The 96636-nt window shown below is 59.5% G+C and carries 98 protein-coding genes, 1 tRNA gene and 1 pseudogene; 66 read left to right on the top strand and 34 right to left on the bottom strand.

Going from position 1 to position 96636, the window contains the following annotated elements; genetic code table 11:
* Positions 1–992 (top strand): hypothetical protein (locus HGP14_RS26460; RefSeq protein ID WP_205927348.1); only part of this gene is annotated, 992 nt, incomplete at its 5' end.
* A 9-nt stretch (positions 993–1001) separates the two neighbouring features.
* Entirely contained in the window at positions 1002–1361 is a 360-nt protein-coding gene (locus HGP14_RS26455; protein WP_205927347.1) for a hypothetical protein, read from the top strand.
* Here the strand turns inward: HGP14_RS26455 and HGP14_RS26450 are convergent.
* Positions 1319–2416, bottom strand: a complete 1098-nt coding sequence (locus HGP14_RS26450) for an acyltransferase (RefSeq protein ID WP_168832843.1) — start codon at positions 2414–2416, stop codon at positions 1319–1321. The genes HGP14_RS26455 and HGP14_RS26450 overlap by 43 nt on opposite strands.
* 732 nt (positions 2417–3148) lie before the next feature.
* Here HGP14_RS26450 and HGP14_RS26445 point away from each other — a divergent pair.
* The 5 genes from HGP14_RS26445 to HGP14_RS26425 are packed head-to-tail and all read left to right on the top strand — an operon-like array spanning position 3149 to position 4935.
* Complete coding sequence (locus HGP14_RS26445) at positions 3149–3673, top strand: N-acetylmuramoyl-L-alanine amidase (protein ID WP_168832842.1); 525 nt, start codon at positions 3149–3151, stop codon at positions 3671–3673.
* The gene (locus HGP14_RS26440) at positions 3673–3963 is read left to right on the top strand and encodes a hypothetical protein (RefSeq protein ID WP_168832841.1); all 291 of its coding nucleotides are present in this window, start codon (positions 3673–3675) and stop codon (positions 3961–3963) included. Before HGP14_RS26445 ends, HGP14_RS26440 begins: the two co-directional genes overlap by 1 nt.
* A complete protein-coding gene (locus tag HGP14_RS26435; protein ID WP_168832709.1) occupies positions 3963–4313 on the top strand; it encodes a hypothetical protein in 351 nt (116 codons plus the stop codon). Before HGP14_RS26440 ends, HGP14_RS26435 begins: the two co-directional genes overlap by 1 nt.
* Positions 4295–4588 (top strand): hypothetical protein, encoded by a 294-nt coding sequence (locus HGP14_RS26430; protein WP_168832840.1) that lies wholly within the window; start codon positions 4295–4297, stop codon positions 4586–4588. Before HGP14_RS26435 ends, HGP14_RS26430 begins: the two co-directional genes overlap by 19 nt.
* Entirely contained in the window at positions 4585–4935 is a 351-nt protein-coding gene (locus HGP14_RS26425; RefSeq protein ID WP_168832839.1) for a DUF1515 family protein, read from the top strand. Before HGP14_RS26430 ends, HGP14_RS26425 begins: the two co-directional genes overlap by 4 nt.
* Before the next feature lie 838 nt (positions 4936–5773).
* Here HGP14_RS26425 and HGP14_RS26420 read toward each other — a convergent pair.
* Positions 5774–5911, bottom strand: coding sequence for a hypothetical protein (locus tag HGP14_RS26420; RefSeq protein WP_168832838.1), 138 nt, complete (start codon positions 5909–5911; stop codon positions 5774–5776).
* A gap of 178 nt (positions 5912–6089) precedes the next feature.
* On the opposite strand from HGP14_RS26420, the gene HGP14_RS36305 reads away from it, so the two are divergent.
* On the top strand, positions 6090–7784 hold the full coding sequence (locus HGP14_RS36305) for a flagellin (RefSeq protein WP_168832837.1): 1695 nt from the start codon (positions 6090–6092) through the stop codon (positions 7782–7784).
* A 429-nt stretch (positions 7785–8213) separates the two neighbouring features.
* On the opposite strand, the pseudogene HGP14_RS26410 reads toward HGP14_RS36305, so the two are convergent.
* The 4 genes and pseudogenes from HGP14_RS26410 to HGP14_RS26395 all read right to left on the bottom strand — a co-directional run.
* Positions 8214–8402, bottom strand: a pseudogene (locus HGP14_RS26410) (thermonuclease family protein); the annotation flags it as partial.
* A 178-nt stretch (positions 8403–8580) separates the two neighbouring features.
* On the bottom strand, positions 8581–8784 hold the full coding sequence (locus HGP14_RS26405; RefSeq protein ID WP_168832836.1) for a hypothetical protein: 204 nt from the start codon (positions 8782–8784) through the stop codon (positions 8581–8583).
* Between the two features lie 247 nt (positions 8785–9031).
* A complete protein-coding gene (locus HGP14_RS26400; RefSeq protein WP_168832708.1) occupies positions 9032–9313 on the bottom strand; it encodes a hypothetical protein in 282 nt (93 codons plus the stop codon).
* 874 nt (positions 9314–10187) lie between these two features.
* Complete coding sequence (locus tag HGP14_RS26395) at positions 10188–10421, bottom strand: hypothetical protein (RefSeq protein WP_168832835.1); 234 nt, start codon at positions 10419–10421, stop codon at positions 10188–10190.
* A 57-nt stretch (positions 10422–10478) separates the two neighbouring features.
* Here HGP14_RS26395 and ligD point away from each other — a divergent pair, with 57 nt between their 5' ends.
* Positions 10479–11528: a non-homologous end-joining DNA ligase gene (gene ligD / locus HGP14_RS26390; RefSeq protein ID WP_168832834.1), complete on the top strand. Its 1050-nt coding sequence runs from the start codon at positions 10479–10481 to the stop codon at positions 11526–11528.
* 366 nt (positions 11529–11894) lie between these two features.
* Entirely contained in the window at positions 11895–12947 is a 1053-nt protein-coding gene (locus HGP14_RS26385) for a sensor domain-containing diguanylate cyclase (RefSeq protein WP_168832833.1), read from the top strand.
* 109 nt (positions 12948–13056) lie between these two features.
* Here the strand turns inward: HGP14_RS26385 and HGP14_RS36740 are convergent, their stop codons facing one another.
* The 6 genes from HGP14_RS36740 to HGP14_RS26355 all read right to left on the bottom strand — a co-directional run bounded on the left by HGP14_RS36740 (position 13057) and on the right by HGP14_RS26355 (position 18230).
* Positions 13057–13182, bottom strand: coding sequence for a hypothetical protein (locus tag HGP14_RS36740; protein WP_409527104.1), 126 nt, complete (start codon positions 13180–13182; stop codon positions 13057–13059).
* Between the two features lie 245 nt (positions 13183–13427).
* A complete protein-coding gene (locus HGP14_RS26375) occupies positions 13428–13712 on the bottom strand; it encodes a hypothetical protein (protein WP_168832831.1) in 285 nt (94 codons plus the stop codon).
* A gap of 252 nt (positions 13713–13964) precedes the next feature.
* Positions 13965–14732, bottom strand: a complete 768-nt coding sequence (locus HGP14_RS26370; RefSeq protein ID WP_168832830.1) for an amino acid ABC transporter ATP-binding protein — start codon at positions 14730–14732, stop codon at positions 13965–13967.
* A gap of 17 nt (positions 14733–14749) precedes the next feature.
* Entirely contained in the window at positions 14750–15904 is a 1155-nt protein-coding gene (locus HGP14_RS26365) for an amino acid ABC transporter permease (protein ID WP_168832829.1), read from the bottom strand.
* A gap of 1 nt (position 15905) precedes the next feature.
* Complete coding sequence (locus tag HGP14_RS26360; RefSeq protein ID WP_168832828.1) at positions 15906–17108, bottom strand: amino acid ABC transporter permease; 1203 nt, start codon at positions 17106–17108, stop codon at positions 15906–15908.
* 96 nt (positions 17109–17204) lie between these two features.
* On the bottom strand, positions 17205–18230 hold the full coding sequence (locus HGP14_RS26355; protein WP_168832827.1) for an amino acid ABC transporter substrate-binding protein: 1026 nt from the start codon (positions 18228–18230) through the stop codon (positions 17205–17207).
* 372 nt (positions 18231–18602) lie between these two features.
* Here HGP14_RS26355 and HGP14_RS26350 point away from each other — a divergent pair, with 372 nt between their 5' ends.
* Entirely contained in the window at positions 18603–19793 is a 1191-nt protein-coding gene (locus tag HGP14_RS26350) for a cystathionine beta-lyase (protein ID WP_168832826.1), read from the top strand.
* Here HGP14_RS26350 and HGP14_RS26345 read toward each other — a convergent pair whose 3' ends face one another.
* Both HGP14_RS26345 and HGP14_RS26340 read right to left on the bottom strand, forming a co-directional pair.
* Entirely contained in the window at positions 19794–20942 is a 1149-nt protein-coding gene (locus tag HGP14_RS26345) for an FAD-dependent monooxygenase (protein WP_168832825.1), read from the bottom strand.
* A gap of 26 nt (positions 20943–20968) precedes the next feature.
* Positions 20969–21214: a zinc-finger domain-containing protein gene (locus HGP14_RS26340; RefSeq protein ID WP_168832824.1), complete on the bottom strand. Its 246-nt coding sequence runs from the start codon at positions 21212–21214 to the stop codon at positions 20969–20971.
* Between the two features lie 158 nt (positions 21215–21372).
* Here HGP14_RS26340 and HGP14_RS26335 point away from each other — a divergent pair, with 158 nt between their 5' ends.
* The 7 genes from HGP14_RS26335 to clpA all read left to right on the top strand — a co-directional run bounded on the left by HGP14_RS26335 (position 21373) and on the right by clpA (position 27783).
* Positions 21373–22158, top strand: a complete 786-nt coding sequence (locus HGP14_RS26335; RefSeq protein ID WP_168832823.1) for an alpha/beta fold hydrolase — start codon at positions 21373–21375, stop codon at positions 22156–22158.
* A 126-nt stretch (positions 22159–22284) separates the two neighbouring features.
* Positions 22285–23118, top strand: coding sequence for a serine O-acetyltransferase (gene cysE, locus HGP14_RS26330; protein ID WP_168832822.1), 834 nt, complete (start codon positions 22285–22287; stop codon positions 23116–23118).
* Positions 23119–23235: 117 nt separating this feature from the next.
* The gene (locus HGP14_RS26325; protein WP_168832821.1) at positions 23236–23439 is read left to right on the top strand and encodes a DUF3126 family protein; all 204 of its coding nucleotides are present in this window, start codon (positions 23236–23238) and stop codon (positions 23437–23439) included.
* Positions 23440–23613: 174 nt separating this feature from the next.
* On the top strand, positions 23614–24045 hold the full coding sequence (locus tag HGP14_RS26320; protein ID WP_168832820.1) for a DUF3597 domain-containing protein: 432 nt from the start codon (positions 23614–23616) through the stop codon (positions 24043–24045).
* 239 nt (positions 24046–24284) lie between these two features.
* On the top strand, positions 24285–24656 hold the full coding sequence (locus HGP14_RS26315; protein ID WP_168832819.1) for a phasin family protein: 372 nt from the start codon (positions 24285–24287) through the stop codon (positions 24654–24656).
* 261 nt (positions 24657–24917) lie between these two features.
* Complete coding sequence (clpS, locus tag HGP14_RS26310; RefSeq protein ID WP_168832853.1) at positions 24918–25271, top strand: ATP-dependent Clp protease adapter ClpS; 354 nt, start codon at positions 24918–24920, stop codon at positions 25269–25271.
* Positions 25272–25281: 10 nt separating this feature from the next.
* The gene (gene clpA, locus HGP14_RS26305; protein WP_168832818.1) at positions 25282–27783 is read left to right on the top strand and encodes an ATP-dependent Clp protease ATP-binding subunit ClpA; all 2502 of its coding nucleotides are present in this window, start codon (positions 25282–25284) and stop codon (positions 27781–27783) included.
* A gap of 114 nt (positions 27784–27897) precedes the next feature.
* Here the strand turns inward: clpA and HGP14_RS26300 are convergent, their stop codons facing one another.
* The 4 genes from HGP14_RS26300 to HGP14_RS26285 all read right to left on the bottom strand — a co-directional run bounded on the left by HGP14_RS26300 (position 27898) and on the right by HGP14_RS26285 (position 30839).
* On the bottom strand, positions 27898–28329 hold the full coding sequence (locus HGP14_RS26300) for an HIT family protein (RefSeq protein WP_168832817.1): 432 nt from the start codon (positions 28327–28329) through the stop codon (positions 27898–27900).
* A 53-nt stretch (positions 28330–28382) separates the two neighbouring features.
* A complete protein-coding gene (locus HGP14_RS26295; RefSeq protein ID WP_168832816.1) occupies positions 28383–29573 on the bottom strand; it encodes a GNAT family N-acetyltransferase in 1191 nt (396 codons plus the stop codon).
* A gap of 78 nt (positions 29574–29651) precedes the next feature.
* The gene (locus HGP14_RS26290) at positions 29652–30371 is read right to left on the bottom strand and encodes a glycerophosphodiester phosphodiesterase (RefSeq protein ID WP_168832815.1); all 720 of its coding nucleotides are present in this window, start codon (positions 30369–30371) and stop codon (positions 29652–29654) included.
* Positions 30372–30839, bottom strand: a complete 468-nt coding sequence (locus HGP14_RS26285; protein WP_168832814.1) for a RidA family protein — start codon at positions 30837–30839, stop codon at positions 30372–30374.
* 139 nt (positions 30840–30978) lie between these two features.
* On the opposite strand from HGP14_RS26285, the gene HGP14_RS26280 reads away from it, so the two are divergent.
* From HGP14_RS26280 to lpxB, 16 genes are all read left to right on the top strand, one after another.
* Positions 30979–31818 carry a cell envelope integrity EipB family protein gene (locus HGP14_RS26280; RefSeq protein ID WP_168832813.1) on the top strand — a complete coding sequence of 280 codons (840 nt, stop codon included), beginning with the start codon at positions 30979–30981 and terminating at the stop codon, positions 31816–31818.
* Between the two features lie 117 nt (positions 31819–31935).
* Complete coding sequence (locus HGP14_RS26275; RefSeq protein ID WP_205927346.1) at positions 31936–32643, top strand: pentapeptide repeat-containing protein; 708 nt, start codon at positions 31936–31938, stop codon at positions 32641–32643.
* Positions 32644–32694: 51 nt separating this feature from the next.
* Positions 32695–33339, top strand: a complete 645-nt coding sequence (locus HGP14_RS26270) for a metallophosphoesterase family protein (protein ID WP_168832812.1) — start codon at positions 32695–32697, stop codon at positions 33337–33339.
* Between the two features lie 239 nt (positions 33340–33578).
* Positions 33579–34343 carry a 30S ribosomal protein S2 gene (gene rpsB, locus HGP14_RS26265; RefSeq protein WP_168832811.1) on the top strand — a complete coding sequence of 255 codons (765 nt, stop codon included), beginning with the start codon at positions 33579–33581 and terminating at the stop codon, positions 34341–34343.
* Between the two features lie 240 nt (positions 34344–34583).
* Positions 34584–35510, top strand: coding sequence for a translation elongation factor Ts (gene tsf / locus HGP14_RS26260; RefSeq protein ID WP_168832810.1), 927 nt, complete (start codon positions 34584–34586; stop codon positions 35508–35510).
* Positions 35511–35605: 95 nt separating this feature from the next.
* A complete protein-coding gene (gene pyrH, locus HGP14_RS26255; protein ID WP_168832809.1) occupies positions 35606–36328 on the top strand; it encodes a UMP kinase in 723 nt (240 codons plus the stop codon).
* 52 nt (positions 36329–36380) lie between these two features.
* Positions 36381–36935, top strand: a complete 555-nt coding sequence (gene frr, locus HGP14_RS26250) for a ribosome recycling factor (protein WP_168832808.1) — start codon at positions 36381–36383, stop codon at positions 36933–36935.
* 35 nt (positions 36936–36970) lie between these two features.
* Entirely contained in the window at positions 36971–37714 is a 744-nt protein-coding gene (locus HGP14_RS26245) for an isoprenyl transferase (protein ID WP_168832807.1), read from the top strand.
* Positions 37714–38550, top strand: coding sequence for a phosphatidate cytidylyltransferase (locus HGP14_RS26240; RefSeq protein WP_168832806.1), 837 nt, complete (start codon positions 37714–37716; stop codon positions 38548–38550). The genes HGP14_RS26245 and HGP14_RS26240 overlap by 1 nt, the downstream gene beginning before the upstream one ends.
* Positions 38551–38579: 29 nt before the next feature.
* Positions 38580–39713 carry an RIP metalloprotease RseP gene (rseP, locus tag HGP14_RS26235; RefSeq protein ID WP_168832805.1) on the top strand — a complete coding sequence of 378 codons (1134 nt, stop codon included), beginning with the start codon at positions 38580–38582 and terminating at the stop codon, positions 39711–39713.
* Between the two features lie 194 nt (positions 39714–39907).
* The gene (gene bamA, locus HGP14_RS26230; protein ID WP_168832851.1) at positions 39908–42250 is read left to right on the top strand and encodes an outer membrane protein assembly factor BamA; all 2343 of its coding nucleotides are present in this window, start codon (positions 39908–39910) and stop codon (positions 42248–42250) included.
* Between the two features lie 37 nt (positions 42251–42287).
* Complete coding sequence (gene lpxD, locus HGP14_RS26225) at positions 42288–43352, top strand: UDP-3-O-(3-hydroxymyristoyl)glucosamine N-acyltransferase (RefSeq protein WP_168832804.1); 1065 nt, start codon at positions 42288–42290, stop codon at positions 43350–43352.
* Positions 43345–43812 (top strand): 3-hydroxyacyl-ACP dehydratase FabZ, encoded by a 468-nt coding sequence (fabZ, locus tag HGP14_RS26220; protein WP_168832803.1) that lies wholly within the window; start codon positions 43345–43347, stop codon positions 43810–43812. Before lpxD ends, fabZ begins: the two co-directional genes overlap by 8 nt.
* Complete coding sequence (gene lpxA, locus HGP14_RS26215) at positions 43809–44627, top strand: acyl-ACP--UDP-N-acetylglucosamine O-acyltransferase (protein WP_168832802.1); 819 nt, start codon at positions 43809–43811, stop codon at positions 44625–44627. The genes fabZ and lpxA overlap by 4 nt, the downstream gene beginning before the upstream one ends.
* Positions 44628–44629: 2 nt before the next feature.
* Positions 44630–45511: an LpxI family protein gene (locus HGP14_RS26210; protein WP_168832801.1), complete on the top strand. Its 882-nt coding sequence runs from the start codon at positions 44630–44632 to the stop codon at positions 45509–45511.
* Positions 45496–46668, top strand: a complete 1173-nt coding sequence (gene lpxB, locus HGP14_RS26205; RefSeq protein WP_168832800.1) for a lipid-A-disaccharide synthase — start codon at positions 45496–45498, stop codon at positions 46666–46668. The genes HGP14_RS26210 and lpxB overlap by 16 nt, the downstream gene beginning before the upstream one ends.
* 26 nt (positions 46669–46694) lie before the next feature.
* Here lpxB and gltA read toward each other — a convergent pair whose 3' ends face one another.
* A complete protein-coding gene (gltA, locus tag HGP14_RS26200; RefSeq protein WP_168832799.1) occupies positions 46695–47984 on the bottom strand; it encodes a citrate synthase in 1290 nt (429 codons plus the stop codon).
* Between the two features lie 295 nt (positions 47985–48279).
* Between gltA and HGP14_RS26195 the strand changes: the two genes are divergently transcribed.
* Positions 48280–50712 carry a ComEC/Rec2 family competence protein gene (locus HGP14_RS26195; RefSeq protein ID WP_168832798.1) on the top strand — a complete coding sequence of 811 codons (2433 nt, stop codon included), beginning with the start codon at positions 48280–48282 and terminating at the stop codon, positions 50710–50712.
* Here the strand turns inward: HGP14_RS26195 and lexA are convergent.
* Entirely contained in the window at positions 50693–51409 is a 717-nt protein-coding gene (gene lexA, locus HGP14_RS26190) for a transcriptional repressor LexA (protein WP_168832797.1), read from the bottom strand. The genes HGP14_RS26195 and lexA overlap by 20 nt on opposite strands.
* 190 nt (positions 51410–51599) lie before the next feature.
* Between lexA and HGP14_RS26185 the strand changes: the two genes are divergently transcribed.
* The 14 genes from HGP14_RS26185 (at position 51600) to HGP14_RS26120 (ending at position 64183) form a co-directional block, all read left to right on the top strand.
* The gene (locus HGP14_RS26185) at positions 51600–52493 is read left to right on the top strand and encodes a VOC family protein (protein WP_205927351.1); all 894 of its coding nucleotides are present in this window, start codon (positions 51600–51602) and stop codon (positions 52491–52493) included.
* A complete protein-coding gene (kdsA, locus tag HGP14_RS26180; RefSeq protein ID WP_168832796.1) occupies positions 52490–53332 on the top strand; it encodes a 3-deoxy-8-phosphooctulonate synthase in 843 nt (280 codons plus the stop codon). Before HGP14_RS26185 ends, kdsA begins: the two co-directional genes overlap by 4 nt.
* A gap of 139 nt (positions 53333–53471) precedes the next feature.
* Positions 53472–54746: a phosphopyruvate hydratase gene (gene eno / locus HGP14_RS26175; protein ID WP_168832795.1), complete on the top strand. Its 1275-nt coding sequence runs from the start codon at positions 53472–53474 to the stop codon at positions 54744–54746.
* Positions 54747–54887: 141 nt separating this feature from the next.
* The gene (locus HGP14_RS26170) at positions 54888–55208 is read left to right on the top strand and encodes a septum formation initiator family protein (RefSeq protein ID WP_168832794.1); all 321 of its coding nucleotides are present in this window, start codon (positions 54888–54890) and stop codon (positions 55206–55208) included.
* A gap of 146 nt (positions 55209–55354) precedes the next feature.
* Entirely contained in the window at positions 55355–56401 is a 1047-nt protein-coding gene (gene pdhA, locus HGP14_RS26165) for a pyruvate dehydrogenase (acetyl-transferring) E1 component subunit alpha (protein ID WP_168832793.1), read from the top strand.
* Between the two features lie 15 nt (positions 56402–56416).
* Positions 56417–57796 (top strand): pyruvate dehydrogenase complex E1 component subunit beta, encoded by a 1380-nt coding sequence (locus tag HGP14_RS26160; protein ID WP_168832792.1) that lies wholly within the window; start codon positions 56417–56419, stop codon positions 57794–57796.
* A gap of 15 nt (positions 57797–57811) precedes the next feature.
* Complete coding sequence (locus tag HGP14_RS26155) at positions 57812–59158, top strand: pyruvate dehydrogenase complex dihydrolipoamide acetyltransferase (RefSeq protein ID WP_168832791.1); 1347 nt, start codon at positions 57812–57814, stop codon at positions 59156–59158.
* Positions 59159–59177: 19 nt separating this feature from the next.
* The gene (locus HGP14_RS26150; protein WP_168832790.1) at positions 59178–59819 is read left to right on the top strand and encodes an SGNH/GDSL hydrolase family protein; all 642 of its coding nucleotides are present in this window, start codon (positions 59178–59180) and stop codon (positions 59817–59819) included.
* A gap of 145 nt (positions 59820–59964) precedes the next feature.
* Positions 59965–61431: a dihydrolipoyl dehydrogenase gene (gene lpdA / locus HGP14_RS26145; RefSeq protein WP_168832789.1), complete on the top strand. Its 1467-nt coding sequence runs from the start codon at positions 59965–59967 to the stop codon at positions 61429–61431.
* 53 nt (positions 61432–61484) lie between these two features.
* Entirely contained in the window at positions 61485–61739 is a 255-nt protein-coding gene (locus HGP14_RS26140; protein ID WP_168832788.1) for a GlsB/YeaQ/YmgE family stress response membrane protein, read from the top strand.
* 12 nt (positions 61740–61751) lie between these two features.
* A complete protein-coding gene (locus HGP14_RS26135; protein WP_168832787.1) occupies positions 61752–62000 on the top strand; it encodes a GlsB/YeaQ/YmgE family stress response membrane protein in 249 nt (82 codons plus the stop codon).
* An 87-nt stretch (positions 62001–62087) separates the two neighbouring features.
* A complete protein-coding gene (gene lipA / locus HGP14_RS26130) occupies positions 62088–63059 on the top strand; it encodes a lipoyl synthase (RefSeq protein WP_168832786.1) in 972 nt (323 codons plus the stop codon).
* A gap of 95 nt (positions 63060–63154) precedes the next feature.
* Complete coding sequence (locus HGP14_RS26125) at positions 63155–63727, top strand: AAA family ATPase (RefSeq protein WP_168832785.1); 573 nt, start codon at positions 63155–63157, stop codon at positions 63725–63727.
* 9 nt (positions 63728–63736) lie between these two features.
* On the top strand, positions 63737–64183 hold the full coding sequence (locus tag HGP14_RS26120; protein WP_168832784.1) for a type II toxin-antitoxin system RatA family toxin: 447 nt from the start codon (positions 63737–63739) through the stop codon (positions 64181–64183).
* Positions 64184–64197: 14 nt separating this feature from the next.
* On the opposite strand, the gene HGP14_RS35715 is transcribed toward HGP14_RS26120, so the two are convergent.
* From HGP14_RS35715 to HGP14_RS26105, 3 genes are all read right to left on the bottom strand, one after another.
* Positions 64198–64500, bottom strand: a complete 303-nt coding sequence (locus tag HGP14_RS35715; protein WP_168832783.1) for a hypothetical protein — start codon at positions 64498–64500, stop codon at positions 64198–64200.
* 67 nt (positions 64501–64567) lie between these two features.
* On the bottom strand, positions 64568–65074 hold the full coding sequence (locus tag HGP14_RS26110; RefSeq protein WP_168832782.1) for a CinA family protein: 507 nt from the start codon (positions 65072–65074) through the stop codon (positions 64568–64570).
* Positions 65071–66291, bottom strand: a complete 1221-nt coding sequence (locus tag HGP14_RS26105; RefSeq protein ID WP_168832781.1) for a bifunctional 2-C-methyl-D-erythritol 4-phosphate cytidylyltransferase/2-C-methyl-D-erythritol 2,4-cyclodiphosphate synthase — start codon at positions 66289–66291, stop codon at positions 65071–65073. Before HGP14_RS26105 ends, HGP14_RS26110 begins: the two co-directional genes overlap by 4 nt.
* A gap of 143 nt (positions 66292–66434) precedes the next feature.
* Here HGP14_RS26105 and dusB point away from each other — a divergent pair, with 143 nt between their 5' ends.
* From dusB to hflX, 8 genes are all read left to right on the top strand, one after another.
* Positions 66435–67457 carry a tRNA dihydrouridine synthase DusB gene (gene dusB / locus HGP14_RS26100; RefSeq protein ID WP_312862184.1) on the top strand — a complete coding sequence of 341 codons (1023 nt, stop codon included), beginning with the start codon at positions 66435–66437 and terminating at the stop codon, positions 67455–67457.
* Positions 67457–68596 (top strand): nitrogen regulation protein NR(II), encoded by a 1140-nt coding sequence (locus HGP14_RS26095; protein WP_246704584.1) that lies wholly within the window; start codon positions 67457–67459, stop codon positions 68594–68596. The genes dusB and HGP14_RS26095 overlap by 1 nt, the downstream gene beginning before the upstream one ends.
* Positions 68593–70044 carry a nitrogen regulation protein NR(I) gene (ntrC, locus tag HGP14_RS26090; RefSeq protein ID WP_168832779.1) on the top strand — a complete coding sequence of 484 codons (1452 nt, stop codon included), beginning with the start codon at positions 68593–68595 and terminating at the stop codon, positions 70042–70044. The genes HGP14_RS26095 and ntrC overlap by 4 nt, the downstream gene beginning before the upstream one ends.
* Before the next feature lie 218 nt (positions 70045–70262).
* Entirely contained in the window at positions 70263–72533 is a 2271-nt protein-coding gene (locus tag HGP14_RS26085; RefSeq protein WP_168832778.1) for a sensor histidine kinase NtrY-like, read from the top strand.
* Positions 72523–73887, top strand: coding sequence for a sigma-54 dependent transcriptional regulator (locus HGP14_RS26080; RefSeq protein ID WP_168832777.1), 1365 nt, complete (start codon positions 72523–72525; stop codon positions 73885–73887). Before HGP14_RS26085 ends, HGP14_RS26080 begins: the two co-directional genes overlap by 11 nt.
* 63 nt (positions 73888–73950) lie before the next feature.
* The gene (locus HGP14_RS26075; protein WP_168832776.1) at positions 73951–74814 is read left to right on the top strand and encodes a D-amino-acid transaminase; all 864 of its coding nucleotides are present in this window, start codon (positions 73951–73953) and stop codon (positions 74812–74814) included.
* A gap of 110 nt (positions 74815–74924) precedes the next feature.
* Positions 74925–75167, top strand: coding sequence for an RNA chaperone Hfq (gene hfq / locus HGP14_RS26070; protein ID WP_003539403.1), 243 nt, complete (start codon positions 74925–74927; stop codon positions 75165–75167).
* A 77-nt stretch (positions 75168–75244) separates the two neighbouring features.
* On the top strand, positions 75245–76573 hold the full coding sequence (gene hflX, locus HGP14_RS26065; RefSeq protein WP_168832775.1) for a GTPase HflX: 1329 nt from the start codon (positions 75245–75247) through the stop codon (positions 76571–76573).
* Positions 76574–76579: 6 nt separating this feature from the next.
* Here hflX and HGP14_RS26060 read toward each other — a convergent pair whose 3' ends face one another.
* From HGP14_RS26060 to HGP14_RS26050, 3 genes are all read right to left on the bottom strand, one after another.
* A complete protein-coding gene (locus HGP14_RS26060) occupies positions 76580–77269 on the bottom strand; it encodes an isoprenylcysteine carboxylmethyltransferase family protein (protein WP_168832774.1) in 690 nt (229 codons plus the stop codon).
* A gap of 88 nt (positions 77270–77357) precedes the next feature.
* Positions 77358–78191 carry a nucleoside triphosphate pyrophosphohydrolase gene (mazG, locus tag HGP14_RS26055; protein ID WP_168832773.1) on the bottom strand — a complete coding sequence of 278 codons (834 nt, stop codon included), beginning with the start codon at positions 78189–78191 and terminating at the stop codon, positions 77358–77360.
* Between the two features lie 6 nt (positions 78192–78197).
* Positions 78198–78785, bottom strand: coding sequence for a deaminase (locus HGP14_RS26050; RefSeq protein WP_168832772.1), 588 nt, complete (start codon positions 78783–78785; stop codon positions 78198–78200).
* A 248-nt stretch (positions 78786–79033) separates the two neighbouring features.
* Here HGP14_RS26050 and cysG point away from each other — a divergent pair, with 248 nt between their 5' ends.
* From cysG to HGP14_RS26025, 5 genes are read left to right on the top strand one after another with little or no spacing between them, the layout of a single operon-like run.
* The gene (gene cysG, locus HGP14_RS26045; RefSeq protein WP_168832771.1) at positions 79034–80470 is read left to right on the top strand and encodes a siroheme synthase CysG; all 1437 of its coding nucleotides are present in this window, start codon (positions 79034–79036) and stop codon (positions 80468–80470) included.
* 2 nt (positions 80471–80472) lie between these two features.
* Positions 80473–80787, top strand: a complete 315-nt coding sequence (locus HGP14_RS26040) for a DUF2849 domain-containing protein (RefSeq protein WP_168832770.1) — start codon at positions 80473–80475, stop codon at positions 80785–80787.
* Between the two features lie 8 nt (positions 80788–80795).
* The gene (locus HGP14_RS26035) at positions 80796–82466 is read left to right on the top strand and encodes a nitrite/sulfite reductase (protein ID WP_168832769.1); all 1671 of its coding nucleotides are present in this window, start codon (positions 80796–80798) and stop codon (positions 82464–82466) included.
* Positions 82467–82476: 10 nt separating this feature from the next.
* The gene (locus HGP14_RS26030) at positions 82477–82989 is read left to right on the top strand and encodes a DUF934 domain-containing protein (RefSeq protein WP_168832768.1); all 513 of its coding nucleotides are present in this window, start codon (positions 82477–82479) and stop codon (positions 82987–82989) included.
* 37 nt (positions 82990–83026) lie between these two features.
* On the top strand, positions 83027–84238 hold the full coding sequence (locus HGP14_RS26025) for a UbiH/UbiF family hydroxylase (RefSeq protein WP_168832767.1): 1212 nt from the start codon (positions 83027–83029) through the stop codon (positions 84236–84238).
* Here HGP14_RS26025 and HGP14_RS26020 read toward each other — a convergent pair.
* Together HGP14_RS26020 and HGP14_RS26015 are read right to left on the bottom strand one after the other, a co-directional pair.
* The gene (locus tag HGP14_RS26020) at positions 84218–85168 is read right to left on the bottom strand and encodes an AEC family transporter (RefSeq protein WP_168832766.1); all 951 of its coding nucleotides are present in this window, start codon (positions 85166–85168) and stop codon (positions 84218–84220) included. The two genes, HGP14_RS26025 and HGP14_RS26020, sit on opposite strands and share 21 nt — an antisense overlap.
* 45 nt (positions 85169–85213) lie before the next feature.
* Entirely contained in the window at positions 85214–85963 is a 750-nt protein-coding gene (locus HGP14_RS26015) for a cytochrome c biogenesis CcdA family protein (RefSeq protein ID WP_168832765.1), read from the bottom strand.
* A 195-nt stretch (positions 85964–86158) separates the two neighbouring features.
* On the opposite strand from HGP14_RS26015, the gene HGP14_RS26010 reads away from it, so the two are divergent.
* Both HGP14_RS26010 and HGP14_RS26005 read left to right on the top strand, forming a co-directional pair.
* Positions 86159–86234: transfer RNA gene (locus tag HGP14_RS26010), tRNA-Lys, on the top strand.
* A 286-nt stretch (positions 86235–86520) separates the two neighbouring features.
* Positions 86521–88488 carry an acyltransferase family protein gene (locus tag HGP14_RS26005; RefSeq protein ID WP_168832764.1) on the top strand — a complete coding sequence of 656 codons (1968 nt, stop codon included), beginning with the start codon at positions 86521–86523 and terminating at the stop codon, positions 88486–88488.
* A gap of 710 nt (positions 88489–89198) precedes the next feature.
* Here the strand turns inward: HGP14_RS26005 and HGP14_RS25995 are convergent.
* On the bottom strand, positions 89199–89693 hold the full coding sequence (locus HGP14_RS25995; RefSeq protein WP_168832762.1) for a hypothetical protein: 495 nt from the start codon (positions 89691–89693) through the stop codon (positions 89199–89201).
* Between the two features lie 372 nt (positions 89694–90065).
* Between HGP14_RS25995 and HGP14_RS25990 the strand changes: the two genes are divergently transcribed.
* Positions 90066–90830: a membrane-anchored protein gene (locus HGP14_RS25990; protein ID WP_205927343.1), complete on the top strand. Its 765-nt coding sequence runs from the start codon at positions 90066–90068 to the stop codon at positions 90828–90830.
* Here HGP14_RS25990 and HGP14_RS25985 read toward each other — a convergent pair.
* From HGP14_RS25985 to HGP14_RS25970, 4 genes are read right to left on the bottom strand one after another with little or no spacing between them, the layout of a single operon-like run.
* Positions 90796–91770: a mitochondrial fission ELM1 family protein gene (locus tag HGP14_RS25985; protein WP_168832761.1), complete on the bottom strand. Its 975-nt coding sequence runs from the start codon at positions 91768–91770 to the stop codon at positions 90796–90798. The two genes, HGP14_RS25990 and HGP14_RS25985, sit on opposite strands and share 35 nt — an antisense overlap.
* Positions 91771–91795: 25 nt before the next feature.
* Positions 91796–92488, bottom strand: coding sequence for a glycosyltransferase (locus HGP14_RS25980; RefSeq protein ID WP_168832760.1), 693 nt, complete (start codon positions 92486–92488; stop codon positions 91796–91798).
* A gap of 51 nt (positions 92489–92539) precedes the next feature.
* Positions 92540–93391 (bottom strand): 3-deoxy-manno-octulosonate cytidylyltransferase, encoded by an 852-nt coding sequence (locus HGP14_RS25975; protein ID WP_168832759.1) that lies wholly within the window; start codon positions 93389–93391, stop codon positions 92540–92542.
* Positions 93392–93401: 10 nt separating this feature from the next.
* Positions 93402–94325 carry a glycosyltransferase family 8 protein gene (locus tag HGP14_RS25970; RefSeq protein ID WP_168832758.1) on the bottom strand — a complete coding sequence of 308 codons (924 nt, stop codon included), beginning with the start codon at positions 94323–94325 and terminating at the stop codon, positions 93402–93404.
* A gap of 198 nt (positions 94326–94523) precedes the next feature.
* Here HGP14_RS25970 and HGP14_RS25965 point away from each other — a divergent pair, with 198 nt between their 5' ends.
* Complete coding sequence (locus tag HGP14_RS25965; RefSeq protein ID WP_168832757.1) at positions 94524–95603, top strand: polysaccharide pyruvyl transferase family protein; 1080 nt, start codon at positions 94524–94526, stop codon at positions 95601–95603.
* A 13-nt stretch (positions 95604–95616) separates the two neighbouring features.
* Here the strand turns inward: HGP14_RS25965 and HGP14_RS25960 are convergent, their stop codons facing one another.
* The gene (locus HGP14_RS25960) at positions 95617–96621 is read right to left on the bottom strand and encodes a YihY/virulence factor BrkB family protein (RefSeq protein WP_168832756.1); all 1005 of its coding nucleotides are present in this window, start codon (positions 96619–96621) and stop codon (positions 95617–95619) included.
* Between the last annotated feature and the right edge of the window lie 15 nt (positions 96622–96636).

Genomic DNA, 96636 nt, shown 5'->3' with positions numbered 1-96636 from the left:
CAACATGGAGCGTCCCGCTTTCGGGACCGGTCACGCCGAACGACATGGCGGACAGAATGGACAAGAGCCTTGATGCGCTCCTGAGTGCGAACTCGGGAGCGTCGCGGCCATCCTATGCCGTGGCAGGGACAGAATGGGTATCGACGGCAACCGCAGGTTTCCTGAAATACTACGTGTATGATGGCACTGCCGATCGCCTAACAAAGACGATCAACATCTCTACAGGTGCGGTTGTCTATGGCGATGGCACTGTAGATGACGTATTCGGCAAGAGAGCGCGTAGAGGACACCTCTACGGCCTGACGCTGTCGAACAACGCGACCGACGCTACCAACGATATCGACATTGCGGTTGGTGAGGCCGCGAGCGACGACACCGAGCCATTCTTGCTGAAGCTGGCCTCAGCCCTGACGAAGCGCCTTGATGCGGCGTGGGCTGTCGGGACCAATCAGGGTGGCCGCATGTCAGCAGCAGCCATCACGGACACCACATATCACGTCTGGCTGATCCAACGATCGGATACCGGTGTTGTCGATGTCGGCTTCGACGTTTCTGCCACATCCCCCACGATGCCGGCGAACTACGACAGGAAAGCGTACATCGGCCCTATACTCCGCTCTGGAGGAACCATTCTTGGCTTTAATCAGACAGGAAGACGAGTGCTGCTGGATTTGCCACTATCCATAAGGAATTCGACGGCTGCATTCGCTGCCAACAACCTGACTATCATATCAGGTGCAAGAGTCCGGCCAATTGTTAGGTCTGAATTAAATGTTAGCGCATCGTCTAGCGCCTCGCTGCAGTTAGGAGATGGTGGTTCCGGCGTCGTGCGAACGGTTCAGCAGTCAATCAATTCCGATATCAACGTAAACGTCATTGATGGAACGTTCACTACAAACGCATCTGGTCAATTGTACTACGGCGTAGCAATCACGTCAGGAACTATCGCCGGGCACATCTTTTCTTTGCTTGGATGGCACAACGATATTTAGGAGCGCAGAATGACTGTTTTTGTTGAACGAAACGGCGGTGTTGTAATCGGCGTTTACGCCTACAATTGCCCCGGCATAGCAGAAGAAGAACTTGCGGATGACCACCCGGAAATCTTGGCTTTCTTAAACCAGCCTCCGCCACCGGTCGAAAGCGTTTCCGCCCGTCAGTTCAAGCTTCAGCTACTCGCTGCAGGGCTGCTTGGTCAGGTCGATGCTTGGATAGCTGCGCAGCCAGCAGCAGTCCAAATTGCCTACGAATACTCTGGTTCCTTCGTCCGTTCTGAGCCAATGATGCAACAGGGCTTTGTTGCCATGGGCTTTTCGGCTCAGCAGATAGACGACTTCTTCATGGCCGCTTCCAAGTTGTAACCGAGCCGTTCGCTTGCTCTCTCGCTACGGGCACCCGCAACGCGTCGGCGCAGTTCCTCGATAGGCCTGTCTATTATGGTATAAATCGCAATCGCCAGCGCGAACGTCAGCACCAGCGCGACGCCTGTCTTGTCGAGTGGCCCGACGTTATAGAAGCGGGCTACCAGCGACAGCATAAAAAGATGCCCAAGGTAAATCGGGTAACTCAGGTGACCGAGAAAGTTATCGACCGCACTCTTTTTCGTGAGGTTAAAAATCAACGGCGTGCAGGCAGCGACTAGGATGTAGAACATCCAGCACTGCCATTGGTCGAGATCTTTAAATCCCCAGAACGGTTCATAGGTGACAAGGCCGAACAACAGGGTAGCTGCAGCAATGCCGATCGGTTTGGCGTCAATGCGTCCGAGAAGCCGGTAGGCTAGCACGCCCATCAAGAAAAACACGAAGTCGGATGGGAAGAGGAAATAGCGCCACGGCAGTAGCGGAACACCTGACCAATAGAGGCCCATTCGAAAGGCGAAAGCGGCGAGTGTGAGGCCAGCGATCCGCATGGTTGATAATCTGACGATGAAGGGCGCGAGAAGGTAAAAATAGATTTCGACGGATAGGGACCAGATTGGGCTTAGGATGAATTGCCAGTCTGCCTTGTTGAACAGGGGCACAAGCTCGCCGCCGAGGAAGAAAACGTTGCTGAACAGCGCTATCGGAGTCATCCATTCGCGCCCCGGGACGGTGTCGAGCGTCAGGAATGAAGCCGTCCCGCTGGAGAGGAAATACAGCGCGTAGGCCGCCAGAATTGCGAAATTGGCAGGGTAGATCCGCAGCGCCCGATTGAGATAGAAGCGCTTGGGCGCCCCCGCATATTTCGCCTCGATCACCATTGCCATGTAGAAGCCGGAGGCGATGAAAAACGCAAAAACCGCGTGTCCGGACCCAACCATGATGTGCAACTTCTCCCGCGTAAACATCGAGCCGGGGGCCGCGAGGCCGGGGAAATTCACACGGGCGTGCGCGAGAAATACGGCAACGGCTAGAAGTAAACGAAACGCACCCACTGCATCCCCCGTTGTGGCGTAAATAATCCTTTGTAGGTATCAGTTAGCCATAGATGACGCAACTCGACCGTTAGCGGGTGAGCAACCTGAAAGAGCGCGTCTCCCCCGCCCACTGAACCGCTCAAACTTCTACGCGGCGCTTCGCGTTGGCGGTGCGGAGACCCGGCATAGGGTCTGGGGCCCTGCCTGTCTCCTTTTGCCGCAGGGAGGTGTGTTCACCTTGCGTTAATCGGGGGCCCGGCCCATCGTCCCCCGCGATAATAAGCGAAGGAAATAAAAATGAATGTGATGAAAGCAGTTTGCACCGGGATCGTCGCGATTTGTCTCGGCGCCACTTCTTTGACGTCTGTCTCTGCCGCTCCGTTGCCGTCTATTCGTCCTGCAATTGTTGAAAATATGGGTGTGGTTCAGGTCCGCGACGACCATCACGGGCGGCCACATCACGGCTACGGTAGGCACGATTGGCATGACCGCTACGCTCACGGTGACCGCGGTCGCCGCGGCTACTACCACGGATATCGCGGGTATCACGAACACCGCCATGGGTATCGACGCCACAGCGATGGGCTTTGGTACCCAGTAGCAGCTTTCGCGCTCGGCGCCGTTATCGGTGGGGCGATTAACTCCCGCTAGGTTGGTTATCTCACGAGCAGCATGTCTGCTGCCTCGCTTCTATAAGGCTCCCTCGCGGGGGCCTTTTTTGTTTCTGCCTTAACCTCAAGGAACATCGTTATGACGTACCGACTTCCGCTGGAATGGCTCCAGCCGGTGAAGATGAGCCGTGTCATTCTTCATTGGTCTGCCGGCGCCCATAAGTGCTCCGAACTCGACAAGGAACATTATCACATCATCGTCGAAGGCGATGGGAACGTAGTCCGCGGCGATCACACGATTGCCGACAACGTGAGTACCGCCGACGACGACTATGCAGCTCATACCCTGCGCGCGAATACCGGCTCCATCGGCGTTTCCATGGCTTGCATGGCCGGGGCGGTCGAAAGCCCGTTCAACGCCGGCAAGTTCCCCATGACCGAAACGCAATGGAGCCGGGCGATGGAAGTCATCGCGCATCTGGCGGCCTTCTATCACATCGCTGTCACCGACAAGACAATCCTTTCCCATGCCGAAGTACAGACGAACCTCGGCATCCAGCAGCGCGGCAAGTGGGACGTGGCGCGCCTACCGTTCGACCCCAAGACCGTCGGCGCCAGGGCATGCGGTGAGAAGATGCGGGAGCGCGTCAAGGAGCTGCTGTGATGAAGTTCTTCATGGACCACAAGGCCTCGCCGGATTGGGCAGTTCGCCGGCGGATCATCATCCTGTCGCTGATCTGGATTGCGGCTCTCGTGACGTACCTAGCTGTCCGGGGGCGGCCGATCGCTCTTTCCGATACGGCAATGACGAACCTGCTGTGGATCTACGGCGGCATTGTCGGCAGCTATGTCTTTGGCGCTGTCTGGGACGGCAAGAACAAGCAGAGGGCCGATATCGTCCAGCAGGCGATCGAGCAAGGCACCGTTGACGCCAGTGTGAAGGTAGAACCCTGATGTTCGGCATCTTCGACTATCTCAAGCTGGGCGCCGGGATCGCCGCTGGCCTTCTCCTCCATCACGTCTATGCCGTTGCCATCGGCTATCCGTCCGCAGCTCGCGAAGCGCGCGCCGGTATGGTCACGACATTCGAGCGCGATGCCTTGGCCGCTCAGTTGGCCGAGGAACGCCGCTTGCGCCTCCTGGCTGATCAGGCCAGCACAGAGGCTTTGAAGCGAGCAGACGCCACGCTGAGGGCGAAAGCGATGGCAGACGCCGAAGTAGAGCGCCTGAAGGCGGAGGCGGCCAAGAATGGCAAACTCTCCCGGCCCAATGAGGAGGATATGCTTTGGCTCGATCAGCACTGATCTTTATCGCCGTTCTTCTATCCAGCTGCCAGAGCGTCGACGAGCGCGTTTCTGCCGCCGCCGCTGTCCAAGGGCAGGCGAGGGCGTCGGCCCCATTCCCTGACCTTCCGCCGGCGTGTGTCGCCAAGATGGGCCGCGTCCGTCCCGGGGATGAGCCGTGGGTCATCACCTTTAAGCGCTGGGAGATCGTCGCCGACAACCGCGATCGTCAAGCCGACGACTGCGCGGCGTGGGGCCGCGACATGAAAACGAGATATGCGGGGGTACGGCATTGACGCAGACAGAATTTGATCCTCGCCTGCACCAGCAGATGGGCGAGGTGCTTGCCGAGGTTCGCAATTTGCGCGATGCCTTCCGCCAGTCGGAGATCAAATCCGACAATAGCCGGGCGTCCATGCACCAGCGCATGGATCTGCTCGTCGATCGCGTCGGCAAGGTAGAGGGCAACGTCGCGGCCGTCCAGGAGGATATATCCGAAATGCGGCCGGTGACCGACGACGTGAAGCGCTGGAAGCTGATGGGCCTTGGCGCGATCGGCGTCATCGGCATTGGCGGGATGGCGATGGGCGTCACATTTGCGGACGCTATTCGGCGGATTGGCGCGATCGTCATCGGGAGATAGTACGACCAGGGCTCGCCCAAACGTGTCAGAAATGGCGAGCCCTGTCGCGTACCACATCGCCGGGTCGGGGCGCCGACCAGATGTCGTGGCGCGGTGCTGTGCTTGGCGGCTACAGCGCTTAAAAATAAAGCTCCGGGGAGGCCTGCTCGTCAATAATCAATTAGGGCTAGGATCGAAGGGCCCGCTCCTACGGAAAAGCGAGCCCTTGCCGCGCCTCCTGCATCCACTAGCCATTCAACGCGGAATTGACCACACGGCACAGTCTGATCCAGAGGACCGCGCGGCCTTCCGCGGGCAAGGAAGGGTCAAAGCAGTGAGCTCGCCACGCGATCCCAAATACCAAACGATCAGTCTGGGGCAAGCGTTCCCGTCCGGTAGCGTACAGTCAAAAAGAGCCCACCGAAGCGGGGCGGGTAAGGGACATGCAGGCGGCGCGGCGATGAGACCATCATCACAGGCTGAGGTAAGGAAGCCTACCGCGCGGTCTACCTCATCCACGATCAGCGTTAGTGATCGTTCCCGTTCGATACCGTACGGAGAAAACGAGACCGTGCGAACTGTGGAGATTGCTTGCGGGGGTGTAAGGCATCCATAATCTCCATAGCGGTCGTCTCATCAAGGTGCTGGAGCGCCATGGCTTCAGCAATAACAGCGATCCTGCCAGTCCTCACGTCGACGATCGACCACGTCCCGTCTTCGTCGCGCCTTGCATGATATTGCGTGTACATTGGCAAGGTCCCCATCGCTCATCGTTCCTCCGAAAGGACGCAGTGTCTAGCATCAAATTAGAAACAACTAAAGTGCAGGCAGGTTCCGGTCTAGTACCGTACAGTGACGGTTATCCGAAGAAGCCGAACAGCCTCGCCAAGCTGCCGACGACGCCGGCGATCGCTCCGAGCATAGCGAGCGCCATCACTGGCCATATCCACCAGTCAGGCCCGCGCCGCTCACCCGAGAAATTGTCGTCATCGCTCATCAGTTTTTCCAAGCCCATTCACGCCTACCGCGGACTCAGAGACATTGGCCCGTTGCGATATTTAACGGTCGAGTTGGTTTCACTTTGTTAACCATTGCTGACCAAATTGCATCCACAGCGTGCATGAAGCGCGATTTTCCCACAAATGCATAAACACTAGTTTCATTTCGGATCATTGATGTCTTCCATCAATACAAACTACGCTGCCATTGCTGCTCTTCAGACACTGAGATCCGTCAACTCCGATTTGGAAAACACGCAACAGCACATTTCGAGTGGCCTTCGAGTTCAGACGGCTTCCGACAATGCCGCGTATTGGTCGATTGCGACCACCATGCGATCCGACAACGGTGCGACTTCCGCTGTATACGACGCCCTCGGTCTTGGCGCTGCGACAATCGACACTGCCTATGAGGGCATGAGCCAAACAGTCGATGTTTTAAGCCAGTTTCGTGCCAAGCTCGTCGCAGCTACAGAACAGGGCCTAGACAGAAACAAAATCCAGACCGAACTGGACCAGCTGAAGGGCCAGATTGTCTCCATAGCATCTTCCGCAAGCTTCAATGGCGTGAATTTGCTCGATACCAACCTGAAAGACATTGAAGATACTTCCCTTAGCACAACCTACATCACGGCTGGATTCGTGCGTAATGAGAATGGATCTGTTTCCATTACGAAAATCCCTTTGGACAGCGCGTCCACATCGCTGCTTAACGTTTCAGGCGGCGGTATTCTTCAGACGAGCGACAAGAGCCCGGGAACGATAGGAGGGCTCAAAGACACCATGTACGACTTCCCTACTACTGGAGCCTCGGGGGGGGTGAATTTCTGGTTTTCCGGTCCTTTGACTTTTACTGATGACACGACGGCAATTACGTTCGACCTTACGCTCGATGCAGATGATCCAGCGACGACGCCAAATCCTAGGGCTGGAGTGACCAAGTCTTTCACCATTAATCGCAGCTTTATCGATAGCATCCTTCCGGGACTTAACGGAGTTATATCAAACGCGGGCCAGTGGTCATCGGTCCTCAGTAAACTTCTGAAAGACGATGCTTACTTGGGTGCCTACTCGGGTGAACCGAACCATCTCACTATTTCCAGCAAAGAGGTAGATGGAACCGGCTCGTCATTCGAGCTTAAGAAGCTAACTTCGACGTTGGCGGGGGCCGCAACAGGCGGCCTTGCGAATTCACTCGCGCCCTCCTATGGCTATAGAGCTTACACATACAGTGTTTACGATGGCCCCTTCGAAATGAAACGGGACGTCGAGGCGACAATCTCGATCAACGAAGCAGGCGTAGACAAGACCATCACCTTCAGCAAGTCGGATGTCATGGCCGCCCTCGGCTCCAGCGACGGTAAAGTGAAGAGCCAATCCGATTTCGTCGATCTGATGAATTACCTCTTCGACAGGGACGGGATCGGTATCACAGCCTCAAAGGAGTCGATCCTGGTCCGATACGACCTCGACCCGGACGTCCACCCCGAAGCCGGGTTGAAAAGCCGCATTGGGGTATTGGGTGCCGATGACAACGTCGGTTACGCGCCGACCTTCAACCTTCTCGACGTTGATATCACGGGCAACGCCGATATCGATGCTTATATCAGCGGCGTCGACAACATGCTGCAACAAACGATCACAGCGGCGACGACCCTTGGTGCCGTCAAGTCACGCATCGATATGCAATCCGACTTCACCAGCAAGCTAATGGATTCCATCAGTTCAGGTGTCGGCAAGCTCGTGGACGCGGACATGGAAGAAGAGTCCTCCAAGCTCAGCGCGCTGCAGACGCAGCAGCAGCTTGCGCTTCAGTCTCTTTCTATTGCCAACAGCGCGCCGCAGATCCTTCTCAGTCTCTTCCGACAGTAATAAGCTTAGGGGTCCCCCGCATAATACGGCGGTTTACGAAATCGAGAGTTAGAGCGCCGCGTCAATCACACCAGTCGTTTCTATGCCCCGGCCGCCACTCTCGAGCGGAGCCTTCCCGCAACAGCGTCTTGCCGATCTCTTCCGTGGGCATAGCCTATTTTATGGAGACCGCACGACGTTGAAAGTTCGTTGTCGGATTTTCCGATAGTGACGCCGCCACCGCGATCATGCCTTTCCGCGTGAGTGGCTTTTTAACCTCACGCATAACCATTCGTTGAGACCAGCAGTTTTAAACTGCCTCCATTTCAAAGATGGATTTCAGCATGCCTGACTGGTTTCGATACATCGTTTTCATCGGCTTTATCGCATTGGGTTTTGGGGGTGCTCTGGTCACTTACTGGCTTTCTTCCCGGCGGTGACATACGCTCACGCCAGCTTCCATTCCTTGACGCACTTCGCGTGCGATCCGATCTCCGGCGTATCGATGCCCGAGACGAATGGAACACCTTCTCCCAGCAATCGCATATTCTGCCCGCTCGGCAGGCATTTCACCGTATCGCCGTCCACGGCAATCATGGACGCGCATACCAGCAGTTCGGTTATCAATGCATCCCCCATGGAGCGAGCGACAAACTGCCGCTCCTGTAATTTCCAGCATCGCTACTATCTTTCGGCAATGTCCAAAAGTTCTGTCCACGTTGCCCTTTACGTTGTCAGTTTGGTCCTCGCTATGACCGCGCTGGTTCTCGCTTTGAGAATGGGACACACGCCGTCGTCGATCCCGATTTAGAGACGGTCACCTATTAGAGCGATGCGGAGGCAGCCCGCGATAATTCAACGGCTGATGCTTCCGGCAATACCAGAGCGTGATTGCCTTGCTCTCCTCGAAGCCGTAGCAGCCCCATTCCGTGCAGCGGATGCCGGCGGAGTCCTCATGGTCGCACAGATGGTTCTCGTGGATGTTGGCGCCAGCCGCCGATGTATGAGCATCGCTAAGCATTTCCTTACCTCCGCATCTTCATCACGAAAAATCCAGACTTCCCCGCCTCGCTACACTTCTTGCATCGCAGCTTGGGTTCAAGCCTGCGCAGGACGGCATCGCCTCCACATTTCAGTCTGAGCGTCCGGATATTGACTTCGGCATAGTGCTCACACTTGCAGATGGCGAACAAAATCTCCCAGCTCATGATATCGCCGAGCTTCTCCCCAGGCCCAATCCGCTCTGGCTTTCGTTCCCTTGCCATGGGCTACCACCGGTTTTCCCGTTTCATCGTCATAGCTCGCGGCGGCTTCGCTGCCGGCATGAACATCACCGCCACCCTCCGGCTGCCGCATACCGGGCAGCGCAGCCGCTCCGACAGCATCGACAGCGGGAAATCCCGGCCTCGCGTAGCAACCAGGGTGACGATATCCAGATCCTGATTCCAACTGCAGGCTCGAACGGTCTTTAGACCCTCATGCTTTCCCCATGCACATCGGGCCTTAAGGTCCCAACCGGCATCCATTGCTTCGCCGATCGTTTCGGCCATGCGTCCTCGTCTCCTCGTCACAGGTTTCCAGTGCCCTGATTTTCAGAAAGACGGCCGCTCGTCTGTTCTCTAATTGTTCGCATTTGTCGACGGAGTCAATCGGCAATAATGCTTTTTGAGGCAAGGATAAAGGATAGCGAAGGAGCTGAGTTGGAGCCCTTGGACCTTGGTCCACTACACGGTCACATCGAACAGCCTAAGTTTCGAATGACGAGGAAGCGTTTTGGTTACTGGGGTAGCGCTCCTCGTAGCCCCCTCCAGGGCAAAAGGAGGCCACGACTTGACTCACCGTCTGGGTCGTGGCCTCCTTGCCGTCATCCTATGATGCACATGCATGCGTCTGCGAAGGCACCTATGCGGCCGGTTCAGATCAGCGTCGGCTCAGGATCGGGATCGATCTCTTCGATGATATCGGGGCTGTCGTTCGGTGGGCTGGCTGCATCAGAGAACGAGCCCTTCGGCCCTGGCGGTGTTTAGGACCATCTGAATCGCGCTGTCGGGACCGTCATCACAAGCAAACCACGCGGGGTTGCACGATATATCTTCCCCATTGATGATTGATCGGAAAGCCCCGCAAGACAGCCCACGTTGGCAATCCACAGCGACTTCCAACTGACCAATCGGCGCTCCGGAACCCATATCATAGGCTCCCACTACAAAAAGGTGCATTTGCTCGATATCCGCGCCCCCCTTCAACGCAGCAATCAACCGGGGGTGCGCATCGGTGATCGTTGCTTCGCAAGGCGGGGTCCAATAAGTTCCTTGCCCGAATTCTTCTTCTTTCGGCTGCCGGGGCATAACCGTTCTCCATTCCCAAAACTGTTCAGATATCGGGATGCGGTATGTTCTGATTGTGTTCTCAAAGGAGGGAGAGTCAAGACATCTTCTTGAGAAGGTCGAGAAGGATGGCCGTCTCGTCGTTGGCGGCAAGCGCCAGCATGTAATTGTCCGCCAGCTCTCCAACTGCCGCGATTGCTTCACGCTCATTCCAACCAGCGGCCACCGCCGCGGTGATCAGATCGCGGAAAGCGAACTGCAAGGCATCTTGGCAGCGGATGTGCCTATCGGGATCGTCGTCGGTAACGAACGGCCTTGAGATATCGCTCATACACCGATGATGGCTGATTCCTACTGATTGGCAAGGAATTCCTGATAGAGTGCTGGCATGGACAAGCCGCCGAAATCTAAGCCGCTCCTCCGCAAAACCGATGCACCGGTTCGATCCCGGCCGCGCAAGCACCGCGATCCCGCACAGCCGAACCTTCCCCTCGACCCCATGCCGGATCGCATCGAGCCCTGCCTTGCGCTGCTGAAGCCCAAGGTGCCGACAGGTCCGGATTGGGTTTACGAGATCAAATGGGACGGATACCGCCTGGCTGTGCACATCGAGCCCAAAGGCGTGCGCATCCTCACACGTGGCGGCCATGACTGGACTCATCGCTTTCCGGCGATCGAGGATGCGGCAAAGCAGCTCGGCGTAGCTACGGCGATCCTCGACGGCGAGGCGGTCGTCTACGACGAGCAAGGCCGGTCTGACTTCGGACGGCTGCAGCAATCGCTTGGCGGCCGGGGTGGCAAACAGAATTCCTTCGATGCGATGTTTGTGGCTTTCGACATTCTCTACTTCGACGGGCACGATCTGACCGGTATGGACCTGATGGCGCGGCGGCATCTACTGGAGGGTTTGATCCCGGCCGGCGGGGAAGGCACCATCCTGCTATCGGAGGAGATCGACGCCGACGGCGACAAGCTCCTTGCGGTCGCAAGCGAAAATGGCCTCGAAGGCATCATCGCCAAGAACCGGCACAGCACCTACCGATCGGGACGCCTGGGCGACTGGGTAAAGGTCAAATGCACCCAGAGCGATAGCTTCGTCATTGTCGGCTATGAGAGGTCGTCGGTCGCGTTCGGAGGCATTGGGCGCCTACTCCTAGCAGCATTGAAAGGGAGCAAGCTCGTCTACGTGGGTGGGGTCGGGACCGGCTTCAATGAGCGTACCGCGATCGAGCTCCGGGAGCAGCTGGACAAGATCGCGATCCCGAGAGCGGTGGTCGACACCGGCCGGAAGAAACGGAATGCCGTTTACGTGCGGCCAAAGCTGATAGCCGAGATTGAATACCGCGCCTGGACGCACGACGAAAAGCTGCGGCATGCGTCATACAAGGGGTTCCGTGACAAGCAGGATGACGCGACGATTTACGTGATCGAAGGGTAAGACCTGCGATTTTCAATTCGTCAATTATATCAATGGGCCGGTGTTTGGTCCCACCTGTTTATAAGTAGTTGATTTTCCCCGACCCTCGCAGAACTGCAGGGGTCGCCAATCTTTCAAGAAATCCGGACGTGTCGTTCAGCGTCGAATCGGCTTTGCTTTCGCAGGTATTCGGATGTCCGCTCGTGAAACGGAGCTTATTATTGCTCGAGTCATTCGGGATTTCGAGCCGTAAGCCATTCGACGCAATGGCAATTCCCAGCCGGTGCAGCTCTTCTGTTGCAGAAGATGCTAATGATCTTAAGTGAAAACAGAATCTTAAAACCTTGTGCGCAACTATACGAACTGCCGTATAACGCTGGGTCAGGCATGAAGCCCTTCTCCATTATCTTCAGGCTCGCTGAGAGCCTGCCGCTGTTTGTCGCCAGGCGGAGTGACGCCGCCGTAAAAAGCCTCGAACTCGCTCTGGCCGAGAAGGAGCGGCAGTTGAAGGAGCAGGCGGCCGCCCTTGCACACAGCCGGAAGATCTTCGACCGGTCGTCTGAAGCTGCTAGGATCGGCGTCTGGGAATGCAGCCTGCCGGACAATGGCTTGGTGTGGACCGATATGGTTTACGATCTTTTCGACCTGGCGCCCGGCACTGAACTCGATCGTGCCGAGATTGTGAAATTCTACTCGACGGACTCTCTTGAGGAACTGACAAGGCTCCGGACCGAGGCGATCGAGCAGCGCAGCGGGTTCAGCATGGATGCCGAGATACTGACAGCCAAGGGCAGCAGGCGTTGGATCCGCATCACCGCGACTGTCGAGTGCGAGGACGATGTTCCTGTCCGCATTTTTGGCATGAAGCTGGACATCACCGCCGAAAAGATGATGTTCGACCAGATCCGCTATCTGGCAGAGTTCGATATGCTCACGGGATTGCCCAATCGCGCGCAGTTTCAGTCTGCCTTACAGCGCTTATCGCCGCCGCAGCCAAGCGACGCCCGCCCAGCCGCGCTTCTCCTCATCGATCTCGACGGCTTCAAGGGCGTCAACGACACTTTCGGTCACCAGGCCGGCGACGACTGCCTCAAGGAGGCAGCAGAGAGACTGTTGATGATATGCCAGGGAGCAGACCTTGTTGCGCGCATCGGCGGTGACGAATTCGCCGTCCTTGTCAGTGGCCAGCGCAGTGTCGATGCTGTCTCCGATCTTGCCGAAGCGATCGTCCAATGCCTTGGCTGGGCCGTCGAGAAGGACGGGATTCGGATGCATATCGGCGCGTCAGTGGGCGTTGCACTTCTTGACGCTTCAGCGCCCACGGACCTTTTCATCAAGGCCGACAGCGCTCTCTATAAAGCCAAGACGGCCGGCAAGAACAGATTTCAAGTCTATCGGCCTTCAGAAGAGGCGGGGAAGCAGGCGATGGACGCAGCCTGAGGCCGGTCGCTTGCGTCGTTGGCAAATAGGAGCTTTCCAACCACCCACACGAAAGCACAGCCAAACCGATACCGGCTTGGCTGTGCTGCTATGTGGGGAAGTGAACCCTTCAGTGACTGCCGGCTTTCTTGCTGGCAAGCAGCATCACGTAGTCATCGGCAGCGTCCGCCAGCGCAAGCGCCACCTCGGCCGGTTCCCAGCCGTGCTGCTGCAACTGCTTTACCATTTCAAACATGGCGGCTTCGACCTCCGTTCGGCAGTTGAGAGGTTGCTGTGATCCGCCGTTTGCATGCTGAGCGCCTTGAATTTCCATTACTGTCCACCCCGGTTTCAAGCCTCGTTTGCGGCCCTGAGCATTGCATAAGTTTTTGCTTAATCAAGCTAATGCTTAATCAACAGTTAACGCAGCTGGTTGCATGATGTCATTTGACAGGATGGAGGGGCCGGTTGAGCGATATTCTGCGCTTTCGAAGCCATCTCCTAACGGTGGTCGTTGTCTCTAAATATCGAACGGTAGACACGCCTTGAGATCATCAGGCTGCGGTCGGGCCGAATGATGTATGTCTCCTCGACAATGCGGCTTCCATCGTAAAATGTGTGCGGGAAAGCCGAGCCGACGGGGGATTTCGTCAGTTTCGTGCGAGGCTGGCCGTTATAGGTGATGCTGCCGGGGATGGGTTCCAGGCCTGGGCCGGAGATGACGCGTGCGGTGCACCCCGCAGTTATTGCGCTCGCAAGAAGAACTGCGGCAAGTGTGACTTTCATCGGAGGTGCTCCCTCATCGGCATCGCATCGTCTAGAATTAAGATTTCGCAGCGTTTTTTCTATGGGCCGGGCACATTGCGGTTTGCCAACCGGCCATGCGTAACGAAAAAGTGTTCGCTTCCGGGACAGGCCGGCCGGATTTGTGCCGGCTTCGGTGCTGGACTCTGCAAAATGTTGCGTGGCTTGGCTTCCGCCAAAGCAAGAAAAGCCGCCGGATCGCTCCAGCGGCTTTCTTGAAAACGTTGCTCTTTCCTAGTGCAGGATCTGGCTGAGGAAGAGCTTGGTGCGCTCGTGCTGCGGATTGTCGAAGAATTCGGCGGGTGAATTCTGCTCGACGATCTGGCCCTGGTCCATGAAGATGACGCGGTTTGCGACCTGGCGGGCAAAGCCCATTTCGTGGGTCACGCAGAGCATGGTCATGCCTTCTTCGGCAAGGCCCACCATCGTATCAAGAACTTCCTTGATCATTTCCGGATCGAGCGCCGAGGTCGGCTCGTCGAACAGCATGATCTTCGGGTTCATGCAAAGCGAGCGGGCAATCGCCACGCGCTGCTGCTGGCCGCCGGAGAGCTGGCCCGGATATTTATTCGCCTGCTCCGGGATCTTGACGCGCTTGAGGAAGTGCATGGCGATCTCTTCGGCCTGCTTCTTCGGCATCTTGCGCACCCAGATCGGCGCAAGCGTGCAATTCTCAAGGATCGTCAGGTGCGGGAACAGATTGAAGTGCTGGAACACCATCCCGACTTCGCGGCGGACCTCATCGATCTTCTTCAGATCGTTGGTGAGTTCCGTGCCATCGACGATGATGTGACCCTTCTGGTGCTCTTCCAGGCGATTGATGCAGCGGATCATCGTCGACTTGCCGGAGCCGGACGGCCCGGCGATGACGATGCGCTCGCCGCGCATGACTTTCAGGTTGATGTCGCGCAGCACGTGAAAATCGCCGTACCACTTGTTCATGTTGAGGATGTCGATGGCCACATCCGTAGCGGAAATGGTCATTTTCTTGGGTTCAGCCATAGTTATTCCCTTCATTCTTATCGTTTGTGGCCGGTGTCGAGGTAGCGTTCCATGAACACGGAATAGCGCGACATGCCGAAGCAGAAAATCCAGAACACGAAACCGGCGAAGATAAGGCCGGTCATCGGCGTTACGGAGCTTGCCCAGTTGGTGTCGGCAAAGTTCAGGCGGACGATGCCGAGCAGATCGAACATGCTGATGATCGAAACGAGCGATGTGTCCTTGAACATGCCGATGAACGTATTGACGATGCCCGGGATGACGAGCTTGATCGCCTGCGGCAGAACGATAAGCCGCATTTTCTGCCAGTAGCCGAAGCCGAGTGAATCCGCACCCTCGTACTGACCCTTCGGAATGGCCTGCAGCCCGCCGCGAATGACTTCGGCCATGTAGGCGGAGGCGAATATCGATACACCGATCACCGCGCGCAGCAGCTTGTCCACCGTCCAGCCTGCCGGCAGGAAGAGCGGCAGCATGACGCTTGCCATGAACAGAACGGTGATCAGCGGGATGCCGCGAATCACTTCGATGAAAATAATGCAGACCATTTTCACGACCGGCATGTTCGAACGCCGCCCGAGCGCCAGCAAGATGCCGACCGGCAGCGAGACCGCCATGCCGACGAAGGACACGACCAGCGTCACGAGCAGACCGCCCCAGAGCGGCGTCTCGACGACTTCCAGGCCAAAGCCGCCATAGAGCATGAAGAACGAAAAGATCGGCAGCACTGCAAAAAGCAGAATCGCGTTCAGGCCCTTGCGCGGCACCGACGGGATCAGCATCGGCACCAGCAGGAGGACGAAGAGGATGCCGACTATTGTCGGACGCCAGCGCTCGTCGAGAGGATAGCGGCCGAAAACGAACTGATCGAACTTCGCATTGACGAAGGCCCAGCAGGCGCCGCTCCAGCCATCGGGCTGGATGCCACCCTGAACCGCCGTTGCGCAGAACGTGCGGTCCGGACCGGTCCAGACGGCCTGGATGAAGAGCCAGTCGACCATGTGCGGGAGGGCCCAGGCGAGCGCCGCAATGGCGAGCACCGTCAGCACGGCGTCCTTCGGTGTAGCGAGGAGGTTGCGGCGCAGCCACGCGTACGCACCGCGTTCGCCGGGCGGTGGCGGTTCAGGCGCCAGTATGGCCGTTCTGACGAAGGATGTGTTGGAAACCGACATCTTATCTCTCCACCAGTGCCATCTTGGCGTTGAACCAGTTCATGAACAGCGACGTGAGAATGCTGAGGCCGAGATAGACGGCGATCCAGATCAGCACGATTTCGATGGCCTGCCCAGTCTGGTTCAGCGTGGTTCCGCCGACGGAGACAAGGTCCGCGAAGCCGATCGCAATCGCGAGCGACGAATTCTTCGTCAGGTTCAGATACTGGCTCGTCAGCGGCGGAATGATGATGCGGAAAGCCTGCGGCACGACGACCAGGCGGGTCACGGAGGACGGATGCAGCCCGAGCGCGCTGGCCGCCTCGGACTGGCCCTTCGCCACGCCGCGGATACCGGCGCGGACGATCTCGGCGATGAAGGCTGCCGTGTAGAAGGATAGCGCCAGGTAGAGCGACATGAATTCCGGGCCGACCACCGAACCGCCCGTGAGGTTGAATTTGCCGGCGACCGGAACATCGAAGGTGACCGGCACGCCGGTCACCAGGAAGGCGAGGACGGGCAGGCCGAGGATCAATGCGATCGATGCCAGGATGGTATGGAACGGCTGGCCCGTCGCTGCCTGGCGCTTATGCGCCCAACGCGTGGTGGCGATGGCGGCGATGACGCCAACGATCAAGGCGATCAGAACCACCCACATGCCCGGTTCGAAAATAGGCTTCGGGAAGGCGAGGCCGCGATTGTTCAGGAACATGCTGAACGGCAGATGGACGGATTCGCGCGGCTGCGGCAGCACGGCGAGAACGCCGGAATACCAGAAGAAGATGACGAGCAGCGGCGGAATATTGCGAAACACCTCAACATAGACCGTGCACAGCTTGGCGATGAGCCAGTTGTGCGACAGGCGCCCGATACCGACGATGAAGCCGATGATGGTGGCGGTGATGATGCCCGTTACGGCAACCAATATGGTGTTCAGGATGCCCACGACCAGTGCGCGGGCGTAAGTCGAATCGCTGGAGTACGAAATAAGCGACTGTCCGACCTCGAAGCCCGCACGTCCCCTGAGGAAGGCGAAGCCGGAGGCCGTATTGCTGCGTGCGAGATTCGCGATCGTGTTATCGACGATCCACCAGATCCCTCCGACGAGGACGAGAACGGTCAGAACCTGGAAAAAGATCCCCCTGATTCTGGGATCGTAGAGGGCCGACCGTAGAGTCGATCCGGTCTTAGGCAAAGGTGTCGAATGCAAGGCCTCTTGCGTCATGCCGAGCCATTTCCCCTATATGCCCTTTTCGGGCTTTTTTCTTGGATCAGGGAAAGGCGGTTACCCGCCTTTCCGGTTCTTGTATCGAGCCAGATGTCAGCGAACCGGCGGAGCGTACTGGATGCCGCCCTTGTTCCAGAGCGCGTTCAGGCCGCGCGCGATCTTGAGCGGGCTGCCCTGACCGATGTTGCGTTCGAAGACTTCGCTGTAGTTACCGATACCCTTGATGACGTTGTAGGCCCAGTCGTTGGTCAGGCCGAGGTCGGTGCCGATCTTGGTGTCGGCTTCGGTGCCCAGGAAGCGCTTGATATCCGGGTTCGGCGAGTTCTTCATCTCATCGACGTTCGCCTGGGTGATGCCGAATTCTTCAGCGTTGACCAGCGCGAAGGCCGTCCAGGAAACAATATCGAACCACTGGTCGTCACCCTGACGAACGGCGGGGCCGAGCGGCTCCTTGGAGATGATTTCCGGAAGGATCACGTGCTCGTCAGGATTCTTCAGTGTCAGGCGCACCGAGTAGAGCTGCGACTGGTCGGTCGTGTAGACGTCGCAGCGGCCGGCTTCGTATGCGGCGCCGACTTCTTCCAGCTTTTCGAAAACGACCGGATTGTACTGAAGGTTGTTGGCCTTGAAGTAGTCGGCGAGGTTGAGCTCGGTGGTCGTGCCCGCCTGAACACAGACGGCAGCGCCGGAAAGCTCGAGTGCCGATTTCACGTTGAGGCTCTTGCGAACCATGAAGCCCTGACCGTCGTAATAGGTGACCGGGCGGAAGTTGAAGCCGAGAGCGGTATCGCGGTTGATCGTCCAGGTCGTATTGCGCGAGAGGAGGTCAACTTCGCCGGACTGCAGGGCCGGGAAACGGTCTTTCGCGGAGAGAGGCGTGTACTTGACCTTGGTCGGGTCGCCGAAGACGGCTGAAGCGACGGCCTTGCAGAAATCAACATCGAAACCGGCCCAGTTGCCGGACGCATCAGGCTGCGCGAAGCCCGGAAGCCCCGAGTTGACGCCGCACTGGATGAAACCTTTTGCCTTCACGTCCCCAAGAGTAGTCGCCGAGGCAGCCGAGGCGCCAAGGGCGAAAACTGCTGCGCCGACGGCGGCGGACAGGAGCTTAATGTTCATTTTTTCCCAACCTTTTATCTGTTGTCTTATGTTTTTGTTGAAGAGACAGCCGAAGCAGGCCATGCGTCCCCCAATTCTCGACACCCTCCCGGCGCGAGTGTTTCTATCACAGTCGCAAATGTCACCCCGGTCAAGTGTCGCGGCATATAATTGGGGCAGAAATTAGCATTTTGACCGAATGCGCCGCCGCAATAGGCATCAGGGCAAGAAATGGGCAGGACTCTGCGGAAAAATATCTCGAAAATTCACTGATATATCTCGCACGTAAGGGCACACATAGTTCCTCGTATGGCTTCGTGCGGGGTTGACCGGCTTGCTGGGCGGGTCCAAAAGTTGGGCTTTGCACCCTCCGCCAGAAGGCTATTCGAGATTATGAAAGATAAAGACAGCTTGCTGCAGAATGCCGGAATCAATACCCGCCTCACGCATGTCGGTAACGATCCTTTGGACTACCACGGCTTCGTCAATCCTCCGGTCGTCCACGCCTCAACAGTACTGTTTCCGAACGCCAAGACGATGGAGAAACGGTCCCAGAAATACACCTACGGCACGCGTGGGACACCGACGACGGACGCGCTGTGCGAAGCGATCAATGAGCTTGAGGGAGCAGCAGGGACAATCCTGGTACCGTCGGGTCTTGCAGCTGTCACGGTGCCGTTGCTGGGATTCCTCGCCTCCGGCGATCATGCCCTGATCGTCGATTCGGTCTATCAGCCGACTCGGCATTTCTGCGACACGATGCTGACACGCCTCGGCGTCGAGGTGGAATATTACGATCCGGCGATCGGCGTCGGAATCGAGCAGTTGTTCAAACCAAACACGAAGCTGGTGCACCTGGAGGCGCCGGGTTCCAACACGTTCGAAATGCAGGACGTTCCGGCAATTGCGGCGATCGCTCACAAGCACGGCGCGATCGTTGCCCTGGACAACACCTGGGCGACGCCGGTCTACTTCCGGCCGCTCGACTTCGGCGTCGATATTTCCATGCACGCCGCGACCAAATATCCGTCCGGGCATTCCGACATTCTGATGGGCACGGTTTCGGCCAATGCCAAGCACTGGGAGCAGCTTAAGGAGGCGAACGGCGCGCTCGGCATTTGCGGTGCGCCTGATGACGCCTATCAGATCCTCCGCGGACTTCGCACGATGGGCATCCGCCTCGAGCGCCACTATGAAAGCGCACTTGATATCGCAAAGTGGCTTGCGGGCAGGGAAGACGTCGCCAAAGTGCTGCATCCGGCGCTGCCAAGCTTCCCATCGCACGAGCTGTGGAAGCGCGATTTCAAGGGCGCAAGCGGCATCTTCTCGTTCGTGCTTGCCGCAGACAGCCCAGAGAAATTCAAGCCGAAGGCACATGCCTTCCTCGATGCGCTGCAGATATTCGGCCTGGGATATTCCTGGGGCGGTTTCGAGAGCCTGGCGGTGCACGTCAACCTCAACGACCGCCGCATCTGCAAGGCACCGACGGAAGGGCCTGTCATCCGGCTGCAGATCGGACTGGAAGACGTGGCCGACATCAAGGCCGACATCGAACGCGGCCTTGCGGCGGCGAACGAGGTCTGATCAGCCGATCGGACGGTAGCCGTAGATCCAGTCGAGATCCGCCGCGAGACTTTGCGGCGGTTTCAGCGAAAGCACGAGATCACGGCCGAGGCGGATCGGTCCGCTTGCGTGGTAGGCAAAGCGGTTGAAGGCGCCGCGCTTGCGGACTTGAGCGATCCGCGGCGCCCTTTGCCGTTCGAACCGTGCCAGAGCTTCGGCGGGCTCATGCGCGGCAAGCAGGGCTGCCAGCTCGTAGGCGTCTTCCATCGCCATAGCTGCACCCTGCGCCGCAAACGGCATCATGGCGTGAGCGGCATCGCCGATGAGGACGGTATCTTTTCCGTTCTGCCAGCGGCCCGCTGTCGTCTCGTAAAGCGGCCAGAAGGTCATTTGAACGTCCCCGAGCAGGGACTTGATGTCGGGATGCCATCCCGAAAGCCGCGAGCGGAGCTGCTTCGACTGCTGGTCCGTCGGCTCGTTTCGCCAATCCTGCGGTGCGGCGTTGCCGGCCGTGATGGCGACGAGGTTGAAATTGGCCGTCTCCTTCAGCGGGTAGCACACAAGGTGGGCCGAGGAGCTAAGGAATGCCGAAACACTCGAACGATCGAGGAAAGCCGGCGCGGAACTGCCGGCGATCGTAAAGCGATAGGCGATGTGGCCGGAAAAGCGGGGCGAGGGGCTTGCCTCGATTGCCTGCCGCAGCTTCGACCACACGCCGTCGGCGCCGACGATAACCTCCGGCTTGCGGCCGGTCTGCGGGATTGCTCCGGGCTCGATTCCGCTCCCGAGACGAAGGGTGCAGAGGGGATTTGCCGTGACGGCTGCGATCAGCACTTTTTGCAGCGTCGCGCGGTGCAGGACGCCATAGGGCGCACCCCAGCGGCTGCGGGCGAAATCGCCTGCGGGAACGGAAGCCAGCGGGCGAAGCGTGTGCCCGGAGACAAGACGGATGGATTGCGGCTCGAGCCAGACTTTTTCGATATCCGCCAGCACGCCGAGCTCGCCAAGGATGCGCGCGGCGTTCGGCGAGATCTGCAGGCCGGCGCCCGCCTCGGCAAGTACATCGGCCTGCTCGAAAATATCGGAGCTGATGCCGCGTTTGGCGAGCGCCAGAGCGGCGGTAAGGCCCGCAATTCCGGCGCCGACGATGGCGGCATGTCTGACCGGCATACTTGGTCCGATCCGGATGAGCGGAATTAGGCTGCCTTGACGTGGAAGACGCAGCCGGGAGGGTTCGTCTGGGACGGCTTCAGCGCGCTATTGAAGCGGTAGAGCGTCGAGCAATAGGAGCAAACCTTCTCGTTGTCGTCGCCCATGTCGATGAAGATATGCGGATGGTCGAACGGAGCCGATGCACCGGTGCACATGAATTCCTTCACGCCGACTTCGATCACGCCGTGTCCGCCGTCGTTCTGGAAGTGGGGAATGCTGTGGCCGGCCATGTCTGTCTCCGAAGCTTTGAAATGTGCCCGGACCTTATAATCCCTTGCCGCAAATGTGTAGAGCCAAAAGCGTTGCACGGCGCATGGTTTTTTGGCGCGGCGAGGGTTCACGTCTGCCCTTCGATAAAATATGGTCCGGCCAAAAAAGGACGGCCCTTATGAATTTGAATACGCCTGTATTTTCCAGCTTTATCCGTGACGGCCTGAGACTCGCCTTCTTCGACGAAGGCGATCCGAGCGGCCCGCCGGTGCTGCTCATCCACGGTTTCGCGTCGAACGCCAACGTCAACTGGGTGCATCCCGGCTGGCTGAAGACACTGGGCGATGCGGGCTACCGGGTGATCGCAATCGACAATCGCGGCCATGGCGCGAGCGACAAACCTCACGATTTAGAAGCGTACCGGCCGTGGATCATGGCGGAAGATGCCGTGGGGCTGCTCGATCATCTCGGCATTCCGGAAGCCAATGTCATGGGCTATTCGATGGGGGCGCGGATATCCGTCTTCACGGCACTCGCCCATCCGGATCGCGTCCGCTCGCTCGTGCTTGGCGGCCTCGGCATCGGGATGACGGACGGCGTGGGCGACTGGGATCCGATTGCGGATGCGCTGCTCGCACCCTCGCTCGACGACGTCACGCATGCCCGCGGGCGCATGTTCCGCGCGTTTGCCGATCAGACGAAAAGCGACCGGGTGGCACTGGCATCCTGCATCCAGGGATCGCGCGACCTCGTGTCGCGTGCCGACATGGGCAAGATCGAGGCGCCGACCTTGATCGGCGTTGGAACCAAGGACGATATTGCCGGTGCTCCAGAGAAACTGGCAGCGCTTATGCCGCATGCCCGGGCGCTCGACATTCCGGGCCGCGATCATATGCTTGCGGTCGGTGATAAAGTGTTCAAGAAGGCCGTTCTGGAGTTCTACGAGGAGGTCGCCGGGCGGTGACAATCTGCCTCAAATGGTCGCGGTCACCGAAAAAACATCCTAAAAACGCATGGTTCCCGCACCCATTTATGTTAGAGGCGTTTTACCCTATATAATGTCATTCCGACGGAAACGAGGAGACCTGGAATGGTCGCGAAGACAGACGCTCGTCCTTTTGAAGCATCGAGCCCGCTGAAGGTCATGGATCCGATCTGGGACAGCCTGCGCGAGGAAGCGCGCGTGGCTGCGGAGAAGGATCCAGTGCTGGCGGCTTTCCTCTATTCGACGGTGATCAATCACCGTTCGCTGGAAGAATGCGTCATCCATCGCATCTGCGAACGCCTCGACCATCCCGACATGCAGGCCACTCTTCTGCGGCAAGTCTTCGATCGAATGCTCGAGGACTGGCCGGAATGGAGCGACATTCTGCGCGTCGATATCCAGGCCGTTTACGACCGCGATCCGGCATGCCTGCGCTTCATGGAAGCGGTGCTGTATTTCAAGGGATTCCATGCGCTGCAGACGCATCGCCTGGCGCACTGGCTGCTCAATCAGGGGCGCCGCGATCTCGCGCTCTATCTGCAGAGCCGGTCGTCCAGCGTCTTCCAGACGGACATCAATCCCGCAGCGCGTATCGGCAAAGGCATCTTCCTGGATCATGCGACCGGCCTCGTCGTCGGTGAAACGGCGGTGATCGGCGACAACGTCTCGATCCTGCATGGGGTCACGCTCGGCGGCACGGGCAAGGAAGGTGCGGACCGTCACCCGAAGATCGGCAGCGGCGTCCTCATCGGCGCAGGTGCGAAGATTCTCGGCAATATCCAGATCGGCTATTGCTCACGCGTAGCCGCCGGCTCGGTCGTGCTGCAGCCCGTTCCGCCAAAGACGACAGTTGCAGGCGTGCCGGCGAAGGTCGTCGGAGAAGCCGGGTGTTCGGAGCCGTCGCGGATCATGGATCAGGTGATAGGCGCCGATATCTGAACGCAGAAAAGCCTGCGGATCTGATGGGGAAGCAAGCGCGCAAGCGCCGCCGCAGCCTTTACAGCGTTGCTTTTCCTGTGCGAGAAGCGGCCAACCAAACCCGCTAGGAGATCAAGTGTGAAGCCTGAAGAACTCAAGAAGCTCGACGCCTATTTCAAACGCACGCTCAACCCGCAGATGGTCGTGAAGGCGCGTCCGCGCAAGGACGATTCCGCGGAAGTTTATCTCGGCGAAGAGTTCCTGGGTGTCGTCTATCTCGACGACGAAGATGGCGATCGCTCCTATAACTTCTCGATGGCGATCCTCGACGTCGATCTCTGATGATCAAACACAGCGAGCCGCATTCCTGCGGCTTGCCTGCCTGACGGAGCCATCCCATCCGTTGGCATGCTGTGCCAGCCGCAGCAACAATCTCACAGCCCAAGCTGGATGAGTTCGTCCTCCGCCCCATTTTAGCTTCTGCGAATGCGACCAGGCTAAATTGGAGGATAGGACATGGGTATTTTCGATAAGATCAAGAATGCGATTTTCGGCGAGGCGCAAGCTGCGCCGGTGAAGGAGGCAGGGGCAGCACCGAAAGCGCAGCCCGCGCCAACGCCGGCCTCACCCTCTGCTGCGCCATCCACAGCATCCTCAACAGCGTCGCCGGCTCCTGCGGCCTCGGCGGCCCCTATCGATATTGCTCCTATTCTCGACGCTGCGGTCAAGAAGAGCGGTCAGAAGCTGGATTGGCGCCGCTCGATCGTCGACTTGATGAAGGCAGTCGGCATGGATGCAAGCATGTCCGAACGCAAGGAGCTTGCGGCGGAGCTCGGATATTCAGGCGACACAAGCGATTCCGCCAAAATGAACATGTTTCTTCACAAGGCGCTGATGAAGAGGCTGTCCGAAAATGGCGGCAAGGTTCCGGCCGATCTGATGGATTGATGCGCCGATCGGCGCAAAGCGCGAGAATGAAGGCTTCGTGATTATATTTGGTGAAGCCTCAGGTTGTGGCTGACTGATATATATCTTTGAAATCAACTAGGCAGGTGCGCGTCTCGTTCCTCACAGCGCGCCGGCAACCACGGCTGCAATCTCCAGTGGTTGTGCAATGCACAAAAAATGCTTGACTATATATGCGGTGCAGCTAACGTTTCCCAGCCAGCAACACATGGAGGATGGGCATGTTCAACTTTGACGAAACCAGCCGCAAGAGCAAGGAAGCCATGGATACGGTTCTGAAGAGCTATTCCGACACCACCAAGGGCTTCCAGGCGATTGCCACCGAAGCGGCTGATTTTTCCAAGAAGTCTTTCCAGGACGCAGTCAATCACTTCGAGACGCTGTCGGGCGCCCGCAGCTTCGAAGCCGTCTTCGAACTCCAGACCGGCTACATCAAGTCGTCCTATGAGAATTTCATCGCCGAGGCGACGAAGATGGGCGAAATGTATGCCGATCTCGCCAAGGGCGCCTACAAGCCCTATGAAGCGCCGCTCGCCGCTCCGCCGGCCAGGGCGCCGAAAGCTGCAGCTCAGGTAGCGCCCGCAGCCGCATAAGATCGAGGGCGCGAATAACGCATCCCCTTGAAAAATGGAGACCGGCAACGCATCTGTTGCCGGTCTTTTTTGTTTCCTCAAACCTCGGAAGAAGCCACGCGGGACTTTTTTAGTCTTTGCGTCCGGTCCTGCGGAATTGTGATTGCAGTCGGAAACAAGGGGCTTAAAATCGATGCATTATGAACTAAGTTAGTGTTTCAGATATCCGGTGGGTAAAGCAGCCTCCCATGCACCATCGGACTGATCGAGGAATGAATGAACATGATCGTAAAGCCGATCCGGATGCAGAACGATAGCGAAAGGAACGGGGACAACGGAAATCGCGGAACCTCGGTCATCACACGTACCAAGCCGAAGACCAAGAAGCCCAATCTCTATCGCGTACTCATTCTGAACGATGACTACACTCCGATGGAATTCGTCATCCACATTCTGGAGCGTTTTTTTCAAAAGGATCGTGAAAGTGCCACCCGCATTATGCTCCATGTCCATAACCACGGCGTCGGCGAATGCGGAATATTTACATACGAGGTAGCGGAGACGAAGGTGAGTCAGGTGATGGATTTCGCCCGCCAGCACCAGCATCCGCTGCAATGCGTCATGGAAAAGAAGTGAGGATCTAAACGTGCCAACATTTTCGCCTAGTCTTGAGAAGGCGCTCCATCAGGCACTGACCTTTGCCAACGAGCGGCACCATGAATATGCGACGCTCGAACATCTGCTGCTCGCCTTGATCGACGATGCCGATGCGGCAGCTGTCATGGGTGCATGCAATGTCGACCTCGATGCATTACGCAAGACGCTGATCGAGTACGTCGACAACGAGCTTTCCAATCTGGTCACGGGATATGACGAGGATTCCAAGCCGACCTCCGGCTTCCAGCGCGTCATCCAGCGAGCGGTGATCCACGTGCAGTCGTCGGGACGCGAAGAGGTGACCGGGGCCAACGTCCTCGTCGCGATATTTGCCGAGCGCGAAAGCCATGCTGCCTATTTCCTGCAGGAGCAGGAAATGACCCGCTACGACGCCGTCAACTATATCTCTCACGGTATCGGGAAGCGTCCCGGCTCTTCGGAAGTCCGCAGCCCACGCGGGGCCGAAGACGGCGAGCCCGACAGCAAGCCGAGCGCATCGCGCGGCGGTGAAGAGGAAACTGGTGCCAAGAAGCAGCAGGACGCGCTGAAAGCCTATTGCGTCAATCTCAACGAGAAGGCCAAGAGCGGCAAGATCGATCCGTTGATCGGCCGCAACGCGGAAGTCAGCCGTACCATCCAGGTTCTTTGCCGCCGTTCCAAGAACAACCCGCTCTACGTGGGCGATCCTGGCGTCGGCAAGACCGCGATCGCCGAAGGCCTCGCCAAGCGCATCGTCGAAGGCAAGGTGCCGGAAGCGCTCGCTGACGCCACCATCTTCTCGCTCGACATGGGCACGCTGCTTGCCGGCACGCGTTACCGCGGCGATTTCGAAGAGCGTCTGAAGCAGGTCGTCAAGGAGCTGGAAGAATATCCGGGTGCCGTGCTGTTCATCGATGAAATCCATACGGTGATCGGCGCCGGCGCGACCTCGGGCGGCGCAATGGATGCGTCGAACTTGCTGAAGCCTGCGCTTTCCAACGGCGCGATCCGTTGCATCGGCTCGACCACCTACAAGGAATACCGCCAGTTCTTCGAGAAGGACCGCGCTCTCGTCCGCCGCTTCCAGAAGATCGACGTCAACGAGCCGTCGATCGACGATGCGATCGAAATCATGAAGGGCCTGAAACCTTATTTCGAAGAGTACCACCACCTGCGTTATTCGAACGACGCCATCAAGACTGCCGTCGAGCTTTCGGCCCGCTACATTTCGGACCGCAAGCTGCCGGACAAGGCGATCGACGTCATCGATGAAACGGGTGCTGCGCAAATGCTGCTGCCGCCGTCCAAGCGCCGCAAGCTGATCACCGAAAAGGAGATCGAGGCGACGGTTGCGACCATGGCTCGCATTCCGCCGAAGACCGTGTCGAAGGATGACGAAGCCGTCCTTGCCAATCTCGAGCAGGAACTGCGCTCGGTGGTCTATGGCCAGGACACGGCGATCGAAGCCCTTTCGACCTCGATCAAGCTGGCGCGGGCGGGTCTGCGCGAGCCGAACAAGCCGATCGGCGCTTACGTCTTTTCCGGCCCAACCGGCGTCGGCAAGACGGAAGTCGCCAAGCAGCTTGCCTCTTCGCTGGGTGTCGAGCTGTTGCGCTTCGACATGTCGGAATACATGGAGCGGCACACGGTTTCCCGTCTGCTCGGTGCACCTCCCGGCTACGTCGGCTTCGACCAGGGCGGCCTCCTGACCGATGGCGTCGACCAGCATCCGCATTGCGTGGTTCTGCTCGACGAAATCGAGAAGGCGCATCCGGATATCTACAATATCCTGCTGCAGGTCATGGACCATGGCGCTCTAACGGATCATAACGGCAAGAAGATCGACTTCCGCAACGTCATCCTGATCATGACGACCAATGCGGGCGCGTCGGAAATGGCCAAGGCTGCGATCGGCTTCGGTTCGTCCAAGCGCACCGGCGAGGATGAGGAAGCGCTGAACCGCCTCTTCACGCCCGAGTTCCGCAACCGTCTCGACGCGATTATCCCGTTCGCGGCGCTTCCGACGGCGGTGATCCACAAGGTCGTGCAGAAGTTCATCATGCAGCTCGAAGCGCAGCTGTCGGAACGCAATGTCACCTTCGATCTGCAGGAAGACGCGATCGACTGGCTGGCGGAAAAGGGTTACGACGACAAGATGGGCGCGCGCCCGCTCGCCCGCTTGATCCAAGAAGTCATCAAGAAGCCGCTGGCGAACGAAATCCTCTTCGGCAAGCTGAAGAAGGGTGGCGTCGTCAACGTCAAGGTCGGCCCGAAGGAAGACGGCAAGCCCGGCATCGTTCTGGAAGCCATTCCGGAAACCGCGCCGATCAAGCCGAAGCGGGAGGCCGAAACCGTTCATCCCGAAGCAGACGGCGATGATGACGGCGAGCTGAAGACGAAGGCAAAGGCGAAGAAGGCTCCGGCCAGGAAGGCAAGGGCGCAAGCCGAGGCCGAGGTCAGGAGCGCGACGAGGAAGGGCAGCACGGTGCCGAAGGTACCGCGCAAGAAGTAGTCGTCACCGGCAGGTGAATTGAAAAAAGGCTGCAGCGATGCGGCCTTTTTTATTGCTTCTCAAACTTTTGAAGGAATGAGGGAGGACGTGCAGCTGAGCGCTGCTGCGAGCCCTTCAGCTCCCCAGCTCGCCTTTGATCTTCTCGGCGTTCGCGGCAAGCACGTCGCCATCCTCCATCTTGCCGGAATGCGGCTTCAGCGGAATGCCGTCGTGGCGGGGGATGACGTGGAAGTGGAGATGAAACACGGTCTGGCCGGCCGCCGGCTCATTGAACTGGATGACAAGGACGCCATCCGCGTCGAAGGCGTCCTTCACGGCGTTTGCGATTTTCTGCACGACGGTGATGGCATGCGAAATCGTGGCCGGGTTGGCATCGAGAATGTTGCGTGATGCTGCTTTGGGAACGACGAGCACATGGCCCGGGGCCTGCGGCATGACATCCATGAAGGCGACCGTGTGCTCGTCCTCGTAGACGCGATGCGACGGGATCTCGCCACGAAGAATCTTGGCAAAGATATTGTTGTCATCGTAAGCGGCGCTGCTCATCTCGAAATCTCCTCGTTTTCCGGTGCTCGGGTAGCGCGGCAAAGGCGCGGACGTCAATCCTCCTGCTGCCGCTCGCCTTTGCGGAAGGGGCTGTGCTCGGAGAGGATCTCGTTCATGTGCTCTACGTCCTCGCGCTCGTGTTGGAGGTAATCGGCAATCGCACGCCGCAGGCCCGCATGGGCGACATAGTGCGCCGAATGCGTTGTCACCGGCAGGTAGCCACGCGCAAGCTTGTGCTCGCCCTGTGCGCCCGCCTCGACTCGCTTGAGGCCCCTGGCAAGTGCGAAATCGATCGCCTGATGATAGCAGACCTCGAAATGCAGGTAGGGGTGGTCTTCAATGCAGCCCCAATGGCGTCCGTAAAGCGTGTCGCCGCCAATGAAATTGATCGCGCCTGCGACATAGCGGCCATTATGCCTGGCCATGACGAGCAGGATGTCTTCCGGCATGCGCTCGCCGATCAGCGAATAGAATTCGCGGGTGAGATAGGGCCTTCCCCACTTGCGGCCGCCCGTATCCATGTAGAAGGCGAAGAACTGGTCCCAGATGCGTTCGGTAAGATCGCTGCCGGTCAACCAGTCTATGGTGATGCCGTTTTCGAGCGCGGTCCGGCGCTCCTTCCGCAGCGCCTTGCGCTTACGCGAAGCGAGGGTTTCGAGGAATTCCTCGTGGTTGGCATAGCCTTCGTTGATGAAATGGAATTGCTGGTCGGTCCGGTGCAGATAGCCGTCGCTCTCGAACACGGAAATCTCGTCTTCCGGCACGAAGGTGATATGGGCCGACGAGACGCCGAGCTGGCGGACGACCTCTTTCATACTCTCTGCGATGGCATTCTGGATCGGACGGCGCTCCAAACCCTCGGCAACGAGCAGCCGGGGGCCGGTCGCGGGTGTGAAGGGGATCGAGCATTGCAATTTCGGGTAATAGCTCCCGCCGGCCCGCTCGAAGGCATCCGCCCAGCCGTGGTCGAAGACGTATTCGCCCCGGCTGTGGTTTTTCAGGTAGCCGGGCAGGGCGCCGATCAGCTCACCCTTGTCCGTCTCCAACAGAAGATGATGGCCGAGCCAACCGGTTTGCGCCGTGGCCGAGCCTGACTCCTCGACTGACGAGAGGAAGGCGTGCGACAGGAAGGGATTGTAGGCGAGCGTCTTGCCTTCCTTGGATGTCCCGGAAAGCCTGGACCAGCTCTCCGGGGAAATCGCGGTGAAGGACCGTTCGACGCGGATCGATAATTCGTCTGTCATGGAACAAATGCGAGGCCGTTTGGGGGAGGATTTTGGCTCTCCTTCAGTCTGCGCATGACTTTGTCCAAAAAGCGAGCGTCAAACCGAAAGCCGGGGATCGAAACCTTCGAACGTCATCTGATCAGCGTGTTCGAAGGTATGCTGGCGCGCCTTTTCGTCGCGGACCGTCCAGGTAATGACGGGGATGCCCTTTGCACGCTGGGCCGTGATGAAGGTGTTCGGCAGGTCGGCGAAGAAATAGGAGATGAAATCGAGGCCGATCTCCATCGCCCGTTCATGGTTGGTGAATTCCTCCGGCTTGTTGCCGCCGGCGGTGAGCCCGAGCGGGTAGGGCGCGTTCAATGCCTTGAGATCGCGCAGCAGCCAATGGTCGAAGCTCATCAGCGCGACCTTGCCCTGGTAGCCTTCCAGCACTTCGAGGACGGCTTCGGCGAAGCCTTCGTCATCCGCCTCGCGGCCCTTGAGTTCGAGGACGAGTGGGACTTTGCCTTGTACAAGATCGAGCAGTTGCTTGAGCGTCGGGATCTTGTCGGCCGTGCCGCCGACCGACAGCAGCCCGAGCTCCCTCGAGGTGCGCTCGCGGATATCCCCCTTCATGTTGCAGAGGCGTTCGAGGTTCTCGTCGTGGAAGACGATCGGCACGCCATCCGAGGCATAATGGAGATCGCACTCGATCGCAAAACCGGCTTCGACGGCGCGGGCGAAGGCTGAAAGCGTGTTTTCCCAGATGAGCTTGTTGGTGTCGTGATAGCCGCGATGGGCGACCGGCAGTTCCTTGATCCAGGCAGCGGAGGTCATTTATGCAATTTCCATGATGGCGTCGATTTCGACTGCGGCGTTAAGGGGCAGGGCGGCCATGCCGACGGCCGCGCGGGCATGCTTTCCGGCATCGCCGAGAACGCCGGCGATCAGGTTCGAGGCGCCATTGATGACAAGATGCTGCTCGACGAAGTCCGGGGTGGAGGCGACAAAACCGTTCAGTTTGATGACGCGCTCGATGCGGCCGAGATCGCCGCCAAGTGCCGCCTTCGCCTGCGCGAGGATATTGATGGCGCACAGTTCGGCGCCACGCTGGCCCGCGGGAACGACGACATCCCTGCCGAGATGGCCGGTCACCGCGACCTTGCCGCCTTCGATCGGGAGCTGGCCGGAAATATAGAGGAGGTTGCCGCTGATCACATAAGGAACATAATTGGCAGCGGGGGCGGCGGCTTCCGGAAGGGTTATTCCCATTTCCTTCAGGCGAGCCTCGATTTGATTCGACATTTTCGTCTCCGCTTTTTGTTGTAGGTTCTTCAAAAAACTATGTATCGAGACTAGAATCTTTGCCTGTGACGTTTTCGAGCCTCGATTTGGCCGAAAGCGTTCTTATATCATCGCGGCCGAGTCCAACAGGAGATAATGGATGTTCCGACCGAGTCTTGCCGCTCTTCTTATCGCAGGCGTCTCATCGAGTGCCTGGGCTGGGGCACCTGCGTCCGGCGCGGCGATCGCCTCCGGTCTTGTCGCCCACCGGGCGATATATGACCTCGAGCTGAAGGATGCCACGGAACGCTCCGGTATCGCCGGCATGTTTGGCCGCATGGTTTACGAGTTCGACGGCAATTATTGCGAAGGTTTCACGACGAATTTTCGCTTCGTGACGCAGATCGACACCGGTGACAGCACGCGAGTCAGCGATCAGCAGACGAAGACCTTCGAGAACCTGAAGGACCGCAAGTTTACCTTCGAGACGAAGTCGTTCACCGACGACCAGCTCGACAAGGAAGTGAACGGCGAGGCAAACAACAAGGCCGATGGTGTGACCGTCGATCTGAAGCGCCCGCAGAGCAAGGAACTGCAGCTTGCTCAAAGCCGCTTTCCGACAGAGCACATGCTCGACGTGATCGAGAATGCCAAGGCCGGCAAGCGCTTCTTCGAGGCTCGTGTCTTCGACGGCTCCGACGATGGCGACAAGGCGCTGGCGACGACGACGGTCGTCGGCAAGCAGGTCACGCCGGTGGCCGGAGAAGAGACGGATGCGGGCAATGCCGGCGCTTTCGCCAATCAGGCCTTCTGGCCGGTGACGATCTCCTATTTCAACGAAAATACGAAATCAGATGCGCTGCCCGTCTATCGTATGTCCTTCAAGCTTTACGAGAACGGCATTACACGCGACCTTACCATGGACTACGGTGACTTCGTGCTGACCGGTAAGCTCGCGAAGCTGGAGATGCTCAACAAGAAAGCGGACACCTGCAAGTGAACCGCAACGGATGAGGCGCATACTCCGGGAGGCATGATGCCTCGCCTTTCCTTTTCGTGCGCATAATCAGAATTCAGTCACCATTGGTAGCCGGCGTTGCCGGCAAGGGGAACGGGTATGAAGAACTTGCCATCAACTGCACGTCCAGGTTTCTTGATGGCGCTTGTCGTCACCGCCGTTGTATCGGCCGGCAATGCTATGGCGGACGATTGCCGTGGCACGCCTAAGTCCGGCATCGACTGGAGTGAGTGCACCAAGAAGAACCTGATGCTGGAAGGCAGCGATCTTCAGAAAGCTACTCTCATCGGAACCGACCTGACGCAGACCAGCCTCAAAAATGTCAACCTCACGGCGGCCAACCTCGAGAAGGCAACGCTGGTGCGGGCTTGGCTTGAAGGCGTAAAAGCCGACAATGCCAGGTTCGACAAGATCGAGGCCTACCGCGCGGTGTTCCAGCATGCGTCGGCACAGCATGCGTCCTTTGTCAGCGCCGAGCTGCAGCGTGCGGATTTCACCGGCGCACAGCTTTCCGGTACCAATTTCGAAAAGGCCGAGCTCGGGCGCGCGAATTTTGAGCAGGCGGTTCTGACAGGCGCGACATTTTCACTCGCGAATCTGTCGCGTGCCGACCTCAGCGGCGCGACCCTGGGAGGTCCTGTCAATTTCGATCGCGCCTTCATGTTTCTGACGAGGATAGAAGGCCTCGATCTTTCCGCTGCAACAGGGCTTCAACAATCGCAGGTCGATCTGACCTGCGGGGATTCGTCGACCAAGCTTCCTGCCGGCCTCAAGCCCCCAGCCAACTGGCCCTGCCCATCTGACTGAGTGGGAACGCAAACGTTAGCAGTGAAGTTATGTCCCGCAGGAGGCGTCGACATGAATTTCACGTTTGCGGTGGGTGACATTCACGGCTGCCTGGAGCCACTGAGAGAGATGCTGGATCGCATCGGTGGCCGCGCGCACGGCGGTACGGTGGTCTTCCTCGGCGACTATGTCGACCGCGGTCCCGACAGCAAGGGCGTTGTCGATCTCCTAATGAGCGGACCAGGCAGCGGATCCTGGCGCTGGATATGCCTTATGGGGAACCATGAGGACATGATGCTGCGCGCCTATGGCAGTGATGAGGAATATATCTGGTGGCTCGAAAATGGCGGCTTCCAGACCGAGCTTTCCTATGGCGGCAGGGTAGCATTTGGGCATCTGGTTTGGGCTGGAAAGCTGCCTTTAATGCACGTCGATGATCATCGTATATTCGTGCATGCTGGCGTGGTTCCGGAACGCGCCCTCAATATGCAGAGGCCGGACGACCTGCTTTGGCTAAGGGTGCCCGATGATTATTCGACGGATTATTGGGGAAAGCATCTGTGCCATGGCCACACGCCCTCAGATCGGAATCCCATAACGGTCGCCAACCGGACGAACGTGGACAGCGGATGCGTGTTTGGCGGTACGCTTTCGTGCGCCGTGTTCGACGATTCGCTGGCCGGCGGCCCGATTGAGTTTATCCAAGTACCGGCTTAGCGGGGTGATCGTCGACGCAATTTGTGTGTCGCGGCGCGACGCAGCGCATTTAGAACAGCTCGGTGGCGGTTTTTTCGGCGGATGCCTTGCATTTCTGGCCGATCGAAGGTAAGGGCACCCGCATTCCACACGTAAGGCATGGGATTGTCCGGGAGAAATCCGGATTTTTCCGCCGGTGGCATCTTCGAAGAGGATGCTGTTCGCCTTGCGGAGGTTCAACCGGAAAAGGAGTCAAAGGCATGGCATTGCCTGATTTTTCTATGCGCCAGCTTCTGGAAGCTGGTGTTCACTTCGGCCACCAGACCCATCGCTGGAACCCGAAGATGAAGCCGTACATTTTCGGCGATCGTAACAACATCCACATCATCGACCTGGCCCAGACCGTTCCGATGCTGTCGCGCGCCCTGCAGGTCATCAGCGATACCGTCGCCCGTGGCGGCCGCGTTCTGTTCGTCGGCACCAAGCGCCAGGCTTCGGAAATCATCGCCGATGCCGCAAAGCGTTCCGCTCAGTACTACGTCAACTCGCGTTGGCTCGGCGGCATGATGACGAACTGGAAGACGATCTCCAACTCGATCCAGCGTCTGCGCAAGCTCGACGAAATCCTCGCTGGCGACGCCCAGGGCTTCACCAAGAAGGAACGTCTGAACCTCGAGCGCGAGCGCGAAAAGCTCGACAAGGCTCTCGGTGGTATCAAGGACATGGGCGGTACGCCGGACCTGATGTTCATCATCGACACCAACAAGGAAAAGATCGCGATCGACGAAGCCAAGCGCCTCGGCATTCCGGTCGTTGCGATCATCGACTCGAACTGCGATCCGGACCTGATCGACTATCCGATCCCGGGCAACGACGACGCTTCGCGCGCCATCGCTCTCTACTGCGACCTGGTTTCGCGCGCCGCCATCGACGGTATCGCCCGTCAGCAGAGCGCATCGGGCCGCGACCTCGGCGCTTCGGTTGAAGCTCCGATCGAGCCGGCGCTCGACGAGGCTCAAGCCTGATAACCAGGCGGACGGGCCCTGGCGGCCCGTCCAGCCTGACTGGATTGGGAAAGGCCGCGCGAGATCTGCGAAGCTCCGGCGGCCTTGACCTTTTTAGGCGGCAGGTTTGCCCAGGCCGCCTAACGAATTCTGTTATGACGCGTCTTCATCACGCTGTCATACATACAGGTACATTTCGTGCCTCAATCCGGTGGCGCATGGCACGTTGCGGACCACCGTATAACCGACAAGAGGAAGCTTATGACCGAGATTACGGCTGCACTGGTGAAGGAACTGCGCGAAAAGTCCGGCGCAGGCATGATGGACTGCAAGAAGGCGCTGACGGAAACCAACGGCGACATCGAAGCAGCGATCGACTGGCTGCGCGCCAAGGGCATTTCCAAGGCTGACAAGAAGTCCGGCCGTACGGCTGCTGAAGGCCTGATCGGCATCGCTGGCGCCGGTCACAAGGCAGTCGTCGTCGAGCTCAACTCCGAGACCGACTTCGTTGCCCGTAACGACGCCTTCCAGGATCTCGTGCGCGGCGTCGCCAACGTTGCTCTGGCGACCGACGGCACGGTTGAAGCCATTTCGGCTGCGACCTATCCGGCATCCGGCAAGCCGGTTGCTGATACCATCAAGGACGCGATTGCGACGATCGGCGAGAACATGACCCTGCGTCGTGCAGCCAAGCTGGAAGTCGAGCACGGCGTTGTTGCAACCTACATCCACAACGCTGCCGGCGACGGTATCGGCAAGCTCGGCGTTCTGGTTGCGCTGAAGTCGAATGGGGACAAGGCCGTTCTGACGTCCATCGGCCGCCAGGTCGCCATGCACATCGCTGCAACCAATCCGCTCGCCATCCGCGCTGAAGAAGTCGATGCCTCCGTTGCAGAGCGTGAACGCAACGTCTTCATCGAACAGGCCCGCGAATCCGGCAAGCCGGAAGCCATCATCGAAAAGATGGTAGAAGGCCGTATGCGCAAGTTCTTCGAGGAAGTTGCCCTTCTCTCCCAGGCTTTCGTGATCAACCCGGACCTGACGGTCGGGGCTGCGGTCAAGGAAGCTGAAAAGGAAGCCGGCGCGCCGATCGAGATCACCGGCATGGCCCGCCTGCTCCTCGGCGAAGGCGTCGAGAAGGAAGAAAGCGACTTCGCAGCCGAAGTCGCAGCAGCTGCCAAGGGCTGATAAAACCTTATAGAATGTGAAAACGGCAGGGCATCGCGTGACAACGCGGTGCCCTTCGTGTATCCGGCAGTCATGCCAATAAACAAGGAGCCAAGATGTCGTTAGAGCCTGTCTATAAACGCGTTCTACTCAAGGCTTCCGGCGAAGCGCTCATGGGAAGCCAGGGATTCGGCATCGACGTTGCGGTGGCTGACCGCATCGCTTCGGATATCGCCGAAGCCCGGAAGATGGGCGTTGAGGTCGGTGTCGTCGTCGGCGGCGGCAACATTTTCCGTGGGGTAGCGGTCGCCTCCAAGGGCGGGGACCGTGTGACAGGCGACCACATGGGCATGCTCGGCACGGTGATCAATGCGTTGGCACTCGCTACATCGCTGCGCAAACTGAATGTCGACACGGTTGTGCTTTCGGCGATTTCGATGCCGGAACTCTGCGAGAGCTTTTCGCAGCGGGCGACGCTCTATCATCTTTCGATGGGCCGGGTGGTGATCTTCGCCGGCGGCACCGGCAATCCGTTCTTCACGACGGATTCCGCAGCCGCTCTTCGCGCTGCCGAAATGGGCGCCGAGGCGATCTTCAAGGGCACGCAGGTCGATGGCATCTATTCTGCCGATCCGAAGAAGGATCCGACGGCTACCCGTTTCGACCACCTGACGCACAAGGAAGTGCTCGAAAGGGGCCTTGCCGTCATGGACATCGCCGCCGTCGCCCTTGCTCGCGAAAATTCCATTCCGATCATCGTCTTCTCGATTCACGAGAAGGGCGGTTTTGCTGAAATCTTGACGGGCGGTGGCCTCAAGACCATCGTATCGGATAACTGACTAGAAGACAGCGCTGCAACCGCGGCGCGTCGGACTGACGGGAGCATTGACTATGACTGAAGAAATCAAGGAACTGAAGCGCCGCATGGATGGCGCGGTTTCCGCATTCAAGCACGATATCGCTTCGTTGCGCACGGGCCGCGCCTCGGCCAACATTCTGGACCCGGTCACGGTCGAAGCCTATGGTTCGCGCTTGCCATTGAACCAGGTTGCTAATATTACCGTGCCCGAGCCGCGGATGCTTTCGGTATCCGTCTGGGACAAGTCGATGGTCGGCGCGACGGATCGCGCAATCCGCGAATCGAATCTCGGCCTCAACCCGATCGTCGACGGACAGAACTTGCGCATTCCGCTGCCGGAACTCAATGAAGAGCGCCGCAAGTCGCTGGTCAAGGTCGCCCATGACTATGCGGAAAAGAGCAAGGTCGCGATTCGCCATGTCCGCCGTGACGGCATGGAAGGCCTTAAGAAAGCCGAAAAGGACGGCGTCCTGAGCCAGGATGACAGCCGTGCGCAGTCCGAACGTGTACAGAAGATGACGGATGAGATGATTTCCGAGATCGACCGCTTGCTTGCGGACAAGGAAAAGGAAATCATGCAGGTGTAGGGCGTTCTCCTGCGCCCCTGGAGACCAGACGGATAATGTCGGAACCAGCATTCTTGAGCATGCCAGAACATGTTGCGATCATCATGGATGGCAACGGCCGTTGGGCAAAGCAGCGAGGGCTGCCGCGTGCAATGGGTCACCGCAAAGGTGTGGAGGCCGTTCGCGAGACCGTGCGCGCCGCCGGGGATGCAGGCATCAAATACCTGACGCTCTTTGCCTTCTCTTCGGAGAACTGGCGTCGGCCGGAAGCCGAGGTCACAGACCTGATGGGGTTGCTGAAGGCCTTCATCAGGCGGGATCTCGCGGAATTGCATGCGCAGAACGTGCGGATCAAGATCATCGGCGACAGGCAGAGCCTCCGCAGCGATATTCTCAACCTTCTGCTCGAGGCTGAGGAGACGACGCGCGACAACACGGCGCTGACCCTGGTTATCGCCTTCAACTATGGCTCGCGCGACGAGATCGCCCGAGCCATGATGAGCCTTGCCAAGGATATCGAGGCTGGACGGCTACAGGCGGGGGACATCACGCCCGAACTCATCAATGCCCGGCTGGACACAGCCGGCATTCCCGATCCCGACCTCATCATTCGCACCAGTGGCGAAGAGCGGCTCTCGAACTTCCTTCTCTGGCAGGCGGCCTATTCTGAATTCGTCTTCGTGCCGGAGTACTGGCCGGATTTCAGCCGCGAACTCTTTTATGCCGCGCTTGAGAAATTCGCGGCACGCGATCGCCGGTTCGGCGGCATATCGGCGCAGGCGGCCGCAGTAGGTAGCTGATGCAGCAGGAACTGAAACTTCGCGTCGTTTCAGGCGTCGTTCTGGCAATCATCGTGCTTGCGGCGGCATGGTACGGCGGCTTTGCCTTCCGGTTGCTCTCGGCCGTGATCGGCCTGCTTATCTACTATGAATGGTCGACGATCACGCGGCTGCAAGGCGAACTGCCGGTTGCGAATGCAGCGGGCTGGATAGGGCAGGCGGCGATTGCCGTTGCGATCCTGCTTGGCCGCTTCGATTTTGCGCTGAGCTTGCTTGTCTTTTTCTTCGCTGTTGCGATCGGCTTCGTTGTCGCCCGCAGCGCCAATTGGTGGTTTCCGGCAGGCGTCGTCTACGCGGGATTGACCGGCATCGCGCTTGCCGAGATCCGGGGTGCCGACACCGCCGGACTGCATGCAATGCTCTTCGTCTTCGCCGTGGTTTGGGCCACCGACATTCTTGCCTATTTCGTTGGGCGTGCAATCGGCGGGCCGAAGCTAGCGCCCAGAATTTCACCGGGAAAGACCCAATCGGGTGCCCTGGGAGGTGCCGTCTCGGCAGTTGTTGCCGGCAGTCTCGTCGCCTACTTCTTCATCCCCGAGGCGGATTGGCTGATGGCGGCTGCCGTCGCCTTCATTCTTTCTGTCTGCAGCCAGGCAGGCGACCTGTTTGAATCTTTCATCAAGCGCCGGTTCGGCGTAAAAGATTCCAGCCGTCTCATTCCGGGACACGGCGGCGTCATGGACCGGGTCGATGGGCTGATTGTCGCTTGTTTTGCGGCGTTCTTGCTCGCGACATTATTTTCCCTGATAAAAGGGGATGGCATGGCGCCGCTCGGCGCCGCCTTGTTCGGTCTCTGATAAATGCGTGAGCGCAGCGGAAGGATTTCATGGAAGGCTTGACCAGTATATTCGGCTTTCTGACGGGCTACATCATTCCCTTCGTCGTGGTTCTGTCACTGCTCGTCTTTGTGCACGAGATGGGGCACTATCTCGTCGGCCGCTGGAGCGGCATTCGCGTGCTTGCCTTTTCGGTCGGTTTCGGACCGGAGATCGCGGGCTTTACCGACCGGCATGGCACACGGTGGAAGATCTCGGCGATTCCGCTTGGCGGCTACGTGCGCTTTTTCGGCGACGAAGATGCGTCGAGCAAGCCTGATATGGACAAGCTCAAAACGATGTCGCCAGAGGACCGTGAGCGCTCATTTGCAGGGGCGAAGCTCTGGAAGCGGGCCGCGACCGTAGCGGCCGGCCCTATCGCCAATTTCATCCTTGCGATCGTCATCTTTGCAGTGCTGTTTTCGATCTACGGCCGCTCGGTCGCCGATCCGGTCGTCGCGGAGGTGAAGCCGCAAAGCGCTGCCGCTGAAGCTGGCATATTACCCGGCGACCTGCTCTTTGCGATCGACGGCGCGAAAGTCGAGACCTTCGATGATGTGCGGCGCTACGTCAGCATCCGTCCGGAACAGCGGATTGTGGTCACGATTGAGCGAAACGGCGAGAAGATGGACCTGCCGATGGTGCCGAAGCGCACCGACATGACCGACCAGTTCGGCAACAAGATAGAGATCGGCCTGATCGGCATCGTCACGAACCAGGAAGTCGGCCATTTCCGCGTGCAGACGTATACGCCGCTCGCGGCGCTGCGGGAGGGGACGGTCCAGACCTGGTATATCGTCACCGGCACCTTCAAGTATATCGGCAATCTCTTTGAGGGCTATATGAAGCCTGATCAGCTCGGAGGGCCGATCCGCGTAGCACAAGCTTCGGGCCAGATGGCAACGTTAGGTGTTGCTGCGTTGCTTCAGCTCGCCGCCGTGTTGTCGGTTTCCATCGGACTACTGAATTTGATGCCAGTTCCGGTACTTGATGGCGGCCATCTGATGTTCTATGCGATTGAGGCAGTTAGGGGAAAACCTTTGGGAGCATCGGCTCAGGAAATTGCATTCCGCATTGGCCTGGCTATGGTCCTTTCCCTGATGGTTTTTGCTACCTGGAATGACATCAGCGCGTTGATTGGCTGACGCGCTTGGTGGAGGGAAATTACCGTTTATTTACGATGTTTCAAAGCTGTAGTGGCGAATGGGTCACGCTTCGAAATGAAGTAAACAGAAATTAACTCGCTACCTTGCTTGTAGGGCAAAAGCGGGTAAAACGACACACGTGCCGGAATCGGGTTCGCCCGGAGACGGGGACGAGAAAAAAGGTAATGGGTGAAATGAAGGCTGGTTCAAGATTTTTGAACGCAGTATCGGCGGTTGCGCTGTCTGCAGGTATCGTTGCTTCGGGCGCAGGTGCAATTACGATCGTTTCCGCGACTGCTGCGGAAGCTGCCGTTATCCAGCGTATCGACGTGCGTGGAGCCAGCCGCGTTGGCGCCGAGGCCGTCAGGTCCAATCTCACGATCACCCCCGGCAAGAGCTTCTCAAACACCGACATCGATGACTCGGTGAAGCAGCTCTACGGCACCGGCTATTTCTCCGACGTGAAGATTTCGGTCTCCGGTAGCACGCTCGTCGTTACCGTCGAGGAAGCTCAGCTCGTCAATCAGGTCGTCTTCAACGGCAACCGCAAGATCAAGGACGACAAGCTTGCGAGCGTGGTGCAGACGCACGCGTCCGGCCCCTACAGTGATGCGCAGATCCAGGCAGACATTGCGGCGATCAAGGAAGCCTACGCTGCGACCGGCCGTAGTGAAGTTCAGGTGACGACGCAGGTCGTTCCGCTCGGCGAAGGCCGCGTGAACCTTGCCTTCGTCATCGATGAAGGCGATCGCACGAAGATCGCAAGTATCAATTTCGTAGGCAATAACGCCTACAGCTCCAGCCGCCTCGCTGCCGTCATCAGCACCAAGCGCTCGAACTTCCTGTCGTTCCTGACCCGCAAGGACGTTTACAACGAAGATCGCCTTCATGCCGACGAAGAGGCGCTGCGCCAGTTCTATTTCAACCGCGGTTATGCCGACTTCAAGATTATCTCTTCGGACGCCTCTTTCGACGAGACCACCAACAAGTACACGCTGACCTTCAATATGGAGGAGGGACCGCGTTACAACTTTGGTCCCATCACCGTGCAGTCGACGGTTGAGGGCGTCAGCGCCGACCAGCTTCAAGGCCTGGTGACGACGCACGAGGGCGAGGTCTATAGCGCCAAGGACGTCCAGCGATCCATCGAAGCCATTTCGGACCAGGTTGCTTCGGCAGGCTACCCATTCGCGCGTGTGACGCCTCGCGGCAATCGCGATCTCGGCAACAATACCATCGGTGTCGAATATCTCGTCGATCAGGGCGAGCGTGCTTACATCGAACGCATCGAGATCCGCGGCAACAGCCGCACGCGTGACTACGTCATCCGTCGCGAGTTCGATATGAGCGAAGGCGATGCCTTCAATCAGCAGATGATCACCAAGGCGAAGCGTCGTCTTGAGGCGCTTGGCTTCTTCTCGTCGGTCAATATCACGACCCAGCCCGGCAGTTCGCCTGACCGCGTCGTGGTCGTCGTCGACGTTCAGGATCAGTCGACGGGTTCGTTCGGTATCGGTGCCGGTTATGCCGCTGGCGGCGACGGCCTGCTCCTGGAAGCCTCTATCGAGGAAAAGAACTTCCTCGGTCGCGGCCAATACATCAGGGTTTCTGCTGGTGGCGGCGTCGAAGGATCGCAGTCCTACGGCTTGAGCTTCACTGAGCCTTACTTCCTGGGCTATCGCCTGGCGACGGGCTTCGACCTCAATCACAGCCAAACCTCGAGCAACGACAACTACGACTATACGGAAGACAGCGCCATTCTTCGTACGACTGCGCCGATCACGGAAGACCTGGCGACGACGTTCCGCTACAACTTCAAGCGGATGGATTACGACGCCGACGGTAACGATCTGAGCGATCTGTCTGACACCTATCAGCACCTGGTCACTGACGGGCCGTGGATCCGTTCATCGGTTTCCAACACGCTCACCTACAACACGCTCGATGACATGACGCTGCCCCGTGAAGGCGTGTACGCGACGCTGACGAACGAAATTGCCGGTTTGGGCGGCGATTCGCAGTACTACAAGATCTACGGCAAGGCCCGGTACTATCATCTGCTGGCCGATGATGCCGATATCATTGGATCGGTTGCTGCTGGCGCAGGCTATGTTGTCGGCTTCGGAAGCGATCTGAACGTCTTCGACCAGTTCACGCTCGGCAACAACGATATCCGCGGCTTCGAGAACAAGGGTATTGGTCCGCGTATTGCTGGCTCCAACGACGACCCGCTCGGCGGCACGACGTATTTCACCGTGTCGGCGGAAGCGACGTTCCCGATGCCGCTCTTCCCGCGTGACTTCGGTCTGCGCGGTGCGGTTTTCGCCGATGCCGGTACGCTGTTCGGCAACGACGTTACGCTGCGCGGCAACGATAAGTTGGAAGGCGACAATGCGGATCTCCGTGCGTCCGTCGGTCTCGGTATCGTCTGGCAGTCGCCGTTCGGCGCACTGCGCGTCGACTATGCGATCCCGGTCGTGAAGGAAGATTTCGACAAGACGCAGTACTTCAAGTTTGGCATCAACAACCAATTCTGATATCGGCAATCCAGAATCGAAAACTGGAGCTTTGCCGGTGGTGCAGAACAATTTTTTTCCGTCCGGAGATGGCGTCAGACTTTCGGAGCTGGCGCACCATCTCGGGGCGGAACTAGCCAATCCTGATAGTGGGGATGTCCTCATCCGCTCCGTAGCGCCGATCAATCGCGCGAAAGCGGGGGATCTTTGCTACATCATCTCGCGCAAGAGCCGTGCCGAGCTTGAAACCACTCAGGCTTCCGCGGTTCTCTGCGATCCTGCCATCAGCTCGGCCGTGCCGCCGCATATCCCGGTTCTGTTGTCGAAAAATCCGCATGCGGCTTTCGCCATCGCCGGCGGGCTCCTGCATCCGGAGGCGCTTCAGCCCGTCGCGCTCGTATCTTCCGCAACCGACGTTTCGCCCAGCGCGGTGGTCGATCCGACCGCGCGGCTCGAGCCGGGCGTGATCGTAGAGCCTTTGGCCGTGATCGGGGCCAACGCCGAAATCGGCCAGGGTACGCGTATCGGTGCTGGTGCCCTCATCGGTCCAGGAGTGAAGATTGGCCGCGATTGCACGATCGCGGGCGGCGCCAGCATCCTCTGCGCTCTGCTGGGCAACCGTGTGATCGTGCACAACGGCGCACGTGTCGGCCAGGATGGCTTCGGCTACGCGCCGGGGCCGCAAGGCATGATCAAGATCGTTCAGATCGGCCGCGTCATTATCCAGGACAATGTTGAAATTGGCGCGAATACGACGATCGATCGCGGTACAATGGACGATACGGTGATCGGCGAAGGGACCAAAATCGACAATCAGGTCCAGATTGGCCATAACGTCAAGATCGGACGCCATTGCGCGATTGTTTCGCAGGTCGGCATAGCCGGCAGCACAATCATCGGAAACGGTGTTCAGATCGGCGGCCAGGCCGGACTTAATGGCCATATCGTGATAGGCGATGGCGTGCAGATCGCGGCAAAAAGCGGCGTCATCCAAAGCATTCCCGCCGGAGAGCGATACGGCGGTATTCCGGCGCGCCCGGTAAAGGATTTTCTTCGAGAATCTGCGGAAATAATGGCGCGCGCCGGCGCGCGCGCTCACAAGACTGGAGAGAAGAATGACTGAGGGGGCCAAAGCGTCGCTTTCGTCGGCGGACATCATCGAGATCATGAAGCTTCTGCCGCATCGCTACCCGTTTTTGCTCGTCGATAAGATCGTTGAGATCGACGGCGATGAATCCGCGATCGGCATCAAGAACGTTACCGCTAATGAGCCGCATTTCACCGGCCATTTTCCTGAGTCGCCCATAATGCCCGGTGTTTTGCTGATTGAAGGCATGGCACAGACGGCAGGCGCCATCTGCGCGCGCAAGGATGGAACGAACGGCAACCTGGTCTACTTCATGACCATCGACAACGCGCGCTTCCGCAAGCCCGTGATTCCGGGCGATCGGGTCGAGTTTCATGTGAAGAAGCAGAAGCAGCGCGGCAATATCTGGAAATTCCATTGCGACGCCAAGGTGGACGGCGGCCTGGTCGCGGAAGCCGATATCGGCGCGATGATCCTGCGCAGGGAAGATGTATGAGCACGATCGCCGCAAGCGCCCGTATCCATGCCATGGCTGTTGTCGAAGATGGCGCGGTCATCGGGGAGAATGTGATAATCGGGCCTTTCTGCCACGTGGGACCGCAAGTTACGCTGCATGACGATGTGGAGCTTATAAGCCATGTCGTCGTTCTCGGACGCACGACCGTGGGCGCCGGATCGCGCATTTTTCCGTCTGCGGTGGTTGGCGGGGATTCGCAGAGCGCTCGACACAGCGCGGTGGATACTGCGCTCCTGATTGGTCGCAACTGCACCATCCGCGAAGGCGTGACGATGAATACCGGTACGGTCGAGCACGGTGGTGCGACGATCATCGGAGACGACTGCCTCTTCCTGGCCTATTCCCATGTCGCGCATGATTGCCGCGTCGGCAATCATGTCATCCTGTCGAACAATGTCATGTTGGCTGGCCACGTCTCGATCGGCGATCACGCCATCATCAGCGGCGGGGCGGCCGTGCATCAATTCACCCGCGTCGGTGCCTACGCCTTCGTCGGCGGTCTTTCCGCCGTCAGCTACGATGTCATCCCCTACGGCATGCTGAACGGAAATCCAGGCTTGCTCGGCGGTCTTAATGTCGTCGGCATGACGCGCGCCGGGGTCGATCGCACCGTCATCCATACAGTGAGGCGCGCCTACAAGGCGATCTTCGAGGGCTCGGGATCGATCCGCGAAAACGCGGCAGCGATCCGTGACGAATATGCGGATTGCGAGCAGGTTATCCAGATCCTCGATTTCATCGCCGCGGAAAGCGACCGCGCGCTGTCGTCACCGACACGAGGACAGAAAGGCTGACCTTGTCTCCCGCCGGTGATACCGACAAAGGCCGTCTGGCGATCATTGCGGGGAACGGTCTTCTGCCCTCTTATGTTGCCGAGGCGGCGCGGGCAGCCGGCGAGAATCCATTTGTGATCTCGTTGAAGGGAGAGCTCGACCGGTCATGGGAGGGCTACGACCATGCGGTGATCGGCGTCGGCGATTTCGCGGCGCTTGACGGACTTTTCAAGCGTAACAACATCACCCGTGTCGTGATGTCGGGCGGCGTTCGCAAGCGTCCCGAATGGCGGGAGGTGCGGCCGACCTGGCGGACGATTGCGAAGATGCCGGCCGTGGTGCGAACCCTGCTTTCGGGCGGCGACGATACGGTGCTGCAGATGGTTATCAAGCTCATCGAGGATAACGGCCGCCGGGTCATTGGTGCGCAGGACATTGCGCCGGACTTGCTGGCGGCTGTTGGGCCGATCGGGGCGCTGTCGCCGGGAGAGGACGACAAAACCGATATCCTGAAGGCTGCACAAGCCGCCGAGGCGCTCGGCGCTCTCGACGTCGGGCAGGGTGCTGTCTCGGTCGGCGGGCGCATTGTGGCGCTGGAAGGCGTCGAGGGGACCGACGGCATGCTTGAGCGTGTTGCTGCGCTGCGGGATGCCGGGCGGATATCGCCGCGCAGGCGCGGCGTACTGGTTAAGCTCTGCAAGCAGCAGCAGGATATTCGCGCCGACCTGCCGTCGATCGGGCTGTCGACCGTGACAAACGCGAAGAAGGCCGGGTTGGCGGGCATTGCCATTGAGGCCGGCCGCGCGCTTGTGCTAGATCGGCAGGCAGTGATCAAGGCGGCCGACGAGGCGGGACTCTTTGTCTGCGGACTCGATCGCGGCTTGTCGTCATGGGGGCTGCAATGAAGCTCGCGATCGTCGCCGGTGAAGTTTCCGGAGATCTTCTCGGGGCCGATCTCGTGGCGGCACTGAAGCGAAGACAGCCGGGAATCGAGCTGGTCGGCGTCGGCGGTGACGCTCTGGAGGCGCAGGGGTTAAGGTCGCTCTTCGACTTCTCTGAACTTTCGATCATGGGCATCACACAGGTGCTTGGTAAGCTTCCGAAGCTTGTTGCGCTCATCAGGCAGACGGCGGCTGCGATCATCGCGGCAAGGCCCGATGTTCTGGTCATCATCGACAGTCCCGATTTCACGCATCGCGTTGCTAAACGAGTCCGCGAAGCCCTGCCTGATTTGCCGGTCATCAACTATGTCTGTCCCAGTGTATGGGCGTGGAAAGAATATCGCGCGCAAGCGATGCTGGGCTATGTCGACCACGTGCTGGCCGTTCTGCCGTTCGAGCCACAAGTGATGGAGCGGCTGGGCGGGCCGCCGACGACCTATGTCGGTCACCGGTTGACGGCTGATCCGGAGCTCGTCGCCGCGAGGGGCCGCCGCGTCGCGCGCGGGATTTCAGGCGACCGCCAGAAAACCATCATGCTTTTGCCTGGCTCGCGCTCGACAGAGATCACGAGGCTAATGCCCTATTTCGAGGCTGCCGTGAACGAGCTCGTTGCACGAAACGGCGGTATGCGTTTTGTCATGCCGACCGTCAGCCGCCGCGAAGCTGTCGTCCGCGAACTGGTAGGAAAATGGAAGGTCCAGCCCGACATCCTGATCGGGAATGATGCAAAATGGCGGGCCTTTGGCGAGGCAGACGCAGCGCTCGCGGCATCCGGCACAGTCGTCCTCGAGCTGGCTCTGACCGGCGTTCCGACCGTCTCGACATACAAGACGGACTGGATCATGACGATGCTGACCTCCCGGATAAAAACCTGGACGGCATCAATTCCAAATCTGATCGCCGATTACGCCGTGGTGCCGGAATATTTCAACGACGTCTTGCGCGGCAGCGGTCTTGCCCGCTGGATGGAGCGGCTGTCGCAGGACACGCTGCAGCGGCGCGCGATGATGGAGGGCTTCGACCTCGTCTGGCAGCGTATGCAGACCGAAAAGCCGCCTGGCGAGCGGGCGGCGGATGTTGTTCTCGACGTTCTGGACAAGAAAAAACCCGGTCATCACTGACCGGGTTTTCTGTCGGGCGAGGCGGCTTAGCGCTTCGAAACCGGCACGTAATCGCGCTGCGGTTCACCCACATAAAGCTGGCGCGGACGGCCGATACGCTGCTGCGGATCTTCGATCATCTCGTTCCACTGGGCGATCCAGCCGACGGTGCGCGCCAGAGCGAAGAGAACGGTGAACATCGTCGTGGGGAAGCCCAGAGCCTTCAGCGTGATGCCGGAATAGAAGTCGATGTTCGGATAGAGCTTCTTCTCGATGAAGTATTCATCGGTCAGGGCAATGCGCTCGAGCTCCATGGCGACTTCGAGAAGCGGATCGTCCTTGATGCCAAGTTCGCCGAGAACTTCATGCGTCGTCTTCTGCATGATCTTGGCGCGCGGATCGTAGTGCTTGTAGACGCGGTGACCGAAGCCCATCAGGCGGAACGGATCATTCTTGTCCTTGGCACGGCCGATATATTCCGGAATCCGGTCGACCGAGCCGATTTCCGAAAGCATGTTGAGCGCCGCTTCGTTTGCACCGCCGTGTGCCGGACCCCAAAGGCAGGCAATGCCGGCTGCGATGCAGGCAAACGGATTGGCGCCCGAGGAACCGGCGAGACGAACCGTCGAGGTCGATGCATTCTGCTCATGATCGGCATGCAGGATGAAGATGCGATCCATGGCGCGCGAGAGAACCGGATTGACGGTGTATTCTTCGCAAGGAACGGCAAAGCACATGCGCAGGAAGTTCGACGCATAGTCGAGATCGTTCTTCGGATAAACGAAGGGCTGGCCGATATGGTACTTGTAGGCCATGGCGGCAAGCGTCGGCATCTTTGCGATCATGCGCAGGCTTGCGACCATGCGCTGGTGCGGATCGGTGATGTCGGTCGAGTCGTGATAGAAGGCCGACAGCGCGCCGACACAGCCGCACATCACAGCCATCGGATGCGCATCGCGGCGGAAGCCGGTGAAGAACCGCGACATCTGCTCATGCACCATCGTGTGATGCGTGACGCGATAATCGAAATCCTTTTTCTGAGCAGCCGTCGGCAATTCGCCGTAGAGCAGCAGATAGCAGACTTCGAGGAAGTCGCCATGTTCGGCGAGCTGTTCGATCGGATATCCGCGATGCAGCAGAACGCCTTCGTCGCCGTCGATATAGGTGATCTTTGATTCACAGGCCGCGGTCGAGGTAAAACCAGGGTCGTACGTGAAGGCACCGGTGTTTTTATAGAGTGCACCAATATCGATGACGTCCGGCCCGATCGTCCCGCTTTTCACGGAAAGATTGGCGGACTTCTCGCCGATTTTGATTGTTGCGCTTTGATCAGTCATGGTGATCCTCCAACTGGCGGGGGCGGCGCCATAAAAGCGCCACAGGGGTTAAGCGTCCTCAGCGATTGCTATATGATCGAGACGCTAATGCCAAGTTACCGTGACGTCATTTTGTGCATCGCAGTATCAACTTTTGGGCACTGCTGCGATGACAGAAATGCATAGCGGAAGCCGATGCTTGGCTCGGCTTTTTCAGGCTGCGTTTGTTTGTCTTTTTTCCGTCATTTATTTATTGCTGAAACCCTCTCCAGACGGCATTCTGGTTGTATTTTAAGGCGCTGCCGGACTGGGGTACATGCCGGAGTTGAGAACGAGCGAAACGCACATCGGCTCGTCAGTAGATGTTGCGGACAAGTTGCCGCGCGGACCTCTCCCCGCGCCGGCCGACGCTGCGCGATGGCACTTGCAGCGCACGCAAAACAATCGCCCGCTGCTCGCTGCCGTTCCGCGGATGCGGGCACAACTTCAGGCCTCTGTTCTGCGGATGGCGGGCGAGGAAACGGCGCATGGCGCACGCCTGCTGTTTGCGCCCGTCTTTCTGGGGCTGGGTGCGGCAATCTGGTTTGTCGCCGGCGGCGGAGTTTCAATGCGCTCCTCGGGCCCCTGCCTGTTTTTTATGCTTGCGGCGCTCGCCGTGACGAATCGCAACCGTGAGGTGCTGCGCGCTGTCCTGACGGCGCTTGTGCTCATCGTTTGCGGCATATTGGCCGCGCAATTCGAGACGCGGCGCGCGGCAACGCTGATGCTCGATTCCGCCGTGACCACGACGCTGACTGGCCGCGTCGAGCGGCGGGAAGGCGATGGCCGCGGCGGATGGCGTTACGTTTTATCTGTCCGGGCCACGGAGCAGCCTTTGTTGAAGCGACCCCCGGCGCGGGTTACCGTCGTCGCACGAGGGCGGAAAGCCGAGTTCGAGACCGGCACTTGGCTGAAGGGCAGGGCGCGATTGACGCCGCCGGCCGGGCCAGCGCTCCCGGGCTTGAACGACTTTGCCGTCAAGACCTATTTCGACGGCGTCGGCGCCAACGGCTTCTTCTATGGTGCGCCAGTATCGGTGCCGTCGGGGCAGGAGGACGCTCGAAATTTCGGCGAAAATTGGCTGGAATGGCTCTATCACCTGCGCAGCGGGATTGGCGATCGCATAAGGTCGATCCTGCCCGGTGACACCGGTGCTTTTGCCGCCGCGCTGGTGACGGACGAGCGCCGGGCAATTTCCAGCGAGACGACAGAGGCGCTCCGTCAGTCCGGTCTTGCCCATATCATCGCGATCTCCGGGCTCAACATGGCGCTGTCGGCGGGTATTTTCTTTGTCGGATTCCGTTCGATACTCAGCCTCTTTCCGGGTGTCGCTCAGGCCTATCCGACGAAAAAGATTGCGGCGGCGGGTGCGCTGGCGGCGGTGACGGCCTACTTCTTGATCTCAGGCTTTGCCGTTTCGGCCGAACGCGCCTTCATCATGATGGCCATCATGCTGGTTGCCGTTTTCTTCGACCGGCCCTCCATCAGCCTCCACAATGTCGCGCTTTCGGCACTCCTCATCATCGCTGTTTCTCCCTCCGAAATCATGGGCCCGAGCTTTCAGATGTCCTTTGCCGCCACCCTGGCGCTGGTCGCGGGATATGCGCTTTGGAAGGAGCGGCCGGTGCGCGAAAGCCCATTTTCAAAAATGCGATCGCTTCGGCTGTTGGTTTCCGTTTCGGGTTTCTTCGGCGGAATCCTGCTCACATCCGTTATCGGCGGCCTTTCGACGGCACTGTTCTCGATCGAGCATTTCCACCGGCTGACGGCCTACGGTCTGCCGGCCAACCTCGCGGCCATGCCGATCATTTCCTTCGTCATCATGCCTGCAGGCCTGCTTGCCATGCTGCTGATGCCCTTCGGGCTCGACGTGCTGCCGTGGAAGGTGGTGGGTTTCGGTCTCGATCTCGTAATCGCGGTTGCCAAGACGGTGTCGTCCTGGGGCGGCGACATCGGCGTGGGCAGGCTGCCCGGCTGGTATTTTCCGGCAGCGGTCGCCGGTTTCCTGCTGCTCACGCTGCTGCGCACCCGGCTTAGGCATATGGGAGCCGCGATCATCGCCGGTTCGACGCTTGCCGTTGCACTCATGCCGGGTAGAGCCGCGCCAGATGTGGTGATTGCCGAAGACGGAAGTCTTGTTGCAATCGTCAGGCAATCCGCTCTCGCCTCCAACCGCGAACGCCCGCCGGATTTCATTTTCGACCAGTGGAAACGAGCGCTGGTTATCGATGACCACCGGCCGCCAAAATTGCTTGATACCGCTTCGGCCCCGCCTTCGGCAAAAGACGGGGAGAGATTGAGGCTTTCTCCGGCGCAACAGGAAGAAGCGAGAGATGCGATGCGGAACGCCGCTTCGGCAGGCCATTTCACCTGCGTCAAGAAAGCCTGGTGCACGGCAGAGCTCGAAAACGGCTCCATCCTCGCAGTGATCGAAAATGCCGCTTATTTCGGCCCGGCTTGCGACACAGCGGATATCGTCGTGACGCCGGTGCGGCTGCGGTCCGGCACCTGCCGATCCGGAGCAATGCTGTTTACCGGCGAAACCCTGAGGAAAACCGGCGCCGTCGAGCTACGCTTTGGAGACGGCACCGCGGACATCACAACGGCATTCGAGAACCTTGACCGTCCCTGGAGCCGCCACCGCGCCTATGATTGGCGCAGCGGCACATTTGCCGGGGATGCGTTGCCGGTCAGTGATAGCGGCGAATGAGGCCGACGAGCTTGCCTTGAACCTTGACGCGGTCCGGCCCGAAGATACGCGTCTCATAGGCCGGGTTTGCGGCTTCAAGCGCGATGGAAGCTCCCTTGCGGCGGAACCGCTTGAGGGTCGCTTCCTCGTCATCGACCAGTGCCACGACGATGTCGCCGGGGTTCGCGGTATTTGAATTGCGGACAATGACCGTATCGCCATCGAAGATGCCGGCGTCGATCATCGAATCGCCCTTGACCTCGAGCGCGTAGTGCTCGCCCGAGCCCAGCATATCGGCGGGGACGGTGATGTCGTGGGTATTGTTCTGGATTGCCGAGATCGGCACGCCGGCTGCGATGCGGCCCATGACAGGAACGGAAACCGCACTGTTGTTGTCTTCGTTCGCCGGCTTCGGCGGGGCTGCTACCGGCTGCGGTTTGCCGAGGCTGCCCTCGATAACGCTTGGCGAAAAACCGCGGCGCGGCTGAATGCTCGGGTTGTAGGCCTCCGGAAGCTTGATCACCTCAAGTGCGCGCGCCCGGTTCGGTAGGCGACGAATGAAACCACGCTCTTCAAGCGCCGTAATCAGGCGGTGGATGCCGGATTTGGAGGCGAGATCCAGCGCGTCCTTCATTTCGTCGAAGGATGGCGGGACGCCGGATTCTTTCATCCGCTCATGAATGAAGAGGAGAAGCTCCTGTTGTTTGCGCGTCAGCATCGAAGTTTAACCCCAGATTCGTGAAACAAAGCCAGAACAGACACTATATGTTCCATATGTGTTCCGCAAGTACCTAAATTTCGGTAAAACTTTTTCTGAAGTGCATTCATTTTGGGGCTTTTTGTTTGCCGGGTCACCGCTTGCGGCTTGCATCGCGGGAACAGGCCGCGCAAATCTGGAGCACTGGAAAATGGAGACGCGCCCGATGCCTCATCCACTGGATCATCTTGTCCTACCGGTCACGGACATCGACCTGGCGCGGGAACGGCTGGGAAGACTGGGATTTACCATCGCGCCAGAGGGCTGCCACCCGTTCGGAACGGAGAACGCTTGCATCTTCTTTGCCGACAAGACCTATCTCGAGCCGCTTGCTATCGAGAATGCGAAGAAATGTGAAACATCCGTGCGCGGGGGCAATGTTTTTGTGGCGCGCGACCAGGCTTTTCGCTTCCGGTGCGGCAATGATGGGTTTTCTGCGGTCGCTTTCAGCACAGAGGATGCGGACGCCGATCATTCTGCCTTCATGAATGCCAGGCAGAGCGGCGGCGACATGCTGGAGTTTTCGCGTCCGATCGAAATGCCGGATGGCTCGCAATCGACCGGCGCCTTCAAGCTCGCTTTTGCGGCCGACCTCAGGGCGCCGGATTTCTTTCTCTTTGCCTGCCAGCGCATCAATGCCTTTCCCACCAATCGCGACGCGCTGGAAAAACACGAAAATGGCGTAGCCGGTATTCGGGAAGTCGTGCTGAGCGCGCCGGAGCCCGAAGCTTTCGGCGCTTTCGTTCAACTGGCGGCGTCCGGGGCAAAGGTGGAGCAGACCAGTTTCGGCCTGTCAGTTGCAACTCCCAACGTCAAAATCAGTCTGCTGTCTCAGGAGGGGATGGAAGCCTATTTCGATGTCGCACAGCCGCTGGCCGACAAGGGGCTCCGCGGCAGCGCCATCGTTTTCCGCACCCGAGATATTACCGTGACAGAGGCCCTTCTGACTGCTAACGGGATGACCTATACACGCATCAGCAACAGAGTTCTGGTGAAGCCTGCGCCCGGCCAGGGTGCAATCTTCGCCTTTGAGGAGACCCCATGAGCAATACCAACTCCGAAGTCGCAGTCGGCGAAGGCGCCGGACGCGTTGTGTTTTCCAATAGCGGCCGGCTGTCGCTGATTGCCGGTCCCTGCCAGATGGAAAGCCGCGAGCACGCCTTCATGGTCGCCGGCGTTTTGAGCGAACTCTGCAAGAAGCTCGGCATCGGCCTCGTTTACAAGTCGTCCTTCGACAAGGCGAACCGCACGTCGCTTTCCGCCCAGCGCGGCATCGGGCTTGAAACGTCGCTGGAAGTCTTCGCCGATCTGAAAAAGGAGTTCGGTTTTCCGGTGTTGACCGATGTCCATACGGAAGAGCAATGCGCGGAAGTCGCTACGGTGGTCGATATCCTGCAGATCCCTGCCTTCCTCAGCCGTCAGACGGACCTTCTGGTAGCCGCCGCCAAGACTGGCCGGGCAATCAACGTCAAGAAGGGCCAGTTCCTGGCGCCGTGGGATATGAAGAACGTCCTCGGCAAGCTGAATGCGACCGGCAATCCGAACATCCTGCTTTGCGAGCGCGGTGCCTCCTTCGGCTACAACACGCTGGTTTCCGACATGCGCTCACTGCCGATCATGGCGGCGATGGGCGCGCCGGTGATTTTCGACGCTACCCATTCGGTGCAGCAGCCGGGCGGGCAGGGTGGTTCGTCAGGCGGGCAGCGCGAATTCGTGGAAACGCTGGCGCGCGCCGCTGTCGCCGTCGGTGTTGCCGGCGTCTTCATCGAGACACATGAGAATCCCGACAACGCCCCGTCCGACGGCCCGAACATGGTCCATCTGAAGGACATGCCGCGGCTTCTCGAAAAGCTGCTGGCGTTCGACGCAATCGCGAAGAACTGACGTTCAAAAGTCTGACATGATCGTGTAATAGGCCACGTACGATCGCTGCAGCGGAGGACGCTCAAAGCGCCATTGTAATTTGCGCGTCTTCGATTAAGACGATTTCAAACGATTTAACCGCCACCGAGCAGGAGAAACCATGACTGCAATTACCGACATTATTGCCCGCGAGATTCTTGACAGCCGTGGCAATCCGACCGTTGAAGTCGATGTCTATCTCGAAGACGGCAGCATGGGCCGGGCGGCGGTGCCGTCGGGCGCTTCGACCGGCGCCCACGAAGCCGTTGAAGTTCGCGACGGCGGCAAGCGCTATCTCGGCAAGGGCGTGGAAAAGGCCGTCGAGGCCGCCAATACCGAAATCTTCGATGCGATCGGCGGCATCGACGCCGAGAACCAGATCCAGATCGACAACATCATGATCGAACTGGATGGCACGCCGAACAAATCGCGCCTCGGCGCCAATGCCATCCTCGGCGTATCGCTCGCCGTCGCCAAGGCCGCCGCCCAGGCTGCCGGTCTGCCGCTCTACCGCTATGTTGGCGGCGCCAGCGCCCATCTGCTGCCCGTCCCGATGATGAACATCATCAACGGCGGCGCCCATGCCGACAACCCGATCGACTTCCAGGAATTCATGATCCTGCCGGTTGGCGCCGATTCGATCCGCGAAGCTGTGCGCATGGGTTCGGAAGTGTTCCACGTCCTCAAGAAGGAACTGTCGGCTCAGGGCCACAATACCAACGTCGGCGACGAAGGCGGTTTTGCACCGGGTCTGAAGAGTGCGCCCGAAGCCCTCGATTTCATCATGAAGTCGATCGAGAAAGCCGGCTACAAGCCGGGTGAAGACATTTTCCTCGGTCTCGATTGCGCCTCGACCGAATTCTTCAAGGACGGCAAGTACGTGCTTGAAGGCGAGGGCCGCACGCTGGAATCCGGCGCCATGGCCGAATACCTCGCCGAACTCGTCGGCAAGTATCCGATCATCTCCATCGAAGACGGCATGGCTGAAGACGATTGGGACGGCTGGAAGGCTCTGACCGACCTTGCAGGCAAGACGTGCCAGCTGGTTGGCGACGATCTCTTCGTCACCAACTCGGAGCGCCTGCGTGACGGCATCCGCATGGGTGTCGCCAATTCGATCCTCGTCAAGGTGAACCAGATCGGCTCGCTGACGGAAACGCTGGATGCGGTCAACACCGCGCATAAGGCGGCTTATACCGCCGTCATGTCGCACCGCTCGGGCGAAACCGAAGATTCCACGATTGCCGATCTCGCGGTTGCCAGCAACTGCGGTCAGATCAAGACCGGCTCGCTGTCGCGCTCCGACCGTCTGGCGAAGTACAACCAGCTGATCCGCATCGAAGAGGGCCTCGGCCCGCAGGCCCGCTATGCCGGCCGTTCGATCATCCGCGGCTGATTGCGCTTAGAACTCAACGATTTGAAACCCGCGTCCGACCGGCGCGGGTTTTTCTTGTCCGGAAAATTCATAGTCAACGGACGGTTAATCTCTCGGGGGTAGGCTGATCGGACTAGGTAATGCGTCAGAGCAAGTGTGCGTATGTGGACAAAGCATCATAAGAAGAAAAAGATCGGCCGTTTGGTCGTTCCGGCGATGACCGTCGCCTTTCTCTCCTACTTCGGCTATCATTGCATTCATGGCGACTACGGTCTGCGCGCGACGGAAGTTTTCGAGCAGCGCCGCATTGCCCGCGAACGCGATCTTGCGGCGCTCAAGGCGAAGCGCGAACATCTCGAGCAACAGGTCGCGCTGTTGAGCGACGGCTCGCTGGACAAGGATATGCTGGATGAGAAAGCGCGCTACCAGCTGAACATGTCGCGCGCCGACGAGATCGTGATCTTCAATTCCTACGCCAATTAACCGAAAATCGGTTAATCGATGATTTTCGAGTATTATCAGTAGTTTACCTCAGAATACGAGCCATGCATTTATGGCATTGCTGTGGCTATATTTCTTCCCTATGGTACGCGCCACCCAATAAACGACAAACCCATAGGGAGGGTTGAATGGCGCCGCGAAAGAACGCGACCGTTTCCAGCCGTAAAGCCAGCACAAAATCCGCAACCAAGGCCTCTAATGGTGGCCCCGTTGCCGACTTCAATCGCGACGAGGAGCTCAAAGCCTATCGTGAGATGCTTTTGATCCGCCGTTTCGAGGAAAAGGCCGGCCAGCTTTACGGCATGGGTTTTATTGGTGGTTTCTGTCACCTCTACATCGGCCAGGAAGCCGTCGTCGTCGGCATGCAGATGGCGCAGAAGGAAGGCGACCAGGTTATCACCGCTTATCGTGACCACGGCCATATGTTGGCAACCGGTATGAACGCGCGCGGCGTCATGGCGGAACTGACCGGACGCCGGGGCGGCTATTCCCGAGGGAAGGGCGGCTCCATGCACATGTTCTCCAAAGAGAAGAACTTCTACGGCGGCCACGGCATCGTCGGCGCACAGGTTTCGCTGGGCACCGGTCTCGCTTTCGCCAACAAGTATCGTGGCAACGACTCTGTGAGTGTCGCCTATTTCGGCGACGGTGCTGCAAACCAGGGCCAGGTTTACGAGAGCTTCAACATGGCAGCACTCTGGAAGCTGCCGATCATCTATATCGTCGAAAACAACCGTTATGCCATGGGCACCTCGACCGCCCGCGCGACGGCACAGTCGAATTACTCGCTGCGCGGCTCGGGCTTCGGCATTCCGGGCATCCAGGTTGACGGCATGGATGTCCGCGCCGTCAAGGCAGCTGCGGACGAGGCTCTGGAGCATTGCCGCTCCGGCAAGGGCCCGATCATCCTCGAAATGTTGACCTACCGCTATCGCGGTCACTCGATGTCCGACCCGGCGAAGTATCGCTCGAAGGAAGAAGTGCAGAAGATGCGCTCCGAGCAGGACCCGATCGAGCAGGTAAAGGCCCGTCTTATCGAGAAAGGCTGGGCTTCCGAAGACGATCTGAAGGCGATCGACAAGGACGTCCGCGATATCGTCGCCGACAGCGCCGATTTCGCCCAGAACGATCCGGAGCCGGATGCATCCGAGCTCTACACCGACATTCTGCTTTAATCGGGGAGGGAACCCATGCCTATCGATATTCTCATGCCCGCCCTCTCTCCGACGATGGAAGAAGGCACGCTTTCCAAGTGGCTCAAGAAGGAAGGTGACAAGGTCACCTCCGGCGACGTGATCGCCGAGATTGAAACCGACAAGGCGACGATGGAAGTCGAAGCCGTTGACGAGGGCGTTATCGGCAAGCTGCTGGTTCCGGCCGGCACTGAAAACGTCAAGGTCAATGCCAAGATCGCGGTCCTCCTGCAGGATGGCGAGTCGGAGTCCGACATTTCGGCCGCTCCTGCTGCCCAACCCGCGCCGGCCGCTGCGGCCCTGCAAGTCGAGGAGAAGCCTGCCGCCGCTGCTCCGGTTCCCGCTGAGCCGAAGGCGACCGTTCCGAGCGATCCGGATATCCCGGCCGGTACCGAAATGGTGTCGATGACCGTTCGTGAAGCCCTGCGCGACGCGATGGCCGAAGAAATGCGCGCCGACGACAGCGTCTTCGTCATGGGCGAAGAAGTTGCCGAATACCAGGGTGCCTACAAGGTGACCCAGGGCCTTCTGCAGGAATTCGGCGCCCGCCGCGTCGTCGATACCCCGATCACCGAGCACGGCTTTGCCGGCGTTGGCGTTGGTGCTGCGATGGCCGGCTTGAAGCCGATCGTCGAGTTCATGACCTTCAACTTCGCCATGCAGGCGATCGACCAGATCATCAACTCTGCTGCCAAGACGCTCTATATGTCCGGCGGCCAGATGGGCGCCCCGATCGTCTTCCGCGGCCCAAACGGCGCTGCTGCCCGCGTTGCCGCGCAGCACAGCCAGGACTACGCCGCATGGTACAGCCATGTTCCGGGCCTCAAGGTCGTCATGCCTTACACGGCGGCAGACGCGAAGGGCCTGCTCAAGGCGGCGATCCGCGATCCGAACCCGGTCATTTTCCTTGAAAACGAAATCCTGTACGGCCAGCACTTCGACGTTCCGAAGCTCGACAACTTCGTGCTGCCGATCGGCAAGGCACGCATCCATCGCCAGGGCAAGGACGTGACCATCGTTTCGTGGGGCATCGGGATGACCTATGCTACAAAGGCGGTCGCTGAACTCGAAAAGCTCGGCATCGACGTCGAACTGATCGATCTTCGCACCATCCGTCCGATGGACCTGCCTGCTGTCATCGAATCGGTCAAGAAGACTGGGCGTCTGGTCACCGTCGAGGAAGGCTATCCGCAGTCGTCCGTCGGCACGGAAATCGCCACCCGCGTCATGCAGCAGGCGTTTGACTATCTCGACGCGCCGATCCTGACGATCGCCGGCAAGGACGTTCCGATGCCCTACGCCGCCAATCTCGAGAAGCTGGCCCTGCCGAACGTCGGCGAAGTTGTCGATGCCGTGAAGGCCGTTTGCTACAAATAAGGGGAGGGTATTTCGATGCCTATCAACATCACAATGCCTGCCCTTTCTCCGACGATGGAAGAAGGCAACCTGGCCAAGTGGCTCGTCAAGGAAGGCGATACCGTCAAGTCCGGCGATGTGATCGCCGAGATCGAGACCGACAAGGCGACGATGGAAGTCGAAGCCGTCGATGAAGGCACAGTTGCCAAGATCGTCGTTCCGGCTGGCACCGAAGGCGTCAAGGTCAACGCGCTGATCGCCGTTCTTGCCGGTGAAGGCGAAGACGTTGGTGCTGCAGCGAGCGGTGCTGGCTCGGCTGCACCGGCTCCGAAGGCTGAGGCCGCTGCCGCGCCCAAGGCCGAAACCGCTCCGGCGCAGTCCGCGCCTGCGGCGGCTCCGGTACCGGCAGCAGCCCCCCCGGCAGCGTCGGTCGATGCCAATCGCACCTTCTCCTCGCCGCTCGCACGGCGCCTCGCAAAGGAAGCCGGGATCGATCTCTCCGCGGTTGCCGGCTCCGGTCCGCACGGTCGCGTCGTCAAGAGCGACGTCGAAGCCGCCGTTGCCGGTGGTGGCGCCAAGGCCGCACCGCCTGCTGCCGCTGCACCGCAGGCTGCCGCAGCTCCGGCTCCCGTCGCCAAGGGCGCTTCCGAAGAGGCCGTTCTCAAGCTCTTCGAGCCGGGCTCCTACGAGCTCGTGCCGCACGACGGCATGCGCAAGACGATTGCCCGCCGTCTGGTGGAATCGAAGCAGACTGTTCCGCACTTCTACGTCACAGTCGACTGCGAGCTCGATGCGCTGCTGGCGCTTCGTACCCAGCTCAACGACGCTGCGCCGAAGTCGAAGGACGGTGTTCCGGCCTACAAGCTCTCCGTCAACGACATGGTCATCAAGGCCATGGCGCTCGCGCTGCGCGACGTTCCGGATGCCAACGTCTCCTGGACCGAGAGCAACATGGTCAAGCACAAGCATGCCGATGTCGGCGTCGCTGTGTCGATCCCGGGCGGCCTGATCACTCCGATCGTCCGCAATGCGGAAACGAAGACGCTGTCGGTCATCTCCAACGAGATGAAGGATCTCGGCAAGCGCGCCAAGGACCGCAAGCTGAAGCCCGAGGAGTACCAGGGTGGTACGACGTCGGTCTCGAACATGGGAATGATGGGCGTGAAGGATTTTGCTGCCGTCATCAACCCGCCGCATGCGACCATCCTTGCCGTCGGTGCGGGCGAGCAGCGCGTCATCGTCAAGAAGGGCGAAATGGCCATCGCGACCGTCATGAGCGTCACGCTTTCGACCGATCACCGTTGCGTTGACGGTGCGCTCGGTGCCCAGCTGCTGCAGGCCTTCAAGGGCTACATCGAAAACCCGATGGGCATGCTCGTTTGAGCACTGAGCGGAGACGGAAATGACGAAGACCGTTCTTTGCTATGGCGACTCGCTGACCTGGGGATACGACGCCGAGACGATCGGCCGCCACGCCTATGAGGACCGCTGGCCAAGCGTGCTGCAGGCAGCGCTCGGCAGCGAGGCGCGTATCATTCCAGAGGGCTTGAACGGGCGGACCACCGCTTTCGACGATCACCTCGCCGATTGCGACCGCAACGGGGCGCGCGTCCTGCCGACAATCTTGCAGACGCATGCACCGCTTGATCTCGTCATTATTCTGCTCGGGACCAACGACATGAAGCCGGTCGTGGCAGGTTCGGCTTTTGCCGCCTGCCAGGGCATCGCGCGTCTGGTCCGGTTGATCCGCAACCACGCCTGGCCCTTCGAACTTGACGGGCCGGATATTCTGATCGTGGCACCGCCGGCGATCTGCGCGACGGGCAATGTGCCCTTCGCAGCATCGTTCCCGGGCGGTGTCGAGGAATCGGCGAAACTGGCGACGCTTTATCGTGACCTTGCCGACGAACTCGGCTGCGGCTTCTTCGACGGTAATTCCGTCGCCAAGACGACGCCGATCGACGGCATTCATCTCGATGCCGAAAATACCCGCGCTCTCGGGCGCGGCCTGGAATCGATCGTGCGGATGATGCTGGGGCTCTGATCATGGCCTCCTTCGTCGCGCTGCGGCGGGCGGAACGGCGAGCGCGGCGGAGGCCGCGCAGACGCTGTGGCGCTTTTTGAAAAACAGCAGGAAACACGAGTGGGTGCTTTTGACCCGCCACGCCCGATAACAAAGGCAGGAAAATATGGCTGAGAACTACGACGTCATCATCATCGGCTCCGGACCGGGCGGCTATGTCGCCGCTGTGCGCGCTGGTCAGCTGGGATTGAAGACCGCGATCGTCGAACGCGAGCATCTGGGCGGCATCTGCCTGAACTGGGGCTGCATTCCGACCAAGGCGCTACTGCGCTCGGCCGAAATTCTCGATCATTCGAACCATCTGAAGGAATACGGCCTCGTTCTCGAGGGCACCGTCAAGCCGGACACCAAGGCCGTCGTCGCCCGCTCGCGCGCCGTTTCCGCCCGCCTGAATGCCGGTGTCGGCTTCCTGATGAAGAAGAACAAGATCGACGTCATCTGGGGCGAGGCGAAAATCACCAAGGCTTCGACCGGCGCTCAGCCGGGCGAAATCGTCGTCTCGAAGTCCTCCAAGCCGGTGGTCGAGCCGCAGCATCCGCTGCCGAAGAACATCAAGAGCCAGGAAGGCACCTATACCGCCAAGCACATCATCGTCGCGACCGGCGCCCGCCCGCGCGCGCTGCCCGGCATCGAGCCGGACGGAAAGCTGATCTGGACCTATTTCGAGGCACTGAAGCCGGATGTCCTGCCGAAGTCGATGATCGTCATGGGTTCTGGCGCAATCGGTATCGAGTTCGCGAGCTTCTATCTGTCGATGGGCGTCGATGTGACGGTGGTCGAAATCATGCCGACAATCATGCCGGTCGAGGATGCGGAAGTGACCGCAATCGCCCGCAAGCAGCTGGAAAAGCGCGGCATGAAGATCTTCACCAGCGCCAAGGTGGCGAAGGTCGAGAAGGGTGCCAACAGCGTCACGGCACATGTCGAGACCGCTGACGGCAAGGTGCAGCAGATCACCGCGGATCGCATGATCTCAGCCGTCGGCGTTCAGGGCAATATCGAGAATCTCGGCCTTGAAGCGCTCGGCGTGAAGACCGATCGCGGCTGCGTCGTCGCCGATGGCTACGGCAAGACGAATGTCCCGGGTATCTACGCGATCGGCGACGTCGCCGGCCCGCCGATGCTTGCCCACAAGGCGGAGCATGAAGGCGTCGTCTGCATCGAGAAGATCGCCGGCGTTCCGGGCGTTCATCCGACCGACAAGGGCAAGGTTCCGGGCTGCACCTACTGCCAGCCGCAGGTGGCTTCCGTCGGCCTGACGGAAGCCAAGGCCAAGGAATCGGGCCGTGAGATTCGCGTCGGCCGCTTCTCCTTCGCCGCCAACGGCAAGGCGATCGCGCTCGGCGAAGACCAGGGCCTCTGCAAGGTCATCTTTGACAAGAAGAGCGGCGAACTCCTGGGCGCGCACATGGTCGGCGCTGAAGTGACCGAACTGATCCAGGGCTTCGTCGTCGCCATGAACCTGGAGACGACGGAGGAAGAGCTGATGCATACGATCTTCCCACATCCGACCGTTTCCGAGACGATGAAGGAAGCGGTGCTCGACGCTTACGGCCGGGCGCTCAACGCTTGATAATTTCCTTTTCCGCCCTCTATCCCAGGTGGAAAAAACGAAAGGAAATCATCATGTCGATTGAGACGCAGGCACTGCTCATCTTCCTCCTGATCGGCCTCGTCGCGGGCTTTCTCGCGAGCCTGGTCGTCGGTGGGGGCGGATTGATACGGTGCCTGCTCAGCGGCGTTATCGGCGCGTTTGTGGGCGGGTTTCTGTTCAATGCTTTGGGCATATCGCTCGGCATTGAAAATGCGTTGGTCGTGCAGATCATTCACGCCACGGTCGGCGCCATCGTCGTGGTGCTGATCGCAAGGGCGATAGCCTGAGGTAGGGCGACTATGGAAGGTGTGGGCTGGATAGCGGCAATCATCATCGGCGGTCTTGCGGGCTGGCTCGCTGGCAAGCTGATGGAGGCGCGGTATGGCGTTCTGTTGAACATCGTGCTCGGAATCGTCGGTTCGGTCGTCGCGACCGCCATTCTGGCGCAGTTCCACATCGAAGTGGCCGGAGGACGGCTCGGCTATTTCATTACCGGCTTTCTGGGCGCCTGCCTGCTGATATTCCTCGCGCGGCTCGTCCGGCGATAATGCGCGCGGCTCAATTGTAAGAGCCGGGCAAAAAGCTTATGTGCAGACTGATGAAGCCGCATGGGGCGGCGGAAAGTTGAAACTGCAATGGTAACCATTCTCGACACGATCAATCCCGACGCCAAGCGCGTGCGGCATCCGGAAAAGGCGCATCGCCCCGATACGGAAGTCCTGCGCAAGCCGGACTGGATCCGCGTGAAGGCTCCGACCTCGAAGGGCTATGCGGAGACGCGCTCGATCGTCAAGGAACACAATCTCGTCACGGTCTGCGAGGAAGCCGGCTGCCCCAACATCGGTGAGTGCTGGGACAAGAAGCACGCGACCTTCATGATCATGGGCGAGATCTGCACGCGCGCCTGCGCTTTCTGCAACGTCTCGACCGGCAAGCCGAATGCCCTCGACATGGCCGAGCCCGAAAATGTCGCGAAGGCCGTCAAGCAGATGGGCCTTTCCCACGTCGTCATCACCTCGGTCGACCGCGACGACCTGGAAGACGGTGGCGCCGAACACTTCGAGAAGGTGATCTGGGCGATCCGTGCAGCATCGCCGGAGACGACCATCGAGATCCTGACCCCGGACTTTCTGAAGAAGCCGGGCGCGCTGGAGCGCGTTGTTGCCGCCAAGCCGGATGTCTTCAACCACAATCTGGAAACCGTGGCGGGGAACTACCTGACGGTTCGCCCGGGCGCCCGCTACTTCCACTCCATCCGCCTGTTGCAGCGCGTGAAGGAGCTCGACCCGACCATGTTCACCAAGTCCGGCATCATGGTCGGCCTGGGCGAAGAGCGCAACGAAGTCCTGCAGCTGATGGATGATCTGCGCACAGCAGATGTCGACTTCCTGACGATCGGCCAGTACCTGCAGCCGACCCGCAAGCACCACAAGGTCGAGCGGTTCGTCACCCCGGATGAATTCAAGTCCTACGAGACGGTGGCCTACACCAAGGGCTTCCTGATGGTGGCTTCGAGCCCGCTCACCCGGTCTTCCCACCACGCCGGCGACGACTTCGCCCGCCTGAAGGCCGCCCGCGAGAAGAAGCTGCTTGTAGCGGCGGAATAATCAACGAAGGCTTGCATTTTCAAAGAGCCGCGGCGATGTTGCCGCGGCTTTTTTGTTTCTTGCCTAAACGCAGCGCCAACGGGGAGCTATCGAGGATGCCGGCATATATCAACGATATGAGCCATGGCGCTGGCATCTTGCGCCGAGCGGATCGCATCATGGTGATCGGTTGTTCCGGCGGCGGAAAAAGTACGCTCTCTCGCCGGATCTGCGATCGCCTCGACATCCCCTATGTCTCCATGGATCGCGAGTTCTATTGGCTGCCAGGTTGGGTGAAACGCGAAAAAGCGGAGGAGAGGGCGCTAATCGCCGAAACAGTGGCGCGTGAGCGCTGGCTCATGGATGGCAGCGGATCGTCGACCTTCGATCTCAGGCTGCCGCGAGCGCAGATGGTGGTCTGGGTGCGCGTTCCCCGCTGGCGCTGTCTACTCGGCGTGACGAAGCGGGCCTTCCGCTATCTGGGTAAAACCCGGCCGGACATGGCGCCAGGCTGCGTCGAGCGCGTTCCTGACCGGGAATTCCTCTCCTACATCTGGAATTTCGAGAAGCGCTTTGTGCCTCACATTCTGGCGCAATTGCAGAGACATGGAGCGGACATTCCGGTTTTGCAGCTGAAAAGCCACGCGGAAATGCGCCGCCTTCTTGATCTTCTTGGTTCTCCCGCTTAACTGCCCTTCATGCCGCAATTCGAAACCCACCACCGCGTTCCGCACTCTGCCGAGCAAATGTTCGATCTTGTTGCCGATGTGGAACGCTATCCGGAATTCTTGCCGCTCTGTGAAGCCTTGAGCATCCGCAGCCGCAAGGAGCGCGATGGGAGGATCTTGCTGATTGCCGATATGACGGTCGGCTACAAGGCGATCCGCGAGACCTTCACAACGCAGGTCTTGCTCAACAAGGCGGAACAGCTCATCGACGTCAAATACATCGACGGGCCCTTCAGATATCTCGACAACCGCTGGCGCTTCGAGGATGTCCCCGGCGACGGCTGCACGATCCATTTCTTCATCGACTACGAGTTCAAAAGCCGTGTTCTGGGCGCGCTGATGGGCTCGATGTTCGACCGCGCCTTCCGAATGTTCTCGGAGGCGTTCGAAAAACGAGCCGAAGCGATCTACCAGTAGGTCAGACGGCGCACTTACCGATCGGGGTAGTACCGATATGCCGGATAGGCATATGCCCCTCTGTCGATAAAGCCCCGCCGAGACAGGCAACTCCTCAACGCCGCATTGTAATAAAGGCTATACGGATACGGCGAACCTCTCCACCAGGACGATGCTTCGTACTGGCAATATGGAAGCGCCCGGTTGTAGTGCGCGAGCACGACCGGGTCAGAGTCGACGCGGACCTGTCCGAAATATGTTTCGTAGTTCGAAGGCGATTCGGCCGCGGATATGCAGCCCAGACTCAAAGCAACTCCCAATGCAGCCAAATACCTCATCGACGTGGTCCCTTTGTGTGGCTCCACTCAAGAATTGGCGCTGGTCCTCATTCTTTCAAGCCCCTGACTATGCGTCATTTTCTTCCAACTCGATCAACATTTCGAGCGCCGTCAGGACGGCGGCCAGACGGACCTTGTCCCGGCCGATATCGCCGTAGAGCATCTTGCGATGGTTGAGCGTACCGCTGCGCGACTTGGCCGCCAGATGAACCAGTCCCACCGGCTTCTCTGGCGTGCCGCCGCCCGGTCCGGCAATGCCGGTCACCGCGACGGCAACGTCGGCACCAGAGCGGAAGAGGGCGCCGTGCACCATCTGCCGCGCGGTCTGTTCGGAGACAGCGCCGAAGCCTTCGAGCGTCCGTTCCTGGACGCCGAGCAGCTCGACCTTCGCCGTATTGGTGTAGGTAACGAAGCCGCGATCGACGACCGCCGAGGAACCCGAGATTTCCGTCAGCGCCCCGGCGATCAAGCCGCCGGTGCAGGATTCGGCCGTGGCAAGCATTTTCTTCGCGGCTGTGAAATCGCGGACAATCTTCTCGGCGAGCGAAAGGATGTCGGCCGTGAAGATGCTCATCGTTTCGCTCCGCGATAAACCACGGTTGCCGTTGCGATCGCCGCGATGCCTTCGCGGCGGCCAACAAAGCCGATCTTCTCGTTCGTCGTCGCCTTCACCGAGCAGCGATCGATCGAGATTCCGAGAAATTCGGAAAGATTGGCGCGCATTGCCTCGCGGTGCGGACCGATTTTCGGCGCTTCGGCTATCAGCGAGACGTCAGCATTCATGATCGTTCCGCCGTTATCCCGCACGATTGTCGCTGCGTGTTCAAGGAAGATGCGCGAGGACGCGCCCTTCCACTGCGGGTCTGATGGCGGAAAATGATCGCCGATATCGCCGGCGCCGCAGGTGGCCAGCAGCGCATCGGTCAGGGCATGCAGGGCGACGTCCGCATCCGAATGGCCCTTGAGCCGCTGGTCATGCTGAATGAAAACCCCGCAAAGAATGACGCCGTCGCCGGCCTCCAACTGGTGTACGTCATAGCCGTTGCCGGTGCGGACATCCGGCAGCAGCGGCGACGAAAGCCGGTTGTCGGCCAAGGCAATGTCCCGCTTGACCGTCAGTTTCACGTTGTCGGCAGCTCCTTCGACAATCGTGACAGGGATGCCTGCCCATTCGGCGATGGAAGCGTCGTCGGTGAAATCCGTGCGGCCAATCTCGCTTGCCTTTTCATGTGCGTCGAGGATGGCGTCAAAGGCAAAGGATTGCGGCGTCTGGGCGGCAAAGAGCTGCGCACGCGACACAGTTTCCAGGACCGTGCCGGCGCGGTCGGCGCGCTTCAGCGTGTCGGCAACGGGCATTGCGGGCAACACCGCCGGTGCACCCTCGGCCAACGCATCGGCTATTCGGTCGAGAAGCAGGTGATCGAAGAACGGCCGAACGGCATCATGAACGAGCACGTGGGTGATGCCCTTGTTTTTCAGATGCCTCAATCCCGCAAGAACAGACTGCTGTCGGGTTGCCCCACCGTGAACGGTTTCGATCGGCGTGGCAGAAAGGATTTGCCGGAATGCCTTTGCGAAGAGCGCCTCGTCGTCGGGATGGATGACGACGACGATTTGGGCCGCATGCTCCCATGTCATGAAGTTTTCAAGCGTATGGGCGATAATCGGCTTTCCGCCGATCATGCGGTATTGCTTCGGGCCTTCTTCAGGCGCGCCGGCCCGCTCGCCACGCCCGGCGGCGACAATGACAATTCCAGCTGATATTGGTTGCTTCGAGTGCATCTGCGGCATAATTCCCTAAAATATGCAGAAGGCGGCTTTCAGCTCTATCGCCTCGGCGGTCCGCTTTCCAGCATTTGCCCGAAAAATATCAATTGTTACGGAAGCCCCTTGGCAAGAGCGTTGAGTATGGCTAAAAATCGTGCAGTAACATTGTGTGCCTGAAAGATAATCAATTGCATTCCATCAATCTTGCCGCGCCCTTGCAGATCGGAAATGTCTCCGTGCGCAACCGCGTTGCGCTGGCGCCGATGTCTGGCGTCACCGACATGCCCTTCCGCCAACTCGCCTGGCGTTATGGCGCCGGTCTGGTGGTGACCGAGATGGTAGCAAGCCGGGAGCTAGTGAACAACACGGCCGAATCCTGGTCACGTCTGAAGGCGGCCGGCTTCAAGCCGCATATGGTGCAGCTTGCCGGGCGCGAGGCGCATTGGATGGCGGAGGCTGCAAAGATTGCCGCTGGCAGCGGCGCTGACATCATCGACATCAACATGGGCTGCCCGGCCAAGAAGGTGATCGGCGGCTATTCCGGCTCTGCGCTGATGCGCGATCCCGATCATGCGCTGGGCCTTATCGAGGCGACGGTGAAGGCGGTCGATATCCCGGTCACGCTGAAGATGCGGCTCGGCTGGGACGAAAATTCGCTCAACGCCCCTGACATCGCCAAACGCGCCGAAGATGCAGGCGTGAAGCTGATCACCATCCATGGCCGAACCCGTATGCAGTTCTACGAGGGCAAGGCTGACTGGAATGCGATCCGCGCCGTTCGCGATGTGATTTCGGTCCCGCTGATCGCAAATGGCGATGTCGAGACGCATGACGATGCTCAGGAGATCCTTCGCCGCTCGGGCGCCGATGCAGTCATGATCGGCCGGGGTTGTCAGGGGCGCCCATGGCAGGCAGGCGTGCTGGCAGGCGAAGCCGGTCCCGCGACAAGCGCGGTTCCCGACATTGTCGTCGAGCACTACGAGATGATGCTGGACTTTTACGGAGCCGCAACGGCGATCCGCCACGCGCGCAAGCATCTTGGCTGGTACCTCGAGCGTTTCGCGCAGTCGCTACCAGCTGCAGAGAAGGCGGCAATCATGACGTCGCAAACGCCCGGAGACGTCATCGCGCGCCTGCGTGACGCACTGGCGGGCGGGTTGGAGCTTTCAGAAAGCCGGGAGGCGGCATGATGGACAAGGGCCAAGCCGATCAAACCGGCGGAGCAGTCGCGATGGCGGTGCTCAACGCAATTCAAAACCCGGTCGTGATGGTCGACGAGGCGGGCTTGATCGCCTTCGCCAACTGGGAGGCGGAAGCGTTTTTTGGCGCCAGTGCATCGCACCTCGCGCGCTACAAGATTTCCACGTTTATCCCGTTCGGCAGCCCGCTGCTGGCCTTGATCGATCAGGTGCGTGAACGCAAGGCGCCGGTTAACGAATATCGCGTCGACCTGAGCTCGCCCCGTCTTGGCCAGGACAAGCTGGTCGACCTCTATGTCGCGCCGCTGGTCAGCGAGCCCGGATCCGTCGTGATCGTGTTCCAGGAGCGCTCGATGGCCGACAAGATCGACCGCCAGCTGACGCATCGGGCAGCCGCACGATCCGTGACGGGCCTCGCCTCGATGCTCGCGCACGAGATCAAGAACCCGCTGTCCGGCATTCGCGGCGCGGCGCAGCTTCTCGAGCAGTCGGTCGTCGATGACGACCGCTCGCTGACGAGGCTCATCTGCGACGAGACCGATCGCATCGTATCGCTGGTTGATCGGATGGAAGTGTTCTCCGACGAACGGCCGGTCGATCGGGTACCGGTCAATATCCATTCCGTGCTCGATCATGTGAAGGCGGGGGCAAAGGCGGGATTTGCCCGGCATATCCGCATCACCGAGAGCTACGATCCGTCGCTGCCCGCTGTCTACGCCAACCGTGATCAGCTTGTGCAGGTCTTCCTGAACCTCGTCAAGAACGCGGCCGAAGCGGTCGGAGACCGGCAGGACGGCGAGATCCTGCTGACGACCGCCTATCGCCCCGGCATCCGCCTGTCCGTCGCCGGAACCCGCGAGAAGATCTCGTTGCCGCTGGAGTTCTGTGTACAGGACAACGGACCCGGCGTGCCTGCTGACTTGCTGCCGCATCTGTTTGATCCGTTCATCACCACGAAAACAAACGGCAGCGGACTTGGTCTTGCGCTGGTCGCCAAGATCATCGGCGATCACGGCGGCATCATCGAATGCGACAGCCAGAACAACAAGACGACGTTCCGCGTCCTCATGCCGGCATCCAAGGATGCCTCGGCCGAAGACGCGGCAAACCCCACAGGAACTTCTCGATGACAGCAACGATCCTCGTCGCAGATGATGACGCGGCCATCCGTACCGTGCTCAATCAGGCGCTCAGCCGTGCGGGTTATGATGTCCGCATCACCTCCAACGCTGCCACTCTCTGGCGTTGGGTGTCTGCAGGAGAAGGCGATCTTGTCGTGACCGACGTCGTGATGCCGGACGAGAATGCCTTCGACCTGTTGCCGAGAATCAAGAAGGCGCGCCCCGAACTGCCGGTTCTCGTCATGAGCGCGCAGAACACCTTCATGACCGCCATCAAGGCATCCGAGAAGGGGGCCTACGACTATCTTCCGAAGCCCTTCGACCTCACGGAGCTCATCGGCATCATCGGCCGGGCGCTTGCCGAACCGAAGAAGAAGCCGGCGAAGCTCGATGAGGACATGCAGGACGGCATGCCGCTTGTCGGCCGCTCCGCGGCCATGCAGGAAATCTATCGCGTTCTCGCACGCCTGATGCAGACGGACCTGACGCTGATGATCACGGGTGAATCGGGTACCGGCAAGGAGCTCGTGGCACGCGCCTTGCACGACTACGGCAAGCGCCGGAACGGTCCGTTTGTCGCCATCAACATGGCGGCGATCCCTCGCGACCTGATTGAATCCGAGCTGTTCGGTCACGAAAAGGGCGCCTTCACCGGCGCTCAGACCCGCTCCACCGGCCGCTTCGAACAGGCCGAGGGCGGCACGCTGTTCCTCGACGAAATCGGCGACATGCCGATGGACGCGCAGACACGCCTTCTGCGCGTACTGCAGCAGGGCGAATATACGACCGTCGGCGGGCGTACGCCGATCCGCACGGACGTTCGCATTGTCGCAGCGACCAACAAGGATCTGAAGCAGGCGATCAACCAGGGTCTGTTCCGCGAGGATCTCTACTATCGTCTGAATGTCGTGCCGTTGCGGCTGCCGCCGTTGCGCGACCGCGCGGAGGATATTCCCGATCTCGTCCGGCACTTCATCCAGCAGGCGGAGAAGGAAGGGCTTGGCACCAAGCGCTTCGACCAGGAAGCTATCGAACTGATGAAGGCCTATGCCTGGCCGGGCAACGTCCGCGAGTTGGAGAACCTCATCCGCCGCCTTGTCGCACTTTATCCACAGGATGTGATCACCCGCGAAATCATTGAATCAGAGCTTCGGTCCGACGTCCCGGACAGCCCGATCGACAAGAGCCCGATCCGTGCGGGATCGATGACGATCGCGCAGGCCGTGGAGGAAAACATGCGGACCTATTTCGCAAGTTTCGGCGAAAATCTGCCGCCTTCCGGGCTTTACGACAGGGTTCTGACCGAGATGGAGTATCCGCTCATTCTTGCGGCATTGACTGCCACACGCGGCAACCAGATCAAGGCGGCAGACCTGCTCGGCCTCAATCGCAATACCTTGCGCAAGAAGATCCGGGAACTCGGTGTCTCTGTCTACCGGAGCTCCCGTACAGCTTGACAACCCAGCAGCGTGCGTTGCATTTTCGCCACAATGCGTTGCTTAAAGGCCACGCATGGGGATTGGAATCGCAGTGCTTCGAAGCCTTTGATGGCGGCGCTCGTTGTTCGGCGGAATTTCGCTGGAATGTTGAGGCATGCCGGAGCTTTGCATAGCGATCCAGAACCGCTCGATTGAATCCTGGGATGGCGGCCTGTGCCGCTTGGAGTGACGACTTGATGAAGCGGGATGCGGCACCGGCTGCGGCAGACAGCGATACGGTTTCGACCGTCACCGATCGCCGGGCGCTGTTTGCTTTGCCCGGTCTCGTCCTGGCAGGCGGCGCCTTGCTTTGCGCGACGCTGACACTCTTCATCCTGCTCGGCGTGACGCCGATCGACCCGACCACCCGCGTCGTCATCACCTCCGTCGTGGTGAATTCTTTCTTCGTACTGGGGCTAATCGCGCTGATCGGGCGCGAGGTTGTGCGGCTGCTGAAAGCCCGCTCGCGCGGCCGCGCGGCGGCCCGTCTTCATATCCGTATCGTCGTCCTGTTCTCGCTCGTCGCCATCACCCCGGCGATTCTCGTGGCGATCTTCGCCAGTATCACGCTGAATGCAGGGCTCGACCGCTGGTTTGCGCTGCGCACCCAATCCATCGTCAGTTCCTCCCGCAATATCGGTCAGGCCTACATGATGGAGAACGCCAGCTATCTGCAGGGCCAGACGATTTCCATGGCTAACGACCTGGAACGCAACAGAGTTCTCTACAATCTCGACCGCACGGGCTTTGCGGACCTGATGACGCGCCAGGCGCGCGGCCGCGGCCTGCTTGGGGCGTTCCTCGTCGAGAGTGACGGCACGGTCATCGTTCAGGCGGATATCAAGACCGAAAAGCCCTTGCCGGCAATTCCCCCGGATGCACTGCAGAAAGCCGCGGCAGGACAGCCGACCCTCATTCCGCCGGGCGTGACCAACCTCGTCGGCGCCATTATCAAGCTGGAGCAGATCCCGAGCGCGTTCCTCTACACCGTGCGTGCCGTCGACCCCAAGGTCATGGGCGCGATGCGCATGATGGAGGAGAATGCGACGGAATACCGCTCGATGGAGGCGGGACGCGTTTCCCTACAGATCGCATTCGCTGTTCTCTATATCGGCTTTGCCTTGATCGTTCTGCTCGCGGCTATCTGGACGGCCATCGCCGTTGCCGACCGGATCGTTCGCCCGATCCGCTTGCTGATCACCGCTGCTGACAGCGTGGCCTCCGGCAATATGGACATTGTCGTGCCGGTGCATGCGGTCGACGGCGACGTTGCGAGCCTGTCCCGCACATTCAACAAGATGATCTCGGAAATCCGCACGCAGCGTGATGAGATTCTGGAGGCAAAGGACGAGGTCGACGACCGCCGTCGCTTTATCGAGGCTGTCCTGTCGGGTGTGACCGCGGCGGTGATCGGTGTCGGGAGCGACCGCCGGATCACGATCGTCAACAGCTCCGCCGAGACGCTGATGACGCTGTCTGCGCCCGACATGCTCGGGAAGCAGCTGAATGAAATTGCGCCCGAGGTCGATCAGGTTCTCACGGAAGCAGCGTCGCGCTATCGCGGTGACTTCCGCAAGCAGATTGCGCTTGTACGCGGCGGAACGGTGCGAACGCTCAGCGTGCAAGTTACTCGCGAGGAAGTTCGAGACACTAGAGATTCCTACGTGATCACGCTCGACGACATTACGGATCTCGTGATTGCGCAGCGCTCGACGGCATGGGGCGACGTGGCGAGGCGCATTGCCCACGAGATCAAGAATCCGCTGACGCCGATCCAGCTCTCCGCTGAACGCATCCAGCGCCGCTACGGAAAGCAGATCAATCAGGACGACCGCACGGTCTTCGACCAATGCACCGACACGATCATCCGGCAGGTCGGCGATATCGGCCGGATGGTCGATGAGTTCTCGGCGTTTGCCCGCATGCCCAAGCCGACGAAAGAGCCTAGCGACCTTCGCGAGATCCTGCGCGATGCCATCTTCCTGCGTGAGATGGGCAATGCCCATGTGACCTTTCTTCAGGAATTCGGCGACCAGCCGCTGAAGGGACTGTTCGACAGCCGCATGTTGGGCCAGGCCTTCGGAAACCTGATCAAGAATTCGGTCGAAGCGATTGAGGCCGTGCCGAGCGGAGAACGCGAGGAGCGCAAGGTTCTTGTGCGGGCGTCGCTGGATGAGGGACGGGACCGGTTCACGGTCGACGTCATCGACAACGGCCGCGGTCTGCCGGTGGAGAACAGGCACAGCATCCTGGAGCCGTATATGACCATGCGCGACAAGGGCACCGGGCTCGGCCTCGCGATCGTCAAGAAGATCATTGAAGAGCACGGCGGGCAGCTGGAACTGCACGATGCGCCCACAGATTTCGACCAGGGAAGGGGAGCCATGATCCGCGTGCATCTGCCGCGCATCGACCAGACCCCGACGACCCCGGCATCAAGTGACAAGGAAAGTGTTTATGGCCTCTGATATTCTCGTCGTCGATGATGAGCACGATATCCGCGAGATCGTCTCCGGCATTCTCTCGGATGAAGGACACGAGACACGGACTGCGCACGACAGCGACAGCGCGCTCGCCGCGATCTCGGATCGCGCGCCGCGGCTGATCTTTCTCGATATCTGGATGCAGGGCAGCAAGCTTGACGGTCTTTCCTTGCTGGACGAGATCAAGGTCCGTCATCCCGATATCCCAATTGTGATGATTTCGGGCCACGGCAATATCGAGACCGCCGTTTCCGCGATAAAGCGCGGCGCCTTCGATTTTATCGAGAAGCCATTCAAAGCTGACCGCCTCATCCTGATCGCTGAACGCGCGCTGGAAAACTTGAAGCTGAAGCGCGAAGTGTCCGAGCTAAAGCGCCGGGCTGGCGATGCGGTTGAACTGATCGGTACTTCGGTCGCCGTCTCGCAGCTTCGCCAGACGATCGAGAAAGTCTCGCCGACCAATAGCCGCATCATGATTTCCGGCGCATCCGGCTCCGGCAAGGAGCTGGTGGCGCGCATGATCCATAAGAAGTCGGCGCGGGCCAACGGGCCGTTCGTTGCGCTGAACGCTGCGAATATCACGCCGGATCGCATGGAAATCGCGCTGTTCGGTACGGAAGGCTCGCCCGGCCAGGCGCGCAAGGTCGGAGCGCTGGAAGAGGCCCATCGCGGCATCCTTTACCTTGATGAAGTCGGCGAAATGCCGCGCGAGACGCAGAACAAGATCCTGCGGGTGCTCGTCGACCAGCAATTCGAGCGGGTTGGCGGTTCGAAGCGCGTCAAGGTCGACGTTCGCATCATCTCGTCGACGGCTTACAATCTCGAAAGCCGGATTGCCGAAGGCTGGTTCCGCGAAGATCTCTACCACCGCCTTGCGGTCGTTCCCGTTCGGGTTCCCGCACTGGCGGAGCGGCGCGAGGATATCCCCTTCCTCGTCGATCAATTGATGCGTCAGATTTCCGAGCAGGCGGGCATTCGTCTGCGTCGTATCGGTGACGATGCGATGGCGGTGCTGCAGGCACATGACTGGCCGGGCAATATCCGCCAGCTGCGCAACAATATTGAACGTCTGATGATCCTTGCGCGCTCGGATGGCCCGGACGCGCCGATCACAGCCGACATGCTGCCCACGGACCTCGGCGACATGCTGCCGAAGGTCTCCACCAAGAATGATTACCACATCATGACCCTTCCGCTGCGTGAAGCCCGCGAGATGTTCGAAAAGGACTACCTGATCGCGCAGATCAACCGTTTCGGCGGCAACATTTCGCGCACGGCGGAATTCGTCGGCATGGAACGCTCCGCGCTCCACCGCAAGCTGAAATCGCTCGGCGTCTGACTGCTGCCGGCGCGGATATATTGCGCCGGCCCCCTCGTCCATTGCCTCACAATCAGGTTTCCCATGCCGAGAATTTCCTACGTCAATGGTCGCTACGTACCGCACGCCGACGCAGCGGTGCACATCGAAGACCGGGGCTACCAGTTTGCCGACGGCGTCTACGAGGTTTGCGAGATACGCCACGGCTACATCGTCGACATGACGCGCCATCTTGACCGGTTGAACCGCTCGCTTGGCGAGTTGCGCATCGCCTGGCCGATGAGCCGTGAGGCGATGATCCATGTCATTCGCGAAACGGCGCGGCGAAACAAAGTGCGAAACGGCCTGTTCTATATGCAGGTGACGCGCGGCGTCGCCCGCCGTGACCATGCCTTTCCGGCTGAAGGCACCAAGCCTTCATTGGTCATCACGGCCAAGAGCACCGATCCGTCGGTTATTGCAAAGAAAAATGCAAACGGCATCAAAGCGATCACCGTTCCCGAGAATCGCTGGGATCGCGTCGACATCAAGACCGTCGGCCTTCTTTCCAATGCCATGGCCCGGCAGCAGGCGAAGGAGGCCGGCGCTCAGGAGGCGATCTATGTTGACACCGACGGCTTCGTGACAGAGGGGGCTGCGACCAACGTCTGGATCGTCGACGCGGACGGTACGCTGATCACCCGGCCGGCCGAGCATGGCATACTGCGCGGCATCACACGCACGACGCTGATGGATGTCGGGGCGAAGCTCGGCCTCCGAATCGCCGAGCGCAACTTCACGGTTGCCGAAATGCTGGCGGCGCGCGAGGTTTTTATTACGGCCGCCACAAGCATTTGTTTTCCCGTAGTTTCCGTCGACGGGAACACTATTGCCAACGGCCATCCTGGCACGATCTCGCAGAATATCCGCGAAGCCTTTTTCGACGTTGCGGAAAAGATTGCGATTTGATACCAAGATTTGCTAGGCGGAAGGGATGAGGGTTACCAGCCGCCTTGCAGGAGATGTTGATCAATATTCACCGGCACGATCAAGCCGGCAATAAAGAAAGAAGCGGCGCGATGGCGGAACGTTCTCAGAATCTGCAGGACTTATTTCTCAATACTGTTCGCAAACAAAAGATTTCTCTCACAATTTTTTTGATTAATGGTGTAAAGCTCACGGGCGTTGTCACTTCTTTCGACAATTTCTGCGTTCTACTTCGCCGTGACGGGCATTCGCAACTCGTGTATAAGCATGCGATCTCGACGATCATGCCGGGCCAGCCGATGCAGATGTTCGAGAGCGAAGAAGCAGCGTCCTAACAGGATCAGCCGTCATTTCGACACGTGATACCAAGAATGATTCGATCATCCCGGAGCATCAGAAACTTCGGGATGACATGCGAGCGACCGTCGTCGTTCCTGTACTAAAGCAGGCGCGGGGCAAGGCCGCGCCCCTTGATGGCGCCGCGACCCGCTCGCCGGAGAGCCGCGTCGAGGAAGCGACGGGTCTTGCGGAAGCAATCGATCTTGATGTCGTTAGCGGCTTCATCGTGCCGATCGCCGATCCGCGCCCGGCAACGCTGCTCGGAACCGGCAAGATCGAGGAGATCAAGGCGCAGCTGGATGCGAATGATTCCGGTCTCGTCATCGTCGATCACCCGCTGACGCCGGTACAGCAGCGCAATCTGGAAAAGGAATGGAACGCCAAGGTCATCGACCGGACGGGCCTCATTCTTGAAATCTTCGGCCGGCGCGCCTCCACGAAGGAAGGTACGCTGCAGGTCGATCTTGCGCATCTGAACTATCAAAAAGGCCGTCTGGTCCGTAGCTGGACCCACCTTGAACGCCAGCGCGGCGGTGGCGGCTTCATGGGCGGCCCCGGCGAAACGCAGATCGAAGCCGACCGCCGTCTGCTGCAGGATCGAATTATCAAACTGGAGCGCGAGTTGGAGCAGGTCGTGCGCACCCGCCAGCTTCACCGGGCCAAGCGCAAGAAGGTGCCGCATCCGATCGTGGCGCTGGTCGGTTATACCAACGCCGGCAAATCGACGCTCTTCAACCGCATTACGGGAGCAGGGGTCCTGGCTGAAGACATGCTCTTTGCCACGCTCGATCCCACGCTTCGCCGCATGAAGCTGCCGCATGGCCGCACCGTCATCCTGTCCGACACCGTCGGCTTCATCTCTGATCTGCCGACGCATCTTGTCGCGGCTTTCCGCGCGACGCTCGAAGAGGTGCTGGAGGCCGATCTGATCCTCCACGTGCGTGACATGTCGGATGCCGACAATCCGGCGCAGAGCGCGGACGTCCTGCGCATCTTGAACGACCTTGGTATCGACGAGGCCGAGGGCGCCAAACGCATCATCGAAGTCTGGAACAAGATCGACCGCCTGGAACCGGAAACGCACGACGCGATGGTCCTGAGGGCCGCAGGCGCCGAGAACGTCGTCGCCGTTTCGGCGATCAGCGGCGAAGGTATCGATGGCCTGATGCAGGAAATCAGCAAACGGCTTTCCGGTGTCATGACCGAGACGACGATCCGGCTGCCGGTGGACAAACTGGCGCTACTGCCATGGCTCTACGAGCATGCAATCGTTGACGGCCGCGAAGACAATGAAGACGGCAGCGTCACGCTGGACCTTCGACTTTCGGAATCCGAGGCCGCGGAGCTGGAAGGGCGGATGGGCCACGGCCCCAAGCCGCCGCGTGAGGATTGGGAACGGTAGGCCTCGTCAGTAGACGAGTGGGACGAGCCTGTATCTGACCCGTTCGCAGTAGGCGCCGTATCCAGGAAGATCGGCGGACAGGTACTTCTCTTCGTCCAGCAATCGCGTCACCAGCCCGCCTATCAGGAACGGCACGACGATCAGTCCCCACCATGATCCGAGGCTGAGTGGCGCGCCGAGGAAAATCAGCAGGCCGGCCGTGTACATCGGGTGCCTGATGATGCCGTAGAGACCATTCGTTACGACGATCTGACCCTTCGCGATGCCGATTGTAGCCGAGGCGAAGGAATTCTGCCGAAAGACGAACAGGCAGCCCACAAAACCGAGAGCGGTTAGAAGATTTCCGGCGATGACGAGCGCGATCGGCATTGAAGAGCCCGCGAAGCGATTCTGCAATCCGGAAACCGCATAGAGAGCCAGCATCGCGACGCTGTTGAATGCCTGAATACGCTTTTGCGCCGGCTGCTGCTCCGAAGCTGGTCCGGAGTTCAGTCGCCGTTCGGCAAGCGTGGGGTTGTATTTCGCGAGATATGCGCCAATGGCGCCGGTCCAGACCGTGAAGTTTGCGAGGTAAACCCAGGCCTGCCAGTAGTCGACCGTGCCAGCGCAAGCAAATATCAGCGCCGCCAGGAAGATTATGAATAGCACTGTGCTCCGGGTAAGGCGGGCGCCGAGCCCGGTCGGTCTCTCCTCCATGTCACCCTCCCGATCTCTTGGTGCCGGCAGCGCAGCGGCGGGCACGACAAGCCTTCGACCGGACGCGGTCGGTTCAATAGGGCCGACGCTAGCCGATTTGCCGCTCGATCGCCTTGGCCGCCTGCCAGATCTCCTCCATCTGCTCCAGCGATGCGGCTTCCAGCGTTTCGCCTTCTGCTTCAAGAGTCATCTCTATGTGATTGAACCGACGCCGGAATTTCCTATTGGTGCCGCGAAGCGCCTGCTCGGGATCGGCTTTGACGTGCCGGCCGATATTGGCGATGGCGAAGATCAGGTCGCCGAGCTCGTCGCTGACCTTCGTCTGATCGCCATCCTTCAGCGCCGCGCGCAGCTCTTGGATTTCCTCCTCGATCTTGTCGAGGATCGGCTCCGGCGCCGACCAGTCAAAGCCCACCTTGGCAGCGCGTTCCTGCAGCTTCAGCGCTTCGGTGAGCGCCGGAAAGCTGCGCTGCACGGACCCGAGAAAACCTGCTTTGAAATCCTCGGAGAGGCCGCGCTTTGCCCGCCGCTCCGCGCGCTCGCGTTTCTCCGCCTGCTTGATGTCGTCCCACTGCTTCTTCACGAGTTCCGGCGTGTCGGCATCGGAGCGCGCAAAGACATGCGGGTGGCGCCGGATCATCTTGCGGGTGATGGCTTCGACGACGTCACCGAAGGAAAATTCGCCGGCCTCCTCGGCCATGCGCGCGTGGAAGACCACCTGAAGCAGCAGGTCGCCGAGTTCCTCACAGAGATCGTCCATGTCGTTGCGTTCGATCGCGTCGGAAACCTCGTAGGCTTCCTCGATCGTGTAGGGCTTGATGGTCTCGAAGGTCTGGACGACGTCCCAGGGGCAACCGCCCTCGGGATCGCGCAGGGCCGCCATGATCTCGATCAGGCGCGAAATGTCTTTGGAAGCTTCCATGATGGCTCAGTTCAGTGGGATCTCGTTGGCGCTTTTCGACGCTTGATAGGTATTCGACAGGGCATCGTAGCGTCCCTTGATGCGGGCAGTCTGTGCCTTGAGGCTCTCTTTTAAGGCAGGCTCTTCGGTTTCGACAAGGTCGGCAATGGCAAAGCTGCTCCAGAAGGCATTCTGCCGCCGGTAGCCGCCTGGCTCAAGGCCGAAGACCTCTTTCAGAATCTTGAGATCGTGCGGGATGGCGAAGCTGTCGCGCGAATCTTCATGGCTGAAGAAGTAATAGAAATTGTCGAAGCCGGCCCAGGTAATTGCCGACATGCACATGGTGCAGGGTTCGTGCGTCGACAGGAAGATCAGATCCTTGGTTGGCGGCTTGTCGTTCAGTTCGTAGAACCGCTTCAGCGTATGCACTTCGCCATGCCAGAGAGGGTTCTCGAGCTCGTTGTTGGTTTCCGCCACCACGAGCGAAAGATCCGATTTGCGCAGGACTGCGGCCCCGAAGACCTTGTTGCCCGAGGCGACGCCAAGCTCAGTCATCGGCAGGATATCCTGTTCCATCACGTCGAGCAGGCGCGGCGCGATCGTTTTTGACGGCATGGCTTTCTCCTTCTGCCCAAACTCTATCCCGCCCGGCCTCGAAGAAAAATGCCGAAATGCCAGATGGACGTTTTTGACCACAGGCTTTATATTGCAATGCAGCGACAACGGCGTCGCTCGGGCGACTTTTCTCAAATCCGTGGCATGCAGGCAAAAGAATACGCGGTCAGCGTAGGCTTTCGAATTTCTGTTTCTTCAACGTCTTGCCCCTTACGGGCATATTGGCGCAACTTCGAAGTGGAATGATAATGCCTTCCAAGAGCGAACAACTATCGGTGTTTCCCGCCTTCTTCCGTGTGGAAGGTCGCGCAGCAGCCGTTTTCGGTAACAGGGACGAGGCCTTTGCGAAGGTGCGCCTGTTGCTGAACACGCAGGCGCGGATCGTTGCCTATGCCGATCGCCCAGAGGCGGATTACCACGCGTTCCTGATTGCCAACCGCATCGAGACCGTCAGGGCTTCGTTCTCGCCGGAACAGGTCGAAGGCGCCACACTCGTTTTTGCCGCGACTGGCGATGCGGCTGCGGACCGCGCCATCGTCGATGCGGCGCGCGCTGCCAGAATCCCCGCCAATGCCGTCGATCAACCCGATTATTGCGATTTCTTCACGCCGGCGCTGGTCAACCGCGCCCCGGTCGCGGTTGCGATCGGCACCGAGGGCGCGGGTCCGGTCCTTGCGCAGATGATTCGCGCGCAGATCGATCAGTTGCTTGCGCCGTCGCTCGGCCGTGTCGCCGAGTTGGCGATAAGCTACCGCAAGACAGTCGAGCAACTCATTCCGCGCGGCGTCTCGCGCCGGGTCTTCTGGCGCCGGTTCTTCTCCGGCGCTGTCGCGGATGCGGTCGCCAACGGCAATCTGCCGGAAGCGCGCCGTGCTGCCAGCAACCTGCTGCAGGCGACGGATAAAGTCGAAGGACGCGTCTGGCTCGTCGGCGCCGGTCCGGGCGCCGAAGATCTGCTGACGCTGCGCGCCCAGCGCGTGATGATGGAAGCCGACGTCATCGTTTTCGATGCTCTGGTGCCGCAGGCGATCGTCGACATGGGCCGCCGCGACGCCGAGCGTCTTTCCGTCGGCAAGCGCAAGGGCTGCCATTCGAAGTCGCAGGAAGAGATCAACGATCTGCTCGTCCAGCTTGGCCGTGAAGGTAAGCGTATCGTGCGCCTCAAGTCCGGCGATCCGCTGGTCTATGGCCGTGCGGGCGAGGAAATGGCGGCGCTGCGGGCAGCCGGTATTGCCTACGAGGTCGTTCCGGGCATCACCTCGGCATTCGCTGCGGCGGCCGATTTCGAACTGCCGCTGACCTTGCGCGGTGTTGCATCCTCGCTGGTCTTCACGACCGGCCATGACCTGACCGGCGACGTATTGCCCGATTGGGCAAGCCTTGCCGTGTCCGGTGCGACGATTGCCGTCTATATGGGCCGCACCGTTGCGGCGTCCGTTGCCGAACGGCTGATGACGGCGGGCATTCCGGCTGAGACAACCGTTGCCGTCATCGAAAATGCCAGCCGTCGCGATCGCCGTCTGCTGCATGGCATTCTGCGCGATCTTCCCGACCTGCAGCATCGTGACGAGTTGACGGGACCCGTCATGGTCATTATCGGCGATGCGGTTGCGGGCGCCAATTTCGAACTGTCCGAACCGCTCGTGCGCCACGCGGCGACGGCGCCGGAATTTGCAAGGAGCTAAAGATGGTCGACAAGGTTCTGACCGCCAACAGGTTGACGGACGGCGTGGCCGTATGGCTGAACGCCGGGGGCGAATGGGTGACATCGCTGCAGGAAGCACTGGTCGCCCGGCACGCCGAGGCCGAGGCTGCTCTGGAAGAGATCGGCAAGAAATCCTACGCCGACAACAAGGTCGTCGATGTTGCCGTCGTCGAGGTCCAGGAGACCAACGGCGTGCTCTGGCCGCTCCGCCTTCGCGAGCGCATCCGCGCCCAGGGTCCCACTATGGAATACGCGCCGGGCTACAAGCCGGCCGATCCCGAATTCATCGCAGTCTGAGGAAGCTGATGTACCGTTACGACGAATTTGACCACGCCTTTGTCACCGAGCGTGTTGCGCAATTCCGCGATCAGGTTGAGCGCCGTCTTTCCGGTGAGCTCGCCGAGGACGCGTTCAAGCCGCTGCGCCTAATGAACGGCGTCTATCTGCAGCTTCATGCCTACATGCTGCGCATCGCCATCCCCTATGGCACGCTCAGCTCCCGCCAGCTGCGGATGCTCGCCCACATCGCCCGCACCTATGATCGCGGCTACGGCCATTTCACGACCCGCCAGAACCTGCAGTTCAACTGGCCGAAGCTTTCCGAGATTCCGGATGCCTTGGCCGATCTTGCAACCGTCGAGATGCATGCGCTGCAGACGTCCGGCAACTGCATTCGCAACGTCACTGCCGACCATTTTGCCGGCGCTGCCGCCGACGAGGTCGCCGACCCGCGGCCTTATGCGGAGATCCTGCGCCAGTGGTCGTCGGTGCATCCGGAATTCTCCTACCTGCCGCGCAAGTTCAAGATTGCCGTCACGGGTGCCGAGCGTGACCGCGCCGCAATCCAGGTTCACGATATCGGCCTGCACCTGAAGAAGAACGACAAGGGCGAGCTCGGTTTTGCCGTTTATGTCGGCGGTGGCCAGGGCCGTACGCCGATGGTCGCCAAGCTGATCCGCGACTTCCTGCCGGAAGAGGACCTGCTGTCCTACACGACCGCAATCGTGCGCGTTTACAATCTGCACGGCCGCCGCGACAACAAGTACAAGGCTCGCATCAAGATCCTGGTCCACGAAACCGGCGCCGAGGAACTGGCGCGTCAGGTCGAGGCAGAGTTCGCGCAGTTGAAGGACACCGAGCTGAAGCTGCCGGAAGCAGACGTTCAGGCGATCGCAGCCTACTTTGCACCGCCCGCGCTTCCCGAACGCGCCGAGGGCTGGGAGAACCTTGCCCGCTGGAAGAAGGCCGACCCCGCTTTCGCCCGTTGGGTGCAGCAGAATGTCGCCCCGCACAAGAACCCCGACTACGGCATGGTGACGATCTCGTTGAAGCCGATCGGCGGCATCCCTGGCGACGCTTCTGATTCCCAGATGGATGCGATTGCCGATCTTGCCGAGGAATATGCCTTCGACGAAATCCGCGTCAGCCACGAACAGAACCTGATCCTGCCGCATGTGGCGCTTGCCGATCTCGAGGCCGTCTATCGCGGCTTGGTCGGCATCGGTCTTGCCGAAGCCAATGCCGGCCTCATCACCGATATCATTGCCTGTCCGGGGCTGGACTATTGCGCGCTCGCCAATGCGCGTTCGATTCCGGTCGCACAGGAAATCTCCAGGCGTTTCGGCTCGCCCGAGCGTCAGGCTGAGATCGGTGAGCTGAAGATCAAGATCTCCGGCTGCATCAACGCTTGCGGGCATCACCACGTTGGCCATATCGGCCTGCTTGGCGTCGAAAAGAAGGGTGCCGAACTCTACCAGATCACGCTTGGCGGTTCCGGTGACGAGCACACCTCGATCGGCGAAATCATCGGCCGCGGTTTCGAGCCGGATAGGGTAACCGACGCGATCGAAACGATCGTCGACACCTATCTCGGGCTCCGCCAGAGCCCATCGGAAACCTTCCTTGCCGCCTATCGCCGCGTCGGACCGCAGCCCTTCAAGGATGCGCTCTATGGTGCGGCTGCGGAAGCGGCTTGAGGAGACGACGATGACGAAGATCTGGAGAGAAACGGGTTTTGTCGCCAACGATCCGTGGGTGATCGAAACCGACGAAGTCAAGGCCACCGGCGACCAGCAGCCGCTGCTTAGCCTCGACGAGCTGATCACGAAGGCCGAGGCGAGCAATGATGTTGGCCTCGGCGTACTGATCAAGCCGGCCGACGACGTGCGCAGGCTTGAGCCATACCTCTATCGCCTCGAGATCGTTGCCGTCGCGTTCCCGGCGTTCAACGACGGGCGCGCCTTCAGCCACGCCTCGCTGCTCCGCCAGCGGCTGGGCTACACCAATGAGCTGCGCGCCGTGGGCGACGTTCTGATCGACCAGATCCCGCTGATGCTGCGCGTCGGCGTCGACAGCTTTGCCGTCACGAACGAGACCGCGCTGAAGCGGCTGGCCGAAAACCGCCTGCCGGGAATTCCGCATCATTATCAGCCGGCTGTGCGTGACGCCGAGGCTGGCAAGGGCTATAGTTGGCGCCGTCAGGCGAGGCCGGCCGCGTGAGGCCGGCTCGCCGTCATCTGATGACGGAAGCGATGCAATGAAACATTTCGAAGTGGCGGTGATCGGCGGCGGTCTCGCCGGAATGGTGGCTGCGGTCGCACTTGCCCGCGGCGGCCGCAACGTGGCGCTGATTGCCCCGCCTTCACCACAGGAAGACCGGCGCACGACGGCGCTGATGGATCAATCAATCCGCTTCCTCGATCGTCTCGCGCTATGGGACAAGCTGCGGCCCGAGGCAACACCGCTCACCAGCATGCGCATTGTCGACGGTACGAACCGACTGCTGCGCGCGCCGACCACGACCTTCCGGGCGGCTGAAGTAGGCCTCAATGCTTTCGGCTATAACCTCTCCAACAGGGCGCTGGGCCGGGTGCTCGAGGCCGCCGCAGCTGCCGAAGGCAATATCACCCGCTTCACCGCCTTTGCCGAAAGCATTGATGTCGGCGAAGACGCCGTTTCCATTACACTGGCAGACGGCGAGACCGTTCCGGCTGATTTTGCCGTCGGCGCCGACGGCCGTAACTCGAAGCTCCGCGAGACGGGCGGCATTGGTGTTCGCAACTGGTCCTATCCGCAATCGGCCGTGGTGCTGAATTTCAGCCACTCCCTTGCGCATGAGAACACTTCCACCGAGTTTCACACCGAGCATGGGCCCTTCACGCAAGTGCCGCTGCCGGGTAACCGGTCGAGCCTCGTCTGGGTTCAAAACCCGCAGGAGGCCGCTGCGAAGGCGGATTTGCCGCTGGAGGAACTAAGCCGCGCGGTCGAGGAGCGAATGCAGTCGATGCTCGGCAAGGTGAGCGTCGAGGAAGGGGTTCAGGTCTGGCCGCTTTCGGGCATGATGGCGCATCGTTTCGGCAAGCGGCGGATGGCGTTGATCGGCGAAGCCGCGCACGTCTTCCCGCCAATCGGTGCTCAGGGCATGAACCTCAGCCTGCGCGACATCATGGCGCTGACGGACATTCTCTGCGACCGCGCCGAACTGCCGATCCCGGCCGATTCGGGCGACCGGTTCGACCGCAAGCGCCGCGCCGATATCATGAGCCGCACGCTCGGCGTCGATCTCCTCAACCGGTCGCTTCTCTCGGATTTCCTGCCGGTGCAGATGCTACGCGCCGCCGGTCTCCATTTCCTATCGGCGATCCCTCCGCTTCGCGGCATCGTCATGCGGGAGGGCATCGAGCCCGGCCGCGGCTTCCGCGATATTCCGGCTGCGTTCCGGGAAAAGCTACGCCGGAAGAAAGCCTGACTTTATCGCGATCAGGAACAGCGACACCGTCACGACGGAAAGCGCCGTCGTGATCAGGATCGTCGCGGAGGCGCGCTCTTGCCAGACATGGTATTGCTGGCCGATGACGAAGACATTCGTTGCCGTCGGCAGCGAGGCGAGCAGCATCGCGGCATAGATCCAGACCGGCTCGAACCCGCCGACGAGCGTCAGCGCCGCATAAACCACGAGCGGATGCACGATCAGCTTCGCCGGAACGATGTAGCCGATTTCCGCCGGAACCCGTTTCAGCGGCCTGAGCGCCAGCGTTACGCCCATCGCAAAGAGGGCGCAGGGCGCCGCCGCCTGCGCCAAATAGTCGACGAGCTGCCGGAGCGCCGGAGGCTGGTCGAAGTGCAGCGCGGCGGCGAGAAATCCGGCAGCGGTCGAAAGAATGAAGGGATGCAGGGAAACCTTCCTGACGATGTCGGCGGCAATCTGCCCGCGCGGGCGCTGGTCGTCGCCCGCTGCCGCCATCATCGCCGGGGCGACAATGAAATGCATGGCATTTTCCACGCAGACGATCAGCGCGACCGGGACGGCGGCGCTTTCGCCGAAAGCGAGCAGTGCCAGGCCAGGCCCCATGTAGCCGATATTGCCATAGGCTCCGGCGAATGCCTGGATCGTCGACTCATCCATCCGGTTCTTTCTGATCCGGCGGCCGACGATGTAGATGAGGACGAAGATGAAATAGGTGGCCGCGAGATCGGTCGCGATGAAATCGATCCTGGTGAGATCTTCGACCGGTGTGCGTGAGACAAGCTTGAAGAACAGCGCGGGCAGGGCGGCATAGATGATGAAGGTATTGAGCCAGCCCAAAGCCTCGGCGGGCTGTTTGGTCACCTTGGCGGCAATATAGCCAATGAGGATCAGGCCGAAGAAGGGCAGGAGCAGGCTGATGATGTCGGTCACTGGACCGTCCAATAATGTTGCAGTGCGAAGCGAAGTGCTTTCGGATTAACCGATCTGCATCAGGATTGGAAAGGTCTCCTGGAACCAGATTGCGGCTTGACTGATGAAGCCGAACATGAATGCCAGCCCTGTCAGCACGAGAAACGCCCCCATAGCCTTTTCGACCGTGCCGAGATGCCGGCGGAAGCGCGTCAGGAAGTTCATGAAGGCGCCGGAGAAGCCGGCGGCGATCCAGAAGGGAACCGCAAGCCCGAGCGAATAGACGGCGAGCAGTCCTGCGCCGGAGCCGACAGTTTCGCGCGACGCCGCGACACCTAGGATTGCGCCGAGCACCGGGCCGATGCACGGCGTCCAGCCGAAGGCGAAGGCAAGACCCATGATATAGGCGCCGGTCAGCGTCGCCGGCTTGCCGCCGCTCTGGAAACGCGCCTCGCGGGCCAGCAGCCCGATTCGGAAGACGCCGAGGAAATTCAGTCCCATGACGATGATGATGAGCCCGCCGATCTTCGCCAGAAGATCGAGATGCTGGCGCAGCAGCATTCCGATGCTGGAGGCGCCGGCGCCGAGCGCGACGAACACCGTTGCGAATCCGAGCGTGAAGAACAGCGCTGAAAACAGCACGCCGCGGCGTATATCAGGCGCGACAGCGACAGTATTGCCGCCCCGGAACTGTTCGACGGAAACACCTGCCATATAGCAGAGATAGGGCGGAACGAGGGGGAGCACGCAGGGAGAAAGGAAGGAGAGGGCGCCCGCAAGCAGGGCACTCAACAGGGAAATATCGGCAATCGACACGCATTCTCTCCGGCTGCAATCAGGTCGATGTCGTAGCGCCGCGACCAGCCGATTGCCAATCACCTTTTCGCGCTCCGGCAAGAAATGTGCCTAACATGGCCAAAAGGAAGATTTTTCGGTTGACCGCATCAGGTCGCCTGCCTATGTTCCGCGCACTTCCAGCCGGGGCGCTTTTTTTTGCCTGAGGCAACAAGGGAGAGCGTAGCTCAGCTGGTAGAGCAACTGACTTTTAATCAGTAGGTCATGGGTTCGAATCCCATCGCTCTCACCAATAAACCAACAGCTTGGTGAGTGGTTGTTTTGCTGGTGGTAAACGCCTGGCTGCACCATTCGTAAAATTCACCACGGCCTGCCGGTTACAGTCATGGTTAGCGGTCCGCCCATCACACCATCATTCTGCCCTGGGGGTGTCTTATCAACCCGTGACCCGTAGGAGTGACTTTCGGGTGGTCCGCGTGCGTTGTCCTTTGACGAGCCAGTCTTATCAAACATCTGCCATAGGTCCAAGCGAGATTGGTCTCCAATGTTCACAGGTGTTTCCTACAGGCCGGAGTTAGATGGCCTGCGCGCAATCAGCGTTGGCCGTTGTTCTGTACCACGCTGGTGTGGGTGGATTTGCGGGCGGCTATGTTGGCGTCGACGCGTTTTTTGTCTTGTCAGGCTATTTCATGGCAACAATGATCCTGCGGGACCTCTCGCAGGGGACCTTTTCGATCGTCGACTTCTATGTCCGGCGGATGAGGCGAATTTTGCCTGCGCTGTTCGTCATGGTGGCGGCAATCTCGGCGCTTTCGTTCTGGCTCTTCATGCCAGAGGAACTGACTTACTATGCGCGTAGTGCACGGGCGACGGCGCTCTTCTATTCCAATATCCAGTTCGAACGCGAGAGTGGCTATTTCGACTTGGCAGCGAAGACAAAGCCTCTCTTGCACACCTGGTCGCTTTCTGTAGAGGAGCAATTCTACCTCATCTTGCCCCTCGGGCTGACGCTTCTTTTTCGGATCAGGAAAGGCTTGATACTTCCGGCCTTGGTCCTTGCTCTGACAGCGTCTCTCGTCTGGAGCCAACTGGAGGTTCAGGTCGATCAGACAAAAGCATTCTACCTTTTGCCATTCCGTTTTTGGGAGTTGATCCTCGGCTCATTGATCGCGGTATACAAGCCCGCCCTGAACCCCGCGGTCGCTGAGGTGATGCCATGTCTCGGCATTGCGGGCCTGCTTTTCTCCGCGATGGCCTACTCTGAAACGACGGCCTTTCCCGGGCTCACCGCGCTAGTTCCTTGCCTGTCGGCGGCGGCGATCGTCGCTTTCGGTCATCAATCGAAGATGGCAAAAGCATTGCTTGGCAACGCGCCGATGGCGTTCATCGGCGGGATATCCTATTCCATTTATCTTTGGCATTGGCCAATTATCATCTTCCTTCCGTACTTCTACGAACCGGCATCCACGGGAACAGCCGTTGGACTGGTCATCGTTCTTTCGCTCCTGTTCGGCTTAGTGTCTTGGCGTTTCGTAGAGCTGCCGTTCAGATTTGGTTCGCTTGCGGTCAAGAAGCCCAAATATGCTTTTGTCATTCTGACGGCCGTTGTGGCATTTTTTGTTTCAGTCAACGCTTTCATCATCAGCAAAGACGGCCTTCCTCAGCGTCTAAAGGGAGAAGCCTCGCGGCTGTACACAGCCAAGCACGACGGCAGCCGGTTTCTCGAGCCCGGCTGTTTCGCCGATCCCGATGGGCGAGGACTTCTGGCGGTAGATGTGCAAGGTGGAAAAATTTGCAGAATGGGAGCACCGACAGCTCGTCCAGAATTCATCCTTTGGGGAGACTCCCATGCGGCGGCGATCGCCCCCGGACTGGACATCGCAGCTAGCAGAGCAGGTATCAGTGGCGTCTTTGTGGGAAGCGCCGGATGCCCGCCCTTCGCTTCAGGCGGCCTCATAAGACCCGATAGGGTCGGCCGCTGTGACGGGTTTAACAAAGCTGTGCAGGCGTTTGTAAAGGAAAGCGGGATAGGTCACGTTTTGCTGGCCGCTTATTGGAGAAAGTACCTTCCCAAGTCGGATTTGCCGAACCAGAGTGTGCAGTCTGAGCCGCCAGCGACTTCAGCTTCCAACGAGTCTGCCGAGCCGGTAAAGGCGCGCCTGCTCGACCACATCAGGGAACTGCAAGCAATCGGCGCTGAAGTGTCGCTAATCATGGATGTGCCAGAGATGGGATATGCGGTGCCGGAACACCTTGCGCGTCTTTCCATGCTCGGAAAAACCCCTCAGCTGGAGATACCCCGGGGATCCGTTGATGCGCGACAGGCTGTAGCGCGGCGCCTGCTTGACGAAGTTGCCAAAGAATTGGACGTCAACGTCATAGATCCTTTGCCATCTCTTTGTGACGACCATTCATGCAATGCGACAGCCGGTGGTATCGTCCGGTACAAGGATGGCGATCATCTTTCTGCATCTGGTGCAGAATCAATATCGTTCGTCTTCGACACGGTCTTGGCAGGCATGCGCGACCGCATTGCAGCTCACTGAACCGCGCCGTGTGGCGCATTCTAAGCATATCCGCAATGTCGGCAGCCTCCTTATAGAAAGACGTGAATGCAGACGCATCCTAATTACGTGCCGGGGGTCTGGGCATTCGGCATGGCCTCGTGCCGGACGGTTTATAGACGCTAAAAGCAAAGACCGCCGTTTCCGGCGGCCTTTGCTTTTGGGTGGCTGTTGAACTGTGGATATGCGAGCCCGCAAAGCCCCCGACAGCTCCCGTTCACATCAACGCCACCTGGGCTCTCGCTTCACGTTGTGCAGCAGCTCGCAGGCCGTTGCAAATGGACCGAACAGCTTGAGCAAGCGAGCCTCTTCCGTTTCACAGATACGTTGCCGCTTGGCGAACTCCTTCACGCACAAAACGCTCGTGGCTCCAGTGCTCGCGTTGTTCGGCTCAACTCGCTGCATATGCTACTCCTCCTCACGTTGATGGTGAGACCCTACTAAAGACTAATTTAGAAAGAAATAAAATAAGACATGAAGGTATGGGAGCGTACGGTACCGGACCAAGCCCAAATCACACTACTCAAATAGAATGCCGCGAGTCCTGCGGCCGGATCAGGATTGGCGGGGAGTTGACTGCCGCCGACTGACGGTCGAGTTTGCTGCGCTAAGTTCCGACATCACCGGACAGCCTTGACAGTCCTACACCCACGGCAAGCCTACGGGAAATACGAGGAAAGGCGTCGTTGTATCTATCGCAGCTCGGACATGCTTGTCACCAGCCTTATTCCGGTCTCTCGCGATAGCTCCGGCTCCGTGGTGACAACATTGGGGAAGCTGCTGAGCTTCTGCAGCACGTACCGATCCTCATCGATCTGCTTTCTTTGCTTTCCGACCTCGTTGTAGGAATGCCCCATTTTCACAACCGAGATGCCGGATAACACGACCGTTGGCACGCCCAGGAACAGCGCATAACAAACGCTGGCGACGCCATTCGTTGCCTTGCCATAGCGGCCAATGTCCTCAGGGATGGAGCCGACGATCCGGCGGACGATCGCATCACGCTCATCCTTGGTGGCCCGCTTGAGGCTGCCGACCCTGACGGCCGGCTTCATCCAAAGCCGAAGATGCATCATGAACAGCGGAGCGGTGTGAAACCAAAGCAGTCCGCGGGTGCGCAGCCGCGGATGTTCTTTCCAGGTTTTCCTCCGCTTGCGTATTGTCAGATCGGCTGGTCCCAGGCTCAATATTTCCGCCGTCCGGCCGGCGTTGTTGATGTCGACCCGGGCGCAGTTTTGCAGAATGTCCGATGGGAGAGTAGGCTCCGGTGCCGAACCCAGTATGAGCCAGGGCCGATCCAATATTCCCAGCTTCGTAAGCCAACGTTGATGTTCGAACTTTATAGTTTCTAGCGTGGCTTCGTCGGGCGAGCGTGATTTTCTGCTGCCTTTGACGCTCTTTAGAGCCGGGTCCATCGCCATCGCAACTAATTCCGTTTTATCGTGTGCCTGACATATATTATCGAATACTACATTCAGTTTGAAAAAGGTATCGACGTTCGCTGCGGGCGGCCGTGACGCTGGCTGAAAACGATCGAATGATCGGAAGGAGATGAGCGGTTGGGGACCGTGCGCCGGAAATTGTTCGAGGCAAAACAGTGGCTTTACCGCTTCATCAAATACCAGTGGGTAAGGCCAAAGCCGTGGGTGGATCCGACACTCGCTGGTAAGAAGGTGGTGGTCGTCGGTTCTGCGCCTGTGGCATCCAGGCCGGTGGGCTTGGATGGCTCATATCGCCTGATCACGATCAATGCGGCGCAGCAGGCGCTTGAGCGATGGGGGATTTCGAAGCCCGACATCACCGTCATGATGTTCAACCAGATCGAAGGCGAAAACACCAACGCCCGCGAGGTCCGCAGGGTCCTTCAAGCCAAACGCACAGGCACGCTCTACTTGATGCTGTGGAGGCATGCCCTTTCGCGGCTGGAGGCCGGATTGAAGCGGTTTGACTACGGCTACGACGAACTTCAGATCATTGACCGCTATCGGCGCGTTGCGCTGGTGCGGGCGGTCAGCGGCATCCTCAACTTTGAGCTGGATGCATCAACGAAGTACTCGAATGGAGTGATTGCCGCGATGCTTGCGCTTCATAGCGGGGCTTCGTGCGTTATCCTGAGCGGCATCAATCCTCGCTCCAGCGGTCACGCCTATAACAGCGAGAATCTCGTCCGGATGCATGGCGATACCGACTTTCAGATGCTCAAGAAATTGATGAGCCTCCGCTGCCCAATTTATACGGCAGACCCGGAAGTCGCGGAAACGACGGGCTTGCCGTTATGGCGGGGAGAGCCTAGCGAGCAGGAAGGCTCATTTCGTCGCGGATGATGGCGGACAGCCTCGCAGCTTCATTCAGCGGTTCGTAGTCGTAGGGTTCGAGGCTTCCTTCGAAAGGTCTTGTAAGCCGAAGGGTCTGCTGCAAGTCGCTGTGGAAGCGCTCGAACTTCTCCAGACGCGGACCTTGGATCTTGGTGAGGTCCAATGAATAGACCGGCTTTCCGGATGCCAGTGCTTCGCACGGCATGGTGATGGAGTCCTTCGCGATGAGATAAGCGTCCGCGGCGGCAACAAAGTCGAGATAGGGATTTGGAAGTGTCCCGTCCCAAACCTGGACGCGGTCGCTGCGGAGCCTCAGCAGCTGTTCAAGTGTTGCCTCACTCGACCGGCGCGACGTGGAAACCAGCACGCGCCAACCTTGCTCCTGGAGATGCGTCACGGCGCCCACGATCGAGTTGAGTGCCAACGGGTCATACTCGTAAGCACCATTCGCCCCACCCACAAAGACACCGGCAACCTTGCCGTCGTCCGGCGAATAGGTCGCTCGCGCAGACGCACGCCGTTCTTCGATCACGTGGGGACTGAGCCGGTGCGGCACCCCAACCATCGGGAAGTAGTTGGATCTGCTCGAGAGCTCGTCGGTCCAATCATGGCGCGAAACGAAGACGTAGTCGTAGCCTTCGATCTCCGGTCTCTGCAGATGGATGGCGATCGGCCGATTGCCGAACGCACGTTTGGCCTTGAGAACCGGCTTCTCCGGCCGGTATCCGCAAGAAATCAGGATGTCCGGTTCAGGCTCGGAGCGACGGAAGATCGGCGGCGCGAGCAACCGCTTCAGTCCATGGCGCGGAACGATAATTTTTTCCAAGGGAGTGGGGTCGAAATAACGCCCCACACCGAGGCACTGCGAAAGAGTGCCTATCTTCTGCTCACTGACCGCCCATACCCGGAGAGGGCGCTGAAGGACGGGCGGGTCATAGGTCGATTCCATGTCTGCTCAACGCCGGACTGAGCGCTCAGTTTGCGCGCTGCTGAACGAACAATACCCGGTCCCTTGCTGCGAACCATTCGTCGGCATAGTCGTCGTTCTTGTACTCCTCGAAGTAAGGACCGCCATCGGTAAAGTGAACGAGCTTGGCATCATTGCGCTTTTCATATTCGTTGACGAGATAGTTCCAGGTCACCGGAATACTACCGATCAGGTCATCGTTCTCAAGCCATTTGAACTGATGAAGCTGCAGCCCGGTCGCAGTATTGACGTACTCGGGGGAGAGTGCGCGGCATTTGTCGTTGTTGAACATGACGAGGCTCGACCAGTTCTTTTTCTCATACTTGGTTTGCGTCTGACCCAGGAATTTTGTCTCCACCTTCGGCGTGTAATTATGCTTGACGCACATCGCGGCGTAGCGCTCGTCTCGCAGCGACCACAATTCGGCAATGTCGGCGCGAGCAAGCATGTCGCAGTCCATGAAGATGCTCCAGCCCCTAAAGCTGCTTAGATAGGGGGTCAGAAATCTCGAGAATGAAAACTCTGTTGATTGAAGAGCATTGCGCTCGCGGGTGAAAATGCCGCCCAGATTCGACAAGACAATAGGGCTGAACTCAACGGGGAGCGTGGATCTCTCCAGGATGCTTTGCGATAAAACATGATAGGCGACTGCTTCTTTTGTATCGAAACCGATGAATATCCGAATCGTTTCCTGATCCATCTGAGTGCCTCTCGCTGGTTTGTCCGCTCGGTAGGCTGTTGCCAGCCCGACTCATGAATTCGGGTCCTTCTTCAGTCGGGCTTGCTCCCGCTGTTTTCGTGTCTTGGGTCTGATGCGACGGAAAAGGGCATCCAGACCTCGCTGGAACTTCGTCACCGACATCAGCCGATCGATCTGGTCGTTCGCGCTGTCCTGACGTTCCGCCAGGACTGCGGTCATCTCCATGAGCAGTTCGGCAGGGGGCATGTCTGGAAAGCTCTTCAACAAGGCAGCGGCTCGTGTGACGTCACCGTCCTGATTGAATACCGCGATCTCTCCTCTTTTGGCACAAAGCCGGAGGAAGACCTGCTCGTAAGTCCAATCGTGAACGTTGAAGACTTTCCATGTTTCGCCCCTTGTTCCCGAAAACCCCGCAAGCACGATTTCTGCGGCAGGCTGGAGATCGCGAAGCCACAGCGTCAGGGCAAAACCGCTCGTCGGTATTTTTCCGGCGGGGTAATCCTTCGTCAACGAGGTGAGATCCAGATGATAGACTTTGGCACCTTCAAAAGCCGATTTGGGGCTGAATTGCTCTGACGGTGCTACGCGAATGTTGACGATGCCTACGAGCGCCTCTTCTGGAAAGAAGCTCAGGACATCTTTCACTTCCTTGCGATGGACAATGTTGGCGCCACTTGTCCCGCTTCGCGCCACCAGCAACGAAGGCCTGTCAAAACTTCTGTTAAGGACCTTGTAGACCTTGTTGAAGAATACGAAGAGCGCTGACTGGGGAAACGCTTCCGTAAGCCGGAAAGGTTCGGTGCGGTCGCTGTTTCCGACCAGAACGATGTGCGAAAACGATGAGAAGAACTGCCGCCATTCGTCCCTCTCTCTAAAATTCAGCGGCATTGGATTTGAATTCATCGACCAGCCACTAAGCGCCCGTGGGGCGCATGCCGCCCTTGAAATACGATTTGACCTTTTTCGCTCTCGCCAGCCCGCCGACGGTACTCCCGACGTACAAGGCGAAGTCGCCCAAATCGCGTGCGGGAGAGCGGCATTCGCAGAATTCGGACCATGGAGTTCCACTCAGAAGGTCCGAATACTGGCCCGCGAATTTGCGATGGGCCCAGTTTATCGAATGCTGCCAGGGTTTGCGCCGGCCGGTAAAATGGACAACAGCGGGATCTGAAACGAAGGGCAGCATTCCGGTCTGTACGTTCCAGCGGAATGGCAACGGAAGCCAGGTTCCCTGGAACGCAACGTTGAGAACGTCCTGATCGTTCGCGTCAAATTTTGCGTTTGGCCGTTCGATCAAAGCGCGCGCACGCGCCAGCAGCCCTTCTGAAAGACACTTCTGCCAGTCAAATAACAGCACGCCGGCATTGAAGTATCTTGGCCCGAACATCAGGCCAAGCTTCTGTTCTCTCCTCCGTGCCTTCTCCGGGAAAGCCATGATGTAGTCATCGACCGCGCCAAGTGCCTTGCCTTGGAGGTCTGCCGTGATGAGGTCGCCGACAGGCGCCGCTGCGAGTATGTCCGCGTCGACGTAGAGTACGCGCTCGAAGGAAGCTGAAATGAGCAGGTCGATGAAGAGGCGGGCGAGGGTTGCCGGAGGCCAGCGTCCCGAGGTGGCTGCAAGGCCAGGTGGTTCGCTGTAAGTGACGATTTCGATATCCATCCCGTTGGCTTCGTTGAATCTGCGAATATCGTCGTGGGCGCTTTGCTGTAAGTCGATGCCAATCAGAATATACTTCGTGTCGGCGCGGGAGTTCTTCTGGAAGACGGAAAGAAGCGCGCAGATCGCAGCTGGCATCATTCTCATGTCAGCGCAGGTTACCACAGCATAGCGAAACATTCAGTTCAGGCCTCAAACGGTTCCTGCGTGACTCACTTATTCTAAATTAGCGCATGTATATCTTCTAAATGAGAATATGTACAACTAGAACCAGGCGGGAGACATTCAAGTTCCGTGTTGATAGCTTCTGTTTCGTGGAACCTACGGCGCGGGCTGCGTGAGGCGTATCGCTGCTGGCGAGCCGGAGAGGGATGGGCGATGTCTGACAGCAAGGCGATCTTGATCAACGACACATCCACGAAACCGCATCTGGGCTGCAGGCTTGTCGTATCGCAGATCGTCAAGCTTGCTGCCTCACACGGCATACAGGTCGTAGCGACATCGTCCGTTCATACGGACTGGCGCACACAATCTGCTCTTCAAGATGAAATGAGGAAGGCAGATCTCGTCATCGTTAATGGCGAGGGGACACTCCACCACTCAAGCAGGCAAGCCAAGGCACTGGCGGACGTGGGACCGTTCTGCCGCAGTGCCGGAGTTCCGAGCATACTCGTCAATTCGGTTTACGAGGAGAACGACGATGCCATAGCGCGCGCCTGTGAAGCATTCGACCGCATTTACGTCAGGGAGTCACGGAGCGCACACAACGCCAGGCTCGCCGGTTTGAAGGTGGAAGTCGTACCGGACCTGACATTGTCCAGTCGCGCAATGAGTTCGTATCGGTCATCCTCAAGGGGCGGATCGATGGTCGTGACGGACAACGCCAACAGCGAACGGAACAAGCAGCTGCTTGAGCATGCTCTCCGGCGCCGAGATGCGTCCTACCTGAACCTCAACACCTGTGAGCCCTCGAATCCATTTCTCGACAAGTCGGCCCGGCCTTTCGCAGTTTTCATGCCGGATGGCGTCGCCGATGAAGCGCCGGCCCCGCGTCAACCGCAACGGATCGGATATCGCGCCTTTCGCAAGTCGGTCTTCCGGCCGCTGATGGCTTCGCGCATGGCCATGATACGGGACACGACACGCTTCCGCCCGGCCGCTGACATCCTGACCACGATAGCAGAGGCCAAGGGTTTGATTGCCGGTCGGTTCCACGCCGCCTGCCTGTCATTGATGGCGGGAACGCCCTTTGCATCCATGGCATCCAATACTTCGAAGACGCGCGGTATGCTCGAAGATGCGGGCCTTTCCCAGTTCCTGGCTGGAGATCCGGCCGCCGCTTTCCAACTGGCGACGTCCTGGCGGGAGCAAGACAACATTGCAGCGGCTGCCTATGTCGCCAGGGCCGAGAGAGATGCGCTCGAGATGTTCAACGACATCGCCTCGTTGGCCCGATAGGACCGCAGGGCTTTCAGTCTTCGTCGGAGGTCTTGCCGAGCGTGTCGGCGACATATGCGCCTCGTTCTCCCATCGGCCGAGGCTCGCCTGTAGTCGAGTCGTGCGCTGTCTGGTGTTCAAGTTCGGCGTTGAGCATAGCGCCGACAATCACGATGATCGTCGATATCCACATCCAGACCATGAAGCCTATCAGCGCGCCGAGCGTGCCGTAAGTGGCGTTATAGTTGGCGAAGTTTTCCAGGTAGTAGGAAAACAACATCGAGGCGCCTAGCCATAGGAGTGTGCTGAACACCGCTCCCCAACTCAGCCAGTGAAACTTCGCATGCTCGCGGCTCGGCCCGTAATGATAGAGCAAGGTGATGCCCGCACCGGCAGACGCGAGGATCACGGGCCAGCGTGCAAACCTTGCCAGCTGCTCCTCCCACCGATCGAGCCAGAGGTATGAGAGGACTGCGGGAACCACGCCGATGGCGGTGATCAGGACGACTGCGATCAGCAGCGCGCCGAGCGTGAACGCCAAGGACATCAGGTTCAGCCTGACAAGGCTTCGCTTCTCGGCCTCGCCATTGGCGACATTCATCGCCTCGAACAGCGCCTTGATTCCACTGTTAGTGCTCCATAAGGCGACGACCAGTCCGACGACGAAGGCGATGCTTAACGATGACGTTTTCTGCTGGGCGAGCGCGTCGAGCTGCGTGAGGATGATATCAAGGGAGCCGGGAGGCAGCAGGCCCGACAGGAAATCGATATGACCAGCGATCGTCACCGGGTCAGCGACGAAGCCATAGAGCGAAACCAGCGCGGCGAGCGCCGGAAACAACGCCAGCAGCAGGTAGTAGGTCACCCCTGCCGCAATCAACATGACGCGATCGTCGATAATTTCAGCGACGATGCGCCAGAAGACATCCTTCAGCCCCTTCAGCGGAATCTGATTGGGGGTATCGGCATCTCTTCCCCGGCCCTGTTCATACGCGTGCGGAACATTTTTTCCTGTCGCGCCAGTCTCCCGTGCCGCCATTGGTCAACTCCCGTG

This window comes from Rhizobium sp. P32RR-XVIII, assembly GCF_012641395.1.
GTDB lineage: Bacteria > Pseudomonadota > Alphaproteobacteria > Rhizobiales > Rhizobiaceae > Rhizobium.
The sequence above is the reverse complement of the archived record's forward strand: the minus strand, read 5'-3'. Positions and strand labels throughout refer to the sequence as shown.

Coding starts and splice junctions, on each gene's coding strand:
- HGP14_RS26300 (WP_168832817.1), bottom strand. CDS start 28,329: ATGAGCAGCGCCGCTTACGATGACAACAATATCTTTGCCAAGATTCTT.
- ntrC (WP_168832779.1), top strand. CDS start 68,593: ATGACAGCAACGATCCTCGTCGCAGATGATGACGCGGCCATCCGTACC.
- HGP14_RS26120 (WP_168832784.1), top strand. CDS start 63,737: ATGCCGCAATTCGAAACCCACCACCGCGTTCCGCACTCTGCCGAGCAA.
- HGP14_RS26040 (WP_168832770.1), top strand. CDS start 80,473: ATGGTCGACAAGGTTCTGACCGCCAACAGGTTGACGGACGGCGTGGCC.
- HGP14_RS36305 (WP_168832837.1), top strand. CDS start 6,090: ATGTCTTCCATCAATACAAACTACGCTGCCATTGCTGCTCTTCAGACA.
- HGP14_RS26025 (WP_168832767.1), top strand. CDS start 83,027: ATGAAACATTTCGAAGTGGCGGTGATCGGCGGCGGTCTCGCCGGAATG.
- HGP14_RS26075 (WP_168832776.1), top strand. CDS start 73,951: ATGCCGAGAATTTCCTACGTCAATGGTCGCTACGTACCGCACGCCGAC.
- ligD (WP_168832834.1), top strand. CDS start 10,479: ATGGACAAGCCGCCGAAATCTAAGCCGCTCCTCCGCAAAACCGATGCA.
- HGP14_RS26080 (WP_168832777.1), top strand. CDS start 72,523: ATGGCCTCTGATATTCTCGTCGTCGATGATGAGCACGATATCCGCGAG.
- gltA (WP_168832799.1), bottom strand. CDS start 47,984: ATGACTGATCAAAGCGCAACAATCAAAATCGGCGAGAAGTCCGCCAAT.
- HGP14_RS26050 (WP_168832772.1), bottom strand. CDS start 78,785: ATGCCGTCAAAAACGATCGCGCCGCGCCTGCTCGACGTGATGGAACAG.
- cysG (WP_168832771.1), top strand. CDS start 79,034: ATGCCTTCCAAGAGCGAACAACTATCGGTGTTTCCCGCCTTCTTCCGT.
- HGP14_RS26455 (WP_205927347.1), top strand. CDS start 1,002: ATGACTGTTTTTGTTGAACGAAACGGCGGTGTTGTAATCGGCGTTTAC.
- HGP14_RS26315 (WP_168832819.1), top strand. CDS start 24,285: ATGTTCAACTTTGACGAAACCAGCCGCAAGAGCAAGGAAGCCATGGAT.
- clpS (WP_168832853.1), top strand. CDS start 24,918: ATGATCGTAAAGCCGATCCGGATGCAGAACGATAGCGAAAGGAACGGG.
- HGP14_RS26160 (WP_168832792.1), top strand. CDS start 56,417: ATGCCTATCGATATTCTCATGCCCGCCCTCTCTCCGACGATGGAAGAA.
- bamA (WP_168832851.1), top strand. CDS start 39,908: ATGAAGGCTGGTTCAAGATTTTTGAACGCAGTATCGGCGGTTGCGCTG.
- HGP14_RS26195 (WP_168832798.1), top strand. CDS start 48,280: ATGCCGGAGTTGAGAACGAGCGAAACGCACATCGGCTCGTCAGTAGAT.
- HGP14_RS26005 (WP_168832764.1), top strand. CDS start 86,521: ATGGCCTGCGCGCAATCAGCGTTGGCCGTTGTTCTGTACCACGCTGGT.
- lpdA (WP_168832789.1), top strand. CDS start 59,965: ATGGCTGAGAACTACGACGTCATCATCATCGGCTCCGGACCGGGCGGC.
- HGP14_RS25970 (WP_168832758.1), bottom strand. CDS start 94,325: ATGTTTCGCTATGCTGTGGTAACCTGCGCTGACATGAGAATGATGCCA.
- pdhA (WP_168832793.1), top strand. CDS start 55,355: ATGGCGCCGCGAAAGAACGCGACCGTTTCCAGCCGTAAAGCCAGCACA.
- HGP14_RS26135 (WP_168832787.1), top strand. CDS start 61,752: ATGGAAGGTGTGGGCTGGATAGCGGCAATCATCATCGGCGGTCTTGCG.
- eno (WP_168832795.1), top strand. CDS start 53,472: ATGACTGCAATTACCGACATTATTGCCCGCGAGATTCTTGACAGCCGT.
- HGP14_RS26355 (WP_168832827.1), bottom strand. CDS start 18,230: ATGAACATTAAGCTCCTGTCCGCCGCCGTCGGCGCAGCAGTTTTCGCC.
- HGP14_RS26370 (WP_168832830.1), bottom strand. CDS start 14,732: ATGGCTGAACCCAAGAAAATGACCATTTCCGCTACGGATGTGGCCATC.
- HGP14_RS36740 (WP_409527104.1), bottom strand. CDS start 13,182: ATGTTTGAAATGGTAAAGCAGTTGCAGCAGCACGGCTGGGAACCGGCC.
- HGP14_RS26060 (WP_168832774.1), bottom strand. CDS start 77,269: ATGGAGGAGAGACCGACCGGGCTCGGCGCCCGCCTTACCCGGAGCACA.
- mazG (WP_168832773.1), bottom strand. CDS start 78,191: ATGGAAGCTTCCAAAGACATTTCGCGCCTGATCGAGATCATGGCGGCC.
- HGP14_RS26445 (WP_168832842.1), top strand. CDS start 3,149: ATGACGTACCGACTTCCGCTGGAATGGCTCCAGCCGGTGAAGATGAGC.
- HGP14_RS26245 (WP_168832807.1), top strand. CDS start 36,971: ATGTCGGAACCAGCATTCTTGAGCATGCCAGAACATGTTGCGATCATC.
- HGP14_RS26285 (WP_168832814.1), bottom strand. CDS start 30,839: ATGTCGAATCAAATCGAGGCTCGCCTGAAGGAAATGGGAATAACCCTT.
- tsf (WP_168832810.1), top strand. CDS start 34,584: ATGACCGAGATTACGGCTGCACTGGTGAAGGAACTGCGCGAAAAGTCC.
- HGP14_RS26170 (WP_168832794.1), top strand. CDS start 54,888: ATGTGGACAAAGCATCATAAGAAGAAAAAGATCGGCCGTTTGGTCGTT.
- HGP14_RS26185 (WP_205927351.1), top strand. CDS start 51,600: ATGGAGACGCGCCCGATGCCTCATCCACTGGATCATCTTGTCCTACCG.
- HGP14_RS26280 (WP_168832813.1), top strand. CDS start 30,979: ATGTTCCGACCGAGTCTTGCCGCTCTTCTTATCGCAGGCGTCTCATCG.
- HGP14_RS26295 (WP_168832816.1), bottom strand. CDS start 29,573: ATGACAGACGAATTATCGATCCGCGTCGAACGGTCCTTCACCGCGATT.
- HGP14_RS26035 (WP_168832769.1), top strand. CDS start 80,796: ATGTACCGTTACGACGAATTTGACCACGCCTTTGTCACCGAGCGTGTT.
- HGP14_RS26340 (WP_168832824.1), bottom strand. CDS start 21,214: ATGGCCGGCCACAGCATTCCCCACTTCCAGAACGACGGCGGACACGGC.
- hfq (WP_003539403.1), top strand. CDS start 74,925: ATGGCGGAACGTTCTCAGAATCTGCAGGACTTATTTCTCAATACTGTT.
- pyrH (WP_168832809.1), top strand. CDS start 35,606: ATGTCGTTAGAGCCTGTCTATAAACGCGTTCTACTCAAGGCTTCCGGC.
- hflX (WP_168832775.1), top strand. CDS start 75,245: ATGCGAGCGACCGTCGTCGTTCCTGTACTAAAGCAGGCGCGGGGCAAG.
- HGP14_RS26365 (WP_168832829.1), bottom strand. CDS start 15,904: ATGTCGGTTTCCAACACATCCTTCGTCAGAACGGCCATACTGGCGCCT.
- HGP14_RS26155 (WP_168832791.1), top strand. CDS start 57,812: ATGCCTATCAACATCACAATGCCTGCCCTTTCTCCGACGATGGAAGAA.
- HGP14_RS26440 (WP_168832841.1), top strand. CDS start 3,673: ATGAAGTTCTTCATGGACCACAAGGCCTCGCCGGATTGGGCAGTTCGC.
- HGP14_RS26360 (WP_168832828.1), bottom strand. CDS start 17,108: ATGACGCAAGAGGCCTTGCATTCGACACCTTTGCCTAAGACCGGATCG.
- HGP14_RS26320 (WP_168832820.1), top strand. CDS start 23,614: ATGGGTATTTTCGATAAGATCAAGAATGCGATTTTCGGCGAGGCGCAA.
- HGP14_RS26150 (WP_168832790.1), top strand. CDS start 59,178: ATGACGAAGACCGTTCTTTGCTATGGCGACTCGCTGACCTGGGGATAC.
- HGP14_RS26110 (WP_168832782.1), bottom strand. CDS start 65,074: ATGAGCATCTTCACGGCCGACATCCTTTCGCTCGCCGAGAAGATTGTC.
- fabZ (WP_168832803.1), top strand. CDS start 43,345: ATGACTGAGGGGGCCAAAGCGTCGCTTTCGTCGGCGGACATCATCGAG.
- HGP14_RS25985 (WP_168832761.1), bottom strand. CDS start 91,770: ATGGAATCGACCTATGACCCGCCCGTCCTTCAGCGCCCTCTCCGGGTA.
- lpxA (WP_168832802.1), top strand. CDS start 43,809: ATGAGCACGATCGCCGCAAGCGCCCGTATCCATGCCATGGCTGTTGTC.
- HGP14_RS25965 (WP_168832757.1), top strand. CDS start 94,524: ATGTCTGACAGCAAGGCGATCTTGATCAACGACACATCCACGAAACCG.
- kdsA (WP_168832796.1), top strand. CDS start 52,490: ATGAGCAATACCAACTCCGAAGTCGCAGTCGGCGAAGGCGCCGGACGC.
- HGP14_RS26435 (WP_168832709.1), top strand. CDS start 3,963: ATGTTCGGCATCTTCGACTATCTCAAGCTGGGCGCCGGGATCGCCGCT.
- HGP14_RS26270 (WP_168832812.1), top strand. CDS start 32,695: ATGAATTTCACGTTTGCGGTGGGTGACATTCACGGCTGCCTGGAGCCA.
- HGP14_RS26030 (WP_168832768.1), top strand. CDS start 82,477: ATGACGAAGATCTGGAGAGAAACGGGTTTTGTCGCCAACGATCCGTGG.
- lipA (WP_168832786.1), top strand. CDS start 62,088: ATGGTAACCATTCTCGACACGATCAATCCCGACGCCAAGCGCGTGCGG.
- frr (WP_168832808.1), top strand. CDS start 36,381: ATGACTGAAGAAATCAAGGAACTGAAGCGCCGCATGGATGGCGCGGTT.
- HGP14_RS26345 (WP_168832825.1), bottom strand. CDS start 20,942: ATGCCGGTCAGACATGCCGCCATCGTCGGCGCCGGAATTGCGGGCCTT.
- HGP14_RS26405 (WP_168832836.1), bottom strand. CDS start 8,784: ATGCTTAGCGATGCTCATACATCGGCGGCTGGCGCCAACATCCACGAG.
- HGP14_RS26385 (WP_168832833.1), top strand. CDS start 11,895: ATGAAGCCCTTCTCCATTATCTTCAGGCTCGCTGAGAGCCTGCCGCTG.
- HGP14_RS26240 (WP_168832806.1), top strand. CDS start 37,714: ATGCAGCAGGAACTGAAACTTCGCGTCGTTTCAGGCGTCGTTCTGGCA.
- HGP14_RS26375 (WP_168832831.1), bottom strand. CDS start 13,712: ATGAAAGTCACACTTGCCGCAGTTCTTCTTGCGAGCGCAATAACTGCG.
- cysE (WP_168832822.1), top strand. CDS start 22,285: ATGGTCGCGAAGACAGACGCTCGTCCTTTTGAAGCATCGAGCCCGCTG.
- HGP14_RS25980 (WP_168832760.1), bottom strand. CDS start 92,488: ATGGATCAGGAAACGATTCGGATATTCATCGGTTTCGATACAAAAGAA.
- HGP14_RS26275 (WP_205927346.1), top strand. CDS start 31,936: ATGAAGAACTTGCCATCAACTGCACGTCCAGGTTTCTTGATGGCGCTT.
- HGP14_RS26290 (WP_168832815.1), bottom strand. CDS start 30,371: ATGACCTCCGCTGCCTGGATCAAGGAACTGCCGGTCGCCCATCGCGGC.
- HGP14_RS26395 (WP_168832835.1), bottom strand. CDS start 10,421: ATGAGCGATATCTCAAGGCCGTTCGTTACCGACGACGATCCCGATAGG.
- HGP14_RS26095 (WP_246704584.1), top strand. CDS start 67,457: ATGGACAAGGGCCAAGCCGATCAAACCGGCGGAGCAGTCGCGATGGCG.
- HGP14_RS26125 (WP_168832785.1), top strand. CDS start 63,155: ATGCCGGCATATATCAACGATATGAGCCATGGCGCTGGCATCTTGCGC.
- HGP14_RS35715 (WP_168832783.1), bottom strand. CDS start 64,500: ATGAGGTATTTGGCTGCATTGGGAGTTGCTTTGAGTCTGGGCTGCATA.
- HGP14_RS26400 (WP_168832708.1), bottom strand. CDS start 9,313: ATGGCCGAAACGATCGGCGAAGCAATGGATGCCGGTTGGGACCTTAAG.
- lexA (WP_168832797.1), bottom strand. CDS start 51,409: ATGCTGACGCGCAAACAACAGGAGCTTCTCCTCTTCATTCATGAGCGG.
- HGP14_RS26350 (WP_168832826.1), top strand. CDS start 18,603: ATGAAAGATAAAGACAGCTTGCTGCAGAATGCCGGAATCAATACCCGC.
- HGP14_RS25960 (WP_168832756.1), bottom strand. CDS start 96,621: ATGGCGGCACGGGAGACTGGCGCGACAGGAAAAAATGTTCCGCACGCG.
- lpxB (WP_168832800.1), top strand. CDS start 45,496: ATGGGGGCTGCAATGAAGCTCGCGATCGTCGCCGGTGAAGTTTCCGGA.
- HGP14_RS26140 (WP_168832788.1), top strand. CDS start 61,485: ATGTCGATTGAGACGCAGGCACTGCTCATCTTCCTCCTGATCGGCCTC.
- HGP14_RS25975 (WP_168832759.1), bottom strand. CDS start 93,391: ATGAATTCAAATCCAATGCCGCTGAATTTTAGAGAGAGGGACGAATGG.
- HGP14_RS26335 (WP_168832823.1), top strand. CDS start 21,373: ATGAATTTGAATACGCCTGTATTTTCCAGCTTTATCCGTGACGGCCTG.
- HGP14_RS26105 (WP_168832781.1), bottom strand. CDS start 66,291: ATGCCGCAGATGCACTCGAAGCAACCAATATCAGCTGGAATTGTCATT.
- HGP14_RS26420 (WP_168832838.1), bottom strand. CDS start 5,911: ATGAGCGATGACGACAATTTCTCGGGTGAGCGGCGCGGGCCTGACTGG.
- rpsB (WP_168832811.1), top strand. CDS start 33,579: ATGGCATTGCCTGATTTTTCTATGCGCCAGCTTCTGGAAGCTGGTGTT.
- rseP (WP_168832805.1), top strand. CDS start 38,580: ATGGAAGGCTTGACCAGTATATTCGGCTTTCTGACGGGCTACATCATT.
- HGP14_RS26085 (WP_168832778.1), top strand. CDS start 70,263: ATGAAGCGGGATGCGGCACCGGCTGCGGCAGACAGCGATACGGTTTCG.